The organism is Anaerofustis butyriciformans, from assembly GCF_036289385.1.
GTDB classification, from domain to species: domain Bacteria; phylum Bacillota; class Clostridia; order Eubacteriales; family Anaerofustaceae; genus Anaerofustis; species Anaerofustis butyriciformans.
Window position 1 is genome coordinate 1 of sequence record NZ_JAYFFH010000005.1, and the last position, 115343, is coordinate 115343.

General features: G+C 29.2%; 113 protein-coding genes, 1 pseudogene and 3 riboswitches (1 of these 117 running past the window's edge). Of the genes and pseudogenes, 72 read left to right on the forward strand and 42 right to left on the reverse strand.

Annotation, left to right across the window (positions count from 1 at the left end; all coding sequences use genetic code 11):
* From V2W16_RS07385 to V2W16_RS07405, 5 genes are all read right to left on the reverse strand, one after another.
* The coding region (locus V2W16_RS07385; protein WP_329384169.1) for a GTP-binding protein at positions 1-115 on the reverse strand (115 nt) is incomplete at its 3' end.
* Positions 116-214: 99 nt separating this feature from the next.
* Entirely contained in the window at positions 215-1438 is a 1224-nt protein-coding gene (tyrS, locus tag V2W16_RS07390; protein WP_253230042.1) for a tyrosine--tRNA ligase, read from the reverse strand.
* A gap of 12 nt (positions 1439-1450) precedes the next feature.
* Positions 1451-2887 carry a proline--tRNA ligase gene (gene proS, locus V2W16_RS07395; protein WP_329383746.1) on the reverse strand — a complete coding sequence of 479 codons (1437 nt, stop codon included), beginning with the start codon at positions 2885-2887 and terminating at the stop codon, positions 1451-1453.
* Positions 2888-3143: 256 nt separating this feature from the next.
* Complete coding sequence (locus tag V2W16_RS07400) at positions 3144-3398, reverse strand: hypothetical protein (RefSeq protein WP_329383749.1); 255 nt, start codon at positions 3396-3398, stop codon at positions 3144-3146.
* A gap of 5 nt (positions 3399-3403) precedes the next feature.
* The gene (locus tag V2W16_RS07405; protein ID WP_138269683.1) at positions 3404-3718 is read right to left on the reverse strand and encodes a hypothetical protein; all 315 of its coding nucleotides are present in this window, start codon (positions 3716-3718) and stop codon (positions 3404-3406) included.
* A 135-nt stretch (positions 3719-3853) separates the two neighbouring features.
* Between V2W16_RS07405 and V2W16_RS07410 the strand changes: the two genes are divergently transcribed.
* From V2W16_RS07410 to V2W16_RS07420, 3 genes are read left to right on the forward strand one after another with little or no spacing between them, the layout of a single operon-like run.
* Positions 3854-4006, forward strand: coding sequence for a hypothetical protein (locus tag V2W16_RS07410; protein ID WP_171020677.1), 153 nt, complete (start codon positions 3854-3856; stop codon positions 4004-4006).
* A gap of 49 nt (positions 4007-4055) precedes the next feature.
* Positions 4056-4256 (forward strand): hypothetical protein, encoded by a 201-nt coding sequence (locus V2W16_RS07415; protein WP_138269684.1) that lies wholly within the window; start codon positions 4056-4058, stop codon positions 4254-4256.
* 37 nt (positions 4257-4293) lie between these two features.
* Entirely contained in the window at positions 4294-4845 is a 552-nt protein-coding gene (locus V2W16_RS07420; protein ID WP_138269685.1) for a hypothetical protein, read from the forward strand.
* A 207-nt stretch (positions 4846-5052) separates the two neighbouring features.
* Here V2W16_RS07420 and V2W16_RS07425 read toward each other — a convergent pair whose 3' ends face one another.
* Entirely contained in the window at positions 5053-5427 is a 375-nt protein-coding gene (locus V2W16_RS07425; RefSeq protein ID WP_138269686.1) for a TIGR04086 family membrane protein, read from the reverse strand.
* Positions 5428-5545: 118 nt separating this feature from the next.
* Between V2W16_RS07425 and recJ the strand changes: the two genes are divergently transcribed.
* From recJ to V2W16_RS07440, 3 genes are read left to right on the forward strand one after another with little or no spacing between them, the layout of a single operon-like run.
* Complete coding sequence (recJ, locus tag V2W16_RS07430) at positions 5546-7936, forward strand: single-stranded-DNA-specific exonuclease RecJ (protein WP_329383754.1); 2391 nt, start codon at positions 5546-5548, stop codon at positions 7934-7936.
* Positions 7936-8451, forward strand: coding sequence for an adenine phosphoribosyltransferase (locus V2W16_RS07435; RefSeq protein ID WP_329383757.1), 516 nt, complete (start codon positions 7936-7938; stop codon positions 8449-8451). The genes recJ and V2W16_RS07435 overlap by 1 nt, the downstream gene beginning before the upstream one ends.
* A gap of 16 nt (positions 8452-8467) precedes the next feature.
* The gene (locus tag V2W16_RS07440) at positions 8468-9076 is read left to right on the forward strand and encodes a hypothetical protein (RefSeq protein ID WP_329383760.1); all 609 of its coding nucleotides are present in this window, start codon (positions 8468-8470) and stop codon (positions 9074-9076) included.
* A 22-nt stretch (positions 9077-9098) separates the two neighbouring features.
* On the opposite strand, the gene hemZ is transcribed toward V2W16_RS07440, so the two are convergent.
* Genes hemZ through dtd form a run of 4 tightly spaced genes read right to left on the reverse strand, consistent with a single transcriptional unit; the run spans position 9099 to position 12068 of the window.
* Complete coding sequence (hemZ, locus tag V2W16_RS07445; RefSeq protein ID WP_329383763.1) at positions 9099-10457, reverse strand: coproporphyrinogen dehydrogenase HemZ; 1359 nt, start codon at positions 10455-10457, stop codon at positions 9099-9101.
* On the reverse strand, positions 10458-11084 hold the full coding sequence (locus V2W16_RS07450; RefSeq protein ID WP_329383767.1) for an MBL fold metallo-hydrolase: 627 nt from the start codon (positions 11082-11084) through the stop codon (positions 10458-10460).
* A 1-nt stretch (position 11085) separates the two neighbouring features.
* Positions 11086-11613, reverse strand: a complete 528-nt coding sequence (locus tag V2W16_RS07455; RefSeq protein ID WP_329383770.1) for a hypothetical protein — start codon at positions 11611-11613, stop codon at positions 11086-11088.
* A gap of 5 nt (positions 11614-11618) precedes the next feature.
* Complete coding sequence (gene dtd / locus V2W16_RS07460; protein ID WP_329383772.1) at positions 11619-12068, reverse strand: D-aminoacyl-tRNA deacylase; 450 nt, start codon at positions 12066-12068, stop codon at positions 11619-11621.
* Between the two features lie 236 nt (positions 12069-12304).
* Between dtd and V2W16_RS07465 the strand changes: the two genes are divergently transcribed.
* From V2W16_RS07465 to V2W16_RS07500, 8 genes are all read left to right on the forward strand, one after another.
* Complete coding sequence (locus V2W16_RS07465) at positions 12305-12859, forward strand: Maf family protein (protein ID WP_329383775.1); 555 nt, start codon at positions 12305-12307, stop codon at positions 12857-12859.
* Positions 12860-12862: 3 nt separating this feature from the next.
* On the forward strand, positions 12863-13537 hold the full coding sequence (gene radC, locus V2W16_RS07470; RefSeq protein WP_329383778.1) for a RadC family protein: 675 nt from the start codon (positions 12863-12865) through the stop codon (positions 13535-13537).
* 34 nt (positions 13538-13571) lie between these two features.
* Entirely contained in the window at positions 13572-14270 is a 699-nt protein-coding gene (ispD, locus tag V2W16_RS07475; protein WP_329383780.1) for a 2-C-methyl-D-erythritol 4-phosphate cytidylyltransferase, read from the forward strand.
* Positions 14271-14279: 9 nt separating this feature from the next.
* On the forward strand, positions 14280-16145 hold the full coding sequence (locus V2W16_RS07480; RefSeq protein WP_329383785.1) for a thiamine pyrophosphate-dependent dehydrogenase E1 component subunit alpha: 1866 nt from the start codon (positions 14280-14282) through the stop codon (positions 16143-16145).
* Positions 16145-17125: an alpha-ketoacid dehydrogenase subunit beta gene (locus tag V2W16_RS07485; RefSeq protein ID WP_329383787.1), complete on the forward strand. Its 981-nt coding sequence runs from the start codon at positions 16145-16147 to the stop codon at positions 17123-17125. The genes V2W16_RS07480 and V2W16_RS07485 overlap by 1 nt, the downstream gene beginning before the upstream one ends.
* A 19-nt stretch (positions 17126-17144) precedes the next feature.
* On the forward strand, positions 17145-18470 hold the full coding sequence (locus tag V2W16_RS07490) for an E3 binding domain-containing protein (protein ID WP_329383791.1): 1326 nt from the start codon (positions 17145-17147) through the stop codon (positions 18468-18470).
* Positions 18471-18566: 96 nt separating this feature from the next.
* The gene (locus tag V2W16_RS07495; protein WP_329383794.1) at positions 18567-19268 is read left to right on the forward strand and encodes a hypothetical protein; all 702 of its coding nucleotides are present in this window, start codon (positions 18567-18569) and stop codon (positions 19266-19268) included.
* Between the two features lie 11 nt (positions 19269-19279).
* Positions 19280-21316: a hypothetical protein gene (locus V2W16_RS07500; RefSeq protein ID WP_329383798.1), complete on the forward strand. Its 2037-nt coding sequence runs from the start codon at positions 19280-19282 to the stop codon at positions 21314-21316.
* A gap of 20 nt (positions 21317-21336) precedes the next feature.
* On the opposite strand, the gene V2W16_RS07505 is transcribed toward V2W16_RS07500, so the two are convergent.
* Positions 21337-21573, reverse strand: a complete 237-nt coding sequence (locus tag V2W16_RS07505) for a helix-turn-helix domain-containing protein (protein ID WP_329383801.1) — start codon at positions 21571-21573, stop codon at positions 21337-21339.
* Positions 21574-21648: 75 nt separating this feature from the next.
* Entirely contained in the window at positions 21649-22932 is a 1284-nt protein-coding gene (locus V2W16_RS07510) for a 3-phosphoshikimate 1-carboxyvinyltransferase (protein WP_329383804.1), read from the reverse strand.
* 135 nt (positions 22933-23067) lie between these two features.
* Positions 23068-23162, forward strand: a riboswitch (THF riboswitch).
* A 64-nt stretch (positions 23163-23226) separates the two neighbouring features.
* Here V2W16_RS07510 and V2W16_RS07515 point away from each other — a divergent pair.
* Both V2W16_RS07515 and V2W16_RS07520 read left to right on the forward strand, forming a co-directional pair.
* Positions 23227-23760 carry a folate family ECF transporter S component gene (locus V2W16_RS07515; protein ID WP_329383807.1) on the forward strand — a complete coding sequence of 178 codons (534 nt, stop codon included), beginning with the start codon at positions 23227-23229 and terminating at the stop codon, positions 23758-23760.
* Positions 23761-23771: 11 nt separating this feature from the next.
* Positions 23772-25445: a formate--tetrahydrofolate ligase gene (locus V2W16_RS07520; protein ID WP_329383810.1), complete on the forward strand. Its 1674-nt coding sequence runs from the start codon at positions 23772-23774 to the stop codon at positions 25443-25445.
* Between the two features lie 53 nt (positions 25446-25498).
* Here V2W16_RS07520 and dhaL read toward each other — a convergent pair whose 3' ends face one another.
* The 4 genes from dhaL to V2W16_RS07540 all read right to left on the reverse strand — a co-directional run bounded on the left by dhaL (position 25499) and on the right by V2W16_RS07540 (position 28797).
* Complete coding sequence (gene dhaL, locus V2W16_RS07525; RefSeq protein ID WP_329383813.1) at positions 25499-26113, reverse strand: dihydroxyacetone kinase subunit DhaL; 615 nt, start codon at positions 26111-26113, stop codon at positions 25499-25501.
* Positions 26114-26124: 11 nt separating this feature from the next.
* Positions 26125-27117 (reverse strand): dihydroxyacetone kinase subunit DhaK, encoded by a 993-nt coding sequence (gene dhaK / locus V2W16_RS07530; protein WP_329383817.1) that lies wholly within the window; start codon positions 27115-27117, stop codon positions 26125-26127.
* Between the two features lie 91 nt (positions 27118-27208).
* Positions 27209-27970 (reverse strand): DeoR/GlpR family DNA-binding transcription regulator, encoded by a 762-nt coding sequence (locus tag V2W16_RS07535; protein WP_329383820.1) that lies wholly within the window; start codon positions 27968-27970, stop codon positions 27209-27211.
* Between the two features lie 284 nt (positions 27971-28254).
* Positions 28255-28797 (reverse strand): manganese efflux pump MntP, encoded by a 543-nt coding sequence (locus V2W16_RS07540; protein WP_329383823.1) that lies wholly within the window; start codon positions 28795-28797, stop codon positions 28255-28257.
* A gap of 107 nt (positions 28798-28904) precedes the next feature.
* On the opposite strand from V2W16_RS07540, the gene V2W16_RS07545 reads away from it, so the two are divergent.
* The 7 genes from V2W16_RS07545 (at position 28905) to V2W16_RS07575 (ending at position 40367) form a co-directional block, all read left to right on the forward strand.
* Positions 28905-30653: an Rqc2 family fibronectin-binding protein gene (locus V2W16_RS07545; protein ID WP_329383826.1), complete on the forward strand. Its 1749-nt coding sequence runs from the start codon at positions 28905-28907 to the stop codon at positions 30651-30653.
* Positions 30654-30666: 13 nt separating this feature from the next.
* The gene (der, locus tag V2W16_RS07550; RefSeq protein WP_253230024.1) at positions 30667-31986 is read left to right on the forward strand and encodes a ribosome biogenesis GTPase Der; all 1320 of its coding nucleotides are present in this window, start codon (positions 30667-30669) and stop codon (positions 31984-31986) included.
* Between the two features lie 69 nt (positions 31987-32055).
* A complete protein-coding gene (spoIVA, locus tag V2W16_RS07555) occupies positions 32056-33525 on the forward strand; it encodes a stage IV sporulation protein A (protein WP_329383831.1) in 1470 nt (489 codons plus the stop codon).
* A gap of 83 nt (positions 33526-33608) precedes the next feature.
* Positions 33609-33986, forward strand: a complete 378-nt coding sequence (gene dhaM, locus V2W16_RS07560; protein WP_329383836.1) for a dihydroxyacetone kinase phosphoryl donor subunit DhaM — start codon at positions 33609-33611, stop codon at positions 33984-33986.
* Positions 33987-34131: 145 nt separating this feature from the next.
* A riboswitch (SAM riboswitch) is annotated at positions 34132-34230 on the forward strand.
* A gap of 65 nt (positions 34231-34295) precedes the next feature.
* Positions 34296-35456, forward strand: a complete 1161-nt coding sequence (metK, locus tag V2W16_RS07565) for a methionine adenosyltransferase (protein ID WP_329383837.1) — start codon at positions 34296-34298, stop codon at positions 35454-35456.
* A 93-nt stretch (positions 35457-35549) separates the two neighbouring features.
* Positions 35550-35975 (forward strand): Lrp/AsnC family transcriptional regulator, encoded by a 426-nt coding sequence (locus tag V2W16_RS07570; RefSeq protein WP_138268801.1) that lies wholly within the window; start codon positions 35550-35552, stop codon positions 35973-35975.
* 117 nt (positions 35976-36092) lie between these two features.
* The gene (locus V2W16_RS07575; RefSeq protein ID WP_329383842.1) at positions 36093-40367 is read left to right on the forward strand and encodes an acyl-CoA dehydratase activase-related protein; all 4275 of its coding nucleotides are present in this window, start codon (positions 36093-36095) and stop codon (positions 40365-40367) included.
* Positions 40368-40574: 207 nt separating this feature from the next.
* On the opposite strand, the gene V2W16_RS07580 is transcribed toward V2W16_RS07575, so the two are convergent.
* Positions 40575-41426, reverse strand: coding sequence for a DegV family protein (locus V2W16_RS07580; RefSeq protein WP_329383844.1), 852 nt, complete (start codon positions 41424-41426; stop codon positions 40575-40577).
* 1 nt (position 41427) lies between these two features.
* Complete coding sequence (locus V2W16_RS07585) at positions 41428-41889, reverse strand: MarR family winged helix-turn-helix transcriptional regulator (protein ID WP_329383848.1); 462 nt, start codon at positions 41887-41889, stop codon at positions 41428-41430.
* Positions 41890-42073: 184 nt separating this feature from the next.
* Between V2W16_RS07585 and V2W16_RS07590 the strand changes: the two genes are divergently transcribed.
* The 14 genes from V2W16_RS07590 (at position 42074) to V2W16_RS07655 (ending at position 53640) form a co-directional block, all read left to right on the forward strand.
* Positions 42074-42820: a PspC domain-containing protein gene (locus V2W16_RS07590; protein ID WP_329383853.1), complete on the forward strand. Its 747-nt coding sequence runs from the start codon at positions 42074-42076 to the stop codon at positions 42818-42820.
* The gene (locus V2W16_RS07595) at positions 42804-43145 is read left to right on the forward strand and encodes a LiaF transmembrane domain-containing protein (RefSeq protein ID WP_329383856.1); all 342 of its coding nucleotides are present in this window, start codon (positions 42804-42806) and stop codon (positions 43143-43145) included. Before V2W16_RS07590 ends, V2W16_RS07595 begins: the two co-directional genes overlap by 17 nt.
* A gap of 42 nt (positions 43146-43187) precedes the next feature.
* A complete protein-coding gene (locus V2W16_RS07600) occupies positions 43188-43583 on the forward strand; it encodes a secondary thiamine-phosphate synthase enzyme YjbQ (RefSeq protein WP_138268794.1) in 396 nt (131 codons plus the stop codon).
* A 192-nt stretch (positions 43584-43775) separates the two neighbouring features.
* The gene (locus V2W16_RS07605; RefSeq protein ID WP_329383859.1) at positions 43776-44237 is read left to right on the forward strand and encodes a ribosome maturation factor RimP; all 462 of its coding nucleotides are present in this window, start codon (positions 43776-43778) and stop codon (positions 44235-44237) included.
* A 15-nt stretch (positions 44238-44252) separates the two neighbouring features.
* Positions 44253-45455 (forward strand): transcription termination factor NusA, encoded by a 1203-nt coding sequence (gene nusA, locus V2W16_RS07610; protein ID WP_329383862.1) that lies wholly within the window; start codon positions 44253-44255, stop codon positions 45453-45455.
* A gap of 15 nt (positions 45456-45470) precedes the next feature.
* Entirely contained in the window at positions 45471-45740 is a 270-nt protein-coding gene (gene rnpM, locus V2W16_RS07615) for an RNase P modulator RnpM (RefSeq protein WP_329383865.1), read from the forward strand.
* Positions 45741-45760: 20 nt separating this feature from the next.
* Positions 45761-48169: a translation initiation factor IF-2 gene (gene infB / locus V2W16_RS07620; RefSeq protein WP_329383867.1), complete on the forward strand. Its 2409-nt coding sequence runs from the start codon at positions 45761-45763 to the stop codon at positions 48167-48169.
* 8 nt (positions 48170-48177) lie between these two features.
* The gene (rbfA, locus tag V2W16_RS07625; protein ID WP_138268789.1) at positions 48178-48534 is read left to right on the forward strand and encodes a 30S ribosome-binding factor RbfA; all 357 of its coding nucleotides are present in this window, start codon (positions 48178-48180) and stop codon (positions 48532-48534) included.
* Between the two features lies 1 nt (position 48535).
* Positions 48536-49471, forward strand: a complete 936-nt coding sequence (locus V2W16_RS07630) for a DHH family phosphoesterase (protein ID WP_171020590.1) — start codon at positions 48536-48538, stop codon at positions 49469-49471.
* 1 nt (position 49472) lies between these two features.
* The gene (gene truB / locus V2W16_RS07635) at positions 49473-50387 is read left to right on the forward strand and encodes a tRNA pseudouridine(55) synthase TruB (RefSeq protein WP_329383875.1); all 915 of its coding nucleotides are present in this window, start codon (positions 49473-49475) and stop codon (positions 50385-50387) included.
* Positions 50387-51301, forward strand: coding sequence for a bifunctional riboflavin kinase/FAD synthetase (locus tag V2W16_RS07640; protein ID WP_329383877.1), 915 nt, complete (start codon positions 50387-50389; stop codon positions 51299-51301). Before truB ends, V2W16_RS07640 begins: the two co-directional genes overlap by 1 nt.
* A 148-nt stretch (positions 51302-51449) precedes the next feature.
* Positions 51450-52223 carry a transporter substrate-binding domain-containing protein gene (locus tag V2W16_RS07645; RefSeq protein WP_425353957.1) on the forward strand — a complete coding sequence of 258 codons (774 nt, stop codon included), beginning with the start codon at positions 51450-51452 and terminating at the stop codon, positions 52221-52223.
* Between the two features lie 27 nt (positions 52224-52250).
* Positions 52251-52919 (forward strand): amino acid ABC transporter permease, encoded by a 669-nt coding sequence (locus tag V2W16_RS07650; RefSeq protein WP_207669791.1) that lies wholly within the window; start codon positions 52251-52253, stop codon positions 52917-52919.
* Positions 52912-53640, forward strand: a complete 729-nt coding sequence (locus V2W16_RS07655) for an amino acid ABC transporter ATP-binding protein (RefSeq protein WP_138268785.1) — start codon at positions 52912-52914, stop codon at positions 53638-53640. The genes V2W16_RS07650 and V2W16_RS07655 overlap by 8 nt, the downstream gene beginning before the upstream one ends.
* A 136-nt stretch (positions 53641-53776) precedes the next feature.
* Here the strand turns inward: V2W16_RS07655 and trxA are convergent, their stop codons facing one another.
* Positions 53777-54103 carry a thioredoxin gene (gene trxA, locus V2W16_RS07660; protein WP_138268784.1) on the reverse strand — a complete coding sequence of 109 codons (327 nt, stop codon included), beginning with the start codon at positions 54101-54103 and terminating at the stop codon, positions 53777-53779.
* A gap of 157 nt (positions 54104-54260) precedes the next feature.
* Here trxA and V2W16_RS07665 point away from each other — a divergent pair, with 157 nt between their 5' ends.
* From V2W16_RS07665 to thrB, 8 genes and pseudogenes are all read left to right on the forward strand, one after another.
* A complete protein-coding gene (locus V2W16_RS07665; protein WP_329383886.1) occupies positions 54261-55637 on the forward strand; it encodes an aminotransferase class I/II-fold pyridoxal phosphate-dependent enzyme in 1377 nt (458 codons plus the stop codon).
* Positions 55637-56299, forward strand: a pseudogene (locus V2W16_RS07670) (dTMP kinase); the annotation flags it as partial. The gene V2W16_RS07665 and the pseudogene V2W16_RS07670, both read left to right, overlap by 1 nt.
* A 24-nt stretch (positions 56300-56323) precedes the next feature.
* Entirely contained in the window at positions 56324-56653 is a 330-nt protein-coding gene (locus V2W16_RS07675) for a cyclic-di-AMP receptor (RefSeq protein WP_171020594.1), read from the forward strand.
* A 2-nt stretch (positions 56654-56655) separates the two neighbouring features.
* Positions 56656-57525, forward strand: a complete 870-nt coding sequence (locus V2W16_RS07680) for a hypothetical protein (protein ID WP_138268781.1) — start codon at positions 56656-56658, stop codon at positions 57523-57525.
* Positions 57525-58454, forward strand: a complete 930-nt coding sequence (locus V2W16_RS07685) for a PSP1 domain-containing protein (protein ID WP_329383892.1) — start codon at positions 57525-57527, stop codon at positions 58452-58454. Before V2W16_RS07680 ends, V2W16_RS07685 begins: the two co-directional genes overlap by 1 nt.
* 12 nt (positions 58455-58466) lie before the next feature.
* On the forward strand, positions 58467-59444 hold the full coding sequence (locus V2W16_RS07690) for a PTS sugar transporter subunit IIC (protein WP_243112218.1): 978 nt from the start codon (positions 58467-58469) through the stop codon (positions 59442-59444).
* Positions 59445-59454: 10 nt separating this feature from the next.
* Positions 59455-60945, forward strand: coding sequence for a threonine synthase (gene thrC / locus V2W16_RS07695; protein WP_329383896.1), 1491 nt, complete (start codon positions 59455-59457; stop codon positions 60943-60945).
* Positions 60945-61814, forward strand: coding sequence for a homoserine kinase (gene thrB / locus V2W16_RS07700; RefSeq protein ID WP_138268778.1), 870 nt, complete (start codon positions 60945-60947; stop codon positions 61812-61814). Before thrC ends, thrB begins: the two co-directional genes overlap by 1 nt.
* A gap of 27 nt (positions 61815-61841) precedes the next feature.
* Here thrB and V2W16_RS07705 read toward each other — a convergent pair whose 3' ends face one another.
* The gene (locus V2W16_RS07705) at positions 61842-63752 is read right to left on the reverse strand and encodes an NAD(+) synthase (RefSeq protein WP_329383900.1); all 1911 of its coding nucleotides are present in this window, start codon (positions 63750-63752) and stop codon (positions 61842-61844) included.
* A gap of 202 nt (positions 63753-63954) precedes the next feature.
* Here V2W16_RS07705 and V2W16_RS07710 point away from each other — a divergent pair, with 202 nt between their 5' ends.
* The 14 genes from V2W16_RS07710 (at position 63955) to V2W16_RS07775 (ending at position 80193) form a co-directional block, all read left to right on the forward strand.
* A complete protein-coding gene (locus V2W16_RS07710; RefSeq protein WP_425353958.1) occupies positions 63955-65781 on the forward strand; it encodes a polysaccharide biosynthesis protein in 1827 nt (608 codons plus the stop codon).
* Positions 65782-65902: 121 nt separating this feature from the next.
* Positions 65903-67192 (forward strand): hypothetical protein, encoded by a 1290-nt coding sequence (locus tag V2W16_RS07715; protein WP_329383903.1) that lies wholly within the window; start codon positions 65903-65905, stop codon positions 67190-67192.
* A 66-nt stretch (positions 67193-67258) separates the two neighbouring features.
* Complete coding sequence (locus tag V2W16_RS07720; RefSeq protein WP_329383906.1) at positions 67259-68410, forward strand: aminotransferase class I/II-fold pyridoxal phosphate-dependent enzyme; 1152 nt, start codon at positions 67259-67261, stop codon at positions 68408-68410.
* Between the two features lie 2 nt (positions 68411-68412).
* The gene (locus tag V2W16_RS07725; RefSeq protein WP_329383909.1) at positions 68413-69054 is read left to right on the forward strand and encodes a sugar transferase; all 642 of its coding nucleotides are present in this window, start codon (positions 68413-68415) and stop codon (positions 69052-69054) included.
* Positions 69054-69680 (forward strand): acetyltransferase, encoded by a 627-nt coding sequence (locus V2W16_RS07730; protein WP_329383912.1) that lies wholly within the window; start codon positions 69054-69056, stop codon positions 69678-69680. Before V2W16_RS07725 ends, V2W16_RS07730 begins: the two co-directional genes overlap by 1 nt.
* 3 nt (positions 69681-69683) lie before the next feature.
* Entirely contained in the window at positions 69684-70937 is a 1254-nt protein-coding gene (locus V2W16_RS07735) for a glycosyltransferase family 4 protein (RefSeq protein ID WP_329383915.1), read from the forward strand.
* Between the two features lie 15 nt (positions 70938-70952).
* A complete protein-coding gene (locus V2W16_RS07740; protein ID WP_329383918.1) occupies positions 70953-72266 on the forward strand; it encodes a nucleotide sugar dehydrogenase in 1314 nt (437 codons plus the stop codon).
* Between the two features lie 14 nt (positions 72267-72280).
* Complete coding sequence (locus tag V2W16_RS07745) at positions 72281-73354, forward strand: Gfo/Idh/MocA family protein (protein WP_329383922.1); 1074 nt, start codon at positions 72281-72283, stop codon at positions 73352-73354.
* Complete coding sequence (locus tag V2W16_RS07750) at positions 73354-73923, forward strand: acyltransferase (protein ID WP_329383925.1); 570 nt, start codon at positions 73354-73356, stop codon at positions 73921-73923. Before V2W16_RS07745 ends, V2W16_RS07750 begins: the two co-directional genes overlap by 1 nt.
* Entirely contained in the window at positions 73916-75034 is a 1119-nt protein-coding gene (locus V2W16_RS07755) for a glycosyltransferase (protein WP_329383928.1), read from the forward strand. Before V2W16_RS07750 ends, V2W16_RS07755 begins: the two co-directional genes overlap by 8 nt.
* 11 nt (positions 75035-75045) lie before the next feature.
* On the forward strand, positions 75046-76182 hold the full coding sequence (locus V2W16_RS07760) for a DegT/DnrJ/EryC1/StrS family aminotransferase (RefSeq protein ID WP_329383931.1): 1137 nt from the start codon (positions 75046-75048) through the stop codon (positions 76180-76182).
* The gene (locus tag V2W16_RS07765; RefSeq protein WP_329383934.1) at positions 76183-77322 is read left to right on the forward strand and encodes a glycosyltransferase; all 1140 of its coding nucleotides are present in this window, start codon (positions 76183-76185) and stop codon (positions 77320-77322) included.
* A 17-nt stretch (positions 77323-77339) separates the two neighbouring features.
* Positions 77340-78704 carry an O-antigen ligase family protein gene (locus V2W16_RS07770; RefSeq protein ID WP_329383937.1) on the forward strand — a complete coding sequence of 455 codons (1365 nt, stop codon included), beginning with the start codon at positions 77340-77342 and terminating at the stop codon, positions 78702-78704.
* Positions 78705-78738: 34 nt separating this feature from the next.
* Positions 78739-80193 carry a lipopolysaccharide biosynthesis protein gene (locus V2W16_RS07775; RefSeq protein ID WP_329383940.1) on the forward strand — a complete coding sequence of 485 codons (1455 nt, stop codon included), beginning with the start codon at positions 78739-78741 and terminating at the stop codon, positions 80191-80193.
* A 9-nt stretch (positions 80194-80202) separates the two neighbouring features.
* On the opposite strand, the gene V2W16_RS07780 is transcribed toward V2W16_RS07775, so the two are convergent.
* The 3 genes from V2W16_RS07780 to V2W16_RS07790 all read right to left on the reverse strand — a co-directional run bounded on the left by V2W16_RS07780 (position 80203) and on the right by V2W16_RS07790 (position 82518).
* Complete coding sequence (locus V2W16_RS07780) at positions 80203-80907, reverse strand: ClpP family protease (protein ID WP_329384181.1); 705 nt, start codon at positions 80905-80907, stop codon at positions 80203-80205.
* 161 nt (positions 80908-81068) lie between these two features.
* On the reverse strand, positions 81069-82259 hold the full coding sequence (dapG, locus tag V2W16_RS07785; protein ID WP_329383942.1) for an aspartate kinase: 1191 nt from the start codon (positions 82257-82259) through the stop codon (positions 81069-81071).
* Positions 82260-82278: 19 nt separating this feature from the next.
* On the reverse strand, positions 82279-82518 hold the full coding sequence (locus V2W16_RS07790; RefSeq protein WP_138268691.1) for a YlmC/YmxH family sporulation protein: 240 nt from the start codon (positions 82516-82518) through the stop codon (positions 82279-82281).
* A gap of 154 nt (positions 82519-82672) precedes the next feature.
* Here V2W16_RS07790 and V2W16_RS07795 point away from each other — a divergent pair, with 154 nt between their 5' ends.
* Entirely contained in the window at positions 82673-82927 is a 255-nt protein-coding gene (locus V2W16_RS07795; protein ID WP_329383947.1) for a hypothetical protein, read from the forward strand.
* Positions 82928-83029: 102 nt separating this feature from the next.
* Positions 83030-83788 carry a hypothetical protein gene (locus V2W16_RS07800; RefSeq protein WP_329383951.1) on the forward strand — a complete coding sequence of 253 codons (759 nt, stop codon included), beginning with the start codon at positions 83030-83032 and terminating at the stop codon, positions 83786-83788.
* Between the two features lie 24 nt (positions 83789-83812).
* Here V2W16_RS07800 and dut read toward each other — a convergent pair whose 3' ends face one another.
* Positions 83813-84253 (reverse strand): dUTP diphosphatase, encoded by a 441-nt coding sequence (gene dut, locus V2W16_RS07805; RefSeq protein WP_329383954.1) that lies wholly within the window; start codon positions 84251-84253, stop codon positions 83813-83815.
* A gap of 248 nt (positions 84254-84501) precedes the next feature.
* On the opposite strand from dut, the gene rpsO reads away from it, so the two are divergent.
* From rpsO to uppP, 3 genes are all read left to right on the forward strand, one after another.
* A complete protein-coding gene (rpsO, locus tag V2W16_RS07810) occupies positions 84502-84765 on the forward strand; it encodes a 30S ribosomal protein S15 (protein ID WP_171020583.1) in 264 nt (87 codons plus the stop codon).
* A 63-nt stretch (positions 84766-84828) separates the two neighbouring features.
* Positions 84829-86967 (forward strand): polyribonucleotide nucleotidyltransferase, encoded by a 2139-nt coding sequence (locus V2W16_RS07815; RefSeq protein ID WP_138268694.1) that lies wholly within the window; start codon positions 84829-84831, stop codon positions 86965-86967.
* 66 nt (positions 86968-87033) lie between these two features.
* Positions 87034-87870: an undecaprenyl-diphosphatase UppP gene (gene uppP / locus V2W16_RS07820; RefSeq protein WP_329383959.1), complete on the forward strand. Its 837-nt coding sequence runs from the start codon at positions 87034-87036 to the stop codon at positions 87868-87870.
* 24 nt (positions 87871-87894) lie between these two features.
* Here the strand turns inward: uppP and V2W16_RS07825 are convergent, their stop codons facing one another.
* From V2W16_RS07825 to rpsB, 10 genes are all read right to left on the reverse strand, one after another.
* Positions 87895-88386, reverse strand: coding sequence for a GNAT family N-acetyltransferase (locus V2W16_RS07825; protein ID WP_329383962.1), 492 nt, complete (start codon positions 88384-88386; stop codon positions 87895-87897).
* Positions 88387-88389: 3 nt separating this feature from the next.
* Complete coding sequence (locus tag V2W16_RS07830) at positions 88390-89127, reverse strand: PHP domain-containing protein (protein ID WP_329383965.1); 738 nt, start codon at positions 89125-89127, stop codon at positions 88390-88392.
* Positions 89127-90176 carry a flavodoxin-dependent (E)-4-hydroxy-3-methylbut-2-enyl-diphosphate synthase gene (gene ispG, locus V2W16_RS07835; protein ID WP_329383969.1) on the reverse strand — a complete coding sequence of 350 codons (1050 nt, stop codon included), beginning with the start codon at positions 90174-90176 and terminating at the stop codon, positions 89127-89129. Before ispG ends, V2W16_RS07830 begins: the two co-directional genes overlap by 1 nt.
* Before the next feature lie 12 nt (positions 90177-90188).
* Entirely contained in the window at positions 90189-91214 is a 1026-nt protein-coding gene (gene rseP / locus V2W16_RS07840; protein ID WP_329383972.1) for an RIP metalloprotease RseP, read from the reverse strand.
* Between the two features lie 12 nt (positions 91215-91226).
* A complete protein-coding gene (locus tag V2W16_RS07845) occupies positions 91227-92048 on the reverse strand; it encodes a phosphatidate cytidylyltransferase (protein ID WP_329383975.1) in 822 nt (273 codons plus the stop codon).
* Position 92049: 1 nt separating this feature from the next.
* Complete coding sequence (locus V2W16_RS07850; RefSeq protein ID WP_329383978.1) at positions 92050-92766, reverse strand: undecaprenyl pyrophosphate synthase; 717 nt, start codon at positions 92764-92766, stop codon at positions 92050-92052.
* Positions 92767-92794: 28 nt separating this feature from the next.
* Positions 92795-93352, reverse strand: coding sequence for a ribosome recycling factor (gene frr / locus V2W16_RS07855; RefSeq protein ID WP_329383982.1), 558 nt, complete (start codon positions 93350-93352; stop codon positions 92795-92797).
* 12 nt (positions 93353-93364) lie between these two features.
* The gene (gene pyrH, locus V2W16_RS07860; protein ID WP_329383985.1) at positions 93365-94069 is read right to left on the reverse strand and encodes a UMP kinase; all 705 of its coding nucleotides are present in this window, start codon (positions 94067-94069) and stop codon (positions 93365-93367) included.
* Positions 94070-94182: 113 nt separating this feature from the next.
* Entirely contained in the window at positions 94183-95091 is a 909-nt protein-coding gene (gene tsf, locus V2W16_RS07865; protein WP_329383988.1) for a translation elongation factor Ts, read from the reverse strand.
* Positions 95092-95112: 21 nt separating this feature from the next.
* Positions 95113-95847 carry a 30S ribosomal protein S2 gene (gene rpsB / locus V2W16_RS07870; protein ID WP_329383991.1) on the reverse strand — a complete coding sequence of 245 codons (735 nt, stop codon included), beginning with the start codon at positions 95845-95847 and terminating at the stop codon, positions 95113-95115.
* A 269-nt stretch (positions 95848-96116) separates the two neighbouring features.
* On the opposite strand from rpsB, the gene V2W16_RS07875 reads away from it, so the two are divergent.
* Positions 96117-96653: a hypothetical protein gene (locus V2W16_RS07875; RefSeq protein ID WP_329383994.1), complete on the forward strand. Its 537-nt coding sequence runs from the start codon at positions 96117-96119 to the stop codon at positions 96651-96653.
* 40 nt (positions 96654-96693) lie between these two features.
* Here V2W16_RS07875 and V2W16_RS07880 read toward each other — a convergent pair whose 3' ends face one another.
* The 4 genes from V2W16_RS07880 to V2W16_RS07895 all read right to left on the reverse strand — a co-directional run bounded on the left by V2W16_RS07880 (position 96694) and on the right by V2W16_RS07895 (position 100317).
* Entirely contained in the window at positions 96694-98220 is a 1527-nt protein-coding gene (locus tag V2W16_RS07880; RefSeq protein ID WP_329383997.1) for a YifB family Mg chelatase-like AAA ATPase, read from the reverse strand.
* Positions 98221-98372: 152 nt separating this feature from the next.
* Positions 98373-98552, reverse strand: a complete 180-nt coding sequence (rpmF, locus tag V2W16_RS07885; protein WP_138268708.1) for a 50S ribosomal protein L32 — start codon at positions 98550-98552, stop codon at positions 98373-98375.
* A 13-nt stretch (positions 98553-98565) separates the two neighbouring features.
* The gene (locus V2W16_RS07890; RefSeq protein ID WP_329384004.1) at positions 98566-99042 is read right to left on the reverse strand and encodes a YceD family protein; all 477 of its coding nucleotides are present in this window, start codon (positions 99040-99042) and stop codon (positions 98566-98568) included.
* A gap of 81 nt (positions 99043-99123) precedes the next feature.
* Positions 99124-100317 (reverse strand): acetate/propionate family kinase, encoded by a 1194-nt coding sequence (locus tag V2W16_RS07895; RefSeq protein ID WP_329384007.1) that lies wholly within the window; start codon positions 100315-100317, stop codon positions 99124-99126.
* A 204-nt stretch (positions 100318-100521) separates the two neighbouring features.
* On the opposite strand from V2W16_RS07895, the gene V2W16_RS07900 reads away from it, so the two are divergent.
* The 3 genes from V2W16_RS07900 to V2W16_RS07910 are packed head-to-tail and all read left to right on the forward strand — an operon-like array spanning position 100522 to position 104199.
* Positions 100522-101076 carry a LemA family protein gene (locus tag V2W16_RS07900; RefSeq protein ID WP_329384011.1) on the forward strand — a complete coding sequence of 185 codons (555 nt, stop codon included), beginning with the start codon at positions 100522-100524 and terminating at the stop codon, positions 101074-101076.
* 15 nt (positions 101077-101091) lie between these two features.
* Positions 101092-102987 carry a DUF2207 domain-containing protein gene (locus V2W16_RS07905; protein WP_329384014.1) on the forward strand — a complete coding sequence of 632 codons (1896 nt, stop codon included), beginning with the start codon at positions 101092-101094 and terminating at the stop codon, positions 102985-102987.
* A 6-nt stretch (positions 102988-102993) separates the two neighbouring features.
* Positions 102994-104199: a DUF2207 family protein gene (locus tag V2W16_RS07910; RefSeq protein ID WP_329384016.1), complete on the forward strand. Its 1206-nt coding sequence runs from the start codon at positions 102994-102996 to the stop codon at positions 104197-104199.
* 31 nt (positions 104200-104230) lie between these two features.
* On the opposite strand, the gene hprK is transcribed toward V2W16_RS07910, so the two are convergent.
* Both hprK and V2W16_RS07920 read right to left on the reverse strand, forming a co-directional pair.
* Positions 104231-105169 (reverse strand): HPr(Ser) kinase/phosphatase, encoded by a 939-nt coding sequence (gene hprK, locus V2W16_RS07915; RefSeq protein ID WP_329384019.1) that lies wholly within the window; start codon positions 105167-105169, stop codon positions 104231-104233.
* Entirely contained in the window at positions 105169-105993 is an 825-nt protein-coding gene (locus tag V2W16_RS07920; RefSeq protein ID WP_329384022.1) for a Cof-type HAD-IIB family hydrolase, read from the reverse strand. The genes hprK and V2W16_RS07920 overlap by 1 nt, the downstream gene beginning before the upstream one ends.
* A 157-nt stretch (positions 105994-106150) precedes the next feature.
* Here V2W16_RS07920 and V2W16_RS07925 point away from each other — a divergent pair, with 157 nt between their 5' ends.
* The 3 genes from V2W16_RS07925 to V2W16_RS07935 all read left to right on the forward strand — a co-directional run bounded on the left by V2W16_RS07925 (position 106151) and on the right by V2W16_RS07935 (position 108996).
* The gene (locus tag V2W16_RS07925; RefSeq protein ID WP_329384025.1) at positions 106151-106786 is read left to right on the forward strand and encodes a cyclase family protein; all 636 of its coding nucleotides are present in this window, start codon (positions 106151-106153) and stop codon (positions 106784-106786) included.
* A 13-nt stretch (positions 106787-106799) separates the two neighbouring features.
* On the forward strand, positions 106800-108518 hold the full coding sequence (locus tag V2W16_RS07930; protein ID WP_329384028.1) for a phospho-sugar mutase: 1719 nt from the start codon (positions 106800-106802) through the stop codon (positions 108516-108518).
* Positions 108519-108612: 94 nt separating this feature from the next.
* The gene (locus tag V2W16_RS07935; RefSeq protein ID WP_329384031.1) at positions 108613-108996 is read left to right on the forward strand and encodes a helix-turn-helix domain-containing protein; all 384 of its coding nucleotides are present in this window, start codon (positions 108613-108615) and stop codon (positions 108994-108996) included.
* A 28-nt stretch (positions 108997-109024) separates the two neighbouring features.
* Here the strand turns inward: V2W16_RS07935 and mgtA are convergent, their stop codons facing one another.
* A complete protein-coding gene (gene mgtA / locus V2W16_RS07940; protein ID WP_329384034.1) occupies positions 109025-111730 on the reverse strand; it encodes a magnesium-translocating P-type ATPase in 2706 nt (901 codons plus the stop codon).
* A gap of 246 nt (positions 111731-111976) precedes the next feature.
* Positions 111977-112134: riboswitch (M-box (ykoK) riboswitch) on the reverse strand.
* A gap of 110 nt (positions 112135-112244) precedes the next feature.
* On the opposite strand from mgtA, the gene V2W16_RS07945 reads away from it, so the two are divergent.
* A complete protein-coding gene (locus tag V2W16_RS07945; protein ID WP_329384037.1) occupies positions 112245-114980 on the forward strand; it encodes a calcium-translocating P-type ATPase, PMCA-type in 2736 nt (911 codons plus the stop codon).
* A 10-nt stretch (positions 114981-114990) separates the two neighbouring features.
* On the opposite strand, the gene V2W16_RS07950 is transcribed toward V2W16_RS07945, so the two are convergent.
* Positions 114991-115343, reverse strand: partial view of a Gfo/Idh/MocA family protein gene (locus tag V2W16_RS07950; protein WP_329384040.1) — the 3' end only. Its footprint extends 601 nt past the window's final position; only the last 353 of its 954 coding nucleotides appear in the window; the start codon falls outside the window, past its right edge; it ends in the stop codon at positions 114991-114993.

Sequence of the window (115343 nt, forward strand, 5' to 3'; positions counted from 1 at the left end):
TTTCATGTAGTACTTTTGTGATTGCTGCTGTTAATGTTGTTTTTCCGTGGTCTACGTGACCGATTGTACCAATATTTACATGTGGTTTAGTTCTTTCGTATTTTTCTCTTGCCATTTTTATCTTTCTCCTTAAAAATTTAATTATTAATTGTTTAAAATAGCTTATTTACATCAAGTCAATAATACTAAATATTGTTATTTATGTCAACGTTTATTATACAATATTTATTTTATGATATACCTTTTTACCCTTCTTTATTATCATTTCGTTATTGTTAAAATCTTCCATTGTTATGGCTTTGTTTACGTCTGTTACTTTTTCATCATTTACGCTGACTCCACCTTGTTTAATAAGTCTTCTTCCTTCGCTTTTTGAAGGGATTAATTTTGCTTTTAACATTATGTCAAGTAGGGTAGGTTCTTCACTTAATTCATCTTTTGTAATATCTGTTGAAGGCATGTTTTCACTGCTTACGCCTCCTTTGAAAAGTGCAGTTGCAGCTTCTTTTGCCTTGTCGGCTTCTTCTTTACCATGAACAAGTTCTGTTAATTCATATGCTAATATTTCTTTAGCTTTATTAAGTTCGCTTCCTTGCCATTTTTCCATTTCTTTGATTTGTTCAAGAGGAAGGAATGTAAGCATTTTTAAGCATTTAATAACATCTTCGTCCGCAACGTTTCTCCAGTACTGATAAAAATCAAATGGAGATGTTTTGTTTTTATCTAACCATACAGCACCTGATGCTGTTTTACCCATTTTCTTTCCTTCTGAGTTTAGAAGAAGAGTAATTGTCATTGCATAAGCATCTTTGCCAAGTTTTCTTCTGATAAGTTCAGTTCCGCCAAGCATGTTGCTCCATTGGTCGTCTCCGCCAAATTGCATATTACAGCCATAATCTTTGTATAGTCTGTAAAAATCATAGCTTTGCATTATCATGTAGTTAAATTCAAGGAAGCTTAAGCCTCTTTCCATTCTTTGTTTATAACATTCAAATGATAACATTCTGTTAACGCTGAAATGAGAACCTATATCTCTTATGAAATTTATATAGTTTAAGTCTCTTAACCAATCAGCATTATTTACCATTAATGCTTTACCGTCAGAAAAATCAATAAATCTGCTCATTTGTTGTTTGAATTTTTCGCAGTTTTCATTTATTGTTTCAACGCTCATCATTTGTCTTAAATCAGTTCTTCCTGATGGGTCGCCAATCATACCAGTACCGCCTCCTACAAGAGCGATAGGTTTGTTTCCTGCCATTTGAAGTCTTTTCATTAGGCAAAGAGCCATGAAGTGTCCTACATGAAGACTATCTGCTGTTGGGTCAAATCCTATATAAAAAGTGGCTTTTCCGTTATTAATAAGTTCTTTTATTTCTTCTTCATCGGTTACTTGGGCTATTAAACCTCTTTCAACCAGTTCTTCGTATAAAGTCATTTTCTTTTCTCCTTAATATGCTCTTGCAAAGTACGCAAGTTTATCTGCTTTTTTACCACAGCATACGCATTTATCACTTCCGATATCTTCTTGTTTGAAAGGTACACATCTTAGTGTTGCGCCTGTTTCTTCTTTGATTTTATCTTCACATTCTCTGCATCCACACCACATAGCTTTTACAAAACCAAGAGATTCACTTTGAACTTTTTTGAATTCGTCCATATCTTTTGCAACTTTTGTATGTTCTTCTCTGTGTTTTAAAGCTTTGTTAAATAGATTTTGTTGTATTTCTTCAAGAAGTTCTTTTACTTTTGTTTCTACTTCATCAAGAGAAACAGATATTTTTTCTGAAGTATCTCTTCTTGCAATTACACATTGACCATTTTCAATATCTTTAGGTCCGATTTCAATTCTTACAGGAACACCTTTCATTTCCCATTGATTGAATTTCCAACCAGGTGAATATGAGTCATTATCATCAAGTGTTACTCTATAATCTTTTAATTTTTCTTTTAATTCGTTTGCTTTGTCAAGTACACCTTCTTTATGTTGTGCAATAGGAATGATAACAACTTGTGTTGGTGCGATTTTTGGTGGAAGTACTAATCCGTAATCATCACCATGAACCATTATTATTCCACCGATTAATCTTGTTGATACTCCCCAAGATGTTGAGTATGCGTATTGTTCTTTTTCTTCTTTATTTAAAAACTTAATCTCGAAAGCTTTAGCAAAGTGATCTCCAAGGTTGTGGCTTGTTCCGCTTTGAAGAGCTTGTCCGTCATGCATTAATGCTTCGATTGTGTATGTAGCATGAGCACCGGCAAATTTTTCTTTTTCAGATTTTTGACCTACAACAACAGGCATTGCAAGGTAATCTTCACAGATTTCTCTGTAAATATCAATCATCTTTAAAGTTTCTTCTTGTGCTTCTTCAAAAGTTGCGTGAACTGTATGACCTTCTTGCCATAAGAATTCGCTTGTTCTAAGGAATGGTCTTGTTGTTTTTTCCCATCTTACAACGTTTGCCCATTGGTTATATAGGAAAGGAAGTTGTCTATAAGATTTTAACCATTTTGCATACATACTGCATATAATTGTTTCACTTGTAGGTCTAACGCATAATCTTTCTGCTAATTCGTTTTCTCCTCCGTGTGTTACCCATGCAACTTCAGGTGCAAATCCTTCAACGTGTTCTTTTTCTTTATTTAAAAAGCTTTCCGGGATAAGTAACGGGAAATACATATTTTGATGTCCTGTTTCTTTAAATCTTTTATCAAAAGCTTGTTGAATGTTTTCCCATAGTGCATAACCATAAGGACGAATAACCATAAATCCCTTTACGGGGGCATAGTCTACCATTTCCGTTTTAGTTATTACATCTGTGTACCAACGAGCGAAATCTTCACCCATTGGGGTTATAGCTTCTACTTTCTTTTTCTTACCCATTTTCTTTTTCTCCTACATTTTATAATTTTAATCAATTAAATATTATAGCATAAGTATTTATAAAATGCACCATAATTTACTTTTAAAAACCATGAAATAAACATTATTTCTTCCTTTAATGTTTTATATTTTAAAATTAATGAAGTGTATGTATGATAAGACATTTTACATTTGATATTTTTATATGTTTGATTATATTTGCATATTGGTCTTTACCTATTTATATGTTATTTAACTAAAAAGGAAAAGGAGAGGCTTAATAATCCTCTCCTTTTAAAAATTGTTCTTTTGTTAATATTTTATCATTCTCTTTTTCATTTTTTATATTATGATTGTTGTTATTTTTTATTATGACTTCTCTTACAGTATCGTCATTATTTACAATTACTTTTTTCTTTTTCATTTTTCTGTTCCTCTTTCTTTTTTTATGTCTTTTATTATGTACATTTGATAAATTCAAATTATCATCATTTTGGATATTATTCTCATTATTTAATTTTCTTCTTTTCATTTTTTCTACCTTGACTTGTTTTTCTTTACATAAGATTTTAAAAGAGAGAGAACTTTTTCAAATTGTTCCTGCTCTTTCTTTGGTAGTTTTTCCTTATATTCGAGAATTACTCTTGCTTTTTCTTCGTTGCTTAAATTCGATAAATCTCCGTTTTCTTTTAAAAACTGTCTAAATTTCGGAGCGTATTCTTCTTCAAGTCTTTCTGCCTTTTCCATTACTCCTTTTCTGTTTGCTTCATCTTTTAACTTTTCAAAAGAACTTTCGTTGATATTTAGGCTGTTTGCCATATTTATCATTTTTGAAACATCTTTTTCTTTCAAGTTTTAAACCTCCTTTAATTTTAATTTTGAAATAACTTTAATTATTTCATCACACAATCTTATATAGCCGCGTACTATGAATTAGGAGCTTAAAAAAAAGCACCTATTAAAATCTATTACTCGGAGGTAATTTATATGTGTAATTTTTTAGATGATTGTTCTTGTGAATGTTTATTAATGTTTTTCTTACTTTTGGTAGTTTTATTTAATGATTGTGAAATGTTCGGCGACGACCCTTGTTCATTACTATTCTTCTTCTTACTATTAATCGTTTTATTTACTGAATAATCAGCTGATAGATATCTTTATCCTATTAATATAAAGGAGGTACTTTCTTTTGAAAGGTAATTTTTTGGATTGTTTGTGTGAAGATGATAATTTAATAATTTTAATCATTCTTGCAATGCTATTTTTATGCGGCGATAATAATAACGATTGTGGCTGCGGAGGAGGTTTCCTAAGAGGCATATTTGATGGAAACAACATAATTCTTATTATTTTAGTATTATTTTTACTTTTCTGTGATGATGAGTGTTAAAAAAAGGGGCCTAGGCCCCTTTTAAAGGAGATTAAATATGGATAGCCCAAAAAACATATCATTTGGTGAAATCCTGGTTTTAATTTTGCTTTATTCTGCATTTGGGGGTGGAAACAATACATCTTACGTAAAAGCAAAATATGTAATTGAAAATTCCAGGGATAATGACAGTTCTATTCAAGCTACAAATAAATACCATAAAAACAAGCATTTATTTACAGATAATTTTAATATACATAATGTGCGAAAAAAGCTGAAATATGTTGATAATTACTTTTCTCATGCACAAAATATAAAAAATAAAACTTTAAGAATAAAAAAAGAGGGAAAACAAGGAACAAATAAATTTTTAATGGAAAGTTTAAAGCATTCTCTTGGAAGTGATTTTAATAAGATAGAATCAATGATAAATATGCTTCCTTTGCTTAGCAGTATGGGAGAATTAAAAAGTGTTTTTCTTCCTGAAAATATTGATAAAAATGAAAATGAAAAAATTAATGTTTTAGCTGAGCACAATAATAAAGAAAAAGATTTTAAAGGAAATAAAGATTTTGAAAATATTTTGGAGCTTGTTGATTTGCTTTCCTAAAGACATTGCCTGCAATGTCTTTTTTATATTTTACTTTACTATACTATACTTTACTTTTCTTTACTTTTCTTTACTTTGTTGAAAACTGCATGCAAATTTTAACATATTGCATGCAATTTCGGTAAAACTGCATGCAAAAAGGCTAAATTTGAAGTATTTAAAATTATCGGTAAAATGGATAAATATTATTATATTACCGTAAAATTGTTATTTTTTTAGATTAGCACCGAATATTCCTCCTACGGCACAAAGAAGAATAAATAAAGGTATTTTTAAAAGAAAATTAAAAAAGTTAAAATTACCTTGATTAAGAAAAATATTTAAAACAAGCATAATAAAAAGGAAAATTATACCGTTTAAAATACCGTATAGATAACCGTTTTTTGATACGTTTTTTCCTGCGTAAAGACTTGAAATAAACAGCCCCAAATTAAGTAAAATATAAAGTCCCCCTGATTCCACACTTACGGGGAAATCAAAAAAATACATAAAAAGAGAAAATACAAAAACACTGATAACGCAGAATACACACCCTATCATTACTCCATTTAGAAGTTTTTTTATGTTGTTGTTTTTTGTCATGATTTTTAATCCTTTCGTATATTTTATATTAAATATTTATTATTTTATTTTTTAATTCATTACAATATTTGTTTATTATATGTTAAAATTTATTTATATTTTTTTAGGGGTTTTAGAATTGGAATATAAAATTTTTAAACAAAAAAGTTCAGAAAACATAAATTATGATTTTATAGAAAATTTAAAAGAACAATTTGATATATCTTATTTGAGTGCTCTTTTGCTTAACATGAAAGGGTTTACTACATTTGGAGAAGTTGAAACTTATCTAAATCCTAAAATTGAAGACTTGTATGATCCTTTTTTGTTTAAGGATATGAAAGTATTCATGGAAAGATTAAAGAGAGTAATTTTAAATAATGAGAGAGTTGTTATATTTTCAGATTATGACTGTGACGGGGTAACTTCAAGCATAATACTTTATAAAATTTTGACTTTTATGAAAATTGACGTACAAATAGTTATACCAAACAGGTTTACAAACGGTTATGGATTAAATACCGAAAGTATTGAAAAAATAATTTCAATTAAGCCTGATTTAGTTATTACAACTGATAACGGAATTACGTCTGTTAAAGAAGTTGAAATTTTAAAAAGTGAAGGTATTGATGTTGTTATTACCGACCACCATACTCCACCAAAAGAACTCCCAAAGGCTTATGGAATAATAAATCCTAAAGTTGAATCAGATAATTATCCTTTTAGTGAATTATGTGGGGCAGGGGTTGCTTTTAAAATAGCTCTTGGAATAAAAAAATATTTTGAGCTTGATTATGATATAAGTGAAATTCTTATTTTTGCAATGGTTGGAACAATAGTCGATATAGTTTCTTTAACAAGTGAAAATAGAATAATAGCATCTCTTGGATTAAAAGCACTAAGAAATACTAAAAATAAAGGGCTTGTATCTTTAATAAAAAAAGCTGATTTGAATATAGATAATATAAACTGTGGTAATGTAAGTTTTCAAATAGGTCCGAGAATAAATGCTGCCGGCAGACTTATTGATGCAAATCTTGCTTGCAAGCTTTTCTTAACGGATGATGACAGCGAAGTAGATATGCTTTCTTCCAAATTGTGTGAATTAAATAATGAACGAAAAGATATCGAAGAGGAAATATTTGCTAAAAGTGAAGAGTACATAGAAAAAAACTACCTATTAAATAATTCCCTTATTTTATTTATTTTAGGTGAAGATTTTAATGAAGGGGTTATGGGTGTTGCTGCAAGTAAAATACAGGAAAAATATAACCGTCCTGTTGTGATTATGACAAAATCAAAAGAGGGAGTTATTAAAGCTTCATGTAGAAGTATAACAGGTTTTAGCATATTTGATTGTTTGAACGAAAGCAGAGATTTATTTATAAAATTTGGCGGGCACTCTGCTGCTGCTGGATTTAGCATAAAAGAGGAAAATCTTGAAATACTTATAAAACAATCTAACGATTATGCAAAAGAAAAGAAAATAGAAAATCTATTTTATAAAAGAGTATATTATGATACAACTGCAATACCATCTAATTTGAATATTTCATCAGCTATGGAGCTTGAAAAGTTTGCTCCTTTTGGAATCGGTAACTCAAGAAGTGTGCTTTGTCTTAGAAATGTAGTAATTAACAATGCAAGGGCAATAGGCAAAAATTTTGACCACTTAAAATTAAGTATTTTATATAACGGGAATTATTATGATGCCATAGGTTTTTCTATGGGACACTATGTAAACGAGTATGATTTTACAAAGACCTTTGATATTGTGTTTAATTTATCTATAAATTCATATAAGGGAATAGAAAAACTTCAGTTTGAGCTTAAAGATATTGATTATCACGATATTAATTTAAGGGATTTTGACAAAGCTAATTATTATTACTTTATAAATAATCTTAAATTAAAAGAATATTTTTATCCATGTGAAAATGCTTTAGAGTATCCTTTTGAAACAGCTATCGAAGAATATAAAGATAAAGTGTTTGTAGTATATTCTAAAGATACATTTATCAGACTTAATAAATTTTTAAAGTATAAAAAATATGATTATAATATTTCTTATAATAAATTAAATAAGATAGAGGGAAAGATTAATATTTTGGTTTTACCTATAGAAAATATAGGTGAAGATGTTATAATACTTGACAGACCTGAGTTTAATGATTTTGACAATGATGTATTTGAAAATACTTCATATAAATATTTGAAAACATCAAGGAATTTAAAAAGTGTAAGAATTACAAGAGAATTTTTCTTATATTTGTATAAGAAATTTAAGATATTGATGTATACTACAAATGATATTTACGAGTTTATGGAAAACATTAGGAATGAAAGTGATGTTGAAATAAATTATTTTACTGTAAGACTTGCACTTGATATAATGAAAGAAATGAATATATTGAATTATTCTCTTAAAAATGATAAACTTAGTCTGTCGTTTAATAAGATAACAAAAAAATCAGACATAAATAATACTAATATAATGAAAAAATTAAATTTTAGATTGGGGACATATTAATGGATTTAAAGAGAAAAATTAGAGTAATTGAAGATTTTCCAAAGGAAGGAATAAGTTTTAAAGATATTACAACACTTATAAAAGATAAAGATGCTTTAAAAGAAACAATAGACAGACTTTGTGACTATATTCCAAGTGATGTAGATTTAATTGTAGGACCAGAATCAAGAGGTTTTATTTTCGGAACTGCTGTAGCTTATAAAATAGGTGCAGGTTTTGTTCCTGTAAGAAAGCCTGGTAAATTACCTGCTGAAACATTAAGTTATACTTATGACCTTGAATACGGCAGTGATACAATCGAAATTCACAAAGATGCTATAAAAAAAGGTGATAAAGTTGTAATCATAGATGACCTTATTGCAACAGGTGGAACTTTAGAAGCGAGTGCAAAAGCTGTTGAAATGCTTGGGGGAGAAGTTGTTGCAATAGTTGCATTAATGGAACTTACAGGTTTAAATGCAAGAGATAAATTAAAAGCATACGATGTTCATACATTGGTTGAATATGAATTTTAAATAGGAAGTGAGTTTTATGGATTATTTTATGATGTCGCCACAGATTCTTCACTCAATATATTTGGGGTGTGTTTATGTGGCTTTGGTTGGAATAATTATTTTTGCTTTACTTAAAATAAGAAGAATAAAAATAAATAAGGGTAAACCGAATTTAGATGAAAATATAGTTCAAAATAATAACCCTTCAATTTTAACCTTAAGTTCTAATAAGTTAAGTAAATCTTTAACTGTAAGATACTTTTCTATTTTTACTATATCAGGTTTCTTACTTGTATTTGGATTTATGGGAATGCAGACACTTAAAAATAACATCACAATGAAGCCAAGTTTTGTTATAAGTGTACTGCTTGGTTTTACAGGACTTGTTATTTTTGCTCTTGTTGAATATGCTGTTGATTTAATGGTTAAACATGATGCTATTTTCTCTGCTAATACGGTTGGTTTAGAAGCTTTGGTTTATAAAGATATAAAAGCCAAAAAAGGCGGTACGGGAAAAGTAAGACTTTCAATAAATGATAAAGTTGTTGAATTTGATGCCGTAACAAATGCTGAAGTAACCTTGAGAAAAGGTGCAAAAGTAACTATAACAAATTCGCTAAGCGATACCAGTGTGGTAGTAGAATAAAAAAAACGCCTTTTTAGGCGTTTTATTTTTTTAATAGAGAAATATATTTATGTTCTTTTCTTTTTATTATTTCTGATATTTCCTTTATATATATATTTGTATCTTTTGTTGTATCGACTCTATATGTTTTATCTTCATTTTTTACATATACTTTTCCTGCCCCACCGGCGCCAAGAGCAATTACACTACTTTTATTTTTCATTGTTTTTATGTTGTATATACATTCTCTATCTTTTTTTGCAAATCCAACATTTTCTCCCATACATAAACTTTGCTTTTGTTTGTACAAATAGTATGGATTATATTTATTTTCTTCAAGCAAATCAAAGCATTTCTTTTGAATAGAATAAAAATTTTCATTTTCAAATTTTATATGTTCTAATTCGCTTGCTCTTTTAAGTGCAAGTGTATGTATTGTAATATTATCTGCATTTAAATCTACAAGTGTCTTTACTTCATCAAAAAAGGATATAATATCTTCTTTGTTTAATCCCATGATTAAGTCGCAGTTAGTAATAAAGTCGTATTTTTTTATAAGTTCAAAAGATTTAAAGAATTCTTCTTTTTTTATTCCTCTGTTACATAAATTTAAAACATCTTCATTAAATGACTGCGGGTTTAGGCAAATTCTTTTTACGTTGTTTTCTTTTAATATTTTTAGCTTTTCTTCTCTTACGAGGTCTGCTCTTCCAAGTTCAAAAGTAAATTCAATATCTGTATTTATATATTTATTTATATTTTCCATTAACATTTTAAGATTATATTCGTTTAGTATTCCGGGAGTTCCTCCTCCTATATATATGGAGTCTAGTTTGGTTTGTGTTTTATCTAAAATGTTGCTTATGGATTTTATTTCTTCTACTAAGCATTTTGTATAATCTGTTAGAATGCTGTTTTCTTCTTTTAATATTGTTGAAGGGAAAGAGCAATAAGAGCATCTTTTAGGGCAGAAAGGAATATGGATATATAAACTTGCCAAATCATCGTTTATAAGTTCTTTTTGTGTTTGCTTTGTTTTAATTAATAGTTTTATTTTATCTTCCCTTACAAAATAGTATTTTTTTAGAATATGTATTATTTCTTCTTTCGATTTGTCTTTATACATATTTAAAATGTTAATGGGTTTTACTCCTGTTAAAACTCCATAAGGGAATGATTTTTTTGTTTCTTCTTTTAAAACTTTATAAACAAGTCTTTTGGTGGTATTTTTTTCAGATATTTTAATTTCTTCTTTATAGATATTGTTTTTATACTCTAAATAAATAAAATTACCCTTTGAGTATAATTTCATATAGATATTCTTATACTCTTCAGGGTAAAACATTTGTAATATTTCACGAACGTGAATTTCTTTTATGTTATTGTCTGTTGTTATATTCATTTATGCTCTGAAAAATCCGTTTAGTTTCTTTTCGTCTTCTATTGTTGTAGGTTCTCCATGTCCTGATAGAAGAGTGTAATTTTTATCAAGAGTATAAATTTTATTTCTAATTGAACTTTCAAGCTCAGTAATGCTTCCACCATATAAATCTGTTCTTCCGATTGAGCGGTAGAATAAAGTATCTCCACAGAAAATTACGTTTTCGTCATCTATTTTATAACAAACCCCGCCTTTAGAATGTCCCGGAGTAAAAATAACTTCGATTGTGCTTCCTTCAAAGTCTATTTTTTCTTTGTCAAAAACAAATTCATCTGCATCTTTTATTGTGATATTCATTCCCATCATAAGAGCTGAACCGTTTTTATTTGGGTTAGAAAGCATTTCGCTATCATTTTCATGAATATATACTTTGGCACCTGTTGCGTCTCTTACCATATCAACTCCTGCAATGTGGTCAAAATGCCCGTGTGTTAAAAGTATTTTTTCTATGTTTAAATTTTCTTTTTTAATATAATCAATAAGTCTAGTATCGTTATGACCGGGATCTATTATGATTGATTTATCATTTTTTGTTACAATATAACAATTTGTGCCTACGGGGCCAAGTTGAAAAGCTCTAATATCCATTTTATTTTTTCCTTTCTTCTAACTTACAAAGAATGCAACTTCCTTTTGTAAGAAAACTTTCTTTTTTATAATATTTTATCATATCATGGTCCAGTTCTTCTAAAATTGCCATATGTTTTTTACAAAGAGTTTTCCCGTAGTTTTCAAGGTATTCTTTTGGAATATCTGTTTCATATAACAAAGGTTCTCTTTGTATGTCTTCTTCACATATTACAATCATATAAGCTTGATCCTCGTCGCTATAATCCGTTACAAATTTAAAAGATATATTATTTTTTGTGAAGTATTCAACCAAATATGTTTGAATTTCATCATCTGTCATTTCACTTACGATTACTTTTTTTATTGGTAATGTATTATTTATTTTTTCAATAAAATAAGTGACAGATTTTGTATCGGCTATATCTCCTTTGAAATAGCAATATATTTCATCTTCAAATACTCCAAGAATTCTTTTTGTTTTACAGATATTGTCTATCATTAAATCATTTTGTAAAAATTCATGAACGTCTAATCTTTCTTCACTCATAATAGTTACTCCTTGTTGTTAGTATCGTATATAATGGTAACGGGTCCGTCGTTATTTATTTCTACAAGCATATCCTCCCCGAATTCACCTTTTTTTACTTCAATACCTTCTTCTTTTATTCCATTCATAAAATATTCATAAAGTTCATTTGCTTTTTTAGGTTCCATTGATTTTGTAAAGCTTGGTCTGTTTCCTTTTCTTGTGCTTGCGGCAAGAGTAAACTGAGATATAACAAGCATACTTCCGTTTACTTCTTTTATTGATAAATTCATTTTACCTTGATTATCTTCAAATATCCTTAAATTTGATATTTTTTTTATTAAATAATCAGCATCTTCAAATGTATCATTTTCTTCTGCACAAAATAAAACATTAAAACCTATTCCAATTTCGGAAATAACTTTGTTATTAACGCTTACTTTTGAATTTTTTACTCTTTGAACAACAGCTTTCATAAATTTTTACCTCTAAGATATAAAATTCTTCAAATTTTAACAACGAGTTATTATACCATTTAAGAATATGAAAGTCCACAAAATAAAATTTATTTAATTTTAATTTTATTTTACGCTTTTAAGGAATTATACTATAAAATCTTTGTAAAACATATAGTTTAAACACACTTTAATAAAAGCATAATGCTTGAAAGAAGCCTTGTTTTTTGGTATAGTTATCACAAGTGAGGATTTTTATGAAAAACATTATTTTAGCTTCAAAATCACCGAGAAGAAAAGAAATTTTAAGTATGCTAAACTTTCCTTTTGATGTTATTGTTTCTGATTGCGATGAAGAATTTAATTCACTATTATCCATTGAAGAAAATATAAAAAATGTTGCATATCAAAAGGCTTTAAGCGTATTTAAAAATCATAATGACAGTATTGTAATAGGTGCGGATACGGTGGTCTATTTAGATAACGAAATACTTTTAAAACCAAAAGATAAAGATGATGCAAGGAATATGTTAACAAAGCTGTCAGGTAAGTCTCATTATGTTATAAGCGGGCTTTGTGTTATGAATAAAGACAAAGTTGTAAAGACTTTTACAAAGACAGTTGTTACATTTAAAACAATGACAAATGAAGAAATAGAAGAGTATATAAGTACACCAGAGCCTTACGATAAGGCCGGTGGGTATGCTGTACAAGGACTTGCAAGTAAGTTTATAAAAGAAATAAACGGTGATTATTTTAATGTTGTGGGACTTAGTATAAGTACTCTTTATGATATATTAAAAGAGTTTTAAGATATGAAAGATGATAAAAATATTATTAATGAAATAGAAGAAAAGATGAATAGAGAAGGAGTTGTAAGTTTAAGTGATGAACAACTTTTGTCTTTATTAATAAGGAAAGGTGATTCAACCAAAAGTGTGATTGAGTTATCGAAAAATATAATAAGAAGATACGGTAGCTCCATAAGTGATTTAATGGGTATAACAAAAGAAGAGTTGATTAAAGATAACCCTGGAATGACGGATTTAAAAGCAACAATTCTTTTATGTGCCATTGAAATGGGTGCAAGAACTTATCTAAAAAAAGAAAAATCTAAGTATATTTTTTGTACCCAAGATATTTTAGACCTTTTAAGTTATGAAATGTCATTTTTAAACGAAGAACATTTTAAGGTAATACTTCTTAATACAAAGAATATGATTATAGATAATATTTTGATTTCTGTTGGAACAATAAATACATCTTTAGTTCATGTAAGAGAAGTATTTAAGAATGCCATAAAAAAGAATGCAAACTCTATTATACTTGTTCATAATCATCCAAGCGGTAACTCTATGCCGTCAAATGAAGATAAAGTTTTAACTAAAAGACTTTATGATGCAGGAGAACTTCTTGGAATAAAGGTTTTAGACCATGTGATAATAGGTAAAGATAATTACTTTTCCTTTATGGAAGAAAATATGATATAATATTATATTATTTATTCTATGGTTGGAGTAAGATATGAACGAAGATTTTGTAAGTGTAATTATTCCCGCAGCCGGCAGAGGAACCAGAATGGGGAAAAGTATAAACAAGCAATATATTTCACTTGATAATAAAGCCATACTTACGCATACGATAAGGGCTTTTGATAATTGTCCATATATTGATGAAATTCTTGTTGTTGTTGCCGCAAACGAGGAAAAATTATTTAAGAATACAGTTTTAAAAGAATATAAAATAAAGAAACCATATAAAATCGTTGTTGGCGGAAGTACAAGACAAGCTTCCGTATACAACGCAGTAAAAAAAGTAGATAAAAAATGTACTATTATTTCTGTACATGATGGTGCAAGGCCTCTTATATCAAACAAAGAAATAATTAATACTGTTTTAGGTGCAAAAAAATTTGGTGGATGTGTGCTTGGAGTACCTGTAAAAGAAACGGTAAAACAAGCTGATGAGAATGGATTTGTTTCTGCAACAGTAGAAAGAAGTACTCTTTATAATATAAGAACACCACAGGTTTTTAAAGCTGATATTTTAAAAGCAGCTTTTGAAAATGCTGAAGAAAAAGGAATACTGGGAACTGATGATTCATACTTGGTAGAACAATATGGCTTGAAAGTAAAAATAATCAAAGGTTCTTATAATAATATAAAAATAACAACACCGGAAGATTTAATCTATGCTCAAGAGATTTTATCCAGCAGAAAATAGGGGGTAAAGATGAATATAAACAACCAAAAAATTGTTGAGTTATTTTATAAGATGTTAAAGGTTAGAGTTTTTGAAGAAAAACTTGCCGATTTATATGAACAAGGGAAAATACATACGAATTTATATTTATCCATAGGGCAAGAAGCCGTAAGCGCAGGTGCTATGGCAGCAATAAACGGAAAAGATAAAGTTTTTACTTCTCATAGAAACTTTGCTGCTTCAATATGTCTTGAAATGGATATAGAAAAAATGTTTAGAGAGATAATGGGAGTTGACGGAGGATATACTGATGGTATAGCAGGTCCCGGATATTTCGCAGATACAGAGTCTGATATTTATGGAGCTTCTGCTCTTCCTGCAGGAAATGTATCTGTTGCAACTGGTGTTGCCATGGGAGAAAAAATACATCATACAAATAATATTGTAGTATCTTTTATAGGGGATGGCGCAGTAAATGAAGGTGTATTTTCTGAAAGTGTAAATATGGCTTCAATGTTCAAACTTCCTATTATTTATCTTGTTGAAAATAATGCTTATGCAAAAGGACAAAGTTTTGCAAAAACATCAACAGTAAAAGATATTGCTTCTCGTGGCAGTAGTTTTTCAATTCCGGGAATTATTGTTGACGGAAATAATGTTCTTGATATGTATGAAGCAATGCTTACAGCGGCAAGTTATGTAAGAGGAGGAAAAGGTCCTATTATCCTCGAAGCTAAAACTTATCGCTTTAGTGGTCATCATTTGGCAGATAAAGCTTTATACAGAAGTTCAAAAGAACTTAGAGCTTGGTTTGAAAAATGTCCTATAAAGCAATTAAGTAATTATATGCTTAACAATATGGTAGGTGTTGACGATGATCTTCAAATGATGAAAGACAGCATTTCCAATGAAATGGACAGTATCATAAATAAAATATTAAGCGAAAAAGAAATTAAAAAAGAAGAAATAAAAGAAAAAGAAGAAGAAAAAATATCAAAGAAAACTCAAATTGAAGAGGAACTAAAAGCTTTACTAGAACAAAAGGAATTTTTAAAACAAGCCGATACTTCTGTTATGATAGAAGAACCAAAACTTAAATCTTCAATTCAATTTGATGATGAAGAGTTATTTGGTGATGAAGAAGAAATAAGAGCAAATGATAAAGTGTTTGAAGAAATAAGACAGCTAAAAAATATTTTCCCTGAAAGAGATGATTCTCCTAAAGAAGAAATTAAGGTTGAAGATATATTAAAAAATGGACATACTCATACTTTAATATCAAATACTGATGGTTTTGCAGATGTTGATTTTAGAGACAGCTTAAAGAAAAAAGCTGAAAAAAATGCAAAATACGAAGAGGAAGATATTGTAACAGAAGAAGAGAAAAAATATATTGCTGACGCCGAAACTGTTCTTGATAATATATTTAAAGAAATAGACGAAGAAGAAAAAAAATATCAAGATGAAAACAGTGTAGGACAAGATGATGAACTTTATAATATTGTAGATGGATATGAAGATGAAGATATCCAATATGTAAATTCTTCTTATGATGATAGTGAAGATTATGAAAGCCTTAGAACGCAACATGAAAGCAATTATAATGAAGAGGTAATAGAAAATAAACAAGAAGAACCTTTTGATGAGGAAAAAGCTTTGCTTGAATATAATGTTGACGATGAAATAATCAATGAATACATGAGAAGAGTAAATGACAGTATAAATCAAAAAGAAGAAATTCCATCCAAACCTTTTAGTATGCCTGATAATAGTGATGATAACATAATAGATATAAGTGACGGAGACAGTTCAAATAATATCTCCAAACTTCATAACATGCTTAAAATAGATACAGATGATGACTCTGAATTTGATTTCTTTGGGGAGGATAAATAATGATAGAATTAACTTTTAAACAAGCTATAAAAAATACTCTTCTTTACGAATTAAGAACAAACAGAAATAGTGTTTTTGTATCTCAGGATATTGGTGTTTTTGGGGGAGAATACAAAGTTAGTAAGGGATTTGATGTTCAAATTCCGGAAGAAAGAATTATAGAAGTTCCGGTAAGTGAAAATGCTTATATAGGTTCAAGTGTTGGACTTAGTTTAAATGGATTTAATGTAATAACAGAAGTTCCGGGATGTAAATTTTTACTTAGATCTCTTGATCCAATCGCAAATTATGCATCAAAACTTCCTGCAATGGGAACTAATATACCGGGAAGTCTTCTTATAAGATGTCCTATTGGTTATAGCGGTTATACGGGTATACAAGATAATGAATCTATTGAGTCGGTTCTTTCATATTTTCCTGGAATAAAAGTTCTTTATCCTTCAAATCCAAAAGATGCTATTGGAATGCTTAGAAGTGCTTTTATGGAACACGAACCTGTAATATTTTTTGAAAATAAAAATCTATATGATACAAAAGGTGAAATAAGCGAAACCAAAGAAGAAAAAATTCCTTTGGGTAAAGCTAATATTACAAGAGAAGGAACAGATATAACAGTTATTACTTACGGCAGTATGGTAAAGGAAGCAATGAAAGCAAGTGACGTTGCGTATATGAGTAATGTAAAAGTTGAAGTGATTGACTTAAGAACAATAAAACCTATCGATTTTGATACAATTATAAAATCTGTTAAAAAGACCGGTAGGGTGATTATTATGTCTGAAAGTTATAAGAGCTGTTCTGTTGGAAGTGAAATTGCAGCAACTCTTGCAGAAGGAGAAGCTTTTGATTATTTAGAAGCTCCAATAGTAAGAATGTGTAGTGATGATAAATTCCTTCCTTTTAATCCACAGAAAGCAAAAGAAATTCTCCCAAGTTCAGGAAAATTATTAGAAAAAATAATGCAATTGGTTGAATACTAATTCAGAAAGGGGTATACATATGACAAACTTAGGAAATTCAAAACAAAAAGCAAGTCCTGCAACAAGAAAGTTAGCTAAAGCTTTGGGAATTGATTTATCAGATATCGAAGGAAGCGGCGAAAACGGACGTATTGAAGCCAGTGATATTGAAAAATATTTAAGAGATAAAAAGAAAGTTGATAATGAAATATCTGATGATGTTTTTGTAAAAAAAATGAATGAAGATGATGAGTTTAAGATTTTGGAACAAAGAATAAATATGATAAATAGTGAAGAAGATATAGATAATTTCGATGAAGAATCAAATGCAATCTATACAAATACAAATACACAAAAACCTTCAAAAGAAATAGACAATGCAGATTCTGATATAATTCAATTTATGATAAAACATCAAAATGATATTTATGATGATGAGGGAGAAGCTCCAAAAGATATAATTGTAAATTACGATCAAAATTCAAATACCATAACTAGTGAATATACAACACCTGAAGAAACTAGAGAAGAAAGAGAAGAAAAAAGCGATAGTATTGAAAAGATGAACAGAGACGAGCAAGCTCATTATTCTCCAATAATTGAAGAAGTTGTTTCTAAAGAATTTGATGAGGAAGGTAAAGAAATTCCTGTTGTTCCAGTTGAAAATAATGTAGTTCATCAAGTTGTTGTACCATTTGAAGAAGATCCTGATGATTATCCTGATACTGAAAGAGAAATAAATGAAAGTTTTGGTAAAAGGGTTATTATAACATTAAATGATGATACAAGCAGTTCTGTTGTAATTAATAAAGAGCCTGTAGATGTTGAAGAAGAAGATACAAAACAAAATCAAGTTGTAATTGAAACTCATACACATAATTCTGTAAGCATGGGAATAAAAGCACATTTAAATTTAGTAAAAGAAATGTTAGCTTCTTACTCTGATTTAAGTGAAAGAAAAGTTTTTAATACAATAGTAAAATCTATCGTATTTTCTCTTGATAAAGCAAAAATAGATTCTTTTACAGGAAAAATAAAAATTTGTAAATTCCATAATAATGAACTTATAGAAAAGAAAATTGAAGGTGTAAATGAACTTACTGTAAGTCAAATGGATAAGAATATGGTAGATATTGAAGATGGAGAAGATATTGATTATATTATTACAGACATGACGCCGTTAAATATTGACTATTATTATCCAAAAGCTTTTGAACAAAAGGTTGATATAACAGTTTTAATCAAAGAAGATTATGTAAAAGTATATATCAATGCTTGTGAAGATTTAATGAGTAGTATGCAATGTGCAAATGTTTTATCAACAATTAAATCAGTTATTAATAATCCAAGTTTAATGCTTGTATAAAAGACACTTTTAAGTGTCTTTTTTTATTTCAAATTTATTGTATTTTTGTAAATTTAATTAATATGTGATATACTTAAATGAATCTAAGGAGGAAGTATGGATAAATTTGAATTAATTGTACTTTGTGCTTTATTATCAATATTTTTAATTGTAATATTATATTTCGTTTTTAGAATGTTGTTTGCAAAAATAAAAATGTTTTTTTATAATTTAAAATTAAAAAAATTTAATTTAATTTTAAATAAAATTTCTAAAGATTTAAAAATAGGACAATATCCGAAGGTCGAAGATATTGACGAATTAAAAAATATTCTTCAAAAAGACGATAGAATTAAAGAAAAATATTATTTTGCTGTAAAAGAATTTATTGAAGAAGATATAAATGATAAAATTTTACATAAATTTATAGAGGAAATAAATTCTTGTATAGTAACAAGCGAAGATCTTTCTTTTGAGTATTCTTATTCAAAAGAGTTGGAAGTGTTTATTGTAAAAACTAATTCTTTTTGGACAGAAAATAAAAAAGTTGATGAGTTTTTACTAAAATGCCTTCATTCTTCTTCAAAAAAAATCAGACTTCAAGCAATGAACGCAATAGCAAACAGGGGAAATATAGCAAGCTTCACAAAAGCATTCGTTGTTGCTTGTGAAAAGCTTTCTGATTTTACTCAAATGGAAATATATGATGCTTTGGATAAATTTAAGGATAAAAAAATGTTAAACAGTGTACTTGTTAAACTAAAAGAAGAAAGTGAAAATATTAGACTTAAGTATATTGTAAAAGAATATTTGGCATAACGGGAGTAATTATGAGTATATTATATGTTATTTTTATTATATTTATTGTTTATACAATAATGTATGGAATTGTTTCGTTATTTAGTGCTGTTATTCCGTCTATTATGGTATTTAACAATTTAATAAAAAATAAGAAAAGATATTTAGATGTTGAAAAAGAAGGGAAAAAAATAACGTTAATATTAAATGAAGAAAAAAATATTAACGAATTTATTTTAAAGATAAATAGTTTAATAAAACTTGATTATGAAAATTATGATATTTTCATTGTTGTTTCAAGTAATAATACTTTTTTATCAAAAAGAATTATATCAACATTTAAACTTCAAAAAGAAAATAAATCTTTTATATACAATATAAATAAAGAAGAGATAATATCTATTTACTCTAATGGAAAAATTAATCTTTTAATTAAGGAACAAGGCAGTAAATGGAATAATATAAATGCTGTTATAGATAATATAGACAGTGATTTATTTATGGTTTTAGAAGAAAATATTGATATAGAAAGAACCTCTTTAAGTAAACTTGCAAGGGAATTTATGCTTTTTGACGATAATCTATTTTCTATGGGAATAATAAAAAGCAGAGTTTATGCGTCTGAAGAAAATCTAAGTTTCAAAGGTATAAAAACGCATAACTTTTTGCTTGGAAGTGTTATTATAAAGAGCATAAAAAATAAATTATTTTTAAAGACGTTTAATGAAGAATTTTGCAGTGGTTTTGAAAGCGGTAATAATTTTACACTATATAATAGAAATAAAGTTAAAGATGTTGGAGGATTTTTTGATAATTGTATAAATCCAAATAATGATTTGAAAAATCGTCTAACGAAAGAATTTGGAGATAGATACAGTATAGATTACGAAGCTCTTGCATTTAAACAAGAAGAAGATTTTAAGCCTTATTTATTTAACGAAATGTATTCAACTTATATTAATGCAAAAAATCAAAATGCAATAAACTCATTTATGGGGCTTAGTAAATTTTATGAATTTTTATCATCAGTTTTAAATCCTATTTTGGAACTTCCGATAATAATATTCTCTCTTGTTTTGGCGTTTTTAAAGGTTATAAGCATAAAAGAATTTTTATTATTTATCCTTTTATATATAGCTTTTGATATATTAAAAAATATTTTGCTTATTATTACAGATAAAATATCAATAGGTAGGAATTATAATTTCGTTGAAACATTAGAACTTATTGGTTTTTGTATTGTTTATGATTTTGGTTTAAGACAATACTATGATTTACATAAGCTTTCAGTAAGATTTCATAAAGATGAAAAAATAGAAGAATACTATAAAGAAAATGAGATATTTGGTCATATTGATGATAAATCTCCTATTATAAATGAAAAGTTACAAAATAAAGTAGACAGTATTGTTGTTTTAAGTGATAAAGGTGAAGAAAAGGTATTAAAAAAAGTTGCTCCTTTAAAACAAGAAACAATAGAAGAGAATGAATTTGATATTCCTATGTATGATGAAAATGAACATAGTAAAGAAGATTTGATGCATACAGGAGATTTGGAAAATATTATTGATGAAATAAACAGTTTTCAAGTTGATGATAATATCATAAATACTAAGAACAATGAAGATAGTTCTTCTGAAATATATGAAGAAAATGATGAGTTGCTTGATAGTGAAGAAATATCTTATATTGAAGAAAATAATGATATAAAATCAAATATACAAAAAGAAGAAAAAGAAGAATTAAATGAATATGTAAAAAAAGAAAAAACAGAAGGTTCAAATAAAAATAGTGACCTACAAAAAATAATAAAGCAAGTTGAGCAAACTTACAGTAAAATTGAAGCATTGGAAAAGGCTGTTAATAAAGAGTTAAGTGATATTGAAAAAAGAAGCGGACATAAAGATATAAATAAAGAGATAGATGAATTAAAACTTGAAATAGAAAATCAAGAAAAAAATATAAAAAATTATAATGAACAGTCTGTTAAAAAAGAAATTGCCTCAACATCTCTTGATGAAATGAGTGAAGAAGAAATAAAAAAAGAATTTGAGAATATTACAATATAAAACTACCATAAAAGGTAGTTTTATTTGTATTCTTTTGACTTAAATTCTTCTGTATTAAAAAAATCATACAAGCTTATATCCAGTGCGTTACATATTTTTAAAATGTTTTTTATTGATGGTGATTTTGATTTCCCGTGACCTATGCTGTATATTGTAGTTGCAGGAAGATTATGTTTTTTTGCAAATTTATTTATTGTCATATTCCTATTTTTTAGTAATTGTACTATTCTGTTATATATTAGTTTTGAAATATCCATTTTGTATCCTCTTTTTTATATTAGTTTTTGTTAATATAATAAAAACATACAAAAAAAGCCATAAATTTTATGGCTTTATAGATATCTTTTCCCTCCAAGTCTGTTATAATCACGGTAAAATTCTTTATAATATCGTGGTTTTGAATTTGGAAGAGTTACTTTTATAGGATTTTGGCATTGTCTTGAAATGGCACAAAGTGAAAAAACAATTTCGTGGGCAACAGGTTCTTTTATTTCTCCACCTTTCAATATTTCTCTGCCTCTTATTATAAGATCTCCTCCGAAAACAAAGCTGTCACCGCCTATCTCGTTTATTACTCGTGACATTTCTTCTGCTATTGGAGTATTATTGATGTATATTTCATCTGCATGTCTTAATTTACTTGTTCCATCGGCAACGCTGGCAATAACAGAAAGGTACGGAAGTAAATCCGGCACTTTTGTTATATCTATATTAAAAGCATTTATTTTATTAGGTTTTGCTATAATATCACCGTGTTTATTTACGAGAATATTAAAACCTATTATTTTTAAAATATCTAAAATCTTTTTGTTTTTTTGTTCACTTTTTAAATTTAGGTTTTTAACCATTATTTTATGTCCAAGTGCGCTCGCTGTTATCCAAACACTGGCAGACGTAAAGTCATTTTCTATTGTAACGTCACATGGATGATATTCAGTGTTTATAATATCGAATTCTTTAAAATTGTGGTTTATGATTTTAATACTAAAACTTTCAAGTATTTTTATTGTTTTTAGAATATATTCTTTGTCTTTTAATTCTCCCGAATGAATAATGATTTTTGCATTGTTGTAAGCTTTTGGGATAATTGAAAGCAAAGTAGAAAGATATTCTTTTTCAACATCTGCTCTTATAAAAAATACAGATTTATCTATGCTTGTTTTAATTTTTATAGGATATTCTCTTTTTTCCTTTTGAATTTTTGTAAATCCTCTTTTGAAGAAAAAGCTATAAAAAGAATTTATCGGGTTTGAAATTAAAATATTTTGATATTTAATGTTAAATTTCTTTTTGGAAACAAGAAGTATTGGAGCTATTGTTTTTAATAAATCTATATTATTTCTAAGATCGAGTTGATTTATATTTACATCAAAAGGATAAGAACCTTTAATTTTAAGAGTTTTCCTTTTTCCTTCATATTCGTCAACCATTATGGTTGCACCAAGTTTGCTTAAAATATTAAGTAAATTTTTTGTTTGTTTATCCAATAATACATTCTTTATAATGCTTGTATCATTTGAAAATAAAGAACATATCAAATATCTTTTTAAATCTTCAAAGACAGGCTTTGCCGATACTTTTCCGTTTAATGTTTTATTGTCAAAAGTTATTTCCATAAAAAGAATATCACCCCGATTGTTTTTACTCCATTCTACTATTTTTATATGTAAATATCAATTTATTTAATATATTTTTTATAAAATAGCCGAATATAGAGGTTTTTTATGATATAATCTTTATGTAAAAATATATACAGAGTAGATAAGATGCGTTAAGTGTTAAAGGATGGGAAGTTGCCTTTAAACGAAAACCTTATTGGTTGCGGTGTCTTGTCGCGTCCGCTGTAAAAAACATTAATTAAATATGTTTCATAGCGGAGCTTTGTCTAGTAATACTTAGGAGGTAAAAGTATGAATAGAGCAAGCTCTAGTTTGGTAAGTACAAGAAAATTGGCTTATGCAGGATTGTTTATTGCAATGGGGATGGTTCTTAAGATGTTTGAAATTTCTGTTACACAAAATTTCAGAATCGGTTTTACAACTGTTCCCACTATTTTTTCTGGTATTGTTTTAGGTCCTTTTTATGGATTTGCCATTGGTTTTTTGTCAGATTTTATACAATTTGTTTTAAAACCTGATGGTGGTGCTTTCCATTTGGGATTTACCCTTACAAGTGCAATGTATGGTGTTATTCCGGGACTTTTTGCAATGTTTCTTAAAAGAAAAAATATTGAAATGAACTGTGTGCATATTTGTGTAATTGCACTTCTTTGTGAATTACTTTGTTCTCTTCTTTTGAACACTGTATTCCTTGTTCAGCTTTACGGATATGCAACTATTGCAATGATGCCACAAAGAATTATCAAAGCTGTTGTAATGATTATTCTTGATAGTGCTATTTTGTGTTTTTTATACAAAAATACCAAAAACAAAATTAAGATTTAAGGAGAATAAAAATGGGTTACAAAAGTGATATTGAAATTGCTCAAGAAGCAAAAATGGAAGACATAAGAGAAGTTGCCAAAAGAATAGGTCTTGGAGAAGACGATATAGAACTTTATGGGAAATATAAAGCTAAAGTTGATTATAACGTTTTAAAAAGAACCGAAAATAAAAACGGTAAACTTATTCTTACCACTGCCATAAATCCAACTCCAGCAGGGGAAGGCAAAACAACAACTACAATAGGTGTTGCGGATGCAATAAGAAGACTTGGTTATAAAACAATCATGGCTCTTAGAGAACCTTCTTTGGGACCGGTATTTGGTATTAAAGGTGGAGCAGCAGGCGGCGGATATGCACAAGTTGTTCCAATGGAAGATATTAATCTTCATTTTACAGGAGATATTCATGCTCTAACAGCAGCTAACAACTTACTTGCGGCTATGATTGATAATCATATACATCAAGGAAATGAATGTAACATTGACGTTAGAAGAATAGTATGGAGAAGAGCTGTTGATATAAACGACAGACAACTTAGAAATATTGTTTGCGGACTTGGAGGAAAAGTTAACGGTACTCCAAGAGAAGACGGTTTTGATATTACCGTTGCAAGTGAAGTTATGGCAATTTTCTGTCTTGCAAATAATATCACTGACTTAAAGGAAAGACTTGGTAATATAGTTGTAGCTTATAACATGGACGGAGATCCAGTTACTGCAAGAGATTTAAAAGCTAACGGTGCTATGGCAACTCTTTTAAAAGATGCCTTAAAACCTAATTTAGTACAAACATTGGAAGGTACACCTGCATTTATTCATGGTGGTCCTTTTGCAAATATCGCTCATGGATGTAACAGTGTTATTGCCACAAAAATGGCAAAACACTTCTGTGACTATGTTGTAACGGAAGCAGGTTTTGGTGCTGATCTTGGTGCTGAAAAATTCCTTGACATTAAATGTAGATTAGCCGACTTAAAACCTGATGCTGTAATTATTGTAGCAACAGTAAAAGCTTTAAAATACAATGGTGGAGTTAACAAAAATGATTTGGGCAGTGAAAATCTTGATGCCCTTAAAAAAGGACTTCCAAATTTAATTAAACATGTTGATAACATCAAAAATGTATTTGGTTTACCATGTGTTGTTGCAATAAACAAATTCGTAAATGATACTGATGCTGAAATTAACTTAATTAAAGATGAATGCCAAAAATTAGGTGTAAATGTAGTATTAAGTGAAGTTTGGGAAAAAGGCGGAGAAGGCGGAGAAGAACTTGCAAAAGAAGTTATTAAACTTTGTGAAGAAGAAAATAACTTTAAATTCTCTTATGATTTAGATTTACCAATTAAAGAAAAAATTGATGCAATCGCAACAAAGATTTACGGTGCTGACGGTGTTGACTATACAAAGAAAGCAGAAAAAGAAATTGAAAACTTTGAAAGACTTGGTTTTGATAAAATGCCTATTTGTATTGCAAAAACACAATATTCTCTATCTGATGATCCAAGCAAGCTAGGTAGACCTGAAGGATTTAGAATTACAATTAAAGATTTAACAGTATCAGCCGGTGCCGGATTTATAGTTGCTCTTGCCGGTGATGTTATGAAAATGCCGGGACTTGGTAAAAAACCTGCTGCATTTAATATCGATGTTGATGAAAACGGAAAGATTTCCGGATTATTCTAATAAAAAAGACCGCATATGCGGTCTTTTTTTGATTTTTTGTCAGGCTTTTTATTTTATAAAATATTATATAAACATTCAAGCATATAAGTAAAAGAAGTAGCTCCAGGGTCTTGATGTCCTATGCTTCTTTCTCCAATGTAGGCAGCTCTACCCTTTGTTGCAATTATTGTTTTTGTATACTCTATTCCTTCTTTTGCAGCATCTAAGGCTTCTTTCATTGCTTCTTTTGTTCCTTTGTCTATGTTTTCTTTGAAAGCATCATAAGCAGGAATCATAGAATCTAGCATTGTTTTTTCACCTTTATCTGACTTTCCTCTTTGTTTTACGCCTTCAATTGCAGCTTCCATAGATTTTATAAAATCTTCGCCGTTTAATTCTTCTTTACCTGCAAGAACCATTCCTGATTTCATGAATGCTGTTCCATATAAAGGTCCGGCTGCGCCTCCAACAGTTGAAACTAAAGTCATTCCTACTGTTTTTAATATTGTTCCACAGTCTTTATCTTTAACGGTATCAAGTTTTGCTTCTACAGCTTCAAATCCTCTTGCCATGTTTATTCCATGGTCCCCGTCAGCGATTTCGCTGTCAAGATCTGTTAAAAATTGTTTTTCTTCTTCAATTTTTTTTGCTATATTTTTAATTAATTCTATTAAAGTTTCTTTTGTCAATTTCTTTCTCCTTATAATGTTTTAAAAGCAGGTGTATCAGCTTTGCTGTCAAGAAGTGCTTTAAGTTCATCATCAAGTTTAAGTAAGCTTATTGAAAATCCTGCCATTTCGATTGATGTCATATAATGTCCTACGAAGCTCTTGTAAACTTTTATTCCTTTTTGTGATAAAATGTCAGATAGTTTGTTTCCTACAATATAAAGTTCCATTAGAGGTGTTGCTCCTGAATCATTTATCATTACGGCAACTTCGCTTCCTTCAAAGTCTAAATCTTTAAGTATGCAATCAAGAAGATGAGCTGTTATTTCATCAGCTGATGTAAGTTTTTCTTTATGAGTTCCAGGTTCACCGTGAATACCGATACCTACTTCCATTTCGTCGTCGTTTATTTCAAATCCAGGTTTTCCTGCTGCCGGTACAGTACATGGAGAAATTGCAACTCCCATTGTTCTAACATTTGCAATTACTTTTTCTGCAACTTTTTTTACTTCATCAAGGCTTCTTCCTTCTTCTGCTGCTGCACCTGTAATTTTATGAACAAATACTGTTCCCGCAACGCCTCTTCTTCCTGTTGTGTATAGGCTGTCTTTTACAGCAACATCATCATTTACTATTACTTGTTCAACTTTAATATCTTCCATAGCAGCCATTTCAGCAGCCATATCGAAGTTCATAACGTCTCCTGTATAGTTTTTAATTATAAGAAGAGTTCCTTTTCCTGCATCTGTTGCTTTAATAGCTTCGTAAATTTGATCAGGAGTAGGAGATGTAAATACAGGTCCTGCAACTGCTGCATCAAGCATACCGTATCCAACATATCCTGCATGAGCAGGTTCGTGTCCGCTTCCTCCTCCGCTTATTAATGCTACCTTTCCTTCTTTTTTGTCTTTTCTTACGATTACGTCAAGACCTTCAAGTCTTTTTACATATTCCGGATGCATTTTTGCAATTCCGCTTAACATTTCGTTTTCTACGTTTTCAGGTTTATTGATAAATTTTTTCATATAAAAACCTCCTTTATGGAATTATATCATAGTAGTTAAAAGTTATGAAAAAAATTATATCTACTTTAATAAAAAAGACCTTTTGGTCTTTTTATTTTGCAATGATTACTTCTACGCCTCTTTCTTTGTAAGCTTTTATGTCTTCATCACTCATTTCGTCTGTGATGATATAATCAAAATCTTCTATATCCGCAAATTTAATAAGCATTTTTTGATTTAATTTTGAATGGTCAATTACAGCAGCTACTTTTTCTGCATTTTTAATCATTGCTTGTTTTACAGGTGTTTCTGTAAATGATTTTACACTTGCTCCGTAGTTTATATCCATGCCATCTAAACCTATAAAAGCAATATCTGAATGTGTCGTTTGGAATAGATGTTCTGAAGTAGAGCCTAAAAGAGAAAATACAGATTTTTCTATGTAGCCTCCTGAAACTAAAACTTTAGCTTTTGAATCTAGCGCCAGTTTATATGCTGCTTTTACATCATTTGTAATAACCATGACTTCTTTATCTAAAATATTAGGTACTACATGATAAGGTGTTGACCCTCCATCTATTATAATAGTATTACCTTCTTCGACTAATTTTGCGGCAGCTTTTCCAATTCTTTCTTTTTCTTCTCTGAATGTTTTATCTTTTTGATAATGAGGAGTTTCTGTTGATAATATACTTTCTACGGATGTTGCTCCTCCGTGAGTTTTTAAAATTTTACCCATATTTGCAAGTTCTATTAAGTCTTTTCTAATTGTTACGTTTGATACACCAAGCATCTTTGATAATTCTTTTACACTTGCTTCTTTTTTTTCGTATATATATTGAAGAATTGTTTCTTGCCTTTGTTCTTTATACATTTTTTCCTCCAAATATAAATATAAACCTTTACATAACTAATGTAACAAAAATAAAATTATTTGTCAATTATAAATTTTCATCTACTTATTTTTTTTGAAAAAAAAAGAACAATTAAATTTCTTTAACTTTTAAAATGAAATTTAATTGCTGTTTGTCCTTTAATATATTTCTTCACTTTTTGTAGTTGTTTTCATCGTTACTTATGATGAAGCATAAGCTGCAAATATACTTAATACCATAAAATATAGCAATAAATAAAATATAATACTTGTTAATATCATTTCTAGCTAAGTAAAGCTTTTATTCCAATAATAATAAGTATAATTCCAGCCAAAGTTTCTCCTTTGTTTTTTAGTATTTTTCCTAAAAAACTTCCTGATAAAATGCCAATAATAGACATTAAAAAAGTCGTTTGTGCAATTAATATTGTTACAGGGATAATTTTTATATTCACAAATGCAAATGAAATTCCTATTGCTAATGCATCGATACTTACGCTTAATGATAAATACAATATCTTTAATAGTGAAAGAGAATTATATTTTTTATTTTCATTTTCCTTTAAAGATTCAATAATCATTTTTATTCCAATAAAAGAAAGTAAAAAGAAAACTATAATATTATCAATACAACTTATTTTTTCACTGAAATTTATTGCTAATATATATCCTAAGATCGGCATTAATCCTTGAAAAAAAGAAAAGAAAAAAGAAACCTTTAATATTTGTTTTACATTTATATTTTTACTCATTCCAATACATAAACAAACTGAAAATGCATCCATAGAAAGTCCAATAGCTATTAAAAACAAACTTATAAACCCCATAGAACACCTCATAATTCTTTTAATAAAAAATTTATTATTATATATTTGCTAATAAAATAAAATTAATATATAATTTACTCTGTTAAACAAATAAAGGAGAAAATAAAATGCCTTTTGATTCAATTACAACTTATGCTTTAATAAAAGAGCTTAAAAATAAACTAATAGGAAGTAAGATTAATAAAATATATATGCCTACAAAGTATGAAGTAGTACTTCATACTTTCGGAAGTGAAAAAGAAATGTTACTTATAAATGCGGGGTCATCTACTCCAAGAGTTCATTTTATAAATACTTATAATGCTTCAATGAATGAGCCTTACGGCTTTTGTATGCTTCTTAGAAAATATCTTTCAGGAGCTGTTATAACAGGTATTGATGGTTATGAGTTTGATAGAATAATTAAAATTCATTTTGAAAGCATAAATTTACTTGGAGATTATCAAAATCTTACGTTAATAGCTGAAATTATGGGAAGAAATTCAAATTTAATTTTGGTTGATGATGAAAGTAAAAAGATAATCGACTCAATAAAACACATAAAACCTGATAATCCTTTACTTAGAGAAGTTGTTCCTAAGATTGATTATGAATATCCTACAAAAGACAGATTGAATCCCATGAATTTTAATGAATTTGTAGCGATAGACAATATAATGAGTAAAGGGGATACTACATTAAAAAAAGCTTTAATGGCAACATTTAATGGTATAAGTCCCGTTATTTTTGATGAAGTAACAGATGGTCTTAATATAGATAAAAACGTAGGTTTAAATGATCTGGAAAAAAATGATATAGAAAATGTAGTAAGTTCAATAAAAAAATATTTTGAAGGACTTGATAATAAGCTTACTTATAATTTATATAAAAAAGACGGTAAAAATAAAGACTATGTTTGTATTGACATAAAAGCTTATGATAATCTTGATAAAGAGGAATTTTCATCTCCGTCTGAAATGATAGATGAATACTATCATGAAATTGATAGGATGAACAGATTAAAGGTTGTATATAAAGATGTATATAATCTTATAAACAGGACTTTATCAAGAGAAGAACATAAACTTGAACTTAGGAAAAAAGATTTGCAAAAAGCAGAAGACAGTGAGAAATATAATATAAAAGGTCAGTTGCTTCTTTCAAATCTTCATAATATTAAAAAAGGAGATAAAAGCGTAAAAGTTTTAAATTTCTTTAAAGAACCGTATGAAGAAATGACTATTTCCCTAAATCCTGCTTTATCTCCAAGTGAAAATGCAAATAAATATTTTAAAAAGTATTCAAAGCTTGAAAATTCAAAGAAATATTTGCAAAAACTTATTAAAGAAGGGGAAGAGAATGTTTATTTCCTTGAATCACAGTCCCTATATTTAGAAAGAGCTAAGACATATCCTGAAGTTGAAGAAATAAAAAGAGTTTTAGAACAGCTTGGATATATAAAGAAAAAGAAAAAAAGGTCAAATTTAAAAGAAGTAAAGAAACTTGTATTTAAAAGCCGTGATGGATATGAGATATATGTTGGAAGAAATTCTCTTGATAATGATTATTTAACGAGAAAATTTGCTTTTAAAACAGATTTATGGATTCACACTAAAGATATTCCTTCATCTCATGTTATAATAAGAACAAACAATGGTAAATATTCTAATGAAGCATTAGAGCTAGGTTGTAAACTTTGTGTTTATTATTCAAAAGCAAAAAATTCTTCAAATGTGGCAGTTGATTACACATATATAAAATATGTAAAGAAACCAAGCGGAATGAAAGAAGGTAAAGTAATCTATACGGATAACGAAACAGTACAGGTTACTTTAAGTGATGAAGACATTAAAATGATAGATAAATTAAGTAGTTAAAAGGAGGAGAAAAATGAGAGAACCTTTTGTTGCATTAATAGGAAGACCAAACACCGGTAAATCAACTTTATTTAATAAGATTTCTGGAAAAAGAATTTCAATTGTTGAAGATACACCAGGTGTAACAAGAGATAGGATTATAACTGATACATCATGGGGTGGAAATAGTTTCTTCTTGATTGATACAGGCGGTATAGAGCCAAAAAGTGATGACATAATTTTAAAACAAATGAAAAGACAAGCTAATCTAGCAATTGATATGGCTGATGTTATTGTTCTTGTCGTTGATGGAAGAAGCGGAGTTACAGCATCTGACAGAGATGTTGCAAATATGATAAGAAAAAGCGGAAAACCATGTGTATTAGCAGTAAATAAAATTGATTCTTTTGATATAGATTATTTAAGATATGAATTTTATGATTTAGGATTAGGAGAGCCAATAGCTATAAGTGCTGAACATGCTCTTGGATTTGGTGATTTACTTGATGAAGTTGTTGCTCATTTCCCTGAAAATAAAAAGGGAATAGATGAAGAAGAAAGAACCAAGATTGCCGTTGTAGGTAAACCAAATGCAGGAAAATCAAGTCTTGTAAATACTCTTCTTGGAGAAAACAGAGTTATAGTAAGTAACATTTCCGGAACTACAAGAGACGCCATAGATACAGTATTTAATTATGAAGGTAAAAACTATACTTTAATTGATACTGCAGGTATAAGAAAGAAAGCAAAAATATATGATGATATAGAACATTATTCCACAATCAGAGCAATAGGGGCAATAGAAAGAAGTGATATATGTCTTCTTATGATTGATGCAATGGAAGGCGTAACAGAGCAAGACGTAAAAATAGCCGGACTTATAAAAGATAGGTTTAAAGCTGTTATTATTGTAATAAACAAATGGGATTTAGTTGAAAAGCAAACAAATACGATGAAGGAAATGGAAAAGAAAATAAGAAGTTCTTTATATTTCCTTGATTTTGCTCCTATACTTTTCATAAGTGCAACAGAGAAAAAGAGAACACATAAATTAATGCCGTTAATTGAACAGGTTCTTGAAGAATATTCAAAAAGAGTTACAACTGGTCTTTTAAACGAAATAATGGGGGATGCGGTAATGATGAACAATCCACCAGCAAAAGGTACAAAGAGAATGAAAATATTCTATTTCTCTCAAGTATCGGTTTCACCTCCAACATTTGTTATTTTTGTAAATGACCCAGAACTTGAACAAGAAGCTTATTCAAGATATTTAATAAACAAATTAAGAGAAGCTTTTACATTTTTAGGTTCTCCTATAAAATTAATATACAGAAGAAAACAAGAAAATTAAAAAAATAATTATATTTTAACCTCCAAATGAATATGTATAAGTAAGATACATGAGTTTGGAGGTTTTCTTATGAATTTGGGAATATACGAAGATATATCAAAAAGAACGGGTAAAGATATATATTTGGGTGTGGTAGGACCCGTTAGAACAGGTAAATCCACTTTTATAAAAAAATTTATGGATGAACTTGTAATACCAAATATAGATAATAAGTTTAAAAAGGAAAGAGCCATAGATGAACTTCCTCAAAGCGGTTCGGGAAAAACAATAATGACTTGTGAGCCTAAGTTCGTTCCGAATACTGCCGCAAATATTTCTCTTGGTGGAGGAATTGATTTAAATGTAAGGCTTGTTGATTGTGTAGGATATGTAATAGAAGGGGCTATTGGGGATATGGACGAAAATGAAGAAAGAATGATAAGAACCCCATGGGACGAAAATCCTATGCCTTTTAAAAAAGCTGCAGAAATAGGAACAAAAAAGGTTATAGAAAAACATTCTACAATAGGGATTGTTGTAACAACAGACGGTAGTATAAGCGGTATAGATAGAGAAAATTATGTTCAAGCAGAAGAAAAAGTAATAAATGAATTAAAAAACATAAATAAGCCTTTTGTTACAATTCTTAATACAAAAAATCCTTCAAGCAGTAAGTCTAAAGAACTTTGTAAGAGTATGGAAGAAAAGTATGGGTGTAAAGTTATTATTTTAGATGTTATGAATATAACTCTTGATGATATCGAAAATCTTCTTTTGGATGTTTTGTTTGAATTCCCTGTTAAAGAAATTAACTATTCTCTTCCTTTGTGGACAGACTTATTAGATAAAGAAGATGAAATAAACAAGGAAATATATAATTTTATTTTATCAAATTCAAATAAGAATGATACTTTAAATAAAGTTTTAAAGGGAATTAAAGAATCGAAATTTGATAATTTTGAAATGAATATATCAAATATAGACCTTAGTCTTGGTGTTATACATATTGATGTTAATATAAATAACAGCGTATTTTATGGAATGCTAAACGAAAAAAACGGAGTCACTATAGAAAACGAATCCGATTTATTTATGCTTATCTCATCCCTTACTAATATAAAAAGAGAATATGAAAAAATAGCATCTGCCTTGGATGTTGCAAGAAACAGCGGGTATGGAATAGTTACACCTGAGTTTGAAGATTATGTATTAGATGAGCCTGAAATGATAAATAAATCTTCAAGACACGGGGTGAAAATAAAAGCCTCTGCTCCTGCACTTCATATTATATGTACAAATGTAGAAACATCAATAAGTCCTACAATAGGTTCAGAGGAAGAATGTCAGGTGTTTTATGATAAAATAATGGATGAATATAAAAATGATCAAGAAAAAATTTGGGAAAGTGAATTCTTTGGAAGAAATTTAAAAAATATGATAAGCGATAATATGCAAAATAAACTTACATCTATTGAAGATGACAATAAAATAAAAGTTCAAAAAGCACTTACAAGAGTTGTAAATTCAGGCAGAGGCGGGCTTATAATTTTATGGCTTTAAAATAAGAGGATTTCCTCTTATTTTTTTGTTTATATTAATAATTATGATATAATACTATAAATAAAATAATGGAGGATATTTTTATGTTAGGTATGGTTATTGTTTCTCACAGTGAAAAAGTTGCTCTTGGAGTAAAAGAACTTGCTGCACAAATGGCAAAAGATGTAAAAATTGTTGCTGCAGGAGGCTTAAGTGACGGAAGTATCGGAACTGATATGGAAAAAATCATGAACGGTATTTCTGAAGCTGACAGTGGAGATGGTGTTATTATAATGATGGATCTTGGAAGTGCCGTAATGACAACGGAAATGGCACTTGATATGTGTGAGAACGAGGCTTATATGATAGACGGACCAATTGTTGAAGGTGGTATTGCTGCAGCTGTTACAATTCAAAGCGGGGGAGATATTGAGGGGGTAAAAACTGCCGTTAACGAATGTAAGACAATAAATAAATTTTAATTTATTATATTAGAATAAAGAATTAATTAAATATATTTTAAAAAAGCTGTATTTAATAACAGCTTTTTTATATTTTATAATAAAATAAAATAAATTATTGCTTTTATATTATTTATATGGTAATATTCCAATTGTAAAATAATAGACCTTATTTAGAGTGGTGGAGTGAATAGGCACTATGAAACCCGGCAACCGACAGTTTGTACGGTGCCAATACCTACGGGATTTTTCCGAATGATGAGGAAGATAGTTAATCTCATAGGTTCCTATGAGAATTTTTTTATTTAAGGTCACAAATGGGAGGAAATAATGAATAAACACTTTTTTACATCAGAATCTGTTACAAAAGGTCATCCAGATAAAATATGTGACCAAATAAGTGACAGCGTGTTAGATGCTATTTTAGCACAAGATCCAAATGCGAGAGTTGCATGTGAATGTGCAATAAATACAGGACTTGTTCTTGTTATGGGAGAAATAACAACAAGCGGATATGTAGATATTCCAAAAATTGTAAGAAAAACAATTACAGATATTGGGTATACAAGAGCCAAATTTGGCTTTGACGGAAATACATGTGGCATTATCACATCAATAGATGAGCAATCAAGCGATATTGCAATGGGCGTTGATAAATCTCTTGATGCAGCAGAAGACGAAGAAGAAAACGGAGCAGGAGATCAAGGTATAATGTTTGGTTTTGCTTGCAACGAAACAGAAGAATATATGCCTCTTCCTATCTCGCTTGCAAATAAACTTGCTCTAAAATTAACAGAAGTAAGAGAAAATAAAACTTTAGAATATTTAAGGCCTGACGGAAAAACTCAAGTAACTGTTGAATATGATGGTGATAAACCTGTAAGAATAGATACTGTTGTTATATCAACACAACATGATGAAAAAGTATCCTTAGATACAATTAAACATGACATGATAGAATATGTAATAAAAGACGTTATAGATGAAAATCTTTTAGACGAAAATACAAAATATTTTATTAATCCTACCGGAAGATTTGTAATAGGCGGACCTCAAGGAGATAGTGGGCTTACAGGAAGAAAAATAATCGTAGATACATATGGTGGATATGCAAGACACGGCGGCGGAGCTTTCTCAGGAAAAGATCCTACAAAAGTAGATAGAAGTGCTTCATATATGGCAAGATACATTGCAAAAAATATAGTTGCAAGCGGTATATGTGAAAAGATTGAAATTGAAGTTGCATATGCAATTGGTGTTGCAAAACCTGTAAGTATATATGTGAATACTTATGGTACATCAAAATTAAGTGATGATAAAATAGTTGAAATAATAAATGAAAACTTTGATTTAAGACCTACAAAAATTATTGAACATCTTGATTTAAGACGTCCTATTTATAAACAAACAGCAGCTTATGGACACTTTGGAAGAAGTGAATTCCCTTGGGAAAAATTAGATAAAGTAGATGATTTGAAAAAATACTTATAAAATAAAGTAATTTGAAAAAATCCTTTATTATTTTAATTAAATGTTGTAATATAATTTATAAGTAGCAAATTATTACCAGGGAGTAAGAAAAAAATGGATGTAATTGATAGAAAAATACTAGAAAGATTAAATGTTGACGGAAGAATTACAATGAAGAATTTGGCAAACGAGCTTGGCTTATCTGCTCCTGCTGTTGCTGAAAGAGTAAAAAGATTAGAACAAAAAGGAATAATTACTGCTTATAAAGCTATAATAAACAGAGAAAAACTTGGTCAAGGGATAACCGTATTTATTACCATAGATATGCCCGCAAGTAAGTATGATGAATTTAAGGAGTTTGCAAATAATACAAGTGAAATAAGTGAATTTTATTATTTAACCGGACAATACTCTTTAATAATAAAAGCTTATGTAACAAGTACAACTCACCTTGCAGAGCTTCTTGAAGGAGCACAACAATTTGGAACAACAGAAACTTTTGTTGTTATGTATGCTCATGTAAAAGATAATATTTTTTGATATAAAAATGAAATAAATATGAAAAATAGTCGAAAATTGCTTCTAATTTTCGGCTTTTTTATTGCTATTTAAAATTTAAAGAATTATAATAAATGATAATTATTTGGGAGGGGTGTAATGGAATCAATTAATAAATTAGGTGTAGATATTGGCTCGACTACTGTTAAAGTAGTCATTATGGACATTGATAATAATATTTTATATTCAAAATATGAAAGACATTTTGCAAATATTCAAGATACTCTTTTAAGTATGATAAAAGAGGCTTTATATAAAATAGGGGATTGTAAAATTTACCCGGTTATAACAGGTTCAGGTGGGCTTAGCCTATCAAGTTACTTAAATATTCCTTTCGTCCAAGAAGTTGTTGCGGTTTCAACTGTTCTAAGAAAATTCCATCCAAATACCGATGTTGCAATAGAAATCGGAGGGGAAGATGCAAAAATTATTTATTTTGATGGTGGAATTGAACAAAGAATGAATGGTATATGTGCCGGAGGTACAGGTTCTTTTATTGACCAAATGGCTTCTTTATTAAAGACTGATGCCAACGGACTTAATGAACTTGCGAAGGATTATAAAAATATATATCCTATTGCCGCAAGATGTGGTGTGTTTGCTAAAAGTGATATACAGCCGCTTATTAATGAAGGAGCAACAAGAGAAAATCTTGCAGCTTCTATTTTTCAAGCCGTTGTTAATCAAACAATAAGCGGGCTTGCTTGTGGTAAACCAATTAGAGGAAATGTTGCTTTTTTAGGTGGGCCGCTTTATTTTATGAGTGAACTTAAAAAAGCTTTTATAAGAACTCTTAATTTAAAAGATGAAAATGTAATATCCCCTGAAAATCCACACTTGTTTGCAGCAATAGGGGCAGCTTTAAGCAGTGAAGAAAAAGAAAATATTACACTAGAAGAATTAGAAACAAGATTAAATAGTGAAATAAAACTAAATAGTGAAATAAAAAGAATGGAAAGTCTTTTTGAAAGTAAGGAAGACTACGAAGAATTTACAAAAAGACATGCTGTTCATACAGTAAAAAAAGGTAGTTTGGAAAACTATAAAGGAAACTGTTATCTTGGTATAGATGCAGGTTCTACAACAACAAAACTTGCACTTTGTAGTGAAGAGGGAGATTTATTATATTCTTTCTATAGTAGTAATAATGGTTCTGTTTTAGAAACAACAATGAAAGCAATGAGAGATATTTATTCAAAACTTCCAAAAGATGCAAAAATTGTTTATTCATGTTCAACAGGTTATGGGGAAGATTTGGTAAAATCAGCTCTTATGTTGGATGAAGGTGAAGTTGAAACAATAGCCCATTATTATGCTGCATCCTTCTTCGATCCAAAAGTTGATTGTATTTTGGATATTGGCGGTCAGGATATGAAGTGTATAAAGATAAAGAATGGTTCTGTTGATAACGTACTTCTTAACGAAGCTTGCTCTTCAGGATGTGGTTCATTTATTGAAACTTTTGCTAAATCTCTTGATTACAGCGTTGAAGATTTCGCAAAAGAAGCTTTGTTTGCAAAAAATCCTATAGACCTTGGAACAAGATGTACTGTATTTATGAATTCAAACGTTAAACAAGCTCAAAAAGAAGGTGCACCGGTAAGCGATATTTCTGCAGGACTTGCTTATTCAGTTATAAAAAATGCATTATATAAAATAATAAAATTAACAAATCCTGATGATCTTGGAAAACACGTTGTTGTTCAAGGTGGAACTTTCTATAATGATGCGGTTTTAAGAGCCTTTGAAAAAATTTCGGGACATGATGCCGTAAGACCTGATATTGCAGGAATTATGGGGGCATTTGGAGCTGCTTTAATTGCGAAAGAAAGATATGAAGAAGGAAAAGAAACTTCCATGCTTGATTTGGAAGGAATAAATAAACTTACATATACTACGGTTACAACAAGATGTAAGGGGTGTACAAATAACTGTTATCTTACAATAAATAGTTTTGATGGTGGTAAAAGAAAGTTTATAACAGGAAACAGATGCGAAAAAGGGGCTGGAATACATAAAGATAAGGCGACTGATATAAACTTGTTTGAATATAAAAATGAAATAACTTTTGATTATGAACCGTTGAGTGAGGAAGAAGCAATAAACGGAACTGTAGGTATTCCAAGAGTTCTTAATATGTATGAAAACTATCCTTTCTGGGCTACTTTATTTAAAGAGCTTAAGTTTAGAGTTGTTCTTTCTCCTGTATCTACGAGAAAACTTTATGAATACGGAATTGAGTCAATTCCAAGTGAATCGGAATGTTATCCTGCAAAACTTTCTCATGGACATGTTACATATTTAATAAGACAAGGAATAAAAACTATATTCTATCCTTGTATTCCTTATGAAAGGGATGAAACACCTGAAGCGGGAAACCATTATAACTGTCCTATTGTTACATCTTATGCAGAAAACATCAAAAATAATGTCGAAGAAATCGAAAGTGAAAATGTTAAATTTTTAAATCCTTTCTTTGCATTTACAAATAAAAATACAATAAAAGAAGGAATAATTAGAGAATTTACAAAAGGTGGAGAAACAGGTTTTGACTTAGATAAAAATGATGTTTCAAAAGCAGTTGATAAAGCATGGGATGAACTTTTAAGTGTAAGAGAAAAAATAGCTAAAAGAGGTGAAGAAGTAGTAAAATATCTTGACGAAACAGGAAAGAGAGGTATTGTTCTTGCCGGAAGACCATATCATATAGACCCTGAGGTAAATCATGGTATTGACAAGATGATAAATTCTTATGGCATTGCAGTATTAACCGAAGACAGCGTTTCTCATCTTGGTGAAGTTGAAAGACCTCTTATTGTAATGGATCAATGGATGTATCATTCAAGATTATATAAAGCTGCAAGCTTTGTAAAGACAAAAGATAATATCGATCTTGTACAGCTTAACTCATTTGGATGCGGACTTGATGCGGTTACTGTTGACGGAGTAAAAGATATATTATCTTCTGCAGGAAAAATTCATACTGTACTTAAGATTGATGAAGTAAATAACTTAGGAGCTGCAAGAATAAGAATTCGTTCGCTTCTTGCAACACTTAAAATAAGAGATAAGAAAAAAACAAAGAGAAAAATAAAAAAATCAAGTTATGAAAGAGTTGAGTTTACAAAGGAAATGAAGAAAGATTATACGATTCTTTCTCCTCAAATGTCTCCTATACATTTTTCATTATTTGAAGCTGCTCTTAATGCTTGTGGGTATAAGTATGAAGCATTACAAGACGACAGTAAAACAGCTGTTGACATTGGGCTAAAATATGTAAATAACGATGCTTGTTATCCTTCTTTGATTGTTGTTGGCCAAATTATGGAAGCATTGAATTCAGGTAAATACGATACTGACAAAGTTGCCATAATGATAACTCAAACAGGTGGAGGATGTAGAGCGACAAACTATATCGGATTTATTCGTAGAGCTCTTGAAAATGCCGGAATGGGACATATCCCTGTAATTTCTCTAAATGCAAACGGAATAGAAACAAACGAAGGTTTTAAAATAACACCTAAACTTTTAAACAAAGGTTTGCAAGCTGTTGTTTACGGCGATTTGTTTATGAGAGTGTTATATAGAATGAGACCTTACGAAGTAGTAAAAGGTTCTGCGGATTTACTTCATAAAAAATGGGAAGAAAAATGTATAAAAGATTTATCAAAACCTCGTTCTTCTAAAAAAGTTTTCCATGAAAACATAAGAAATATTATAAGAGAGTTTGATGAACTTCCAATTACAAATGAAGTTAAACCAAAAGTTGGAATAGTAGGTGAAATTCTTGTTAAATTCCTTCCTGGTGCAAATAATCATTTGGTAGACTTACTTGAAAAAGAAGGAGCGGAAGCCGTTATGCCTGATCTTCTTGATTTCTTACTATACTGTTTCTATAACAACAACTTTAAATCAGATAAACTTGGTATGAAGAAAATTAGCGCAACAATATCCAATTTAGGAATAAACTTTATAGAAACATACAGGAAAGTTTATAAAGAAGAATGTGCAAAAAGTGTACACTTTAATGCTCCAAATCAAATAAATAAACTTGCTTATTATGCAAATGATGTTGTGTCTGTTGGTAATCAAACAGGTGAAGGCTGGTTCTTAACAGGTGAAATTTTGGAACTTATTAAATCAGGTGTAAATAATGTTGTTTGTACACAGCCTTTCGGTTGTCTTCCAAACCACGTTGTTGGTAAAGGGGTAATTAAGAAAATAAGAGAAATGTATCCTTTATCAAATATAGTTGCAATAGACTATGACCCTGGAGCAAGTGAAGTTAACCAGCTTAACAGAATTAAGCTTATGCTTTCTCAAGCAAATATGAATTTAAAAGAAACACTTGAGGCTGAAACAGTTGAAGCATAAATATTAAAAGAGTTTTAGAAAATTCTAAAACTCTTTTTTATAATATTATAGTTTATGGATGAAATTAATGATTTTTTATCAATAAACTTAGATGAGAAAAACTCTTTTTTTAATACAAATTTATAAATGATTATCAAAATTTAGATATGCAAAAGTTGATAAAAATCAGTAACAATATAAAAAACACACCTTTTGGTGTGTTTTTATTTATTCTTCTTCATCTTGTTTTTGTATGTAAGCAATGCCTATTGCCCCTGGTCCTGCATAGGTTCCAACTGTCGGGCCTATTGATATTATTTCGCTTTCTTCTATTGGAAGGTGTTTATACATGAAATCTTTAAAGTTTTCAATTGCCTTGTGTGCATGAGAATGACCAAATGTTACAGGATAAGAATAGTCAATATTATCTTTTACTCTTTCAAACATGAATTTGTAAGATAATTTTTTGCCTCTTACTTTTCCTTCCTGTACAAGTTCTCCGTCAACTGCCTTTAATACTGGATTGATATTTAACATCTCGCCTATTGCAGCTGTTGTTTTAGATATTCTTCCTCCGTACATTAAATATTTTAAGGTATTTAAGCATACGAATAGTCTTAAATTATTTGTCATATGTTCTATTTTTATTGCAATTTCACTGGCACTTTTGCCTTCGTCTCTCATTTTTACGGCTTCATTTATAAGAAGATATGTTCCTAAGCTTGCAATTTTTGAATCTACAATATAAATTTTATCTTCATCTACTTCCTTTTTTGCTATTGTTGCAGACTGCATGGTACCGCTTAATTTTGAAGATACCATTATTGCTACTATTTCATCACCTTGTGCTATATATTTTTCAAATACTTCTTTAAACTTTATAGGGCTTGGTTGTGATGTGGTTGGAAGATTGTCGTGTGCTAAAAGTAATTTTTGATAAAATTCATCATTAGAAATATTAACACTATCTAAAAATTCATCATCGCCAAATCTTACCGTTAAAGGTACTACCGTAATATCAAGTTTTTCTACAATTTCTTTGCTTAAATCACATGTACTGTCTACAATTATTCTTACCATTTTATTCACCTGCCTTACTTTTATTTGTAAAGAATTTTTCAAGTTCAACTACAGCTTGAATAAGAACTTCTCTTTTTTCTTCCGGGAAGAAATTAAGCATTTCTCTTACCATGTTTTCGTGAAATTGTGCATGATTTTTTTCTACTTCGTGTCCAAGTTTTGTTGCATAAATTTTTATTACCCTCTTGTCTTCATCGTTTCTTTCTCTTTTTAAATAACCTTTTTTTTCAAGTGCGTTAACGCTTATGGTTAATGTTCCAGGAGTAATATTTAATGATTTTGCAATGTTTGAAGATGTATTATTTCCGGCTTTCTCGTTTTTTACCACAGCTTCTATTACGTGCATTTCTCTTATTGAAAGATTTTTGAACTTACCTTTTTTTAAAGCATTACCTTCAACTTTCAGTATCTCATTAAATATTTCAACTAAAAAGTCATTTAAAATTTGTTCTTGTTTATTCATATAATCTCCATTCTTAAGGCTTAACATTAACTAAATTATATCATGGGGTTATATTAAAAGCAAAAACAATATGCGTTATAACATAAAATATTTTAATGGGTTTTTAATGTTAGATTAATTGCAAATTTAATAATATTTATATATTATATAAACATATAAATTTGCTTTGGAGGACATCTTTGATATGAATGAAAAAAAACTATATAAAAGCAGAGATGATAAATGGTTTGGGGGAGTATGCGGGGGTATAGGAGAGTATTTTGATGTAGATTCTATAATAATAAGAATAGTAGCAATAATTTTAGGGATTGTTACAAGTGGTATTCTTATTTTTATATATCTTTTACTTTGTTTTTTAATTCCTTATGAGCCTATAAGAGAATATACAATGCATAGTAAAAAGTTTTCTTCTTTTTACTCTAACGGTTCTGGTGTAAATGATTATAATACAAATTTTAATGCTGGAGTATATAATTTTGAGGGTGATAAAATTAACAAAAATAAAAATCAACAAAAGATAGGTTTGTTTTTAGTTGTAATAGGTGTTATTTTATTTCTTGGGAATGTACTTCCAAAATATATGTCAGATTTTATCGTTCCTGTTTGTTTGTTGATTGCAGGGCTTCTATTAATTGTTTCAAGTGTTCCATTTAAAGAAAAAAATAAAAATGTTAATTATGAAAATGTGAACAATATAAATTATGATGATGTTCATAATGCAAATAATGAAAAGAATAACGTTGAAAAAGAAGAAAATAATATTAAGGAAGATAATAGGGGCGAAAAAGAAAACATTATAAAAGAAGAGCAAGGTAAAGATTTAAATATAAAAGAAGAAATCAAAGAAACCGAAAATGACTCTGATAAAGGTGAATTTACAATTGAAGAAATAAAGAAAATGAGAGAAGAGGTTAATGAAAATCATGAATAGAAATCTAAAAATAATACTTGGAACTCTTTTAATAGTTATTGGTGCCGGATGCATCTTAAATTTGCTTGATATTTATATTCTCTCTTTTTCTGGATTTGTAAAAGCAATAGATTTAATGTGGCCTTTATTCTTGGTTGTTATTGGATTGTTTCTTTTATATCAAAATAGAAAAATTCGAGCTGTTGTTTTAGCGGTTATGGTTATATTGTTGTTTGCTGGAACAATTTATTATACTACAACAAGTCACTATAATCTTTTTAATAATAATCATGACTTTAATTTTAACGAACATTATAATGATTCCGATAACTTTTTTAATAATTAATGTTATAATGTAATAAGAAATTATATTATTAAGGAGTTTGTTATGCTTTTTGAATTTGATCTTAGAACTGATAATGAAAATTTCCATAATATAACGGATATGGTTAAAAGTGCACTTAAGGAAAGCAAAGTGCAAAATGGTTTATGTACAGTATTTTCTCCTCATACAACCGCAGGAATAACAATAAATGAAGCTGCAGATCCTGATGTTGTTGGGGATATGTTATTTGCCTTTGATAAGTTTTTCCCTGATATGAGAGAATTTAGACACTATGAAGGTAATAGTACTGCTCATATAAAAACCAGTGTTGTAGGGTGTAGCGAAACTATTATAGTTAAAGATAATGAATTGTTGCTTGGTACATGGCAAGGTATATACTTTGCTGAATTTGATGGTCCAAGACACAGAAGATTTTATGTAAAAATAATTGAAGATTAATTTTAAAGAAGCATTTTTATGCTTCTTTTTTTATGTTTTTACATGTTTTTTTACCTTAAAACATTGGTTTAATCATAAAAATGAGGCTTTTTTATTGCTTTTTTATATTTTAAGGTGTATAATAATTCAGGCTAGATGAGTGGGCGTATGTCCACTCATTGTTTTATATTGTTTTATTTAGGAGGCTTTATATTGAAAATTACAGATAAAATTGAAGCTTTAAGTGAAAATATCTTAAGTGAAAATGGGCTTGAACTTGTTGATATAGAATTTAAAAAAGAAGGAAACAACAAAGTTTTAAGATTATATATTGAAAGAATTGAAGGGAGAGTCAATCTTGATGATATAAGTAATGTAACAAGACTTATATCAGATATGCTTGATGAAGAAGACATAATAGAAGAAGAATATATTTTGGAAGTATCTTCTCCCGGAGTAAACAGAGTTATAAAAAAAGAAAAAGATTTTATAAAGTTTACGGGTAAAAAGATAGATGTTGCACTTTTTAAGTCAGTGGACGGAAGAAAAAAATTCAGTGGTATTTTGGAAGGGTATGAAGACGGAAAAGTTTTAGTTTTGGTAGATGATGATCATATGGCAATTCCAAAAGAAGATATAAGTAAAGTTAATTTGAGTTTTGATTTTAAATTTTAATTAAGGAGTAAAAAAATGGCAAGAAAGAAAAAACAAGAAGCAGATCATTCTTTAAAAGATTTTATTGAAGCATTAGATGAAATTAACAAAGCAAAAGGTATAGATAAAGAAGAAATTATAGTAGCAGTTGAACAAGCACTTGTTGCTGCTTATAAAAAAGATACAAGAAGCAATGTTGATTTGGTTGTAAACATAAATAGAACAACAGGGGCTATTGATGCTTTTTATTCAAAAGAAATTGTAGAAGAAGTTGAAGATGACGATAAGGAAATTTCACTTCACGAAGCATTGGTTCTTGATAAAAGCGCCGTTCTTGGAGGAAGTGTTATAACTCATATTGATCCAAAAGGCTTTGGAAGAATTGCAACACAAAATGCAAAACAACTTATTATTCAAAAGCTTAAAGAATCAGAAAGAAATATCATCAGCAATACATTCATGAAGAAAAAAGATGAAATGGTAAGTGGTGTTATTCAAAGAGAAGAATATAAAGAAGTAAAGAAAATGATTCACGGAGAACCTGTTATTGAACAAAACAGAATTATCCATATTGATTTAGGTAAAGCTGAAGGTATAATGAACAGCCAAAATCAAGTAAAAAGTGAACATTACCATCCTGGAATGAGACTTAAAGTTTATGTTGCAGATGTAATAATAACAACAAGGGGACCTCAAATTATTCTTTCAAGAACTCATCCTGGACTTGTTAAAAGATTATTTGAAGAAGAAGTTGCAGAAATTGCAGATGGATTAGTTGAAATTAAATCAATTTCAAGAGAAGCAGGAAGCAGAAGTAAACTTGCTGTTTATTCTGAAGATGAACAAATCGATCCTGTTGGAACATGTATAGGTCCTAAAGGAATCAGAATTCAAAATGTTTTAAATGAAATCGGTGAAGAAAAAATCGATATTATTAAATGGAGCGAAGATCCTGTTGAATACATTAAAAATGCATTAGCTCCTGCCGAAGTTTTAAAAGTTGATATTTTACAAACAGAAGAAAACGACGGAAAAAATTCTGCAATGGTTGTTGTAGATGATTCTCAACTTTCTCTTGCAATAGGTAAAGACGGACAAAACGTAAGACTTGCTGCAAGACTTACAGGTTGGAAGATTGATATTAAAAGCAAAAGCAAATTTGAAAGTGAAAACGCTGATAGTGAAGTAAATATTTTAGACAGTGTTGAAGAAGTTTTACTTTCTGATGATGAAGAATAATATAAGAGGTGGAATATGAAAAAAACACCACTTAGAACTTGCTTGATTTGCAGAGAAAAATTTAATAAAAGAGATTTATTAAGGATTGTAAGAGATAAGGAAAATAACAAAGTTGTTTTTGATAAAAGCGGGAAAATGAATGGGCGAGGAGCTTATATTTGTAAAAATCCCGATTGCATAGAAAAAATGGTAAATGCAAAAATAATAAACAATTCACTTAATATGAATCTTACTAATGAAGATATTACTCCTCTAAAAGAAGAGGTTTTAAAGTATATAAAATAAAGTAAGGAGGGTTTTTTAGTATGAGAGTTTACGATATGGCTAAAGAATATGGCTTTCCAAGTAAAGAATTTGCTGAAATAATGAAAAATATGGGTATTCCCGTAAAAAATCATATGAGTGCTGTAAGTGCTCAACAAGAAAAATATTTTAGAAATAATTTTAATAAAGAGGATTATTTAAAAAATAAAGAAAATAAACCTGTTAATAAAACACAAGAGCAAAACGAAGAGGAAAAACCAAATAAAGAAGAAAGAAAAAATCCTGTTGATAAAAAACAAAAGGATAATCAAAAAAACAATAAAAATAATCGTTTTGTAAAACCTGAAAATAAGGAAGAAAAAGAACCTGAAGTTGTTGTAATATATAACGAAGAAAAGAAGAATAATAAAAACAAACCTAAGAAAAGCAACAAACATTATGATTACGACAATAATGATGATAGTAATGATAATGTTGTAAAAGGTGAAAAATTTAAAAACAAGAAAAATGACAACAGAAATCAAAAGAATGAAAAAGGCTACGGTTCAAAGAAAAATAAGAAAAATAAAAAAGATAAAAAAGAAGTAGTTCCTAAATTTATTGATAACTCAAAGAAATCTAAGGTTTCTAAGTCTAAATATAAAAAGAAAAGCAAAATAGAAAAAGAAGAAAAACAATTAGAAAATTCTTTAATTAGCGAAATTACAATTCCTGATGGAATTACTGTAGGTGAACTTGCCGCTAAAATAAATAAAGCTCCAACAGAAGTCATAAAAGTTTTAATGGGATATGGAGTAATGGCAAACTTAAATCAATCAATTGATTTTGATACTGCTTCTATTGTTTGCGAAGAATTTGAAATCACATGTAACCTTGAAGATGAAAATAAAGCAATTGATGATTTATTTGATTCTCATTATCAAAATGAAGATGAACTTGTAAAAAGACCACCTATTATTACAGTAATGGGACATGTTGACCATGGTAAAACATCTTTACTTGATGCAATAAGACATACAAACGTAATTGCAGGTGAAGCCGGTGGTATTACACAACATATTGGTGCTTATACAATTACAATCAATAATGAAAAAATCACATTTATTGATACTCCTGGACATGAAGCTTTTACAGCTATGCGTTCAAGAGGTGCATCTGTTACAGATATAGCAGTACTTGTAGTAGCTGCTGATGATGGGGTTATGCCTCAAACAGTTGAAGCTATAAACCATGCCAAAGATGCAGGGGTACCTATTATTGTTGCAATAAACAAAATAGATAAACCTGGTGCAAACCCTGATAGAGTAATGCAAGAACTTACTGAGTATGGACTTGTAAGTGAAGATTGGGGTGGGGATACAATTTGCGTTAAAATTTCTGCAAAGAAAAGACAAGGTATAGAAGATTTACTTGAAATGATACTTCTTGTAGCAGAAGTGGAAGAACTAAAAGCTCATCCAAGCAAACCTGCCGTAGGTACTGTTATTGAAGCTAGACTTGATAAACAAAAAGGTACTGTTGCAACACTTCTTGTTAAGTCAGGTATCTTAAATGACGGTGATACTGTTGTATGTAACGATGTATACGGTAAAGTAAGAGCCATGATGGATGATAAAGGGAATAAAATAAAAGTCGCAGGACCATCTACAGCTATTGAAATTTTAGGATTTAATGAAGTTCCTAATGCTGGTGAAAAATTCTTTGTTGCTGAAAATGAAAGAGAAGGAAGAAAATTTGCCGAAAGAAGAAAAGCTATAATGAGAGAAAATGCGCTTAAGAAGAGCGGACCTGTAAGCTTAGATGATTTATTCAATCAAATAAGCGAAGGCGAACTTAAGGAATTAAAACTTATTGTTAAGGCCGATGTAAAAGGTTCATTAGAAGCATTAACACAATCTCTTGAAAAATTAAATGATAATGAAGATGGTGTTAAAGTAAGCGTAATTCACGGTGGTGTAGGTGCTATTACAGAAAGTGACGTTACATTAGCCGCTGCTTCAAATGCTCTTATTATTGCATTTAACGTAAGACCTGAAGCAAATGCAAAGACAGCAGCTGCAAAAGAAGAAGTAGAAATAAGAAGTTACAATGTAATTTATCATGTAATGGAAGAAATCGAAAAAGCGCTTAAAGGCTTACTTGATCCTGAATTTAAGGAAGTTATTGTTGGTATGGCTGAAGTAAGAGAAACCTTTAAGGTTCCAAATATTGGTTTGGTAGCCGGTTCTTATGTTACTGAAGGTGTTATTAACAGAAATGACAAGATAAGAATAATAAGAGACGGTGTAGTTATATTTGAAAGTGAAATAGCTTCTCTTAAGAGATTTAAAGATGATGTAAGAGAAGTACAATCAGGATATGAATGTGGTATTGGTGTTGAAAACTTTAATGATATTAAAGTTGGAGATGTTTTTGAAACATTCAAAATGGAAGAAATCGAAAGAGAGTAAAAAACCTTATGGGATATAGAATAGAAAGAGTAAACGAGCTGATTAAAAACGAATTATCGCTTTTAATCGAGCTTGAACTTCAAGACCCAAGATTAAAAGAAGCAATAATAAGTGTAACAAGAGTAAAAGCAACTCCCGATTTAAAATATGCAAAAGTATATGTAAGTATAATGGGAGAAAATAATAAGAAAGAAGAAATTATTGGAGTGCTTGATAAAGCTAAGGGCTTTTTAAGAAAGTCTATATCAAAAGTTTTACAAACAAAAAATACTCCTGAACTTATTTTTGAACTTGATGATTCTTTAGATTATGCGATGCATATAGACGAAGTTTTAGCAGGTTTAAATCTTGAAGAGGATGAATAAAATGATAGATAGATTTATAGAAATTCTTGAAAATAACAATACATTTTTAATACTTACTCACAAAAATCCTGACGGTGATGCTCTAGGATCATCACTTGCAATGAAAAAAACACTTAAACTTATAGGTAAAGATGTTGATTTATATGTTCAAACACCTATTCCTGTAAATTTAGAAGATATGATTTTGGAAGAGGAAGTTGCAAAATTAGATGATTTGAAAGCAAACTATGATGTTTGTCTTTCAATGGATTCAAGTAGTGAAGATTATTTATTCGGAAATGATTTAAGAAACTTATGCAATAAAACAATAGTAATAGATCATCATGTAACAAATGCAAAATATGGAGATATAAATGTTGTAAGCGAAAAAGCCGCTGCAACCGGAGAGCTTGTTTTTGCAATAAGCTCTAAAATACTTGGGACATTGCCTTTAGATATTGCAAGTCTTATATATGTAGCAATATCAACTGATACAGGTAATTTCTCTTATTCAAACACTACTCCTACAACTCATATTATTGGAAGTAAACTTTTAAAACTTGGTGTTGATCAAGGTAAGATTAATGAAATGGTTAAACTTAAAGATTTAAAAAGTTTGATTATAAGAAAAAAATCTTTAGAAAGTATTTATGCTTTTAACAATAATCAAATTTTGGTTATGGTGCTTGATGATGAAAGTATAAATGAAAATACTGATACTGATGGACTAATTGATGCTATTAGATATATTAAAGGATGTAAACTTGCTGCACTTGTAAAAAGAGCAGATGAAAACTCTTTTAAAGTTTCTTTAAGAAGCGGTGGTGGAAATGTTAATGCTGCTGAAATAGCAAAAGAATTTGGCGGTGGAGGACATGTTAAAGCTGCCGGATTTACTTTTGAAGGAGATAAAAACGAAATTTTAACAATACTTAAAGATATTGATTTAGAGGTTTAATTTGATAAACGGTGTAATTTGCATTAACAAGGAGCAAAACATGACAAGTCATGATGTTTGCTTTAAGGTAAGAAAGATTCTTGGCGAAAAAAAAATCGGACATAGTGGTACACTTGATCCTATGGCAACTGGAGTAATGGGAGTACTTGTAGGTAGAAGCACAAAACTTTCCAGTTATATTACTGCTTTTGAAAAAGAATATATTGCAAAGATAGAATTTGGAAAAGAAAGCGACAGTTATGATATATGGACCGCTACAAGAGAAGTTTCTCTTCCAAATTTTTCATTGGATGAGTTTGTTTTTGCTATTAATAAGTTTAAAGGCAAAATAACTCAGACTCCTCCTATATATTCTGCCATAAAAGTAAAAGGAAAACCTTTATATAAATATGCATTGGAGGGAAAGGATGTTGAAATTCCATCCAGAGAAGTTTATATAAATGATATTGAAGTTGTAGATACCGATTTGCCAAGATATGCTACCATAAAAGTTTCCTGTTCAAAAGGGACTTATATAAGAAGTTTAATAAGCGATATAGGTAAGGAACTTGGAACAAGAGCTGTTATGAGTGGTCTTATAAGAACAAAGAACGGAGCGCTAAATATAGAAAACAGTGTTACATTAAGTGAACTTGAAGAAAAAGTAGTTAGCGGTCGATTAAAAGATGTTTTGCAAGATGATGATTTGTTTTTAAAGGATTTAGAGAGAGTAGATATTAATCCAAAAAGCAGTAAAATCATATTAAACGGTAATGCTTTGATTAAAAAAAATATTTTAACAAATGTCAGTGAAATAAAAGAGAATTCATTGGTAAGGTTATATTTGGATGATAAGTTTATCGGTGTAGGCAAAAGAGTCGAAGAAGAAAACGTACTAATAAGACCAATTAAGATTTTATACGGGGAACAAAAATAATGAAAATATTTCATTCGTTTGGTGAAGCTGATAAAAAAGAAAAATTATCTATGGCCTTTGGTTATTTTGATGGAATACACTTGGGACATGAGAAAATTATAGAAGAAGAAGACAAAAGTTTAAAAAACTGCGTTGTTACATTTGACAAACACCCAATGGATTTAATAAATAAACAACAATCTCCTAAAAGACTTATGACTATGGATGAAAAAATAGAGTATTTGGCTAATATGGGAATTGATTATTTATTTATTATATCTTTTGACTATGATTTTATGAATTTAAAAGATACAGAATTTGTAAATCTTGTTTTAGATAATGTTAATATGCAAAAAATGAAAGTTGGTTTTAATTATCACTTTGGAAAAAACGGAAGCGGAAATAGTGAATTACTTAAAAAGCTTTCAAAGGAAAAAGGATTTGAAATTAAAGTCGTAGATGAATTTAAGATTGACAATGAAAGAGTTTGTTCTACTGCAATAAGAAATTATATAAAAGACGGTAATATACAAAAAGCCAATAAATTTTTAGGCAGACCTTATATGGTGGAAGGTATAGTTTGTGAAGGTAAACATCTTGGAAGACAGATAGGAATACCAACTGCAAATATTTTTCCAGATGAATTAAAAGTTATGCCAAAAAGAGGCGTTTATGTAAGTAGAGTTACAATAGATAACGAAGTCTTTTATGGAATAAGTAATGTAGGTGTAAATCCTACATTTAGAGAAACCCCAAGAGTAGAAACAAACATATTTGATTTCGATAGAGATATTTATGGCAAAAAAATCAAAGTAGAATTTTTAGAATTTGAAAGAGAAGAAAGAGCTTTTGATTCAATTGAAGAATTAAAAACGGCTATTCAAAAAAGTATACAGTTTGGTAAAAATTACGTAAAAAATAAACTTAATTATTAAATTTGTTTAATTAAATAAAGTAAATATAATTTATTTAATTTAAAAATTAAAAAAATTAGCTTTATTTTATAAAAGTATTTGGTATTTTTAACGTAATAAGTTATAATAGAACTAGTATTTTATCATTTTAGATTAAAGGAGGAAGAAAATGAAAAAAGGAAAAAAATTATTAGCATGCTTGTTAGTTGTAGGAATGCTTATAGGATTTACAGCTTGTGGATCTAAAGATGATTCTGCAAACGGAGAAAAAACTTATATAATTGCTACAGATACAACATTCGCACCATTTGAATTTACAGATGAAAACAATAATTTCACTGGTATTGATGTTGAGTTACTTGATGCAATAGCAAAAGATCAAGGTTTTAATTATGAACTTCAATCTTTAGGTTTTGATGCAGCAGTTGCAGCTTTAGAATCAAATCAAGCTGACGCAGTAATTGCAGGTATGAGTATAACAGATGAAAGAAAAGAAAAATATGACTTCTCTGAACCATATTATGATTCTGGTGTAGTTATGGCTGTTAAAGCTGATAATACAACAATCAAAAGCTATGAAGATTTAAAAGGTGAAACAGTAGCTTGTAAAACAGGTACAGAAGGTGCTACTTTTGCTGAATCTATAAAAGATAAATATGGTTTCGAAATTTCTTACTTTAAAGATTCTCCAAAAATGTACGAAGATGTTAAAACTGGAAATACTGTAGCTTGTTTTGAAGATTATCCTGTAATGGGTTATGGTATCTCTCAAGGTAACGGGTTAAAAATGGTAACAGACATGGAAAAAGGTTCTTCTTATGGTTTTGCTGTATTAAAAGGTAAAAATGCAGAACTAATTGAAATGTTCAATACAGGTTTAAAAAATATTAAAGATAGTGGAGAATATCAAAAAATATTAGATAAATATATTGCAGATAAATAGAAATAAAAAAATAGTTGGAGTGATTTAATGAATTTAATAGAGGTTTTTACTGAAGCAGCCCCATTACTTTTTGAAGGGTTTGCAATGACAATACAAATAACAATAATATCATTAATAATAGCGTTTTTCTTAGGGCTTATCTCTTGTATTATGGGGTTATCAAGTTTTAAACCTTTTAAAGCTATATCTAAATTTTATTTATGGATTATAAGAGGAACACCGCTTTTGGTACAATGTTTCTTTGTATACTTTAGTATTCCTCAGTTAATACAATCTTTTGGTATGGATTTTAGACTTACTGCTTATGCAGCCGGTTTAATAACTCTTTCTTTAAATGCCGGTGCATATATGTCTGAAATTTTTAGAGGAGGTATTCAAGCTGTTGATAAAGGTCAAATGGAAGCAGCGAGAAGTTTGGGTTTACCTAAAAGCAGAGCTATGATAAAGGTAATATTACCTCAAGCTATTAAAATATGTATTCCTTCTCTTGTAAATCAGTTTATTATTACTCTAAAGGATACATCTATTATTTCTGTTATTAGTTTAGGCGAGGTAGTATATCAAGCCAATATTTATATCGGAAGAACAATGAATTCATTTGCTACATGGACTATAGTAGGTATAATGTATTTGGTAGCGATTACTATACTTTCTATGATTTCTAATTACATTGAAAGGAGAGTAACCAATGAGTAAATTAAAAGTAACAGATCTACATAAATATTTTAAAAAGTTAGAAGTTTTAAAAGGAATAGATCTTGAAATAAAAGAAGGCGAAGTTGTTTGCATAATCGGTCCTTCCGGCTCAGGTAAAAGTACTTTTTTAAGATGTTTAAATCTTTTAGAAGTTCCAACTAAAGGTGAAATCGAAATTGACGGTAAGTTGATAACAGATAAGAAAAACGATATTAATAAAATGAGAGAAAATATTGGAATGGTATTCCAACAATTTAATCTTTTCCCTCATTTAACTGTTAAAAAAAATATTATGCTTGCTCCGGTAGATTTAAAATTAAAAACACCTGAAGAAGCAGAAAAAAAAGCTTTGGAACTTCTTGAAAGAGTAGGACTTGCTGAAAAAGCAGACGTATATCCTAAGAAACTTTCAGGTGGACAACAACAAAGAGTTGCTATAGCAAGAGCGCTTGCAATGGAGCCTGACATAATGATGTTTGATGAACCTACTTCTGCCCTTGACCCAGAAATGGTTGGGGAAGTTTTAAGTGTTATGAAAGAACTTGCTGCTCAAGGGATGACAATGGTAATTGTTACTCACGAAATAGGTTTTGCCAGAGAAGTAGCGGATAGGGTTATATTTATGGATGAAGGTATTATTATCGAACAAGGACCACCTTCAGAAGTAATCGGAAATCCTCAAAATCAAAGAACTAAAGACTTTTTAAACAAAGTTTTATAAAAAAAGAAGGAGATATCCTTCTTCTTTTTTTAGTATTTTTGAAATAAAAAATATATTAATTATTAATTTGTAATAACATTTATATAAAATAATAAAATATAAACTGTTATAAAAAAAGCACCTTATGGTGCTTTTTTTATAATGAATTGATTATTTCAACGTATTTTTCTTTTGGATATGCTCCCACTTCTCTTGCTACTTGTTCTCCGCCTTTAAAGAAGATAACTGTAGGAATGCTCATTACTCTAAACTGAATTGCAAGTTCTTGATTTGTATCAACATCAAGTTTACATACTTTAATTTTATTAGAATATTCTTCAGCAATTTCATCTATTGTTGGAGCAAGACCTCTGCATGGACCGCACCAAGTTGCCCAAAAATCAACCATAACAGGTTTATCACTATTTAAAACTTCAGTTTCAAAATTTTCATTTGTTATTGTCACGATATTTTGATTAGCCATAATAGACCTCCTTTATATTCATTATTTACATTTTATGATATTATATCACCTTATTATGAATATTTATATATTTTATTGAAATTAAATATTAATAATTAAATTTATCATTTTATTTTATGATATAATAATTTAAAATATATCAAAAGAAAAGGGTTGTATGAAAAAAGAACTTAATGAAAGAATAAGAACATATATACATAAAAATCCCGTAAGACTTCATATGCCGGGACATAAAGGAAGAGTAAATGATTTTTATTTAAAAGATTTAACAGAACTTTCATTTAATGATAATTTATTATCTCCAAGTGATGTTATTCTGAATTTACAAAATAAAATATCTGATATTTTTAATACAAAATATTCTTTTATTTTAGTAAATGGAAGCACAGGAGGGATTATAAGTTCCATTTTATATTCCTTAAAAGAAAATGATAAAATATTGATTCCAAGAAATAGTCATATTTCATCATATTATGGTTTATATTTAAGTGATGCTAATCCTATTTATATTTATCCAAAGAATAATGATATTGGAATAAGTGAAGAAGAATATATATCTGCATTAAATAAAAATAAAGATATAAAAGCAGTATTTATAACATATCCAAGTTATTTTGGATATTCAATTGATATAAAAAGTTTATGTAGAAGAATAAAAGAAATAAATAGAGAAATTATAATAATTGTAGATGAGGCTCATGGAGCGCACTTTTCTTTTAGTAAGGAATATCCTGCTTCAGCACTTACCGCACAGAGTGATATTGTAATTACATCTATGCATAAGACACTATCTGGATTAACTCAAACTTCACTTTTACATATAAACAGTGATATAATTGATATTCAAAGGTTGAAATTATTTTTCAAGATGACAACTTCAACATCTCCTTCATTTTTGTTTTTGCAAAGTGTAGAAGAAGCGGTATCCTTTGCAGAAGAAAAAGGAGAAAGTATATTAAGTCAAATAAAAGAATGGTATACTGGTGCAAAAAAAGAGATAGAAGAAAATACAAATTTTTATTTGGAAGAATTTAATAGTGATATTCATGATTATACAAAATTATGTATAGGTGTTGATAATACTGGTTTTGATGGTTATTCATTATCAGAAATACTGGAGAATAATTATGATATATTTACAGAATGTTCAACAGAAAAATATGTTTTGGTATATCTTGGACTGCTTAGTAAAAAAAGTGATATTGATAGTTTAATTAGTGCATTAAAAGATATCAATAAAACATATAAAACTAGTGTAAGCAAAAAAAGGGATATTATTTTTAAACATAATGAACCTATAATAAAATATTCTATGAGAAAAACTCTTTCTTTTGAAAAGGAAAGAGTGAAAATAGATGATAGTTTAGGGTGTGTAAGCTATGATTTTATAGTTCCTTATCCTCCAGGATATCCTATACTTACTCCGGGGGAAATAATTAATAAGGAAATAATAGATTATATAAAAGAAATAAAAGATAAACAAACGATTCTAGGAATAGAAAATGAATTTATAAATGTTATTAAGGAGAAATAATGGCTAAGGGAAAACTATTTGTAATAGAAGGGCTTGATGGAAGTGGAAAGCAAACACAAAGTGAACTTTTAGTTAAAAGACTAAAAGAAGAAGGATACAATGTTTTAAGGGCAAGTTATCCAAATTATGAAAGTGATTCTTCAGCTTTGGTGAAAATGTATTTGAACGGTGATTTTGGAAGTAATGCAGAAGATATAGATCCAAAAGTTGCTTCTACATTTTATGCCGTTGATAGATATGCAACATATAAAAAGGAATATGAAGAATTTTATAATAATGGTGGAATAATTATTGCAGATAGATATGTAACTTCAAATATGCTTCATCAAGGTTGTAAAATAAAAGATATAAAGAAAAGAGAAGAATTTTTAAATTGGCTGTTGGATTATGAATATAATATGTTTAAAATTCCTACTCCTGATAAAATATTTTTCTTGGATATTGACCCTAAAGTTTCTCAAAAACTTATAAAAGACAGAGATAATAAATTTACAAATGAGCATGAAAAAGATATTCACGAAAGTAATTTTGAATATTTAATGTCTGCTTATGAAAATGTAAATTTTCTTATAAAAAATTACGGTTTTGAAAGAATTGAATGTGTAGAGGATAATAAATTAAAAAGTATTGAAGAAATTAATAATGATTTATACAAAAGAATTAAAAATAATTTAGGAGGTAATACAATGAAATTAATAATAGCGATTGTTCAAAATGAAGATGCATTTATTTTATCGGATGCGCTTACAGATGAAGGTTACCAAGTAACTAAACTAAGTACAATGGGCGGATTTCTAAAACTAAAAAATGTTACATTGATGATAGGAACAGAAGATGAAAAGGTTGAAAGAGCTCTTGAAATAATGAAAAAAATATGTAAAAAAAGAGAACAGGTTGTTTCTACTCCTGTTGATGCTTCATTTATGGAAAGTCCTCTTACTACTTATTCTGCAAGCGTTGAAGTTGGAGGGGCAACTGTATTTATCTTAGATGTTGCCAGATTTGAAAAATATTAATTATGTTTGGTAATTTATTAAAAACCGAAAAAGATATTTTGTTAAATCATATAAATAATGATACTATGGCTCATGCCTATTTGTTTTATGGTGCAAAAGAAGAAATTTTAGATAATACTATATTAGAATTTTTAAAAACATTGTATTGTAAAAACAGTAGGTATTATTGTGATGAATGCGATGAGTGCTTAAAAATAAATACAAATAATAATATAGATATTACTCATATTTATAAAGACGGTGCAAGCATAAAAATAAAGCAGATAAGACAGATGCAGTATAAAGTTTCTCTTTCAAGCAGTGAATACAAATATAATATTTTTGTTGTTCATTGTGCTGATGCTATGACTGTTGAAGCCGCTAATGCATTTTTAAAAACATTGGAAGAGCCTGTAAAAGATACAATTATAATATTATCTTCTTCAAAAAAAGAAATGATTTTACCAACTATTCTTTCAAGGTGTATAGAAATAAAGGTAAATGACAGTAATGAAAATGCTACTCTTTCTGATGAAGAAAAAACATATTTGCTTGAAAATTTACTTTCTATATTTAAAGGAAATAACTTAAATAATGTAAATATTAGCAAAAAACTTGTAAAGGATAGAAATAAAGTTGAAAATTATGCAGTTTTTATAATGAAATTTTTATCAGATGTGTTAATATATAAGGAAAGCAACTTGGATATTACTTTTAATGAAGATAAAAATAATTATAAAAATTATGTTAAAGAAGTAAATAAACTTGTTACAAAACACAAATTAAAAAAAATCATTGATAAAATGTTAAACATAAACTTAATGATTAATTATAATGTTAATGCCTCATTGGCATTTTTAAGTTTATTTATGTATATTGAGGAGGATATTTAATGCAAAAAGTAGTGGGGGTAAGATTTAAACCCGCAGGTAAGATATATTATTTTGATCCTGAAAATATTTATTTAAAATTACAGGATAATGTTATTGTTGAAACAGCAAGAGGTCTCGAATATGGGACTGTTGCCGGTAAGGTTAAATATGTTGAAGATGAAGAAGTAACAAAACCTATAAAACCGGTAATAAGAAAAGCAACAGCAAAAGATACAAAAATTCACGAAGAAAATCTTGTTAAAGCTGAAAAAGCTTTGGAAATTTGTAAAAAAGAAATAGCTAAACAAGGTCTTGATATGAAGCTAATAAGAGCAGAATATACATTTAATGCTCAAAAGGTAATTTTTTATTTTACAGCAGACGGCAGAATTGATTTTAGAGAACTTGTAAAAAATTTAGCTGCTATATTTAGAATTAGAATTGAACTTAGACAAATAGGTGTAAGAGACGAATCCAAAATACTTGGAGGGCTTGGACCTTGTGGTTGTGAACTTTGTTGTAATAAATGGCTTGGAGAATTCCAACCTGTTTCAATAAAAATGGCAAAAGAACAAGGTTTATCTCTTAATCCTTCAAAAATTTCGGGAATATGCGGAAGACTTCTTTGTTGTCTTCAATATGAGCATAATTGCTATGAAGATGCTCTTTCAAGACTACCAAGAGTTTCTGATAAAGTTAAAACCGAAGATGGTGTTGGTACAATAGAAAGACTAAACGTATTAAAAGAAACTTTACTTGTTAAATTTGAAAATGATGGAGATATTGCTTTTAAAGAATATAAAAACGATGAAGTAAAAGTTTTAAAGAGAAAGAAAAAACATTGTAACAATAAAGAATGTGACAATAAAAATTGTCCTAATAATTCAAAACATGATGAAATAGAAGAACATTTGGATGAAGAGTTAAGAGCACTTGAAAGAGAAGATTAGGAGAAAAGACCTTTGAAAGATTTTTTTAAAAAATATTTTATTGATACACTGTCAAGTATGGCACTTGGACTGTTTTCTACTTTAATTATAGGAAGTATATTAAATCAAATAGGTGTTGTGTTTAATATAAGTTTTTTAACTGATACATTGTATCCGGCTTTAAAAACAATGACAGCACCTGTTATAGCAGTCAGTGTTTCATATGGACTTAAGGCTGATCCTCTTGTAATATTTGCATGTGGTGGTGCAGGGTTAATAGGAGGAGACCCTATAAGTGCTCTTCTTTGTGGGATAAGTGGTTCCGTGGTAGGTATGCTTATTTCAAAAAGGACAAGCATAGATATAATCGTAACTCCGATTGTTACAGTATTGGCGGCAGGTATAGTTGGATATTATGTAGGACCTATAATGCAGGATTTTATGGCATTTTTAGGTGATATAATAATGAAAGCCTGTGAACAAGAACCTTTTGTAATGGGGATTTTGGTAAGTGTAATTATGGGAATTATTTTAACACTTCCAATATCTTCCGCAGCTCTTGGTATAATGCTTAATTTATCAGGACTTGCTGCAGGTGCAGCGTGTGTGGGATGTGCTTGCCAAATGGTTGGTTTTGCGGTAATGAGTTTTAGAGAAAATAAAATTGAAGGTCTTATTTCACAAGGACTTGGGACAAGTATGCTCCAAATAGGCAACATTATGAAAAAGCCTGTGCTTTTCTTACCGCCTATAATTACAAGTGCAATTCTAGGGCCTGTGTCTACTGTTGTATTTAAAATGACAAATACAGCATATGGTGCGGGAATGGGAACAAGCGGACTTGTAGGTCAGTTTGGTATGATTGAAGCTATGGGAAGTTCAACCGGTGTTATTGCAATGATGATTTTAATGCATTTTGTTCTTCCGGCTTTTATAACCCTTGTAATAAGTGAAATATTTAGAAAGAAAAATATCATCAAACCAGGTGATTTAAAATTAGATTTAAAATAGGAGAATTGGTATGGAAAAATTATTTAACAGTACAAGAGACAAAAACAATAAGCTTACACCCTCAAAAGCTATAATAAAAGGTCTTAGTGATGATGGTGGTTTATTTGTTCCTGAATTTTTAGATGAAGTAAAATTTGATTATAAAGATTTTATAGGTAAATCTTACAATTACATAGCAAAAACAATTTTAGGTGCTTTTTTAGATTTTTCAAAGGAACAAATTGATTATTGTGTAGATAAGGCTTACAGTTTAGATAATTTTGAAAATGAAAATATTTTTAACGTTGTTGACGTTGAAGAAGGACTTTCTGTTCTTGAATTATTTACGGGAAATACAATTGCTTTTAAAGACTGCGCTCTTTCCATTTTACCTCTTTTATTAAATTGTGCAAAAGAAAATGTAAATGATAAAGATGATGTTCTTATTTTAACAGCTACAAGCGGGGACACAGGTAAAGCTGCTTTAGAAGGATTTCATGATATAGATGGTATTGATGTTATAGTTTACTATCCATATAAAGGGGTATCAAGACTTCAACTTCTTCAAATGCTTACTCAAAAAGGTAAGAATGTAAAAAGTTATGCAGTAAAAGGTAATTTTGATGATACTCAAAATGGTGTAAAAGAAATTTTTAATGATAGTGAATTTGCAAAGGAACTTGAAAAATACGGAGTAAAACTTTCTTCTGCAAACTCAATTAATATAGGAAGACTTCTTCCTCAAGTTGTTTATTATTATCATGCTTATGTAAGATTAATAGAACAAGGAAAAATTAAAGAAGGAGATAAAGTAAACTTTATAGTTCCAACAGGTAACTTTGGAAATATTTTAGCTGGATATTATGCTTATTTAACAGGTCTTCCTGTAAATAAATTGATATGTGCTTCAAATGACAATAATGTACTTTTTGATTTCTTCAAAACAGGTGTTTATGATAAAAATAGAGAATTTAAAAAGACAATTTCTCCTTCAATGGATATTTTAATTTCTTCAAACCTTGAAAGATTAATATATCATATGTATAACTCAGATGATAAAAAAGTAAAAGAACTTATGACTAAATTAAGTGAGGACGGAAAATATACAGTTGATAAAGAGTATATGGATAATGCTGACAATTTCATCGGAGGATACGCAAGTGAAGATGAAATAAGAGAAGCTATAAAATATGTTTATGAAAATGACAATTATTTAATGGATACTCATACTGCTGCAGGATATAAAGTATATAAAGATACAAAAGAAGATGATACATATTCTGTATTATTATCTACAGCGTCAGCTTATAAATTCTCTAAAGACGTATATCACTCAATTTTTGATGATGAAGTTAATGCAAGTGATGATGTTGAGTATATGTATAAATTAAACGAAAAAACAAATGTAAAAATCCCAAAAGCCGTTGATAATATCGAAAACTTCGAAAGAAGAGAAGAAGAAGTTATTACAAAAGAAGATATGAGAAATTCAATAATAAAATATATAGAAGGTAGAAAATAATGTTTGAAATAAAAGCTCCGGCTACAAGTGCCAATATATGTTGTGGATTTGATACATTTGGACTTGCAGTAACTTTATACAATACTTTTAAAGTAGAAAAAAGTGATAAATACATATTTGACGGAAGAGTAGAAGACATTAACAATACAAACAATCTTATTTTAACAAGTATGCTTACTGCTTGTAGATTTTTAGATAAAGAACCGGTTCCTGTAAAAGTTGATGTTTTTAGCGATGTTCCTTCAACTAGAGGACTAGGAAGCAGCGCGACTTGTGTTGTAGCAGGAATAATAATGGCATATAAAGTTCTTAATGTAGAGGTTGATATTGATGATGTGTTCAATATTGCCTCAAGTATAGAAGGACATCCCGATAATGTAGCTCCTTGTATTTTTGGAGGTACTACGCTTTCTTATAAACAAGATGATGAGTTTAAATATTATAAAATAAATGCAAATAAAAAATATAGGATATGTGCGTTTATTCCTCGTTTTAAGCTTTCAACAAAAAAAGCAAGAAATGTCCTTCCGGAAAAATATTCCAGAGAAGATGTTGTATTTAACATACAAAGAGCATCTTTACTTCCTCTTAGTTTAGAAAGAGGGGATAGTGAATTTGTTAAAGATGCACTTCAAGATAAAATTCATGAACCATATAGAAAAGATTTAATAAACGGATATGATGATGTGGTAAATTTAACTAAAAAATATGGTTTTGTGGGAACATATTTATCTGGTGCAGGTCCTACAATTATGGGTGTCTATGAAGGAAATATTGATCTTAAAAAATTAAGATTTGATTTAAGAAAATTAAAAGATAAATATGATTTATATCCTTTAAAGATTGATTTTAACGGTGTAAGATATTAAAAAAAGATGACTAAATGTCATCTTTTTTTATTCTTCCAACCAAGAAGAAAAATCTGCATCGCTTGGCATTCTAAAATCTCCTCTTGGACTTAAACTTACCGATCCAACTTTTGGAGCATCCGGTGTACATGAACGTTTAAATTGAGAAATGAAAAATCTTCTCATAAAGTTATTTAACCATTTTTCTATTACTTCATCCGAATATTTTTCTTTAAATGCTTGTTTTGCAAGGAAATGAAGTTTGTTTTTCTTTGCACCACATCTTATGAAGTTATATAAGAAGAAATCATGAAGTTCATAAGGACCAATGTTATCTTCTGTTTTTTGTTCTATCTTTCCGTCTTTTGTTGGTGGTAAAAGCTCAGGACTTATTGGTGTATCTAAAATATCAAGTAATATTTCTTTTGTTTTTTCATCGCTTATCATAGCAACTGTTCTTACCAAATGAGAAACCAATGTCTTTGGAACGCTTGCGTTTACTCCGTACATACTCATATGGTCACCGTTATATGTGCACCAGCCAAGTGCCATTTCGCTTAAATCTCCAGTACCAACTAATATTGCACCATTTTTGTTTGCCATGTCCATAAGAATTTGTGTTCTTTCTCTTGCTTGTGTATTTTCATATGTTATGTCATGTATATTTATATCATGTTCAATATCTTTCATGTGTAAAGTTGCTGCTTCTTTAATGCTTATTTCTTTTATGGTTACATTAAGAGATTTCATTAAGTCAAGTGCATTTGTATAAGTTCTATCAGTTGTTCCAAATCCGGGCATTGTAATACCAATTATATTTTCACTTGGAAGTTTTAAAAGTTTCATTGTTTCGCTTGCAACAAGTAAAGCTAATGTTGAATCAAGTCCTCCAGAAATTCCAACAACTAATTTTTTAAGTCCCGTATGTTCAAGTCTTTTAGCAAGTGCTGAGGATTGAATGCTAAATATTTCATTACATCTTTCAATTCTAAGATTTTCATCACTTGGAATAAACGGATGTGCGTCAACATATCTGTCAAAATCGGAAATATCATTATCAATAAAAGTTTTTTCAATAACATCATATTCCATATCGTATTCTCTTTTGTTATCATTAAAACTCATGTTTTGACGTCTTTGGAAATTAAGTTTTCCCATATCTACATATGCACATGTAAGTTCGTTTTCTCTTTCGAATCTTTTCCCTTTGTTTAATAGAATACCATTTTCTGCAATTACACTGCTTCCTCCGAAAAGTAAATCTGTTGTTGATTCATGAACGCCGGCAGAAACATACATATAACCACATAAGCATTTCGCACTTTGGGATACGATTAAGTTTGTTCTATATTCATCTTTCGAAACTACTTCATTGCTTGCAGATATATTTAAAATTAAATTTGCTCCGCTTAATGCAAGATTACTGCTTGGAGGGATAGGAACCCATAAGTCTTCACATACTTCTATTCCTACCGTTAGGTCTTCTCTTAGTTTAAATAGCATTTGACCAAAAGGAACTGTCTGATTTGCAATTTTTATTTCATCATAAACATCTCTTCCACTTGCAAACCATCTTTTTTCATAAAATTCATTATGAGTAGGTATATATTGTTTAGGTATTATTCCTAAAATTTCTCCTCTAAGCATTATTACAGCACAGTTATAAAGTGCATTTTTATATCTTACAGGCATTCCTACAACCAAAGCAATGTCAATCTCTTTTGTGTATTCTGTGATTTCATATAGTGCTTTTTCACATTGGTCTAAAAGTGTATCTTGGAAAAATAAATCTGCACATGTATATGCACTTATAGATAGTTCCGGTGTTATAAGAATTTTTACATTTTGTTCATTTGCTTTATCAATTAATTTGATTATTTGTTCTTTGTTATAATCGGGATTTGCAACCTTAACTTTAGGTACGCCAGTAGCGACTTTTATAAAACCATAATTATTCATAATTTTCTACCTTCTTAAATATTTAATAACAATTAATTATACCATAATATATAGAAAATGAAAATAATGTAGTTTTTTGATTTTTATTATAACTATCGAAAAAGCTCGAAGTTTGACAATTTTTTAGGTTCGTAGTATACTTTATGTCAAAGTTTATTTATGTAAAATCAATCATTTTTTATATTATTTGGGGAGAAAAAAATTGACGAAGAAAAAGAGATTAATAATTTTATTATTAATAGATGTATTAATAGTGTCATTTAGTATGATAATGTCACTTTTATTAAGGTTTGATTTATTTATTATACCTTCTAGATTTTTATATCCTGCACTAAGATTTTTACCACTTGATATTGTAATTGCAATAGTTGTTCTTGCTATTTTTAAAATGTACAATAGAGTTTGGACTTATGCATCGATGGATGAAGTTATTTCTGCTTTTAAGGCTGCTACGGTAATTGAACTTATTTACATTTTCTATCATGTTTACTTAGATGTTGGGATGCCAAGAAGTTACTATTTCTTTGATTTTACTTTTCTTTTTGTTCTAATTGCACTTTCTCGTTTATCTGTAAGAATTTATAAAGGCTTTATTATAAGAAAAAATAAGAGTGAGTTAAAAAGAAGAGTTATGATTATTGGTGCCGGTTCAGCAGGTTCTTTACTTATTAAAGAAATAAGAAACGGTATGAAGCATTATGAAGTAGTATGTATAATAGATGATAATGAAGAAAAGAAAGGTAAGTATATACATAATATTCCAATTGTAGGCGGAAGAGATGATATTTTATTTAACATTAATAAATATGATATTGATGAAATAATTATTGCAATGCCTTCAGCTTCTGTTGATACAATAAGGGATATAATAACAATATGTAATCAAACAAGTGTAAAACTTAAAATATTACCTGCAATTTCAAAAAGTCTTACTACCTCTTTAACACAAAAGGTTAGAGAAGTTAATTATGAAGACTTACTTGGGAGAGCTGCTGTAGATATAAAAAACAAAGAGCTTGGAAACTTTATTGACGGAAAGACTGTTATGGTTACCGGAGGCGGTGGTACTATAGGTTCTGAGCTTTGTAGACAAATTGCTGCCAATAAACCTGATAAGTTGCTTGTTGTGGATATATATGAAAATACGGCATATGAGCTTCAAATGGAACTTAAAAGAAAACATCCGGAAATTGATGTACGTGTACTTATTGCTTCTATTAGAGATTATGATAGAATGGAGTGTATATTTAAAAAATATAATCCTCAAATTGTCTATCATGCCGCTGCCCATAAACATGTTCCTTTAATGGAATATTCTCCTAATGAAGCTGTTAAAAATAACTGTAAAGGAACGTTAAATCTTGTTAAACTTGCAGATAAATATGAAGTTAAAAGATTTGTATTAATTTCTACTGACAAAGCTGTAAGACCTACAAACGTTATGGGTGCTACAAAAAGAATTTGTGAAAAAATTATACAAAGTTATAATAAAATTTCAAAAACAGAATTTGTTGCTGTAAGGTTTGGTAATGTACTTGGAAGTAATGGTTCGGTTATTCCTTTATTCTTAAAACAAATAGAAGAAGGGGGACCTGTTACTGTAACCCATAAAGAAGTTACAAGATTCTTTATGACTGTAAGAGAAGCTGTTTCTCTTGTAATTCAAGCGGGACTCCTTGCAAAAGGCGGCGAAATCTTTGTTCTTGATATGGGAAAACCTGTTAAAATTTATGATTTAGCGGTTAACTTGATTAAATTAAAAGGTTATGTTCCAAATGAAGATATTAAAATAGAAGTTGTTGGGTTAAGACCTGGAGAAAAAATGTATGAAGAAATTCTTATGGAAGAAGAAGGTCTTACAGGAACAAAAAATCATATGATTTATATTGCAAAACCTATTGATATAGATATAGATAAGTTTTTTGTTGATTTAGATAAACTTATCGATATTGCATATGAAAATAATGATAATATTAGAGAAGAAATTAAAAAACTTTGTCCTACATATAATGAAGCAAAAAATGATTAATGTAAGTATCTTAAAGTGATTTTTATCATTTTAAGATACTTTTTATTAATAAAAGATTAAAAATTTGTCAAAATATCATATTTAGGTGTATAATATGTATTTAGTAATAAGGAGAAAATCTGTGGATAGTATAAGTAAAAAAAGTAATTTATTTTTTAATATTATGCTAATCATTACAATGATTGTATTCGTACTTAGAAATACATTATTATCTGAGCTTGACAATGCTTTTAGTATAAGCTTTAATTTGTTGTGCCTTTTTTTGTGTATTGCCTTATTTTTATTTAATTATTCAAAAACGGTAGATACATTTAATTTAAAGAATATTATAAAAAATAACATTGTTATAATATTATATTTTATTATAAGACTTTTTACTTTTGTAATAAAAGGTTTCGATTTTACCACATTTAACAGTATTATGGTTGAATTTTTTCTTTTGGTTATATTTTTTAGAGGAATTAATTTTAATGGTAATAATCCAAAGAAAATATTGTATCCGTGTATGGTGATCATTACTGTTGTATGTGCATTTTTTGTTTTAAGGGCATTTTATTATATTGTAATAGGAAATAGTTTGTTTGATGCACTTTTAAAATCCCTTACTTTTAATATATCGGGAAGTATTTTCGATGTTAATCCAAACGATACAGGGGTTCTTGTTATGTTTGTATGTGCATTTTTACTTTCTTTTGTAGAGAAAAAAAATACATATATATACTTATTTTTAGCATCTCTTGTTTTATATTTACTTCTTTGCGGTTGTAGAAGTGCAAGTGTTGGAATAGTTGCTGTTTTAATATCGATGATTATTTATAAAAAATGTAAAAATATTAATTGTAATAAAATCATGCTTTCGATGATTATATTGTCATTTATGTATTTGATGAGTTTATTTACCTGTACAATGATAAATAAGGATACAATTGTTTTTACACCTTTTGAAAAAAGTTGGAATCATTATAGTTCAACAAGATATATGCTTGATAAGTATACTATTTTATCATTAAAAGATGATTTCCTTCTCGGATTTGGCTCTTTTGAATATACAGGAGAGAAAAGATATGAGTATTTAATGGAACATTTCCCTCAAGTTGTTGATGTTAGGCTTGGGGCAGATGCGAACTATGCAAACAAGTATAAAAGTTTAAATGCTCATAACGGATTTTTGGATTTTATTGCCGGAAACGGTATAATATGTTTGGCATTATTCTTATATTTTATTATAAGTAAAATAAAAAATATAGATGACAGAGTATGCAGGAAATATTATTTGCCGATTATTTTTATGATTGTCGTATCAAATTTTGAAAATACAATTTTAAATATAATTCCATTTATGTTTTTCTTGATACTTTTATTCATATCATGTATGGAACATGATAATCTTAATCTTGACAAATCAACTTAAAAGGAAAATTTTAAGTGTGGAAAATATAAAAAATAAAATATATAATGTTTTTAATAGGAGTTAGAAATGGAAAATAATGAAAGAATTTTTTTATCATCTCCTCATATGAGTGATGAAGGGTATGAACAAAAATATATTAAAGAGGCTTTTGATACAAACTGGATTGCTCCTCTTGGTGCAAATGTAAATAACTTTGAAAAAGAAATATGTGATGTTACAGGAGCAAAAGACGCTGCGGCGTTAGTTAGCGGAACATCAGCAATTCATCTTGCAATGAAACTTTTGGAAGTTAAAAAAGGTGATATTGTATTTTGCCAAAGTCTTACTTTCTCAGCAAGTGCTAATCCAATAATTTATGAAAATGCAACACCTGTTTTTATAGACAGTGATTTTGAAACTTGGAATATGAGCCCAAAAGCACTAAGAGAAGCTTTTGAAAAATATAAAAAACAAGGAATAAAACCAAAAGCTGTTATAGTTGTTCATCTATATGGTATTTGTGCTAATTTAGATGAAATAGTATCAATTTGTAAAGAATATGATGTTCCTTTGGTTGAAGATGCAGCTGAAAGTTTAGGTAGTATTTACAAAGGACAAATGACAGGAACTTTCGGTGACTATGGAATACTTTCTTTTAACGGAAATAAAATCATTACATCTTCAGGTGGAGGTATGCTTCTTGTGAATACTCCTGATAGTAGTGAAAAAGCAGCAAGAGCAAGATTTTTATCAACACAGGCAAGAGAAAATAAAAGATATTATTATCATAAAGAAGTAGGATATAACTACAGAATGAGTAATATTGTTGCTGGTATTGGAAGAGGTCAGCTTAAAGTTTTAAATAATAGAGTTGATAAGAAAAGAGAAATATATTTCCATTATAAAGATGCTTTCAAAGATATTAAAGAAATAAAAATGATGCCTATTGATGATGAAAATACAAGATGTAACTGCTGGTTATCTTCAATACTTATTGATGAAAAATCAAAAGTTAAACCTCTTGATATTATTTTAAAATTGGAAGAAAACAATATAGAAGCAAGACATATTTGGAATCCAATGCATAAACAACCATTCTTTGAAAAATATGATTATATTGATAACGGAGGAGTAGGAGAGTATATCTTTAATAACGGTGTATGTCTTCCATCTGATACAAAAATGATGAAAGAAGATATGCAAAGAGTAAGCGACATAATAAAGACTCTTTTTGAATAATTATGATTAGGAAAAGAACCTTTTACGACAAGTACATAAAAAGAATTATAGATTTTTTACTGTCTTTAATCGGGATAATTATTTTAAGTCCTGTTTTATTGATTGTTTCCATTATGGTAAGAACAAAATTAGGTTCTCCCATTTTATTTAAACAGGAAAGACCAGGGCTAAATGGTAAAATTTTTAAAATGTATAAATTTAGAACTATGACAAATGAGACTGATGAAAACGGAGAGCTTCTTCCTGATGAAGTTAGACTTACAAAATTCGGTAAATTCCTTAGATCATCAAGTCTTGATGAACTTCCGGAAATGTTTAATATATTAAAAGGAGATATGAGTATTGTAGGACCAAGACCTCTTTTGGTAAAATATCTTCCTTTATATAGTGAAAGACAATCTCACAGACATGATGTAAGACCGGGGCTTACAGGTTATGCACAAGTTAATGGAAGAAATGCAATAAGCTGGGAAGAAAAGTTTGAACTTGATATATTTTATGTAAACAATTCTTCTTTTATGGTGGATTTAATGATATTCTTTAAAACCATTAAAAAGGTTTTTGATAGAGAAGGAATAAGCAGTGGCACTTCTGTGACAATGGAAGAATTTAAAGGTTCAAGAGAAGCTGAAGAGGTTGTATAATGAATAAAGTTGTTGTAATAGGCGGCGGTGGACATGCTAAGGTTGTTATTGACATTATAAAGAAAAACGGTTATAAAGATGATGAAATAGCTGTTCTAGATGATAATTTGAATATAGGAACAAAAATTCTAAATGTAGAAGTAAAGGGAATGGTTAAAGATTGTATTCAATTTCCTAAAGATACAAAGTTTATTATTGCAATTGGAAATAATAAAGTAAGAGAAAAAATAGTAAGTGAATATAAACTTAACTATACATCATTTATTCATCCAAAAAGCATAATTGCTGAAGATGTAAAGATAGGTGATGGTTGTGTAGTAATGGCAGGAGCAGTAATAAACAGTGGTAGTGTAATATCAGATCATGTTATTGTTAATACGTCAGTTTCAATAGACCATGATAGCCAAATTGATGATTTTGCTCATCTTTCTCCCGGAGTTCATATGGGAGGAACTGTTAATATAGGTAAAAGAAGCTGGATTGGTGTAGGAAGCAGTGTAAAAAACAATATTACAATATGTGGAGATGTTACAGTTGGCGTAGGCAGTGTTGTAGTTAAAGATATAAAAGAAGAGGGGATTTACATAGGCAGTCCTGCGAGAAAATTAAACAAGTGTATGGAGTAATAAATGAAGATTTGGATTTTAAATCATTATGCTACAAATATGTATTTTGACGGACTTGGCAGACATCAAAGTTTTGCAAAATACTTAATAAAAAAAGGACATGAAGTAAAAATATTTTGTGCCAGTACAGTTCATAACAGCGATGAAGTTGTTGATCTTGATGGTAAACAATATATTGAAAAAAAAGGTATGGATAATGTTCCTTACATTTTTGTAGATACATCTATATATAAAGGTAACGGTGTTTCAAGAATAAAAAACATGTACTCTTATTACAAAAATGTAAAAAAAGTTGTAAGTGAATATATAAAAAAAGAAGGAAAACCTGATGTAATATATGCTTCATCTGTTCATCCTCTTGCACTTGTTGCGGGAATTAAATTAAAGAAAAAATTTAATATACCATGTATAAGTGAAATAAGAGATCTTTGGCCCGAAAGTCTTGTAGAATATGGTATAATAAATAGAAATAGTTTTATTGCAAAGGTTCTTTATAAGGGGGAGAAATGGATTTATAAAAAATCTGATGCCGTACTTTTTACAATTCCCGGTGGAGAAAAATATATTATTGATAGAAACTGGATATTAGATATTCCGTTAAGTAAAATATTTTATATAAATAACGGCGTTGACCTTGAAGAATTTGAATATAATAAACAAACTTATCAGTTAGATGATGAGGATTTAGAAAATGACGAAATATTTAAAATTGTATATGCTGGTTCAATCAGAGATGTAAATAATGTTGATGAAATATTGTCAATGGCAGATATCTATAAAGAAAAGGGAATAAACAATATTAAATTTATCATTTACGGAGATGGTCCAAGAAAAGAGCCTCTTGAACAACTAGCTTTAAAATTAAGACTTGACAATGTTGTATTTAAAGGGAGAGTAGAAAAGAAATATATTCCATTTATTCTTTCAAAAAGTAATCTTAATTTAATAAGTGGTATTTCAGGTAATATCGGTGCTTATGGCGTAAGTTGGAATAAACTGTTTGAATACATGGCAAGCGGTAAACCTATATGTGCAAATTATAATCTTGGAGATTTTAATTTAATAGAAGATAATAAAGTAGGAATATGTAAGAAGTATTCTGATTTAAAACAGTACTGTGACGATATAGAAAAAATTGTTTTAGATAAAGAAAATTATAATGAACTTTGTGAAAATGCGAAAAATGCAAGCATTGAGTTTAGTTTTGATAAATTAACCGATAAATTAATTGATGTGATAAATTATATTATTAAGTAAAGTAGGGTGAAACGTATGAAAAATGAACTTTTAAAGAAAATTGAAAACAGAGAAATAGTTGTAGGTGTTGTGGGCCTTGGATATGTAGGTCTTCCTCTTGCAGTTGAAAAGGCAAAAGCAGGATATAAAACAATAGGTTTTGACGTTCAAGCAAGCAAAGTACAAATGGTAAATGAAGCAAAAAACTATATTGGAGATGTTGTTGACAGCGATTTAAAAGAGCTTGTTGAATCTAAGATGTTATCTGCAACAACTGATTTTAGTTTTGTAAAAGATGTTGATTTTATCGCTATTTGTGTTCCAACACCTCTTGATAAACATCAACAACCTGATATTTCTTATGTAAAGAATTCAAGCATAGAAATAGCAAAATATTTAACAAAAGGTACAATGGTTGTATTGGAATCAACAACTTATCCTGGTACAACAGAAGAGCTTATTAAACCAATTTTGGAAGAAGGTTCCGGATTAAAATGTGGAGAAGATTTTTATTTAGGATTTTCTCCTGAAAGAGTTGACCCAGGTAACTTAATATATAAAACAAAGAATACACCTAAAGTTGTTGGTGCAATAGGTGAAGATGCAACTGAAGTAATTGCAAAAATGTATAGTTCAGTTTTAGAAGGTGATATTTATACTGTTTCATCTCCTGCTGTTGCAGAAATGGAAAAGATTCTTGAAAACACATATAGAAACATTAATATCGGTTTGGTAAACGAACTTGCAATGCTTTGTCATGAAATGGGAATAAGCTTATGGGAAGTAGTTGATGCTGCAAAAACAAAACCATATGGTTTCCAAGCTTTTTATCCAGGTCCAGGTCTTGGTGGACATTGTATTCCTCTTGATCCATATTATTTATCATGGAAAGCAAGAGAATATGGTTTTCATACATCAATGATTGAAAGTTCAATGATGATTAATGATAAAATGCCTGAATACTGTGTAGAAAGAGCAATGAAAATATTAAATAAACATGGAAAAGCTTTAAGCAAATCAAATGTACTTGTTCTTGGGGTTGCTTATAAACAAGATATTGACGATTACAGAGAATCTCCGGCAATAGATGTAATTGAAATACTTGAACAAAACGGTGCTAATACTGAGTTTTATGATCCATATATAAGTGAATACAAACACGAAGGAAAAGTAAAAAAAGGTATTGAAAAAATTGACGGAGAAATTATTTCTTCATATGATTTAATAGTAATAACTGCATCTCATAGCAATGTTGATTATGAAATGGTAAGTAAAAATGCTAAGGCAATTTTTGATACAAAAAATGCCATGAAAGAAATTGAAAACAGAGATAATATTGAAGTTTTATAATTAGGAGAATGAAAATGAAATATGCATTAATTGGTTGTGGAAGAATATCAACAAATCATATAAAAGCAGCCGTAAACAATAACTTGGAAATTGCCGCTGTTTGTGATATTTTAGATGAAAAAATGGAAGAGCTTCTTTCTAAACATGATTTACAAAATGATGAAAGTATAAAAAGATACAATGATTATAAAGTTATGGTTGAAGAAGTAAAGCCTGAGCTTGTTAGTATTGCAACAGAAAGTGGTTCTCATGCTGAAATAGCTTTATATTTAATAGATAAAGGAATAAACGTAATAATTGAAAAACCTATGGCGATGAGCATTAAAGATGCTGATGAAATAATAAAAAGATCAGAAGAAAAAGGTGTAAAAGTATCTGCTTGTCATCAAAACAGATTTAATATTGCCGTTCAAGAAATGAGAAAGGCCCTTGAAAGCGGAAGATTCGGTAAACTTTCTCATGGTTCAATTCATGTTAGATGGAACAGAAATAAAAATTATTATGAACAAGCACCATGGAGAGGAACATGGAAAGAAGACGGCGGAGCATTAATGAATCAATGCATTCATGGAATTGACTTGCTTAGATGGATGATGGGAGATGAAATCGAAGAAGTTTACGGAGTTACAAAGCAACAATTTCATGACTATCTTGAAGCCGAAGATGTTGGAATGGCTGTAGTGAAATTTAAAAACGGTGCAGTTGGAACAATAGAAGGAACAACAAACGTATATCCTAAAAACCTTGAAGAAACTTTATATTTATTCGGAGAAAAAGGAACTGTTAAACTTGGCGGAAAATCTACAAACAACATTGATGTTTGGGATTTTGCAGATGAAACAGATGAAGACAATAAAAATAAAGGTCTTGAAGAGCAAACAAGTAATGTTTACGGAAACGGGCATACATCTTTATTCAGAGATGTTATAGAAGCAATTGAACAAGACAGAAAACCTTATGTTGATGCAGTTGCAGGAAGAAATGCTCTTGAACTTGTTTTAAGTATATACAAATCACAAAAAGAAGGTAAAGCCGTAAAACTTCCTTTAGATGATTTTGCAAGTACTGATATGAAAGGTGAATTTTAATGAGTGAATATTTCGTTCATGAATCCAGCTATATAGATGAAGATGTCATAATTGGTAAAAATACCAAGATATGGCATTTTTGTCATATTCAAAAGGGTGCAAGAATAGGTGAAAACTGTTCTTTCGGTCAAAATGTTAATGTATCAAATAACGTAAAAATAGGTAATGGTTGTAAAGTTCAAAACAATGTATCAATATACGAAGGTGTAGAACTTAAAGATTATGTTTTTTGTGGCCCTTCAATGGTTTTTACAAATGATTTAACACCAAGAGCAAAATATCCAAAAGGACCGAGCGGTTATAAAAAAACATTACTTGATACAGGCTGTAGTATAGGTGCAAATGCGACAATCGTTTGTGGAAATAAAATCGGTAAATGGGCAATGATTGCATCCGGTGCTGTTGTAACAAAAGATGTGCCAGACCATGCTCTTTATGCAGGTGTTCCTGCAAGACAAATTGGATATGTATGTGAATGTGGAAATGTGCTAAATGAAGATTTGAAATGCAGTTGTGGAAGAGAGTATAAAAAAGAAAGTAATGGTCTTGTAAGGAGTAATGATGATTAAGGTTTGTCATATGACCAGCGCACATAAACCTACTGATATTAGAATTTTTGAAAAAGAATGTGTTTCTTTGGCAAAAAAAGAAGAATACGATGTGTATCTGGTTGCAAAAGGTGAAAGTTATCAAAGTAAAAATGTAAATATTGTAGGAATAGGTGAAATAAATAGAGGCAGAATATCAAGAATGCTTTTTACAGCTAAGGATATTTATAAAAAAGCTCTTGAAGTAGATGCTGATATATATCATTTTCATGACCCTGAGCTTCTTCCTTACGGTTTAAAATTAAAGAAAAAAGGTAAGAAGGTAATTTTTGACAGTCATGAAAATTACAGTGAACAAATAAAGGAAAAGTATTATATTCCAAAGATTTTAAGAGGATTTATTTCAAAAGTATTTAAAAGTTATGAAAGTAAAGTAACGAAAAAAATAGATGCTGTTATCTTTCCTTGTCCAATGTTTGGAAAGCATCCTTTTGAGGGTAGAAGTAAAAGGTGTGTTTATATAAATAATACTCCTATACTTGAAGAATTATATGATAAATACAATGAAAAAGATAAAGATTATTCTAAACCTGTTGTATGTTATGCCGGAGGGCTTAATGTAAACAGAGGAATAACAAAATTAATAGAAGGTAGCTATAAAGCCGGTGCTAAATTAATTCTTGGAGGAAATTTTGTTCCTGCTTCATATGGTGAAGAATTAAAGCAAAAGGAAGAATATAAATGTGTAGACTTTAGAGGATATTTAAATAGAGATGAAGTATTGAATATGTATGAAGAATCTACAATTGGCGCAAATGTTCTTTTAAATATTGGGCAGTATTCTGTTCTTTCAAATTTATCTACCAAGATATATGAATTTATGTCTATGGGGCTTCCTGTTATAAGTAATGATTATCCATACGCAAGAGAAGTAATGGAAGAATATAAATTTGGTTTAGTTGTTGATTCAAGTAACAGTGAGGAAATCGCAAATGCAATAAAGTATTTAAGTGAGAATCCTGATATTGCAAAACAAATGGGTGAAAACGGAAGAAAAGCAATTAAAGAACATTTTAATTGGAGTGTAGACGAAAAAGTTTTATATGATTTATATTTAGATATATTGGAATAGTGAGGATAGATATGGAATTTAGAGATTTAAAAACCCAGTACAAAGTATTAAAAGATGATATAGACAAAGCATGCGAAGAAGTAATGTTAAACTGTAATTTTATAAGTGGAAAACAAGTTGAAGAACTTGAAAAAGAACTTGCAGAATATGTAGGTGTTAAACATTGTGTAACTTGTGCAAATGGTACAGATGCTCTTTCTCTTGCTTTAATGTCTTGGAATATTGGTAAGGGAGATGCTGTTTTTGTTCCTGATTTTACTTTCTTTGCTTCAGGTGAAGTAGTATCACATATAGGTGCTACTCCTATATTTGTAGATGTAGATAAAGACAGCTTTAATATTTGTCCTAAAAAACTTGAAAAAGCTATTTTAAAAGTTAAGGAAGATGGAAAACTAACTCCTAAAGTTATTGTTGCTGTTGATTTATTTGGACTTCCTGCAGATTATAAAGAAATAAGAAAAATAGCTGATAAATACGGTTTATTTATCCTTGAAGATGGAGCACAAGGCTTTGGTGGTGAACAAGATGGTAAAAAAGCATGCAGTTTTGGAGATATAAGTACGACTTCTTTCTTCCCTGCAAAACCTCTTGGTTGTTACGGAGACGGCGGAGCTGTATTTACTAACGATGATAACATTTGTGAACTTTTAAAATCTTACAGAGTACATGGAAAAGGTTCTATGAAATACGATAACGTAAGAATTGGTGTTAATTCAAGATTAGATACAATTCAGGCCGCAATTTTAAAAATAAAATTTAGAGCATTTAAAGATTATGAATTAAAAGATGTTAATGAAGTTTCAAAAAAATATACAAAAGCATTAAAAGATATTGTTAAAACTCCTGTAATAAAAGATGGGTTTTATTCAAGTTATGCTCAATATACTCTTACTTTGGAAAGTAGAGAAATAAGAGAAGGTCTTCAAGCTTTCTTAAAAGACAATGGTATTCCTACGATGATATATTATCCAAAACCAATGCATGAACAAAAAGCATTTGATTATTTAGATTATAAAGGTGAAGATTTTGAAAACACAAATATGCTTTGCGATTGTGTTTTATCAATTCCAATGCATCCTTATTTAAAAGATGAAGATATTGATTTTGTTGCAGATAAAATCAAAGAATTTTTCAGTGGCAGGAAATAAATGAAAATTTTATTAATAGGGAATGCAAATTCTTTTTGGATAAAAGAATATGTACAATATGTACTTTTAAATGAGGAAAATGATATTTTCATCGTATCAAAACCGGTGACAAATAAGGAATTTAAGTATTTTTATTCAAATAGTTCTGTTCAAATTTTAAATACAGATAAGGGAACATTTTTAATTGACTTTATCCCCAAAATAAGAACTCTTGTTAATATGAGAAAAAAAGTAAAAAAAGAGTTTAAAAGAGGAATGTTTGATATTATTCATATTCATTCTGTACCAAGTAATTTTATGATTAAATTCTTAAGTAAGAAAATAATAAAATATGGTAAGAGCCTAATTTGCACATACTGGGGATCTGATTTATTATCAAAAAGCAAGGAACAGTTAGAAAATGCTATACCTTGCCTTGAAAAAGCTAAGTACATATCTTATTCTTCTGATGGAATGGATAAATATTTCCATGACGTATTTGGTGATATTTATAACAGTAAAATTCAACGTGCTAAATTTGGTATATCAATTTATGATGTTATAAACCAAGTTAAGAAGGAAAAAACGAAAGAAGAATGTAAAGAATTTTTTGGAATAAATAAAGATAAGATAAGTGTTGCAATAGGATATAATGGAAATAAAAGACAGCATCATATAGATGTTATAAAAGAGATTGGTAAATTAAATAAAGAAATACTAGATAAAATATGCTTGATAGTTCAATTAAGCTATGGGCTTTCAAGTGAGGAATATCGACAAGAAATTTTAGACGAATTAAATAAAATAGATGTTGAATTTGTTGTAATAGATGACTTTTTAGATAAATTAAAATCGGCAATGTTAAGACTTGCTACTGATATTTTTGTTCATGCACAGGAAAGTGATGCATTTTCTGCATCAATACAAGAATGTGTATATGGAGGAAGTATTCTTATAAATCCATCTTGGATAATGTATAAAGAATTTGATAATGTTGGAATAGATTATTTAACATATAACTCTTATGAACAGATAGGGGAATATATAAATAATATTATTGATAAAAAAGTCGATATAAATAATTCCGATAAAGTTCATCTTTTATATGATAAATATTCGTGGCAAGCAGTGAAAGAAGATTGGTTAAAGTTATATAGTTAATATGTTGGAGAAAAATGATGAGTAACCTTTTAATTAACGTTATTAATAAAATAAGTAATTGGAATCAAAGAGTATCAAATGAGAATAAAGCTAAAATACTAGTTTTTAGCTTTTTCTTATTATTTGTCAATATGATGCTTTCTACATCGGGAGTATATAAAGGCAGTACATCAATAGCAGCATTTATAGGAGTACTTATTACTTTTGTAATAATGTGTTTAAGTACACCACAAATAGATAAAATTGAATTTAATAAAGCAGTAATGATTTTATACTATATTGTTGGGCTTTGTTTTCTAATGTCTGCAATTTTACATAAAGTTGTTGCTTTTATTTTGCTTGCATTGATACTTTTGTTTTTATTTCCTATTTTTTATATTATTTTTAACGCAAAAAAAGATTATAATGAATTTTTAGTTTTGTTTTCTAAAGGAGCAAAGTACAGCTATATTTTAATGATAATTATTTCTATTATCATTTCTCCATTATCAGATGGACAGTATGCATCTTTTTTAGCTAATCCAAATGGACTTGGTGCTTTTGTTTCCGTAATGTTTGTTTCTTTACTTTATTTATATGAAGTACAAGAAGAGAAAAAAGATAAAATAATAAATATGCTTTTAATAGGAAGTATATTTGCATTTGCTATATTTACTAAATCCAGAACAACATATCTATGTTTGGGATTTTCTTTTATGGTATATTTAATTTATTTGTTTATAAATAAAAGATATATACTTAAAAATATAATAATGAGAATATTAAAGATTATCGTTTCTGCTGTTTTAGGTACAGTAATAATGTTTGTTTGCTTAACATATGTAAATGGATTTATTTTAAAAACGGAAGAAAATATCTTTGGTTCATCTTTTAAAGTTGTGTTTGATCCTCAAAGTAGTTATAACGAAATTACAAGTTTAAATAATCAGCTTGTTGGAGCTGCTGAGAGAGGTAAAAAGGGAATAGGGAACAGTGATTCACTATCTTCTGGAAGAGCTGAAATATGGAAAACATATTTAAATGACCTAAATATTACAGGTCATAATGCAGATAAACTTAAGGTATTATATCAAGGTGGATATATAGAAGCAAATGCACATAATACATATTTACAAATTGCCCATAGCGGGGGTATAATAGCAGGAATAAGTTTTATTATCTTAAATATAATGTTTGCATATTATCTATTTAGAATTCTTTTAAAGGGGATAAAAGAAAGATATTTAGATGAAAAATATTTATTTTTAGGTGGTATGTTAATAAGCTGTGAGATAACAATGGTTTTATCTTCGGTATATTATCCTTATATAAGTTCAATTTCATTATTTTATTATTTTATAATAGGGTACTTATTTAATAAAAAGAAATATTTAGATATTTAGTTAAAACAATGTATAAAGTAAATTGGAGAGTAATATGAGTCAAAAAATATCTTCAGGGAATGTTGTGATAAATTTAATATGGAAATTTATGGAGCGTATCAGTGTACAAGCCATTAATTTAATTATTCAAATTCTTCTTGCAAGAAAACTTTTTCCTGAAGATTTTGCTGCAGTGGCTATTATTACGGTATTTATAAACATTGCTACAATATTTGTTCAAAGCGGTTTTGGAACGGCTTTAATTCAAAAAGCGGAAATAGATGAAGTTGATAGTTCTTCTATATTTTATTTCAGTATCACTGCTTCAATAGTTTTATATGTAGTTTTGTATTTTATTTCTCCTCTTGTTGCTGCTTACTATAATATTGATGTACTTAGTAAACTTCTTAGAGCGGAAGGAATAATACTTGTATTTGGAGCCTTTAATACGGTTCAGCAAGCAATTATGGCAAGAAACCTTGAGTTTAGAAAAAACTTCAGGGCAAGTTTGCTTGGATGTATTTCTGCCGGGATTTCAGGTGTAGCTCTTGCATATGCGGGAGCAGGAATATGGGCTCTTGCAATATCAACAATAGTTAATAATTTTGTTTTAACTGTTGTATTATGGTTTAGTGTAAAATGGAGACCAAAACTTGTTTTTTCTGCGAAAAGGGTAAAGACTTTATTTTCATTTAGTTGGAAACTTGTTTGTTCTTCACTTGTAAGTACAGTTTATACAAATATTAGAACTTTAATTATAGGTAAGGCTTTTAATTCAAAAACTCTTGGATATTATAATAGAGGGGATATGCTTGGTTCAAGTTTAATGAACGGTCTTACAGGTGCAATTTCATCAGTAATGTTGCCTGTTCTTTCAACAAAGCAGGATAGGGTAGATGAACTTAAGAAAATGCTTAGAAGAACAATGTCTATAAACTGTTTTGTTATTTTTCCTGTTATGTTTGGTCTTGTTGCCGTTGCTAAACCTTTAATAGTAATTTTATTTACGGAAAAATGGCTTCCTGCTGTTCCTTTCATGAGGCTAGTTTGTATAGCCTATGCTTTTTATCCTATGCATTCTGCAAATTTACAAGCTATTAATGCAATAGGAAGAAGTGATGTTTCTTTAAAGCTTGAAGTTATAAAGAGAATTATGGGCTTATGCTTAATAGGACTTAGTTTCCCATTTGGTGTGTATGCAATTGTTGGAAGTGAAATCGTATTTTCATTGCTTGCAACAGTTGTAAATGGATTCCCAAATAAAAAGCTTATTAATTATTCAATAAAAGAACAATGGCGAGATATTTTCCCATATTTATTGGTGTCAATAGTAATGTGCGTTATTGTATATGGTATAAGTCTTGTTTTAAGCGTAAATAATATCATTTTGTTATTAATTCAAATATTATTAGGTGTATGTATTTATGTTTTAGGATGTTATGTATTAAAACTTGAAGCATACGTATATATGGTTGGTAAAATAAAGGGATTTATTAATAAAAGAAAATAAAGCAAGGATTTATTTTTCCTTGCTTTTTTTATTTTTTCCCGTATGCTCATATTCTTTGATTAATTCAAGCAGTTTATTTCTTGCATCTTTAAGAGAGCCTACTTCATCTATAAGTCCTATTTTAACGGCATCGTCACCTACCAAAACAGAGCCCATATCATTTACCAGTTCATCTGTATTTAACATTATTTTTGTAAAAACATCTTTATCTACATTCGAATGTTCAATTACAAAATCTGTTATTCTTTCCTGCATTTTTTGGAAATATAAAAAACTTTGTAAAACTCCTATTACAAGTCCTGTAGTTCTGATAGGGTGTATCATCATGGTTGCCGAAGGAGTAATAAAAGAATAGTTGCCGCTTACGGCTAATGGAACACCAATACTGTGACTTCCTCCAAGCACTAATGTCACACATGGTTTGCTCATTCCAGAAATTAATTCTGAAATTGCAAGCCCCGCTTCCACATCTCCTCCCATAGTATTTAAAATAAGAAGAACACCTTTTATTTCGTCTTTTTCTTCAACGTCCATAATCATTGGAATAATATGTTCGTATTTTGTTGATTTTTTAGGAGAAGAAGCTTCAACATGTCCTTCTATTTCTCCAATTATTGTTATTGTTTGTATTCCGCTTGAATAAAAGTCATTTGTTTGTCCAAGCTCTTTTAACTTGTTTATGGTTTCCTCATCAAAATTTTCTTCATGAGACATATCAAATTCTATTTCATTATTTATTTTTTTCATTTTCTATCCTTTCAAAAATAATAATATAAGAAGGAGTTTTGCTCTATTTTATTTTTGTCTGTTAATGAAAAAAATATGTGTTTTATTTTGTATAAAATAAAAAAAGAACGGTTAACCGTTCTTTTTTACTATTTAATAAGATTTGTATGTAATACGTTAACCGCATCTTTTGCTTGTTTTGTATCAACAAGTACTGATACTGTTGTACTTGAGTCAGAAGATTGATGAACAAAGATATTGTTTGAATATAAAGCTGCAATTATTTTTGCAACAACTCCGGGAACACCTTTCATTCTTCCCATAATTGTTATTTTTGTAAATCCTTCTGTGATTGTATATTCAAGACCTAATTTGCTCATTACTCTATCAACGATATGTTGTTTTTCTGTGTCAATGATAAATGTTTTTCTGTCAGGGAAAATGTTAATCATATCAATAGAAACTTCTTGTTCTGCAAGAACATCGAATAATTTGTCTTCTTTCTTAATATCTGTAAACTTAATATCAACTTGGCTGCATCCGTCAATTTGAGTAACAGCAGAGAAATGTTTGTCGCTGAAAATATCTTGAGGAGTATCTTCGATTCTTGTTCCTCCGTAATATCTTCCTTTTTGTGTATTTAAAATTGCAATAGGAACATCTGCTTTCATTGCATATTCTACTGCTCTTGGGTGAATAACCTTTGCACCATATTCTGCAAGTTGGAATACTTCATCGTAGTCTACTGTTTCAATTAATTCTGCATTTTCAACAACTCTTGGGTCTGCTGTCATTACACCGTCAACATCTGTATAAATTTCAACAAGTTCAGCATTTAAAGCTGCACCAAGGGCTGTTGCTGTAATATCACTTCCGCCTCTTCCAAGAGTTAGGATTTGTCCGTTTTTGCTCATTCCTTGGAATCCTGCAACAACAGGAACGATATCTTGATTTAGAAGTTCTAATAATCTGCTTGTATCTATTTTTACTATTTTTCCATCACCATAATTTTCGTTTGTAACAATACCAGCTTGTCCACCTGTAAGAGCTCTTGCGTTTATTCCTTTTGCTCTTATTTCTTCACTTACAACAACTGTTGTAATAATTTCACCGCAGCTTGCAAGTAAATCTTTGTTTCTTAAGTTAGCATTTTTTGTATCGGGAAGTAAACTTAAAAGAGAATCTGTGGCGTATGGTTCAGGTTTTCTTCCCATAGCCGAAACTACAATAATAGGTTTAAATCCATCATCGATTGCATCGATCATGTTTTTTATAATCATACTTCTTGATTTTGCTGTATTTACACTTGTTCCACCATATTTTTGCACAATAATTTTCATGTTTTAAACCTCTGTATACTTAATTTTTTATATCTACCATTATTGTATCCATTCCAATTTTTACAATGTTTTCCCAAGCTATTGCACGGTATTGTACTTCACCTGAAAAGAAGGTTCTGACCTTTCCTTGTGGAATTAATACTGCTTCTATTTTACCTTCTTTTTCATTAATTTTCAAGTCGCAATTGCCTAAAACCCCCATTTTTTCACCGTTATTTATATTTACAATTATTCTATCCTTTAAATCAGACAAATTCATATGTTTCACCTCTTTTAAGTATATGAAAATATCTATGGAATATTAATGAAAGTTTATGTAAATATATAGTTTTATGTATATTTTATTTTCTTGAAATTGTTTGCATTTGTATATATAATTAAATTATGATAAAGTATGAAAGGATGTGAGGGAAATGCTAGATGAAGAACAAAAAAAATTGGTAAAAAAATACTGCCTTTACCCAAGTCTTTCATTAACATTTTTAATTGTTTGTTTAACAATTGGAATTCTTTGGTTAATTTTAAACATGCTTGGAGATTTGGTTTTTAATTCTACTACAGTTTATACTATAGGTATTTGGGTGTATATTGGTATTGTATTAGTTTATTTGATACTTTTTGTTTATTGTTTTTTATGTACAAAGCTTGGAATGAGAAAAGAAAAGTAGACTAAAATTGTAGAGTATGCAGATGTTAGATTATCAAATAAAGATTATTCAAAAAGTATAAGCGCTCTTTTAGGTGCAAGAGGAGTTTCAACTTTACTTGATATGTCTGATAATCAGAGTTTAAAAAACGCTTCTGATGCTTTAGATGTTGCTTCTGCCATAGGTAGTGTTGCAATGGTTGCTTCAATGACAAATGAATTAAGTTCTAATGCAAAAACAGTCGCAAGAGTTTTTGATGTTGAAATTCCTAAAGCAAGAAAATACGTTTTATCAATAGTATTTATTCCGATTATTTTGTTGGTAGCTACATATATTCCTCATTTTATTTTTTCCGCAAATAATGCAAATAATCAAGCTTTGCTTGCATCAAAATCTGTATATGCATTACAACGCTCATTTGAAACAGATTGCGTGAATGTAAGAATTGATGATCCGCTTGAAAAATATAATTCTCATGGATATGATGTTGCGGGATATTTATATGATTATGATGAAGAGTATAATTCAAATATAAATGTAAGTGTAAATAATGAAGGATTAATAGAAGAGATAACTTACAGTATTGATATTGATATAAATAAAAGCAAAGAAGAAAATTTAGAAAAAGCTAAATTAGATATTTTAAAATTAAATGTAATGTTAAATGATGCAAATGTAAAAGCATTGTCTAATGAACTTCTTGAAGAGTATGAACTACCTAAAGAATTTTGTGATAAATTTATGGAAGGTTCATATTACGAAAAAATAAATTATAGCGTTAATGAAAATGTTGATATAGATTACTTTACAGAAACTAGGGAAGATTATGATGAGTATAGTTCATCTTATATTTATTTCACAATAGAAGCAGCTGAAAAATAAAAAGAAAGCAATATGCTTTCTTTTTTATATTCCGCTGTGGCCGAATCCTCCAGCCCCTCTTTTTGTATCGTCAAGTTTTTCTACCTCAACAAATTCTGCAATTTCATGTTTTGCAATGATCATTTGAGCTATTTTCATTCCCGGAGTTATTGTAAATGGTTCGTTTTTTAATGTTGTAAGTATTATTCCTATTTCTCCTCTGTAATCAGAATCAATAGTACCTATTCCGTTTACTAAAGTTAAACCATGTTTTAAACTAAGTCCGCTTCTTGCTCTTATTTGTGCCTCGTATCCCAAAGGAAGTTTTATAAATATTCCTGTAGGTATAAGTTTAATTTCCCCCATGTTTACCGTAATATCTTCATCAATATTTGCATATAAGTCTACTCCTGCGCTTCCACTTGTTGCATATTCCGGTAGGGGATATTTTGATTTATTTATTATTTCTATTTTAATTTTATCCATTTTTTCTCCAAAAATTTATATAAATTATAGTTTTTGTTAAGTATATCATATATAATATTTAATGCCTAATTTTTTATAAAAAAACTTGATGAAAATTGTTTTATTAATGCATTTAAAATGCTTTACAATGATTTTCATTTATGATATAATTTTTAAGCTATGTACCTTAGGCTTAGTTTATGGAATCTCCGACTTTAAGCTAGGTTATAGGCGAATAAAATTAATATAAAGGAGACAAATAAATGTCAATAACAAAAGAAAAAAAACAAGAAGTAATAAGCAAATTTCAAAAACATGATAAGGATACAGGTTCTCCTGAAATCCAAATCGCTATTTTAACAAGCAGAATCAATACTTTAAATGAACATTTCAAAAAGAATCCTAAAGATCATCATTCAAGAAGAGGTCTTCTTATGATGGTAGGTAAAAGAAGAAGACTTTTAGATTATGTTGCTAAAAAAGATATTGAAAAATACAGAAAATTAGTTAAAGAACTTAACTTAAGAAAATAATTTAGCATTAAAAAGGCGGATTTTTTTCGCCTTTTTTTATGATATGTGGAGGAAAGATTTTAAATGAAGAAAGTGTTTACAACTGATTTCCTTGGCAGAGAATTAAGCGTTGAGGTTGGCGAACTTGCCCAAATGGCAAATGGCAGTGTATTTATTTCTTATGGAGATACACAAGTACTTGTAAATGCATGTATGGCTAAGGAAGCAAAAGAGGGAATAGACTTTTTCCCATTAAGTGTATATTATGAAGAAAAAATGTATTCTGTAGGTAAAATTCCCGGTGGATTCTTAAAAAGAGAAGGTAAAGCCAGCGAAAAAGCAACTCTTACTTGCAGACTTATCGATAGACCTCTTAGACCATTATTTGACAAAGGATTTAGAAACGAAGTTCAAGTAGTTGCAACAGTTATGGGTGTTGAACAAGATAATTCACCTGAAATAACAAGTATTCTTGGTGCATCTCTTGCTCTTGGAATTTCTGATATTCCTTTTGACGGTCCTGTAGGGGCTGTTCAAGTTGGTTTAATAGATGGTGAACTTGTTTATAATCCAACAAGTGAACAAAGAGCAAAAAGCGATTTAAACTTAACTGTAGCAGGCACAAGCGAAGCTGTTTTAATGGTTGAAGCTGGTGCAAACGAAGTAAGCGAAGAAACTATGATTGATGCAATAATGGGAGCTCATGAACATATTAAAGAAATTATTAAGTTCCAAGAAGAAATCATCAAAGAAGTAGGAAAAGAAAAAGCTGATCTTCCTTACTACAGACCAAGTGAAGAAATTAAAGAAAAAATTTATGAAGAAGCTAAAAAAGGATTTAGAGAAGCTTATAATATTCATGAAAAACAAGCAAGAGAAGACAGAGTTGAAGAAGTAAAAGCAGAAATCCTTGATAAATATTTAGAAGAGTATCCTGATAATGAGCTTGACTTTAATGAAATCTTTACTAAGATTTTAAAACAAATAGTAAGGGATATGATTACTAACGAAGGAATCAGACCTGACGGTAGAAAGGTTGATGAAATAAGACCAATTACTTGTGAAGTAGGAAAAGTAAGAAGAGCTCATGGCTCAGGCCTTTTCACAAGAGGACAAACTCAAGTTATGTCTATGGCTACTCTTGGTGCTATCAGTGATGAACAAATTATTGACGGTATCGGAGAAGAAACAAGTAAAAAATATATGCACCACTATAATTTCCCATCATATTCAGTTGGGGAAACAGGTCCAATGAGAGGTCCTGGAAGAAGAGAAATTGGACATGGTGCTTTAGCTGAAAGAGCATTACTTCCTGTAATTCCTTCACAAGATAAATTCCCATATACAATAAGAGTTGTATCTGAAGTTCTTGCTTCAAACGGCTCAACATCACAAGCAAGTGTTTGTGGTTCTACTCTTTCATTAATGGATGCAGGTGTTCCAATTAAAGCTCCTGTTGCCGGAATTGCTATGGGACTTATAAAAGAAGAAAGCAAAGTGTCTGTTCTTTCTGATATTCAAGGTGTAGAAGACTTCTACGGAGACATGGACTTTAAAGTTGCCGGTACAAGAAAAGGTATCACAGCTATTCAAATGGATATCAAAATCAAAGGTATTGATAAAGCTATTTTAACTGAAGCTTTAGCAAGAGCTAAAAAAGGTAGATATCACATATTAGATAAAATGAGTACTGCTATTGAAACTCCAAGAGAAGAAGTAAGCAAATATGCTCCTAAAATTTTAACACTTAAAATAGACGAAGATAAAATCAAAGATGTAATTGGACCAAGCGGTAAAATGATTAACAAGATAATTGATGCGACTGGTGTTAAAATTGATATTCTTGAAGATGGACAAACTTATGTAGGTGCTGTTGAATTAGATGCAGCTAAAAAAGCTGTTCAAATGATTGAAGATATTACAAGAGAAGTTCAAGAAGGCGATACTTATGTAGGTAAAGTAGTAAGAATTATGGATTTTGGTGCTTTTGTTGAAATTCCTGGTGGAAAAGAAGGACTTGTTCATATTTCAAAATTAGCTCATGAAAGAGTTAATAAAGTAACAGATATTCTTAATGTAGGTGATGAAGTTAATGTTAAGGTTATCGAAATAGATAAACAAGGAAGAATCAATTTATCAAGAAAAGCATTACTTCCAAAACCTAAAAAAGAAGAAAAAAAGATTGACGAAAATAAAAACGAAGATAAAAAAACAGAAGAATAAAAATTTAAAAGCGGGGTGTTAACTTCGCTTTTAAAGCATATAAATAGATATATAACGGAGGATATTATGACTACAATTCAAGCCATAATTTTAGGTATAGTTCAAGGGCTTACAGAGTTTTTACCTGTAAGTAGTTCCGGACATTTGGTAATGTTACAAAATTTTATGGGAATAGGGGAAGGTAGTTTAGAATTTACTATTGTACTTCATTTAGGGACTTTGCTTGCTGTTGTTATAGCATATTATGGATCAATATGGAATATGATTAAAGAATTTTTCTTAATGCTTGCAGATATTATTACATTGAAAGGTCCAATGCTTGATAAAAGTAAATACAGAAGATACATAGTATATATTTTATGTGCATCAGTTCCTGCCGGTATAGTAGGTGTGTTATTTGAAGATTTTATAAGTGAAAATTTCGGTTCACTTGTCATTGTTGGAATAACTCTTATGATTACAGGTGTTTTACTTGTTCTTGGAGATGCACTTGGAAAGAATAATAGCAAACATATAGAGTCCCTAGGTCCAAAGAAATCTTTTATAATTGGTATATTCCAAATGTTTGCAATTACTCCAGGTATTTCAAGATCTGGTTCTACTATCGTAGGGGGACTGCTTTCAGGTCTTAAAAAAGAAGAAGCTGTTGAGTTTTCTTTCTTAATGTCTATACCTGCCGTACTTGGGTCTTTACTTTTAAAAATTAAAGATATTTTAGCAATAGGAGCTTCAACTTCTTTTGTTCCACTTATAGTAGGTTTCTTATGTGCGGCTGTTATTGGTTATTTTTCTATTGTTTTACTTAACAGCATTGTTAAGAAAGGAAAACTTTATTATTTCTCAATTTATTGTTGGATAGTAGGTTTAGCACTTATTATTTATAATATTTTAATTAGATTATAAAAAAGACACCATTTGGTGTCTTTTTTATAGTTCGTATATATAAGAAATAATATCTTCATAAGAATTGTCTTTTTTTAAATATCCATTTGGGATTGTACCTAGTTTCTTAAATCCAAGTTCTTCATATAAATGAATTGCTGCTTTGTTTGATTTTACAACTGCGTTAAATTGAAGTATTTTAAAATTAAGTTCTTTTGCTTTTAAAAGAGAATGTTCTACAAGTTTTTTTCCTATATGTTTTCCTCTCATATTTTTATCTACTGCATAGCTTGCATCTGCGATATGGGCACATCTTCCTATATTATTTGGGTGTAATATATAAAGCCCAACAATTCTATCATTAATAGTTATAACAGCAGTAAAACTTTGACTTTTAAAAAATTCAAATCCGTCTTCTTCATTTAAACAATCAATTTGAGGAAAAGCATTTGCTTGTGATACAATTTCATTCCAAATGTCAATCATATCTTCTATATCATCTTTTTTAAATTCTCTGATTATTATTTCTTCTTCCATTTTTTACTCCACATTCCATATTTTTTCTAAACTTATACTGCTTTGTTCGATAATTTTTTTTGCATTATTCCATTTTCCAATGTCATTTTTTGAATGTGCATCACTTCCTACTGCATACATAACGTTAATTCCTTCTTTTTCAATTGACTTAATATCTTCGGAATTTAATTTACTTTGTGTATCATTTATTTCAAGCATTATGTTATGTTTCTGTGCTTCTTTTGCAATTTTAATTATATCAACAGGACCTCTTGTATCAGGATGAGTTATCATTTTAAGAGGATATTTTCTCATTGCATTTATTATTGCATTTGTATTAATTTTAGTTTGTCTTTTTTTAAAAATACCAAACTTACAATATAAAGTATTCATTAATTGAAGGTTAAATAGTGCACTTAAATTTTTTGGTATAGACATTAAATGGATTCCACAGTATAAAACTTCTACAATGTTTAGTAGTTCATCATCAACATCTAATTCGCCTTTTGTTGAAATTATATTTGCTTCAAGTCCCATTATGATTTCCATGTCAGGATATTTTTCTCTCAATGAAATAATTTCATTTTTCATTTTCCTATAGGTTTCATTTGTATTGTGTTTTGCAACCATATGTCCAGGACCATGTTCGCTTATTATAATTTTTTTTATTCCTTTTTCTCTTGCCGCTAATACATTATCTTCTATTGTACCACTTCCATGAGAATATACTGTGTGGCAATGAATTTCTGCTGTAAGTTTCATTATTTTATTCTTTCTTCAATCCTTTCTAAGATGAAAGATGCTATTTCATTAGTTTTAATGCTTGTAATTTGTTTTCCTTTTTCAAAGAAAACAGCATTACCGTTACCACATGCAACCCCCATATCAGCTTCTTTTGCTTCTCCAGGTCCATTAACTGCACATCCCATAACAGCTACTGTAATAGGCTTTTTAATGTGCATTGTTTTTTTCTTTATCTCTTTTACAATTGATAGTGTGTCTGTCTTACATCTTCCACAAGTAGGGCAGGATACGATTCTTACCCCTTCTTCCATTAAACCAAGACTTGTTAAAATTTCTTTTCCTACAATAACTTCATCTGAACTTTTACCTGTAAGAGAAACACGAATAGTATCTCCTATACCTTCTTTTAGAAGTGTTCCAAGTCCAACGCTGGATCTTACTATACCAGTAAGCTCAGCACCTGCTTCCGTAACACCAAGATGAAGCGGATAGTTGTATTTTTCACTAAATAATCTGTTAGCATCTATTGTTGTTGTTACATCACTTGATTTAATTGATAATACAATATTATCATAATCAAATTCGTTAAAGTAAGATATGCTTCTATAAGCACTTTCCACTAAGGCTTCTGCTGTAGGATGTTTATATTTTTCAAGTAAATCTTTTTCAAGACTACCTGAATTTACACCGATTCTAACAGGGATATCATAGTCTTTTAAGCATTTAACAACTTCTCTTACTTTTTCTTTGCCTCCAATATTACCTGGATTAATTCTAACCTTATGTACTCCATTTTTGATTGCTGCAATTGCAACTTTATAATCAAAATGTATATCTGCAACAAAAGGTATATTTGTATTTTTTATTATTTCCGGAATAACTTCTGCTGCTTCCATATTTGGAATTGTTCCTCTTATTATATCGCATCCCAGCATTTCAAGGTCATTTATTTCTTTTATAATGCTTTTATAGTCTGTAGGAGGAAGTTTTAACATAGATTGAATTAATACAGGATTTCCTCCGCCTATAACTTTATTTCCAATTTTTACTACATTAGTTTTTTTCATTTTATAACTCTCCTAAAAAAGTTTTATTACGTCCTGTACAGCTACAAATACCGCAAGTGCCATTAAAAGAATAAATCCAATGAAATGAATAGTTCCTTCTTTTTCACGATTAATAGGGGACCCTTTTATCATTTCTATAATACAAAATAGGATTCTGCTTCCATCTAAGGCTGGTATTGGAAGTAAATTAAATATACCAATGTTTATTGCTAGAAGTGCTGTAATGTTTAACACAATTATGCTACCCATACTCATTGCCTGATTTACAATTGTTGCAACTCCTATAGGACCCGATAATTGGTTAATTCCTATAGCTCCTCTAATTAAACTTATAATAGCTTCAAATGTTAAATAAATATAAGTAAAGAATGCTTTAAAAGCATTTGTAATTGTTCCTATAAAGCTTCTTGAATATTCAGGAGTAATTCCTATTTTATATGAATTAGTTGACTTATCTAAAGTTGGAGTAATTGTAGTTTGTTTTGTCTGGTTATCAGATGTTTTATAAGTTACATTTATTTTTTTACCATTTGATGATGTAATTTCATTTGAAAGATCTTCCCAACTATTTATATTTGTATCTTCTATTTTTACAATGGTATCTCCGGCTTTAAGTCCAGAAGTATATGCAGGAGAATTTTCAAGTACGTTTGATATTGTTGTTGTAGGTTCTGTACCTGCCATAGCGTATACAATCATTAAAATTATGATTGCCGTAATTAAATTCATAAAAGCGCCTGCAGCTAAAACTAAAATACGTTTAAAAGGGGAAATAGAATTTAATGAGCCTTCTCCAAGTTCATTTTCATCTTCATCTTCTCCATACATTTTGCAGTACCCGCCAACAGGGAAAAGTCTTAAAGAATAAAGCGTTTCATCTTTTCCTTTTCTTTTAAAAAGAAGTGGTCCCATCCCAATAGAAAATTCTTCTACGATGACACCACATTTTTTTGCCACAATAAAGTGACCGAATTCATGAGTTGTTATTAATACCCCAAATATAATCAGGGTGCAAATAATTGATAATAATATGCTCAAATTAATCGTCTCCTAAAAAGTAAGTATATTTATAACAATATATACATAAAAGAACGTTCCAGCAAGTGAAAAAAGCATTCCGTCAATTCTATCAAGTATCCCACCATGTCCCGGAATTAATTTGCCATAATCTTTAACACCGAAAGTTCTTTTTATCATTGATGCAGTTAAATCACCAAATTGACAAAGTATACTATCTATTATTGCCATTATTATAAAGTCTATTAAAAAAAGATCAAGAATATTATATTTTGTATAAATGAAATATAATATTATTCCTGCAATAATACCAAATATTAATCCATAAACGCTGCCTTCAATACTTTTTTTAGGACTTATGGCAGGACAAAGTTTATGCTTGCCAAATTTAACTCCAAAAAGATAAGCAAAGGAATCTGTTGCAACTGCGATTAAAATTGCAAAAATAATAAGCGCTAATCCTTGGTTATTTGGTAGATAGTTAAGCATTATAACCATAAATGAAAGTATTAGCGATATATATATTATCCCGAAAACAGAGTAAATCGTAGTTTCTGAATGATATTTTTTATTTAGTATATTATTGATTGTAATAAGTATTACAATAATAGGTAGAACAGGAACCAATAATGCTGGCATAATAGCCGAAAAGAACATCATTATAGTTCCAAGCAGAATATAAATTATTTTAGATAATTCTAAATGTTTTCCGTTATTGTCAACTACATTGATATATTCATATAATGCTATTACATTTACAATAAAACCTAAAGCCAAAAATGCTTTATTTCCTATTATTGTTGCAATAATTAGTAATAATATTAATGCAGCGGCACTTATTATTCTTTTTGTCAATTTATTTCACCAATCCTCCAAATCTTCTTTCTTTATGTTGGAAAGAGTAAATGGCTTTATGTAATTCTTCTACATTAAAATTAGGCCAAAGTACATCACAAAAATATAACTCACTATATGCAATCTGCCATAATAGGAAGTTACTTATTCTGATATCTCCGCCTGTTCTTATTAATAAATCAATGTCTGTATTTTCGTTATTATATAAATATTTGCTGAATAATTCTTCTGTAATATCTTCAGCGTTGATTCCCTCTTCTATTATTTTCTTTGTAGCATTTACTATTTCTTTTCTACCACCGTAGTTAAGGGCAATATGGACATGAAGTCCCGTACCATTTTTTGTTCTTTCAATTGTGTCTTTCATGCTGTTTAATGTTTTCTCAGGTAGAGATTCAATATCCCCTATGAAGTCCATTTTAACATTTTCCTTAACTAAATCATCGGTTTCTTTATTTAGATACTCGATAACAAGGTTCATAATAGTATTAATTTCATCTTTTGGTCTTTTCCAGTTTTCCGTAGAGAATGCATATAAAGTAAGATGTTTTATATTTAAATTATTTACTTCTTTTATTATATCTTTTACGGTTTTGGCACCAAATTTATGACCAAAACTTCTAATTTTACCTTGTTGTTTTGCCCACCTACCATTGCCATCCATAATAATGGCAAGGTGGGTAGGCATATTGTTTTTATCTAATTCAAAATTATCCATTTTATGTTTTCCTTAAATAAATAATTAATTATATTGTTGTAATTTCTTTTTCTTTTGCTTTGATTTTTACGTCAATTTCTTTAACGTATTCATCTGTTAATTTTTGAATGTCATCTTCAAAGTCTTTTAATCCGTCTTCTGTTATATCACCATTTTTTTGTGCTGCTTTTAAGTCATGTATAGCATTTCTTCTGATATTTCTTACTGCAACTTTTGCGTTTTCTCCTTCTTTTTGAGCAAGTTTGCAAAGTTCTTTTCTTCTTTCTTCTGTTAATTGAGGAATAGAAAGTCTTATAACTTTTCCATCATTTGAAGGATTTAAACCTAAATCAGAATTCATTATTGCTTTTTCGATTAATTTTAGTGCAGATTGATCCCAAGGTTGAACTGTTAAAGTTCTTGGTTCTGGAGCAGAAATACTTGCCATTTGGTTTACTGGTGTTGGGCTTCCATAATAGTCAACTACAATTCTGTCTAACATTGCAGGGTTTGCTCTTCCTGCTCTTAATGCATTTAAGTTTGATTGTAAATTTTCAACTGCTTTAGTCATTTTTTCTTTTGTTTGGGCTTTTATTTCGTTACTCATTTTTTTTCTCCTTTATTTTATTATTGTACCGATTTTTTCTCCACATACTACTTTTTCTATATTTTCAGGTGGATCTATTGCAAATATAAGTAATGGAATATCATTGTCCATACAAAGTGATGCTGCTGTTGAGTCAATAACTTTTAATCCTTGATCTAAAATATCAAGATAAGTTAATTCGTCATATTTTATTGCATCATCATATAAATTAGGGTCTTTATTGTAAACACCATCTATGTTCTTTGCAGATAAAATAGCTTCAGCTTCTATTTCTGCAGCTCTTAGAGATGCTGCTGTATCTGTTGAGAAGAATGGATTACCTGTTCCTGATGCAAAGATTACTATTCTTCCTTTTTCTAAATGTCTTATTGCTCTTCTTCTGATATAGCTTTCAGATATTTGTCTCATTTCTATTGCACTTTGAACTCTTACTTGTAGATCTAATTGTTCAAGGCTGTCTTGAAGAGCTAATGCATTCATTACAGTTGCAAGCATACCTATATAATCAGCAGTTGCTCTGTCCATGCCTTCGCCTGTTCTTCCTCTCCAGAAGTTTCCTCCTCCAACAACGATGGCAATTTCAACTCCCATGTCGTGACATTTTTTTATATGTTCGCTTATTTTATTTATAACAGATGTGTTTAAACCAAATCTCTTATCTCCGGCAAGAGCTTCGCCGCTTACTTTCAATATAATTCTTTTGTATTTAGGTTCCATAAAATACTCCTATCTATCATTTATCTTTTTCTTTATATATAATACAATATTTACTTAAATAAAACAATAAAAAAAGAACACAACTGAATTAATTGTGTTCTTTTAAATGTTAATTATTCACCTAATTGTTTTTGAATTTCTTCAGCAAAGTTTTCTTCTTTCTTTTCAAGACCTTCGCCTGTTTCAAAACGAACGATTTTGTTAATTTTAATGTTTGCACCGGCTTGAGCGATGTATTTTTCAACTGTTAAATCAGGATCTTGAACATATGCTTGATCAAGAAGACAAACTTCCTTAAGTTCTTTATTTAAACGTCCTGTAATCATTTTTTCAATGATATTGTCAGGTTTTTCAGGATGTTCTGTTTTTGCTTGGTGAAGTAAAATTTCTTTTTCTGATTCAATATAGTCGCTAGGAACTTCTTCTCTTGAAACATATTTAGGATTCATAGCTGCAACTTGCATAGCAACATTTCTAAGACAAGTTTTAACAGCATCGTTTACTTCATCACAGTCTGCTTCTACAACAGCACCGATTTTTCCGTTTCCGTGAATGTAAGCAGCAACGCATCCGTTACTTACGATTTTTTCAAATCTTCTGATGTTTAAGTTTTCACCAATAACTGCAATTTTTTCGTTTAAAGCTTCTTTTACAGTTTTTCCTGCTTCTTTTGTCCATGATTCAGCTAAGAAAGCATCTAAATCTTTAGCATCGCTTACTAAAACTTGTTCAGCAACATCTTCAACAAAGTTTTGGAAGTCTTCGTTTTTAGCAACGAAGTCTGTTTCTGAGTTTACTTCAACGATACCAGCAACTTTATCGTCTTTAACTACTACTTTTACAGCACCTTCAGCAGCGATTCTTCCTGCTTTTTTGCTTGCAGCAGCAAGACCTTTTTCTCTTAAATTTACGATGGCTTTTTCGATATCACCGTCTGTTTCAACAAGTGCTTTTTTGCAGTCCATCATACCAACGCCTGTTTTTTCTCTAAGTTCTTTAATAAGTTTAGTTGTAATTGCCATAATTATATCCCCTTGATAATATTATTCTTCAACTTTTGTTGTAGCTTCTTCAACTACAGCATCTTCCATTTGTTCGCCTTGTTTTCCTTCTAAAATAGCATTAGCAATAGTAGAAGCGATTAATGATACGGCTCTGATAGCATCATCGTTACCTGGAATTGGGTAATCAATTTCATCAGGATCACAGTTTGTATCAACAATAGCGATAATTGGAATATTAAGTTTTTTAGCTTCTGAAATAGCAATTCTTTCTTTTTTAGGGTCGATTACGAATAATGCTGATGGAAGTTTTTCCATGTTTTTAATTCCGCCTAGGAATTTTTCAAGTTTATCTCTTTGGTTTTTAAGTAAGATAACTTCTTTTTTAGGAAGTACATCAAAAGTACCGTCTTCTTCCATTTGATTTAATTCGTGTAATTTTTTAATTCTTTTAGAAATAGTTTGGAAGTTTGTAAGTGTACCACCTAACCATCTTTGGTTAATGAAGTGACTTCCACTTTTAATTGCTTCAGTTTGAATAGCTTCTTGAGCTTGTTTTTTAGTTCCGATGAATAAGATTTCTCCGCCTTCTTCAGCGATTTCTCTTGCAAATTTGCAAGCATCGTCAACTAATCCTACTGTTTGTTGTAAGTCAATGATATAAATACCATTTCTTTCTGTGAAGATGTATTTTTTCATTTTTGGATTCCATCTTCTTGTTTGATGTCCGAATTGAACACCAGCTTCTAATAATTGTTTCATTTGAATGTAACTCATTCTTTTTCCTCCTTGGTTTTTTCCTTGATATGCCAATTCAGCTCATAAATGAGAACCAAAGAATTTAAAGCATATCTGTGATTTTTTGTCAACCTTGTTTATGATATCATAAGGGCATTTTATATGCAAGATAATATATGTATTTTTTTATATTTTTTTACCTAAAATTAAGTCTGTAAAGGCTTTTGAGGTGATTTTTAACTTAAATATTTATTTTTAACTTATTAATTGTTTAATCATATAAAAAATTAAAGTTCATATATTTTAGTATGAAAAAAAGAAGAACATTAAAAAGTATAATTTATTTATTATTAATTATTTTCATAGGTCTTGTTATTTTTACATTTGTTTTTAACGGAATGTCATTTTCTGTTTCAAACATGGATTCAAATGTTCCTTATAACATAAAAGACTTGTTAAAGAAAGATTATGGGAAAAGTAAATATTATCTATCAAAAGGAGGAGTAAGTATAGATATAGAAAGGGTGTTAAATGAAAATTATTTTATTACTTATTCTTGGATGAGTGGAAATAAAAGCTCTTTTTATGTAGTTTTTTTAGTAGAAAACCAAAATAAAAATCCCATAAGTAATCATAAAATTAATAATTTAAAAGTTGTTGATAATCTTGGAATGGAATATAAACCCATAAACTTTTATTTTGATGATTATCCTGTTGATGAGCCTTTAAAATATAAAGAAACTTTGAATTTTAGATTCCTTCCTTTTAATGAAAATGTAAAAAGTATTACAATATCTTTTAATTATAATGGAAATGATTTTGTTTTTAAAAACATTCCAATATAAAAAGCAGTATATTTTATACTGCTTTTTATGATAAAACAACTTACATTCCTCTATATTGTAATGCTTCGCTTATATGTGATGAATTTATATTTTCTTCTCCGTCAAGATCCGCTATTGTTCGTGCAAGTTTTAAAATTCTATGATAGCCTCTTGCTGATAAATTCAAATTATCAAAAGCCATTTTCATAAGTTTTTCTTCTTCTTCTCCTATTTTACACCACTGTTCTATTTTACTTGGAGTTAACATGGAGTTAAAAAGAATGTTAGTTCCTTTATATCGTTTTAGCTGGATTTCTCTTGCTTTATTTACTCTTTCTCTTATTTGTGCACTTGTTTCTGATTTAGTACTATTTATTCTTAATTTGTCATAGTCTTGTCTTGGAACTTTTACTTGAATATCTATTCTGTCAAGTAAAGGTCCTGATATTTTGTTTTTGTATCTTTCTCTTTGACTATCTGTGCATTTACATTCTATTTTACTGTCTCCAAGATACCCGCAAGGGCAAGGGTTCATACTTGCAAGAAGCATAAAATCAGCAGGGTAGGATAGGGAAGCATATACTCTTGAAATATTAACCTCTCCATCTTCAAGAGGTTGTCTTAAAACTTCCAATACTTTCTTTTGAAATTCAGGGAATTCATCTAAAAATAATACTCCAAGATGTGCAAGACTTACTTCTCCCGGAATTGGTATTCTTCCTCCTCCAATTAAAGATACATCTGATATTGTATGATGAGGACTTCTAAATGGCCTTGTTTTTATTAGTGGTTCATCTTTCTTTAAAAGTCCTGATACAGAATATATTTTTGTAACTTCCAAACTTTCTTCTAATGTCATTTTAGGAAGAATAGTTGAAAATCTTTTTGCAAGCATTGTTTTCCCGCTTCCCGGAGGACCTATCATAAGAATGTTATGTGCTCCCGCAGCTGCAATTTCCATTGCTCTTTTAACGCTTTCTTGTCCTTTTACATCTGCAAAATCGAGTTCTGACAATGTATCTTCATTATTTGAAAAATAATTATCATTGAAATCCATCTTGTTTATTGGTTTTCTATTATTAATATGAGAAACGACTTCTAAAATATTTTTTGCAGGATATACATTTATACCGTCTATAATTGAAGCTTCTTTTGCATTTTCAACAGGAACGACAATATTTGTTATTCCGTTATTTTTTGCCTCCATAACCATTGGAAGAACTCCGTCTACTCCTCGAAGTGTTCCGTCCAGTGAAAGCTCTCCGATAAATAAATATTTATTTAAATCAATATTTGAAAAAATCTGTGTAGAAGAAAGAAGTATACCAATGGCTATTGGTAAATCATAAAAAGTTCCTTCTTTTTTTATATTTGCAGGTGCTAAATTGATTGTTATTTTACCAAGGGGTATTTGAAAAGAACTATTTTTTATTGCTGCAAAAACTCTTTCTTTTGATTCCTTTACGGCAATATCTCCAAGTCCAACAACAGCCATTGAAGGAAGGGCTTTGTTAATGATATCTGTTTCAACGCTTACGATTATTCCGTCAACTCCCATAATGCTTCCTGAATATAATTTACTAAACATTTTTATTACCTCTATATTATTTCTTTTATTTAATATTAGTAGAACATATGTTCATTGTCAATAATATGGGAGTATCTGGTCACTTTTTGGTCACTTTTGTAAAATCAATAAAAAAACACTGTACCTTAGTACAGTGTTTTAATTTATCTTTATTATTCAACATCAATAACAGTTACATCTTTATATGTTCCGCAAACGCTACATACTCTGTGAGGAGCTTTTACTTCTCCACATTTTGGACAAACGCTAGATGCAGGCATAGCGATTTTATAACTGTTAGCTCTTTTTTTGTCTCTTCTTGCTTTAGAAATTTTTCTCTTTGGTACTGCCATGATTATTCACCTCCTAGTTTTCACCTTCGCCCTCTAATAGTTTACTAAGTGCCGCAAATTTTGGATTAATTTTATTTTTACCACAATCGCAGCTTTCTTTGTTTAGGTTTATACCACAATCTGGACAAAGGCCTAAACAATCATCCTTGCATAAAACTTTATTCGGCATATTTAATAAAATTTGTTCTCTTACAGCTTCTTTAAGGTCGATTCCTTCAGCTTCACTGTTTTCAATCTCTTTGATATCATACTGTTTTTCTAAAGGAAAATCTTCATTTCTTTGGATATCTTCCAAACATCTGTCGCAGGTTGTAAAATAAGTAAAAAGTATTTTACAACTTAACTGTAAAATATCAGACTGCTTAAATACTTCACCTTTTACATTAATGTTTGAAATTTGAAAATCTTTATAAGAAAAATCTTCAAGGTTTTCATCAATTAAAAGGCACTGATTATCGCTATCTAATATTTTTTTAAGTTTAATAATCAACTTTTTTCCTCCTAGCGTCACAGTAAGAACAATTATATATCTTTAGCTATAATTTGTCAATATATTATTATTAATTCTTGGCTATTTTAATATATTTATTGTTTCTTTTGCTATCATTAATTCTTCATTTGTTGGAACAACCATGCAAGTTGTTTTTGAAGAAGGTTTTGTTATAACTTGATCTTTTCCTCTTACATTGTTTGCTTCTTCGTCAAAGTCAATACCGAAGAATTCCATATCTTTTAATATTGCAGCTCTAACGTCTGTTGAGTTTTCGCCGATACCACCTGTAAATGCAATGCAGTCAACGCCATTCATTGCAGCAGTATAAGCTCCAATAGTTGTTTTTACTCTATATACAAATATATCAAATGCAAGTTTTGCTCTTTCGTTTCCTTTTTCCATAGCATCTGTTATATCTCTAAAGTCTGAAGATACTCCTGAAACTCCAAGTAAACCTGATTCTTTGTTTAATATATCTTCAACTTCTTTTGGTGTTTTGTTTTCTTTTTCGCAAAGGAATGGAATTACTGATGGGTCGATAGAACCGCTTCTTGTTCCCATTTCAAGACCATCAAGAGGAGTGAATCCCATTGAGTTTTCAATACATTCCCCTTTGTTTACGGCAGAAATACTAGCACCATTACCTAAGTGACATACGATTACTTTTAAATCTTTTACATCTTTATTCATAAGTTCAGCTACTTTTTGTGATACAAATTGATGAGAGATTCCGTGGAAACCGTATTTTCTTATACTATATTTTTCATAGTATTCATAAGGAATAGGATACATATAAGCTTGTTTTGGAATTGTTCTGTGGAAAGATGTATCAAATACACATACCATTTCTTTTCCAGGGAATACTTCTTTACATCCTAAAAGACCCATTACTTGTCCAGGGATGTGAAGAGGTGCAAGCTCACTGCATTCTTTTAATCCTTCGATTACTTCATCTGTTGCTTTGATTGATTCATTATATTTTTCGCCGCCTGTTGTTATTCTATGTCCGATTGCAGAAATTTCATCTAAACTGCTAATAACACCATATTCTTTATCAACAAGAGCTTTTACTAAAATTTGAAGAGCTTCTTTATGTGTAGGCATATTTTCATTAAATACTACATTATCTTTTCCAGGTTGTTTATGTGTTAAAATTCCGTCCTCTAAACCTATTCTTTCAGCTACTCCATTAGCTAAAACATTGTTGTTATCCATATCAATAAGTTGATATTTTAGTGAAGAGCTTCCGCAGTTAATTACAAGAACTTTCATTAATATATTTCCTCCTAATAAATGTAAACTGTTTTTATTTGTATTTGAAAAATTCCTTATTATTTTATACCCTTTTTGTTGTTTTGTAAATAATAATGTAGGTAAATCTTTTCATAATTATTTTAATATTTTTATATAAAAGTATAATTAGATTTGAGTTTATATGATAAAATATAATAAAAGTATTTTTAAAGGAGAAAGTTTATGATTACATTAATTATCATTTTAATTGTTGTTGCTGTAATTGTTCTATATTTAATATCAGCTTACAACAATTTCGTAAAGTTAAATAACAAAATAAAAGAAGCCTTTGCAACTATGGATGTTTATCTAAAGAAAAGATATGACCTTATTCCTAATTTAGTTGAAACAGTTAAAGGCTATGCAAAACATGAACAAGGCACTCTTGAAAAAGTTATAAGTGCAAGAAACATGGCTATGAATGCTTCTAGTGTTGGAGATAAAATTGAAGGCGAAAATGTTCTTTCAGGTACTTTAAAATCATTATTTGCTCTTTCTGAAAGTTATCCTGATTTAAAAGCAAATGAAAACTTTGTTTCTCTTCAAAATGATTTAAATAGAATGGAAGAAGAAATTGCTTCTTCAAGAAAATATTATAATGCTATAGTTAATACTTTTAATACAAAAACAGAAGTTTTTCCAACTAATATTATAGCAAATATGTTTGGTTTTTCTGCTAAACCATTATTTGAAGTAAACAGTGAAGAAGAAAGAGAAAACGTAAAAGTTGAATTTTAACATTTAGGTATTAATATGAAAAGAACAAAAAAGATTGTAGGCTTAGTATTATTATTACTTTTACTTTTGCTTCCATCTACAAATATTTTTGCATCGGAAGCATTTACCATAGATAATTATAAAATAAATATGGTAGTAAATGATGATAACAGCTATACAATAGAAGAAACAATAGATGTAGATTTTGGATATAATCAAAAACATGGTATATTCAGAACAATCCCTACAATTTCTTCAGCTACAAGAAATATTGATGGAAAAGATGTAAAGAAAACACATTTAATTAAAGTAAAAGATATTGATGTAGTTGGAAGTGATTATTCTACAGAAAGAAATTTTGATAATATAGTATTGCAAATAGGGGATAGTGACGAATATGTAACTGGTAAGCAAACTTATAAAATTAAATATACTTATGTTGTCGGTAATGACGGAATAAATGAGTTTGATGATGTTTATTTTAACCTTATAGGAAATGACTGGGATACAACCATTGATAAAGTAACCTTTACAATTAAAATGCCAAAAGATTTTGATACAAACTTAATTAATTTTACATCGGGTTCTTATGGCAATACAGACAGTAATGTAGAGTATAGTGTTGATAATAATGTAATAAAAGGATATACAACTTCTAAACTTTATAATCATGAAAGTGTTACAGTCAGAATAGAGCTTCCTGATGGATATTTTGTAAATGCATCTTCAAATAATAAATTATTTGATGTTATCTTTCTTATAGTTTCAGTATTAATATTAATATTATCTTTATTTGTATTTACAAAACATGGGAAAGATGAAAAAATAATAAAGACAGTTGAATTTTATCCTCCAAATAACATGACTCCGGCAGAGGTTGGATATATTGCAGGAGATAGTTGGAGTGATAAAAATCTAACATCAATGATAATATATTTTGCATCTAAAGGATATCTTAAAATAAGAGAAGAAAGTGAAGAAGAACTTATTTTTATAAAGGTGAAAAATTTACCAAAAGATGCAAAACTTTATGAAAAATGTTTATTTGATAATTTGTTTGCTTCTTCTGATGAAGTGAAATTATCTTCACTTAAATATAAGTATTCTTCAGCACTAACACTTGCAAGAGATGAGTTGCAAAGTGAGTTTAGCGGAGAAAAGAGTTTAAGTGATAGAGTTGCTTTAAAAATGCAGCGTATAATGACCGGTGTAGTCTGTCTATTTACATTTATAAGCTATACTTATACTTTCTATCAAATATTTTATAGTATGCTTATAAGCTTAATTTTAGGATTTGCATCAACTGTTTTAATAGGCGGTATTTATATATCAATTATTTATTTAATAAGTAAGATGCACACCGGAAGTAACAAAAGCAAAGTTTTTGGGATAGCATTTTGTTTGATTTTATATGCTTTACTTATGGGAGCAATGTGTTTTGTTTTAAATATTTTATCATTTAGCGTGATTTTTTATTTATTACAAAATATTATTTTAACCATAAGTGTATTTTTAACAGGTATGACATATAAAAGAAGTAAATATTTAGATAGTATTATTGGAAAGATACTTGGATTTAAAGACTTTTTGATTGTTACTGAAAAAGATAAACTTGAGGCATTGGTTGAAGAAAATCCTTCATATTTTTATGATATAATGCCTTATACATTTGTACTTGGAATAAGTTCAAAATGGATGGATAAATTTAAAGATATAACAATGGAACCTCCTACATGGTATAGTTCATATAATTCTCCTACATTTTGGGATTATTATATGATGTCACGTCTATATGATAGAATGTTGTTTATGAACAGCACTGTAAGTGCTGTAGAGGTAAGTGATATTTCTACAGGCGGCGGCGGTGGTTTTTCCGGTGGAGGAGGCTTCTCTGGAGGCGGCTTCGGCGGCGGTGGCGGCGGAAGCTGGTAGGAAATTATGGATAGGAAAAAAGAAAAAGTTCAAGAAGGTGTAATTCTATTAATTTTAGCCATAGTTATAGGAGTTGTTATATATGTAACGCAGAAGCTTTTTAGTAAAAAGCTTCCTCCAAATATATTAACTATACTTTTACTTTGTGCTGTGGCTTTACTTATTTTAAATTTAATAATTTATTTTATATGGGGTAAAGATAAAAAGGTTAATCAAGAAATAGCCGTTTATCCTCCAAGTGGTATGGATGGATTTGTTGCAGGATATTTAGATACAGGAGAAGTTCAAAGTAATCATTATGTATCCTTGATACTGTCCCTTGCAATAAAAAAATATATTAGTATTTTTAAAGATATAGATGGAAAAATTATAATAAAGAAAATAAAAGAATTAGATAAATACACAACGAAGTTTGAAAGATTTATATATAAAATTCTTTTTAAAGGGAATAGAAATTCTGTTAGCAGCAAGGAATTGTTTGAAAATGAAGGACATTATTTTTCTAGAATGGAAAATATTATAAATAATTCCTACTCTAAAGATAGTAATATTGAAGATAAAACATCAAGATTTTTTAGAAGATTGACAGGTGTATTATTTGCAATTCTTCTTATTGCGTCATTCATAATATATTCTTACTTTGCTTTTAGAGCATTAAGATTTAGAGTTGCTTTTACAATATTATTATTGATTTTAGCGGGATTTATGTATTATCTATTGTCCCATTTGATTGTTGCATATCAAACGAGCAGCAGTACGTATATAAAATATGCAGTTCTAGTTACAAGCATATTTATACTATGTGGTAATATATCAGTTCCTTACTTTTCAATTCACTACAGTAATGTTGGTATTATGTTTGTTTGCCAACTTAACTTGTTACTGTTATGTGTTATTGTAAATGGGTTTATATTTAAAAGAAGTGAACACTTAAGCTATGTGATATCACAGCTTAGCGGGTTTAAAAATAATTTGAGCCAATTTGATAAGGAAAATATTATATCTCTATACAATAATGATAGAGAATACTTTTTTGAAATACTTCCGTACTTGTTTTCTTTGGAACTATCAATAATTCTTTTTGATGAAAATGAGGAAAAAATTGAAATGCCTTATTTCTATTCAGTTTATGATGAAAGAAAAGAAATTTCATTGAATGATTTTAACAACGATATGGATATACTTGATGATGCAATCATTCATTCATATTAAAAATAAAAAGACTTACATAAAATGTAAGTCTTTATTTTTTTACTTTTTTCGCATTTGCATTATTATAAGTTTCTATTCTTTCACAGAAAACTTTACCTGCATTATAATCCATTTCGTTTACACGATAATTTCTTGCTATTGTTTCTATTATAACAGCCATATTTCTTCCCGGTCTAACAGGTACTGTTAATTTATCAAGAGAAACATCAAGTAATTCTTCTTTTTGATATTCTGTACCTAATCTTTCATAATGTTTTTCATTGTTCCAATGTTCGAGTCTAACTATTAATTCTATATCAACTTTATCTTTTATTGCACCCATTCCAAATAAAGCCTTTACATCAATAATACCAACTCCTCTTATTTCCATAAAATATTGTAATATTTCAGGACAAGAACCTTCTAAAGTATTGATGTTTAATCTTTTAATTTCTACTAAATCATCGCATACAAGTCGGTGACCTCTTTGAACAAGTTCAAGTGCTATTTCACTTTTACCTATACCACTTTCACCTTCAAGTAATATACCTACACCTAAAACTTCAACAAGAACACCATGTAGCTGCATTTTAGGAGCAAATAGGTCTTCTAAAAATGCTACTGTTTTATTTATACTTAAGTTTGTATTGAAGTTACTTCTTATAAGTATAACGTGTTCTTCTCTTGCAATTTTAACAAATTCATCATATTCTTTAACACCGTTTGTTAGTACTACACATGGAATGTCATGCTTAAATAATGCTCTTATTCTATTTTCTCTAACTTGAGGTGTAAGATGTTTTAAATAAGCATTTTCTGTATTTCCAATTATTTGCACTCTGTCATTATCAAAGTATTCAAAAAATCCCGTTAATTGTATTCCCGGTCTTGTTAAAAAGGGTGTGTTTAGTCTGATATTTTTCCTAAAATCACTGTATAATATTTCGCCTTCAAGATTCTTACAAAATTCTTCTAAAGATGCTCTTTTCATTATTCCTTACCTAACATATATTTATTTATAATATAAGCAACGCCTTCTTCGTCATTGCTTGGTGCAACTATATCTGCAATTTTTAATACGTCTTTGTGTGCATTTTTCATTGCAACTCCGAGGGAAGCATATTCAATCATCGGTATATCGTTTAATCCATCCCCGATTCCTATTGTGTCTTCATGTTTTATGTTATAAGCCTTTGCTACTTGTTTTATAGCTTCTGCTTTATTTGCATTTTTATGAGTAAATTCAAGTAAAAAACTTTGACTTGTAGCACTTATAGCATTTGTACCTTGTAAAAGCTCTTTACTGTAAGGAATGTGCTCTTCTTCTACTTTTTCAGGATCATCCTGCCATAAAAGTTTTGCTATTTTGTTGTCTTTATCGTCAAAATAACTCAAATCATCGCCTATGTATAAAACTTCATCTTTATAGTTTGAATTATCCAAGTAATGTTTTGTATGCCTATTTTTTTCATTAAATGCAATTTTTCCGTCTAATGTCCAAATTATTACGCCGACATTTCTTTTGCATCCTTCTTTATAAGTTAAAATGGCATCTTCTTTATCTAAACCTTTTTGATATAAAACCTTACCGTTTTTTCCGCTTAATATTTGTGCACCATTGTAACAAGCAAGAGGCATATCAATATCAAGTTGATCTGTTATAAGGTCTAATGTTACGGGAGCTCTTCCCGAACATAGCATAATTACAATTCCATTGTCAGAAGCTTCTTTAAGAACTTCTTTTGTGTTTTCTGTTAGAATTCTTTTTGAATTAATTAAAGTTCCATCGATGTCTGTTGCTATTAATTTGTACATATTTTTCTCTCTTTCAAAAAAGTTAATATATTGTTATTCCATGTTTATTTTATATTATTTATTTTTTTTTTACAATAGCAATATTCAATATTAAATAAAGAGTAATTTAATTATTTTGTGTTAAAATTAATAAAAAGAGTATATAAGAGGATTATAAATGATAGATTTGACAATTAACATTGAAAATGATATGCAGGTTTACCCATCTGACCCAAATACAATTATAAAAAAGTGTTTTTCTTATGAAGATGATGGATGTTTGGTAAATAATATTTCTTTTTCTTCTCACTGCGGAACTCATATTGATTTTCCTTCTCATTTTATAAAAGGTGGTAAGAATGCAGATGATTATAAAATTGATGATTTTATAGGCAAAGGCTTTGTAATTGATATAAGTTATAAAAAAGATAATGAGATAATTTATGTTAAAGATATAAGTAAATATGAAGAAGATATATTAAAAACAGATGTTTTGATTTTTAAAACAGGATATTCAAAATATTATAATACTGACAGATATTTAAAACATCCTTATTTAGATATTGAAACTGTAAAATATTTATGTAATAAGGATATTAAAATTTGTGGTATTGATTGTTTTGGATTTGATGCAACATTTGAAGATAAAGGCTTTGATGCTCATAATATTTTTTTATCAAACGGTGTATTATTGGTTGAAAATTTAACAGGGCTTAATAAGTTAGTTAGTGGAGTAACGTATGATTTTTATTTTATTCCTCTTAAGCTAAAAGGTTTGGAAGCTTGTCCTATTAGAGCCTTTGTAAAAGAATAGAAGGAGAGAAAAAATGGATTATATAAAAGAATATAATAGATTTTTAAATAGCAGTATAATAAATAAAGAAGATAAAGAAGAACTTTTAAATATTAAAGATGATGAAAAAGAAAAAGAGTATAGATTTTCAAAACTTCTTGATTTTGGAACTGCGGGACTTAGAGGTGTTATGGGTATTGGAATAAATATGATGAATATATATACCATAAGGCACACTACATTTTCTCTTGGAAAAGTTATTTTAAATGAAGGAGAAGAAAAAAGAGGCGTTGTTATTTGCCATGACCCGAGAAATAATTCTGATAAATTTGCTCTTGAAGCAGCTCTTACTCTATGTAATATGGGTATAAAAGTTTATTTGTTTGATGACCTTAGACCAACGCCGGAGCTTTCTTTTGCTATAAGACATCTTAAAGCAATTTCAGGAATAAATATAACAGCTTCACATAATACAAAGGAATATAACGGATATAAAGTTTATTGGGAAGACGGAGCTCAGCTTTCTCCAGATATGGCATATAAAGTTCATGAGAATATGATAAAGATAGATGTTTTAAGTGATATTAAAATTATGGAAAAAGACGAAGCTGTAAAAAAGGGACTACTTAAAATTATTGGAGAAGATATTGATAATCTTTATTTGGAAAAAGTGTTATCAGAAAGCGAGTATTCAAAATATACAGTAAAACATAAAGATGATTTTAAAGTAGTATATACACCTTTTCATGGGTGTGGATATAAATTTGTGCCATATGTGCTTTCAAAAATAGGGCTAGATAATATTATAAAAGTTGAAAGTCAAATGGTTTTAGACGGAAATTTCTCAACGGTTAAATCTCCAAATCCGGAAAATGCAGAGGGGTTTAGTGATGCTATTAAGGTTGCTAAAAAAAATAATGCAAATATAATAATAGGAACTGATCCTGATGCAGACAGAGTAGGGGTTATGGCAAAAGATAAAGACGGAGAATATAAAGTTATAACCGGTAATCAAGTCGGAGCTTTGCTTCTTGAATATATAATAATGGCAAAGAAAGAAAAGGGAGAGTTTGAAAACAATTTTGCAGTTACAAAAAGTATTGTAACTACAAATATAGTTGATGAAATATGTAAAAAGAATAACGTTAAACTTTATGAAGTTTTAACAGGCTTTAAATTTGTAGGTAAAAAAATAAAAGAAATAGAAGAAGAGGGAAGATACAAATTTATATATGGCTTTGAAGAAAGTATAGGTTATTTGAAGGGAAGTTATGCAAGGGATAAAGACGGAATAGTTACATCAATGCTCGTTTGTGAAATGGCTTGTTACTATTATGATAAAGGAATGGATTTATTTGATGCTCTAAACTGCTTATATGAAAAATACGGTTACTTCGATGAGCTAACTGAAAGTATTTATATGGAAGGTTTAGATGGAGAAGAGAGAATAAAAAATATAGGGGTAAAATTAAGAAAAGATATTCCTACAAATTTTAGTGGTACTAATGTAATAAGAGTAAGAGATTATCAAAACCATATCATTATAAATTTAAAAACAGGAGAAAAAGAAAAGCTTAATGAAGTTACTTCTGATGTTTTGTTTTTTGAACTTGAAGATGGATGCGATATAATTTGTCGTCCAAGCGGAACTGAACCAAAAATAAAATTATATATTTTATCAAAAGGAAGTTCTGTGAAAGATGCAAAAAATAAATCTAGAAAATATATGAAATCAATCAAAGAAATGATTTAAAAACACCGATGAAACGAAAAGTTGCATTATTATAATTATGGGTAGCAGACTTTTAATGTGCTTTTTTATATGATTATAAAAAAGGAGGCATAGTATGAATTTTGGAGAAAAATTAAAAAGTCTTAGAATTAAAAATGAATACTCTCAGGAAACTTTAGCAGAAATGATTAATGTTTCAAGGCAGGCTGTTACTAAATGGGAAAATGGAAATGGAATGCCCGATATAGAAAATTTAAAATTAATAGCTGATATTTTTGATGTAACAATAGATTCTCTTGTTAGAGATGAAGAGGAAATTGAAACATTAGATGAAAGTTTTTGTTTTAATTTTGCTTTTTATACGGGGATTATTTTCTTTTGTATAGGATTTTTATTAAATAGTTTTTTGGATGCAGTTGATATTATTTTCTTCCCCATAGTAGGAGGAATTATAGGCTATATTTTAGGCATTTTAATTATTAAGTATAAGGAATTATAAGAACTCAGACAAAAGTCTGAGTTCTTTTTTATAACCATTCGTTGTATTTTTTTATGTATAATTTTTTTATAAAAGTTACAAGTAAAATATATGAGAGTATAACACCAATCAAAAATACAAAATAAACTATAGGTAAGCTTGTAAGTCCTATTGATTTTCCAATAAAAGTGAAAGGAATTATTGTAAGTAAAGCTATTCCCATAAATGTTGTAAATGTTAATATTTTTGATGCTCTGCTTTGAATAAAAGGTATCTTTGGAGTTCTTATCATATGTATAACAAGTGTTTGGCTCCACATTGATTCTATAAACCATCCTGATTGGAATAAAGAAATAAACATGATTTGCGCTGAGCTATTTAAACTCGCATAATTACCACCCATTACAAGAGGACATATGATAAAGTACATAACTATGTATGTTATTATATCAAATACTGAACTTGTAGGTCCTATCCAAAGCATGAATTTACTTATTGATGATGCATCCCATGTCTTTGGTTTTAAGATGAACTCTTCATCAACATTATCCCAAGGAATTGTTGTGCAAGATAAATCATATATAAAGTTTAATAATATCAAATGTATTGAAGCCATTGGAAGAAATGGTAAAAATGCACTTGCAAATAATACAGAGAACATATTCCCAAAGTTTGATGATGCTGTCATTTTGATGTATTTTATCATGTTTGCATATGTTTTTCTTCCTTGTATGATTCCTTTTTCTAAAACCATTAAATCTTTTTTTAGTAAAATTACATTTGCTGATTCTTTTGCTATATCAACGGCAGTGTCAACAGAGATACCAACATCGCTTTCTTTCATTGAAATTGCATCGTTTATTCCATCTCCCATATATCCAACACTATGTCCGTTTTCTCTTAAGATCCTTATAATTCTTGATTTTTGTTCAGGAGAAAGTTTTACAAAAATATTTGTTATTTCTGCTTTTTTCTTAAGCTCTATATCAGAGATTTTTTCAAGATCTTCACCTGTAATGATATTTGTTATTTTAATTCCTACTTTTGAGCAAATATATTTTGTTACTTGTTCGTTATCTCCTGTTAGAATTTTTACATCAACGCCATATTTCTTTAAGGCTTTGATTGCACCTTTTGTTGATTCTTTTGGTGGATCAAGAAAAGCAAGGTAACCTATTAAAACCATATCTTTTTCGTCTTTTACGCTAAAAGCACCAACTCCTGAAGGATTGTTTTTTTGAGCTATTCCAAGAACTCTCATTCCTTTTTCGTTTAATTCTTTTACTTTTTTGATTACATTTTCTTTCATTTCGTTGGTTAAGCTTAAGACTTTTCCTTCATATTCAACATGAGAAGATATGTTTAGCATTTCTTCTATTGCACCTTTTGTAATCATTTGAGTTTTGTCTTTTTTATCTTTTATTACAACACTCATTCTGCGTCTTTCAAAATCGAAAGGAATCTCATCAACTTTTATATAATCTTTTTCAAGATTTTTTAAATATTCTTGTGTTTTTGATAATTCCTTTGTTCTTTCGATTATAGCTCTATCCATTAGATTTTTTAAACCTGTTTGATAGTAGCTGTTTAAAAAAGCATGACGTAAAATTCTGTCGTCTTCTTTTCCTTTTATATCTAAATGATATTCAAGTTCAACTTTATCTTTTGTTAAGGTTCCTGTTTTATCTGTACAAAGAATGTCAATAGAACCTAAGTTTTGAATTGCGTTTAAATCTTTAATAATTACATCGTCTTTGCTCATTTGTGTAGCTCCTTTTGCAAGACATGATGTAACTATCATAGGTAACATTTCCGGTGTTAATCCAACTGCAATGGAAACAGCAAATAATAATGCTCCTGTCCAATCAGCTTTTGTTATTCCATTTATGAAAAAAACAATAGGAACCATTATAAGCATAAATCTAATTAAAAGATATGATACGGAATTTACGCCTTTTTCAAATGTAGTTTTAACAGGTTTATTCATAAGCTCTTTTGCCGTAAATCCAAGCATTGTATCGTTGCCTGTTGTAATAACAATACCTTTTGCGCTTCCACTTATTACATTGCTTCCCATAAAAGCAAGATTATCCATTTGTAGTATAGATGTTTTTTCATTATTTACTTTTGAAGTTTTTTCTATTGCTTCGCTTTCTCCTGTAAGAGCAGATTGACTTACAAATAAATCTTTTGCTTCTATAATTCTTATGTCTGCAGGTATCATATCGCCTGCAGATAAATGAATTATATCGCCTTGAACGATGTCTTCCATTGGGATTTCTTTTTTTCCATTTTCAATTCTTTCAATACAGGCTGTACTGCAAATCATATTTGATAGTTTTTTTGCCGCATTGTTGCTTTTAGTTTCTTGTATATAACGAAGTATTCCTGAAATCATAACCATTAATGTTATTATGATTACAGTAATGGGATTTTTATCTCCCGGAGCAGCTAATATTATATCTGTAAAGGTTGAAACAACAGCAAGCATTAATAAAATTAATGTAAAAGGATTTATAAATGCCTTAAAAATTTTTGTTATGATTAATTCTTCTTTGTTTTTTGTTATTATGTTTTTTCCGTTTTCTTCAAGTAATTCGTTTGCCTTAATATTTTTTAATCCATTATTTGATGAATTAAAAAATTTTATTACATCTTTAGTTTCATTGTTTGCCGCAAATAATAATTTTTGATTTACATCATCTCTATGAACCATAGATGATGTCATTTTTGATTTTAAGATTCTTTCTTTCATTGGTCTATTACCTCCATTTTCTTTGTTTTAAAGTAGAATTTAGAGAAAGTAGACACAAAAATAAAAGATAACGTTATAAATAGAAAAATGGCCACTGAAGGAATAAATTTTCTATTAATGCTATTTTTTTATTTTTTGTGTTAATACTGCCTCCAGCGTCCATTTTCTTCACCTCTTTCCTTTTTTATCCGGATAAATAAAAAATCTTATACAAGCTCAAAGGTTTGTATAAGATATACTTCAATATTTTATAGCCGTTTGAGCTTTAACTCTGCAGGGCGGTGAAACTGTATTATGTTATACCTTGTTTTCGATATAACCTGTTCAAACCAACGCATGATGTCTCCATCATTTTGCGGCAACAGTCCATATCCCTGTAGTAGCCTTACCTACCGGATTTATTTAATTTACATTTTGGGATTATACTCTCGTGTTTTTATTTTGTCAATATAAAATTTGTATTTTTTACTTAGTTAAGAAAAAGTTAAGAATTGATAATTAATAAATTTTATTATTGATTTATAAACAAAAACCGATAAATTATACACATTTATATAAATATAATTTCTATAAAAGGAGGCGTATTATGTTTTTTAATGTAGAGGTTGATGAAATTATAGAAATGTTACATAGTGATAAAGAAAAAGGGCTAAGCGAAGAAGAAGCAAATTTAAGGCTTGAAAAATATGGAGAAAATATTTTAATTGAGGAAAAAAGAAATACTTTTTTAGATATCTTTTTATCTCAATTTCAGGATTTTCTTATTATTGTTCTTTTAATCGCTGCTGCTGTTTCTTTTTTTATAGGAGAGGGAAGAGATGCAATTATGATACTAGTTATAGTAATAGTAAATGCGTTAATAGCATCTTTCCAAGAATATAAGGCAGATAATGAACTTGAGGCATTAAAAGAGCTTAGTGTTAACGAAGCAAAAATAATAAGAGATGGACAAGTTATAAAAGTTCCTTTTAATAAAGTTGTGGTAGGAGATATAGTTTATGCCGAAAGCGGTGATTTAATTGCCGCAGACGGAAGAATTATAAAAAGCAATAATTTGAAAATAGATGAATCTTCTCTTACGGGAGAAAGTATCCCAATAGATAAAGATAATAAAATTATAAAAAAAGAGAAAGTTGCTCTTGCTGAAAGGCGTAATATGGTATATTCTTCGGGGATTGTAACTTATGGAAATTGTACATATATTGTAACGGCTACAGGTATGGACAGCGAAATAGGCAAGGTTGCCAAGATGATTACATCGCAAGAGGAAAATATAACTCCAATGGCAAAAAAGACAAAAGAAATAGGAACTGTTCTTTCTCTTGGATGTTTAGGGGTTTGTATTGCTATTTTTATTATAGGTTTTATTCATGGTAATAAACCTTTAAATATGTTTATGACAAGTGTTTCTCTTGCTGTCGCCGCAATACCGGAGGGACTTCCAAGTGTAATAACCATTGTTCTTTCTATAGGTATAACAAGGCTTAGTAAAAAAGGTGCTATTATAAGAAAAATACATGCCGTTGAAACGCTCGGAAGTGCAAACGTAATATGTTCAGATAAAACAGGAACATTAACACAGAATAAAATGAGTGTGGAAAAAGTTTATATTGCAAATAGAATTATAGATAAAGATGAGTTTTCTACAAATAAAAGCATAGCTTTTAAAATGCTTATTAATGTTGCGTATGATTGTAACGATGCAAATCTTTATTATGATGAGAAAGGTAAAGAAGTTAAAATAGGGGATAGCACTGAGGTTGCATTGGTTAGACTTGCAAAAGAAAGTGGAATAGAAAGAGAAAGGAAAATTAGATTTGACGAACTTCCTTTTGATTCTAAAAGGAAAATGATGAGCTGCATTTATAGGGAAGATAATAAATATATCGTGTATGTAAAAGGGGCTAGCGATGTTTTGATAAATAAATGCTCTCATTATGTTTGTGAATCTAATGTAAAGAAAATAACTGATGATTTAAGAGAAGATTTTTTATCTCAAGTGGACAAGCTTTCAATGGAAGCATATAGGGTTATGGGGTATGCTTATAAAGTTTTGGATAATTTACCTGATAAAGAAAATGTAGAAGATAATCTCATTTTTGTAGGTCTTACGGCTATGATTGATCCTCCAAGGGAGGAGGTATTTGAATCAATTGAAACTTGTAAAAAAGCAGGAATAAAACCTGTTATGATTACAGGAGATCATAAACTTACAGCTGAAGCTATTGCAAAAAAACTTGGAATATTGAAAAATGATGAAGAGTGTATAAGTGGATTGGAACTTGAAAGTTTGAGTGATAAAGCACTTGAGAAAAGAATAAATAATATAAGCGTTTATGCAAGAGTTACACCGAAAGATAAAGTAAGGATTGTTGAAGCTTATCAAAAGAATGGTAATATAGTTGCAATGAGTGGAGATGGCGTTAATGATGCTGCAGCACTTAAAAAAGCAGATATAGGATGTGCAATGGGAATAACAGGGACGGATGTTGCAAAAAGTGCCTCTGACATGATTTTATGTGATGACAATTTTTCAACAATAGTTATGGCAGTAAAAGAAGGTAGAGGGGTATTCCAAAATATAAAGAAAGCCATACATTTTTTGATTTCTTGTAACATCGGAGAAATTATTACATTATTTTTTGCAACAATACTTAATTATCCTATGCCTCTACTTCCTATACACATTTTATGGGTAAACTTAGTTACAGATTCTCTTCCTGCACTTGCTCTTGGAGTTGACCCTTCAGAGGAAAATATAATGGAAAAGAAACCTGAAAAGAAGGATAACAATATATTTACTCCTGGTTTTAGCATAAGAGTTTTATTTGAAGGATTACTAATTGGTTTTGTTACATTGGTTGGTTTTTGGTTTGGTAATACCTATTATTCTCTTGAGACGGGAAGAACCTTTGCTTTCTTGATACTTTGCTTATCTCAGTTATTTCACACATTTAATGTAAGGGCAATGAATGAAAGCTTGTTTGACAATCCTCCAATGAAAAATAAGGTTCTTATACTTGCAAATATAGTTTCAACTTTGCTTGCAATAATCATTGTTATAGTTCCATTTTTTAGAGAAATATTTGAATTATCTGCACTTGATCCAAATAAGTGGGACTTTGTTTTAACTTTATCTCTAGTTCCTTTGGTAAGTTCTGAAATCGTAAAACTTGCAAAAGACTTGTTTGTGGAAGAAAATAGTCTTTTGAGACAGGGAAGAAATGATAAACAAAAAAAGACTGTTTAAACAGTCTTTTTTATTTCCATGAATTTTGTATGTTTTCAAGTATTTCTACGTTATGTATTGTCATTTCTTTTGTTATAACATCACTTGTTAATTTGCCTTCTATAATACAACTATTAAAATGATTAATTTCATATGTCATTTCACATGTAGCAGGATGATAAACTTCTTCATTATCTCTGTCATCATAATAGTGTATTGTCATTTTATCAGCTTTATAGAAGTTATCCATTTCAATGTAACCTTCACTTCCATAGATAAACAATTTGTTTAATAATTTAACATATCCTGATATTTTGCTTGTAGCTAGAGTATCATTTCCTATTTTAAAGTTAAGCGTGCATTCTTTGTCCCCGCCAAATTCTT

What these genes read in the sequence shown, in the direction of transcription:
- tyrS (WP_253230042.1), bottom strand. Translation starts at nt 1,438, where the DNA reads ATGACTTTATACGAAGAACTGGTTGAAAGAGGTTTAATAGCCCAAGTA.
- proS (WP_329383746.1), bottom strand. Translation starts at nt 2,887, where the DNA reads ATGGGTAAGAAAAAGAAAGTAGAAGCTATAACCCCAATGGGTGAAGAT.
- V2W16_RS07400 (WP_329383749.1), bottom strand. Translation starts at nt 3,398, where the DNA reads ATGAAAAGAAGAAAATTAAATAATGAGAATAATATCCAAAATGATGAT.
- V2W16_RS07410 (WP_171020677.1), top strand. Translation starts at nt 3,854, where the DNA reads ATGTGTAATTTTTTAGATGATTGTTCTTGTGAATGTTTATTAATGTTT.
- V2W16_RS07420 (WP_138269685.1), top strand. Translation starts at nt 4,294, where the DNA reads ATGGATAGCCCAAAAAACATATCATTTGGTGAAATCCTGGTTTTAATT.
- V2W16_RS07425 (WP_138269686.1), bottom strand. Translation starts at nt 5,427, where the DNA reads ATGACAAAAAACAACAACATAAAAAAACTTCTAAATGGAGTAATGATA.
- V2W16_RS07435 (WP_329383757.1), top strand. Translation starts at nt 7,936, where the DNA reads ATGGATTTAAAGAGAAAAATTAGAGTAATTGAAGATTTTCCAAAGGAA.
- V2W16_RS07440 (WP_329383760.1), top strand. Translation starts at nt 8,468, where the DNA reads ATGGATTATTTTATGATGTCGCCACAGATTCTTCACTCAATATATTTG.
- hemZ (WP_329383763.1), bottom strand. Translation starts at nt 10,457, where the DNA reads ATGAATATAACAACAGACAATAACATAAAAGAAATTCACGTTCGTGAA.
- V2W16_RS07450 (WP_329383767.1), bottom strand. Translation starts at nt 11,084, where the DNA reads ATGGATATTAGAGCTTTTCAACTTGGCCCCGTAGGCACAAATTGTTAT.
- V2W16_RS07455 (WP_329383770.1), bottom strand. Translation starts at nt 11,613, where the DNA reads ATGAGTGAAGAAAGATTAGACGTTCATGAATTTTTACAAAATGATTTA.
- dtd (WP_329383772.1), bottom strand. Translation starts at nt 12,068, where the DNA reads ATGAAAGCTGTTGTTCAAAGAGTAAAAAATTCAAAAGTAAGCGTTAAT.
- V2W16_RS07465 (WP_329383775.1), top strand. Translation starts at nt 12,305, where the DNA reads ATGAAAAACATTATTTTAGCTTCAAAATCACCGAGAAGAAAAGAAATT.
- radC (WP_329383778.1), top strand. Translation starts at nt 12,863, where the DNA reads ATGAAAGATGATAAAAATATTATTAATGAAATAGAAGAAAAGATGAAT.
- ispD (WP_329383780.1), top strand. Translation starts at nt 13,572, where the DNA reads ATGAACGAAGATTTTGTAAGTGTAATTATTCCCGCAGCCGGCAGAGGA.
- V2W16_RS07480 (WP_329383785.1), top strand. Translation starts at nt 14,280, where the DNA reads ATGAATATAAACAACCAAAAAATTGTTGAGTTATTTTATAAGATGTTA.
- V2W16_RS07485 (WP_329383787.1), top strand. Translation starts at nt 16,145, where the DNA reads ATGATAGAATTAACTTTTAAACAAGCTATAAAAAATACTCTTCTTTAC.
- V2W16_RS07490 (WP_329383791.1), top strand. Translation starts at nt 17,145, where the DNA reads ATGACAAACTTAGGAAATTCAAAACAAAAAGCAAGTCCTGCAACAAGA.
- V2W16_RS07495 (WP_329383794.1), top strand. Translation starts at nt 18,567, where the DNA reads ATGGATAAATTTGAATTAATTGTACTTTGTGCTTTATTATCAATATTT.
- V2W16_RS07500 (WP_329383798.1), top strand. Translation starts at nt 19,280, where the DNA reads ATGAGTATATTATATGTTATTTTTATTATATTTATTGTTTATACAATA.
- V2W16_RS07505 (WP_329383801.1), bottom strand. Translation starts at nt 21,573, where the DNA reads ATGGATATTTCAAAACTAATATATAACAGAATAGTACAATTACTAAAA.
- V2W16_RS07510 (WP_329383804.1), bottom strand. Translation starts at nt 22,932, where the DNA reads ATGGAAATAACTTTTGACAATAAAACATTAAACGGAAAAGTATCGGCA.
- V2W16_RS07515 (WP_329383807.1), top strand. Translation starts at nt 23,227, where the DNA reads ATGAATAGAGCAAGCTCTAGTTTGGTAAGTACAAGAAAATTGGCTTAT.
- V2W16_RS07520 (WP_329383810.1), top strand. Translation starts at nt 23,772, where the DNA reads ATGGGTTACAAAAGTGATATTGAAATTGCTCAAGAAGCAAAAATGGAA.
- dhaK (WP_329383817.1), bottom strand. Translation starts at nt 27,117, where the DNA reads ATGAAAAAATTTATCAATAAACCTGAAAACGTAGAAAACGAAATGTTA.
- V2W16_RS07535 (WP_329383820.1), bottom strand. Translation starts at nt 27,970, where the DNA reads ATGTATAAAGAACAAAGGCAAGAAACAATTCTTCAATATATATACGAA.
- V2W16_RS07540 (WP_329383823.1), bottom strand. Translation starts at nt 28,797, where the DNA reads ATGGGGTTTATAAGTTTGTTTTTAATAGCTATTGGACTTTCTATGGAT.
- V2W16_RS07545 (WP_329383826.1), top strand. Translation starts at nt 28,905, where the DNA reads ATGCCTTTTGATTCAATTACAACTTATGCTTTAATAAAAGAGCTTAAA.
- der (WP_253230024.1), top strand. Translation starts at nt 30,667, where the DNA reads ATGAGAGAACCTTTTGTTGCATTAATAGGAAGACCAAACACCGGTAAA.
- spoIVA (WP_329383831.1), top strand. Translation starts at nt 32,056, where the DNA reads ATGAATTTGGGAATATACGAAGATATATCAAAAAGAACGGGTAAAGAT.
- dhaM (WP_329383836.1), top strand. Translation starts at nt 33,609, where the DNA reads ATGTTAGGTATGGTTATTGTTTCTCACAGTGAAAAAGTTGCTCTTGGA.
- metK (WP_329383837.1), top strand. Translation starts at nt 34,296, where the DNA reads ATGAATAAACACTTTTTTACATCAGAATCTGTTACAAAAGGTCATCCA.
- V2W16_RS07570 (WP_138268801.1), top strand. Translation starts at nt 35,550, where the DNA reads ATGGATGTAATTGATAGAAAAATACTAGAAAGATTAAATGTTGACGGA.
- V2W16_RS07575 (WP_329383842.1), top strand. Translation starts at nt 36,093, where the DNA reads ATGGAATCAATTAATAAATTAGGTGTAGATATTGGCTCGACTACTGTT.
- V2W16_RS07580 (WP_329383844.1), bottom strand. Translation starts at nt 41,426, where the DNA reads ATGGTAAGAATAATTGTAGACAGTACATGTGATTTAAGCAAAGAAATT.
- V2W16_RS07585 (WP_329383848.1), bottom strand. Translation starts at nt 41,889, where the DNA reads ATGAATAAACAAGAACAAATTTTAAATGACTTTTTAGTTGAAATATTT.
- V2W16_RS07590 (WP_329383853.1), top strand. Translation starts at nt 42,074, where the DNA reads ATGAATGAAAAAAAACTATATAAAAGCAGAGATGATAAATGGTTTGGG.
- V2W16_RS07595 (WP_329383856.1), top strand. Translation starts at nt 42,804, where the DNA reads ATGAAAATCATGAATAGAAATCTAAAAATAATACTTGGAACTCTTTTA.
- V2W16_RS07600 (WP_138268794.1), top strand. Translation starts at nt 43,188, where the DNA reads ATGCTTTTTGAATTTGATCTTAGAACTGATAATGAAAATTTCCATAAT.
- nusA (WP_329383862.1), top strand. Translation starts at nt 44,253, where the DNA reads ATGGCAAGAAAGAAAAAACAAGAAGCAGATCATTCTTTAAAAGATTTT.
- rnpM (WP_329383865.1), top strand. Translation starts at nt 45,471, where the DNA reads ATGAAAAAAACACCACTTAGAACTTGCTTGATTTGCAGAGAAAAATTT.
- infB (WP_329383867.1), top strand. Translation starts at nt 45,761, where the DNA reads ATGAGAGTTTACGATATGGCTAAAGAATATGGCTTTCCAAGTAAAGAA.
- rbfA (WP_138268789.1), top strand. Translation starts at nt 48,178, where the DNA reads ATGGGATATAGAATAGAAAGAGTAAACGAGCTGATTAAAAACGAATTA.
- V2W16_RS07630 (WP_171020590.1), top strand. Translation starts at nt 48,536, where the DNA reads ATGATAGATAGATTTATAGAAATTCTTGAAAATAACAATACATTTTTA.
- V2W16_RS07640 (WP_329383877.1), top strand. Translation starts at nt 50,387, where the DNA reads ATGAAAATATTTCATTCGTTTGGTGAAGCTGATAAAAAAGAAAAATTA.
- V2W16_RS07645 (WP_425353957.1), top strand. Translation starts at nt 51,450, where the DNA reads ATGAAAAAAGGAAAAAAATTATTAGCATGCTTGTTAGTTGTAGGAATG.
- V2W16_RS07650 (WP_207669791.1), top strand. Translation starts at nt 52,251, where the DNA reads ATGAATTTAATAGAGGTTTTTACTGAAGCAGCCCCATTACTTTTTGAA.
- V2W16_RS07655 (WP_138268785.1), top strand. Translation starts at nt 52,912, where the DNA reads ATGAGTAAATTAAAAGTAACAGATCTACATAAATATTTTAAAAAGTTA.
- trxA (WP_138268784.1), bottom strand. Translation starts at nt 54,103, where the DNA reads ATGGCTAATCAAAATATCGTGACAATAACAAATGAAAATTTTGAAACT.
- V2W16_RS07665 (WP_329383886.1), top strand. Translation starts at nt 54,261, where the DNA reads ATGAAAAAAGAACTTAATGAAAGAATAAGAACATATATACATAAAAAT.
- V2W16_RS07675 (WP_171020594.1), top strand. Translation starts at nt 56,324, where the DNA reads ATGAAATTAATAATAGCGATTGTTCAAAATGAAGATGCATTTATTTTA.
- V2W16_RS07680 (WP_138268781.1), top strand. Translation starts at nt 56,656, where the DNA reads ATGTTTGGTAATTTATTAAAAACCGAAAAAGATATTTTGTTAAATCAT.
- V2W16_RS07685 (WP_329383892.1), top strand. Translation starts at nt 57,525, where the DNA reads ATGCAAAAAGTAGTGGGGGTAAGATTTAAACCCGCAGGTAAGATATAT.
- thrC (WP_329383896.1), top strand. Translation starts at nt 59,455, where the DNA reads ATGGAAAAATTATTTAACAGTACAAGAGACAAAAACAATAAGCTTACA.
- thrB (WP_138268778.1), top strand. Translation starts at nt 60,945, where the DNA reads ATGTTTGAAATAAAAGCTCCGGCTACAAGTGCCAATATATGTTGTGGA.
- V2W16_RS07705 (WP_329383900.1), bottom strand. Translation starts at nt 63,752, where the DNA reads ATGAATAATTATGGTTTTATAAAAGTCGCTACTGGCGTACCTAAAGTT.
- V2W16_RS07720 (WP_329383906.1), top strand. Translation starts at nt 67,259, where the DNA reads ATGGAAAATAATGAAAGAATTTTTTTATCATCTCCTCATATGAGTGAT.
- V2W16_RS07725 (WP_329383909.1), top strand. Translation starts at nt 68,413, where the DNA reads ATGATTAGGAAAAGAACCTTTTACGACAAGTACATAAAAAGAATTATA.
- V2W16_RS07730 (WP_329383912.1), top strand. Translation starts at nt 69,054, where the DNA reads ATGAATAAAGTTGTTGTAATAGGCGGCGGTGGACATGCTAAGGTTGTT.
- V2W16_RS07735 (WP_329383915.1), top strand. Translation starts at nt 69,684, where the DNA reads ATGAAGATTTGGATTTTAAATCATTATGCTACAAATATGTATTTTGAC.
- V2W16_RS07740 (WP_329383918.1), top strand. Translation starts at nt 70,953, where the DNA reads ATGAAAAATGAACTTTTAAAGAAAATTGAAAACAGAGAAATAGTTGTA.
- V2W16_RS07745 (WP_329383922.1), top strand. Translation starts at nt 72,281, where the DNA reads ATGAAATATGCATTAATTGGTTGTGGAAGAATATCAACAAATCATATA.
- V2W16_RS07750 (WP_329383925.1), top strand. Translation starts at nt 73,354, where the DNA reads ATGAGTGAATATTTCGTTCATGAATCCAGCTATATAGATGAAGATGTC.
- V2W16_RS07755 (WP_329383928.1), top strand. Translation starts at nt 73,916, where the DNA reads ATGATTAAGGTTTGTCATATGACCAGCGCACATAAACCTACTGATATT.
- V2W16_RS07760 (WP_329383931.1), top strand. Translation starts at nt 75,046, where the DNA reads ATGGAATTTAGAGATTTAAAAACCCAGTACAAAGTATTAAAAGATGAT.
- V2W16_RS07765 (WP_329383934.1), top strand. Translation starts at nt 76,183, where the DNA reads ATGAAAATTTTATTAATAGGGAATGCAAATTCTTTTTGGATAAAAGAA.
- V2W16_RS07770 (WP_329383937.1), top strand. Translation starts at nt 77,340, where the DNA reads ATGAGTAACCTTTTAATTAACGTTATTAATAAAATAAGTAATTGGAAT.
- V2W16_RS07775 (WP_329383940.1), top strand. Translation starts at nt 78,739, where the DNA reads ATGAGTCAAAAAATATCTTCAGGGAATGTTGTGATAAATTTAATATGG.
- V2W16_RS07780 (WP_329384181.1), bottom strand. Translation starts at nt 80,907, where the DNA reads ATGTCTCATGAAGAAAATTTTGATGAGGAAACCATAAACAAGTTAAAA.
- dapG (WP_329383942.1), bottom strand. Translation starts at nt 82,259, where the DNA reads ATGAAAATTATTGTGCAAAAATATGGTGGAACAAGTGTAAATACAGCA.
- V2W16_RS07790 (WP_138268691.1), bottom strand. Translation starts at nt 82,518, where the DNA reads ATGAATTTGTCTGATTTAAAGGATAGAATAATTGTAAATATAAATAAC.
- V2W16_RS07795 (WP_329383947.1), top strand. Translation starts at nt 82,673, where the DNA reads ATGCTAGATGAAGAACAAAAAAAATTGGTAAAAAAATACTGCCTTTAC.
- V2W16_RS07800 (WP_329383951.1), top strand. Translation starts at nt 83,030, where the DNA reads ATGTCTGATAATCAGAGTTTAAAAAACGCTTCTGATGCTTTAGATGTT.
- dut (WP_329383954.1), bottom strand. Translation starts at nt 84,253, where the DNA reads ATGGATAAAATTAAAATAGAAATAATAAATAAATCAAAATATCCCCTA.
- V2W16_RS07815 (WP_138268694.1), top strand. Translation starts at nt 84,829, where the DNA reads ATGAAGAAAGTGTTTACAACTGATTTCCTTGGCAGAGAATTAAGCGTT.
- uppP (WP_329383959.1), top strand. Translation starts at nt 87,034, where the DNA reads ATGACTACAATTCAAGCCATAATTTTAGGTATAGTTCAAGGGCTTACA.
- V2W16_RS07825 (WP_329383962.1), bottom strand. Translation starts at nt 88,386, where the DNA reads ATGGAAGAAGAAATAATAATCAGAGAATTTAAAAAAGATGATATAGAA.
- V2W16_RS07830 (WP_329383965.1), bottom strand. Translation starts at nt 89,127, where the DNA reads ATGAAACTTACAGCAGAAATTCATTGCCACACAGTATATTCTCATGGA.
- ispG (WP_329383969.1), bottom strand. Translation starts at nt 90,176, where the DNA reads ATGAAAAAAACTAATGTAGTAAAAATTGGAAATAAAGTTATAGGCGGA.
- V2W16_RS07850 (WP_329383978.1), bottom strand. Translation starts at nt 92,766, where the DNA reads ATGGATAATTTTGAATTAGATAAAAACAATATGCCTACCCACCTTGCC.
- frr (WP_329383982.1), bottom strand. Translation starts at nt 93,352, where the DNA reads ATGAGTAACGAAATAAAAGCCCAAACAAAAGAAAAAATGACTAAAGCA.
- pyrH (WP_329383985.1), bottom strand. Translation starts at nt 94,069, where the DNA reads ATGGAACCTAAATACAAAAGAATTATATTGAAAGTAAGCGGCGAAGCT.
- tsf (WP_329383988.1), bottom strand. Translation starts at nt 95,091, where the DNA reads ATGGCAATTACAACTAAACTTATTAAAGAACTTAGAGAAAAAACAGGC.
- rpsB (WP_329383991.1), bottom strand. Translation starts at nt 95,847, where the DNA reads ATGAGTTACATTCAAATGAAACAATTATTAGAAGCTGGTGTTCAATTC.
- V2W16_RS07875 (WP_329383994.1), top strand. Translation starts at nt 96,117, where the DNA reads ATGAAAAAAAGAAGAACATTAAAAAGTATAATTTATTTATTATTAATT.
- V2W16_RS07880 (WP_329383997.1), bottom strand. Translation starts at nt 98,220, where the DNA reads ATGTTTAGTAAATTATATTCAGGAAGCATTATGGGAGTTGACGGAATA.
- rpmF (WP_138268708.1), bottom strand. Translation starts at nt 98,552, where the DNA reads ATGGCAGTACCAAAGAGAAAAATTTCTAAAGCAAGAAGAGACAAAAAA.
- V2W16_RS07895 (WP_329384007.1), bottom strand. Translation starts at nt 100,317, where the DNA reads ATGAAAGTTCTTGTAATTAACTGCGGAAGCTCTTCACTAAAATATCAA.
- V2W16_RS07900 (WP_329384011.1), top strand. Translation starts at nt 100,522, where the DNA reads ATGATTACATTAATTATCATTTTAATTGTTGTTGCTGTAATTGTTCTA.
- V2W16_RS07905 (WP_329384014.1), top strand. Translation starts at nt 101,092, where the DNA reads ATGAAAAGAACAAAAAAGATTGTAGGCTTAGTATTATTATTACTTTTA.
- V2W16_RS07910 (WP_329384016.1), top strand. Translation starts at nt 102,994, where the DNA reads ATGGATAGGAAAAAAGAAAAAGTTCAAGAAGGTGTAATTCTATTAATT.
- hprK (WP_329384019.1), bottom strand. Translation starts at nt 105,169, where the DNA reads ATGAAAAGAGCATCTTTAGAAGAATTTTGTAAGAATCTTGAAGGCGAA.
- V2W16_RS07920 (WP_329384022.1), bottom strand. Translation starts at nt 105,993, where the DNA reads ATGTACAAATTAATAGCAACAGACATCGATGGAACTTTAATTAATTCA.
- V2W16_RS07925 (WP_329384025.1), top strand. Translation starts at nt 106,151, where the DNA reads ATGATAGATTTGACAATTAACATTGAAAATGATATGCAGGTTTACCCA.
- V2W16_RS07930 (WP_329384028.1), top strand. Translation starts at nt 106,800, where the DNA reads ATGGATTATATAAAAGAATATAATAGATTTTTAAATAGCAGTATAATA.
- V2W16_RS07935 (WP_329384031.1), top strand. Translation starts at nt 108,613, where the DNA reads ATGAATTTTGGAGAAAAATTAAAAAGTCTTAGAATTAAAAATGAATAC.
- mgtA (WP_329384034.1), bottom strand. Translation starts at nt 111,730, where the DNA reads ATGAAAGAAAGAATCTTAAAATCAAAAATGACATCATCTATGGTTCAT.